Annotated in this window: 92 protein-coding genes and 3 rRNA genes (2 of these 95 cut by a window edge); 39 read left to right on the top strand and 56 right to left on the bottom strand. The window is 70.7% G+C overall.

Features of this window, described 5'->3' with window-relative positions:
* A protein-coding gene (gene uvrA / locus OIE67_RS12295) for an excinuclease ABC subunit UvrA (RefSeq protein ID WP_326639626.1) crosses the window boundary here: on the bottom strand, positions 1-1,177 show its start. Its footprint begins 1,664 nt before the window's first position; 1,177 of the gene's 2,841 nt are visible here — the first part of the coding sequence; the start codon lies at positions 1,175-1,177; its stop codon lies off the left edge, out of view.
* A gap of 219 nt (positions 1,178-1,396) precedes the next feature.
* Between uvrA and OIE67_RS12290 the strand changes: the two genes are divergently transcribed.
* Together OIE67_RS12290 and OIE67_RS12285 are read left to right on the top strand one after the other, a co-directional pair.
* Positions 1,397-2,218, top strand: coding sequence for a maleylpyruvate isomerase family mycothiol-dependent enzyme (locus OIE67_RS12290; protein ID WP_326639624.1), 822 nt, complete (start codon positions 1,397-1,399; stop codon positions 2,216-2,218).
* Positions 2,215-2,871, top strand: a complete 657-nt coding sequence (locus OIE67_RS12285; RefSeq protein WP_106251535.1) for an MBL fold metallo-hydrolase — start codon at positions 2,215-2,217, stop codon at positions 2,869-2,871. Before OIE67_RS12290 ends, OIE67_RS12285 begins: the two co-directional genes overlap by 4 nt.
* 124 nt (positions 2,872-2,995) lie before the next feature.
* Here the strand turns inward: OIE67_RS12285 and OIE67_RS12280 are convergent, their stop codons facing one another.
* The 13 genes from OIE67_RS12280 to OIE67_RS12220 form a co-directional block, all read right to left on the bottom strand.
* A complete protein-coding gene (locus OIE67_RS12280; protein WP_106251536.1) occupies positions 2,996-3,271 on the bottom strand; it encodes a hypothetical protein in 276 nt (91 codons plus the stop codon).
* A gap of 47 nt (positions 3,272-3,318) precedes the next feature.
* Entirely contained in the window at positions 3,319-4,149 is an 831-nt protein-coding gene (gene pssA, locus OIE67_RS12275) for a CDP-diacylglycerol--serine O-phosphatidyltransferase (protein ID WP_106251537.1), read from the bottom strand.
* Positions 4,136-4,777, bottom strand: coding sequence for a phosphatidylserine decarboxylase (locus OIE67_RS12270; protein WP_326639619.1), 642 nt, complete (start codon positions 4,775-4,777; stop codon positions 4,136-4,138). The genes pssA and OIE67_RS12270 overlap by 14 nt, the downstream gene beginning before the upstream one ends.
* Before the next feature lie 108 nt (positions 4,778-4,885).
* The gene (locus OIE67_RS12265) at positions 4,886-5,869 is read right to left on the bottom strand and encodes a TerC family protein (RefSeq protein WP_326639618.1); all 984 of its coding nucleotides are present in this window, start codon (positions 5,867-5,869) and stop codon (positions 4,886-4,888) included.
* Positions 5,870-6,064: 195 nt separating this feature from the next.
* Positions 6,065-7,120, bottom strand: a complete 1,056-nt coding sequence (locus tag OIE67_RS12260; protein ID WP_326639617.1) for a glycosyltransferase — start codon at positions 7,118-7,120, stop codon at positions 6,065-6,067.
* Between the two features lie 518 nt (positions 7,121-7,638).
* Positions 7,639-9,231, bottom strand: coding sequence for a murein biosynthesis integral membrane protein MurJ (murJ, locus tag OIE67_RS12255; protein ID WP_326645325.1), 1,593 nt, complete (start codon positions 9,229-9,231; stop codon positions 7,639-7,641).
* A gap of 99 nt (positions 9,232-9,330) precedes the next feature.
* Positions 9,331-10,194, bottom strand: coding sequence for a hypothetical protein (locus OIE67_RS12250; RefSeq protein WP_326639615.1), 864 nt, complete (start codon positions 10,192-10,194; stop codon positions 9,331-9,333).
* A gap of 1 nt (position 10,195) precedes the next feature.
* A complete protein-coding gene (locus OIE67_RS12245) occupies positions 10,196-11,173 on the bottom strand; it encodes a copper transporter (RefSeq protein ID WP_106251546.1) in 978 nt (325 codons plus the stop codon).
* Complete coding sequence (gene steA, locus OIE67_RS12240; protein ID WP_326639611.1) at positions 11,170-12,366, bottom strand: putative cytokinetic ring protein SteA; 1,197 nt, start codon at positions 12,364-12,366, stop codon at positions 11,170-11,172. Before steA ends, OIE67_RS12245 begins: the two co-directional genes overlap by 4 nt.
* A gap of 73 nt (positions 12,367-12,439) precedes the next feature.
* On the bottom strand, positions 12,440-14,149 hold the full coding sequence (gene recN / locus OIE67_RS12235; RefSeq protein WP_326639610.1) for a DNA repair protein RecN: 1,710 nt from the start codon (positions 14,147-14,149) through the stop codon (positions 12,440-12,442).
* A gap of 101 nt (positions 14,150-14,250) precedes the next feature.
* Entirely contained in the window at positions 14,251-15,150 is a 900-nt protein-coding gene (locus OIE67_RS12230; RefSeq protein ID WP_326639608.1) for an NAD kinase, read from the bottom strand.
* Entirely contained in the window at positions 15,147-15,965 is an 819-nt protein-coding gene (locus OIE67_RS12225; RefSeq protein ID WP_326639606.1) for a TlyA family RNA methyltransferase, read from the bottom strand. The genes OIE67_RS12230 and OIE67_RS12225 overlap by 4 nt, the downstream gene beginning before the upstream one ends.
* Positions 15,962-16,318, bottom strand: a complete 357-nt coding sequence (locus OIE67_RS12220; protein WP_326639604.1) for a hypothetical protein — start codon at positions 16,316-16,318, stop codon at positions 15,962-15,964. Before OIE67_RS12220 ends, OIE67_RS12225 begins: the two co-directional genes overlap by 4 nt.
* A gap of 126 nt (positions 16,319-16,444) precedes the next feature.
* Between OIE67_RS12220 and OIE67_RS12215 the strand changes: the two genes are divergently transcribed.
* Complete coding sequence (locus OIE67_RS12215; protein WP_326639602.1) at positions 16,445-16,792, top strand: SCP2 sterol-binding domain-containing protein; 348 nt, start codon at positions 16,445-16,447, stop codon at positions 16,790-16,792.
* A 139-nt stretch (positions 16,793-16,931) separates the two neighbouring features.
* On the opposite strand, the gene OIE67_RS12210 is transcribed toward OIE67_RS12215, so the two are convergent.
* Positions 16,932-17,903 (bottom strand): HAD-IIA family hydrolase, encoded by a 972-nt coding sequence (locus tag OIE67_RS12210; protein ID WP_326639600.1) that lies wholly within the window; start codon positions 17,901-17,903, stop codon positions 16,932-16,934.
* A 78-nt stretch (positions 17,904-17,981) separates the two neighbouring features.
* Between OIE67_RS12210 and OIE67_RS12205 the strand changes: the two genes are divergently transcribed.
* Complete coding sequence (locus OIE67_RS12205; protein ID WP_326639597.1) at positions 17,982-18,422, top strand: TipAS antibiotic-recognition domain-containing protein; 441 nt, start codon at positions 17,982-17,984, stop codon at positions 18,420-18,422.
* A gap of 271 nt (positions 18,423-18,693) precedes the next feature.
* Here the strand turns inward: OIE67_RS12205 and OIE67_RS12200 are convergent, their stop codons facing one another.
* The gene (locus OIE67_RS12200; protein ID WP_106251562.1) at positions 18,694-19,116 is read right to left on the bottom strand and encodes a tetratricopeptide repeat protein; all 423 of its coding nucleotides are present in this window, start codon (positions 19,114-19,116) and stop codon (positions 18,694-18,696) included.
* A gap of 120 nt (positions 19,117-19,236) precedes the next feature.
* Here OIE67_RS12200 and OIE67_RS12195 point away from each other — a divergent pair, with 120 nt between their 5' ends.
* The gene (locus tag OIE67_RS12195) at positions 19,237-21,030 is read left to right on the top strand and encodes a DUF1015 domain-containing protein (protein WP_326639594.1); all 1,794 of its coding nucleotides are present in this window, start codon (positions 19,237-19,239) and stop codon (positions 21,028-21,030) included.
* A gap of 58 nt (positions 21,031-21,088) precedes the next feature.
* Here the strand turns inward: OIE67_RS12195 and OIE67_RS12190 are convergent, their stop codons facing one another.
* Complete coding sequence (locus OIE67_RS12190; protein ID WP_181308631.1) at positions 21,089-21,499, bottom strand: single-stranded DNA-binding protein; 411 nt, start codon at positions 21,497-21,499, stop codon at positions 21,089-21,091.
* A 110-nt stretch (positions 21,500-21,609) separates the two neighbouring features.
* Here OIE67_RS12190 and OIE67_RS12185 point away from each other — a divergent pair, with 110 nt between their 5' ends.
* Positions 21,610-22,536, top strand: coding sequence for an MBL fold metallo-hydrolase (locus OIE67_RS12185; RefSeq protein ID WP_326639589.1), 927 nt, complete (start codon positions 21,610-21,612; stop codon positions 22,534-22,536).
* 1,195 nt (positions 22,537-23,731) lie between these two features.
* On the opposite strand, the gene OIE67_RS12180 is transcribed toward OIE67_RS12185, so the two are convergent.
* The 5 genes from OIE67_RS12180 to OIE67_RS12160 form a co-directional block, all read right to left on the bottom strand.
* Positions 23,732-24,859: a hypothetical protein gene (locus tag OIE67_RS12180; RefSeq protein ID WP_326639588.1), complete on the bottom strand. Its 1,128-nt coding sequence runs from the start codon at positions 24,857-24,859 to the stop codon at positions 23,732-23,734.
* Entirely contained in the window at positions 24,769-26,256 is a 1,488-nt protein-coding gene (locus OIE67_RS12175) for a hypothetical protein (protein WP_326639586.1), read from the bottom strand. Before OIE67_RS12175 ends, OIE67_RS12180 begins: the two co-directional genes overlap by 91 nt.
* A gap of 1,249 nt (positions 26,257-27,505) precedes the next feature.
* Positions 27,506-27,622 (bottom strand): 5S ribosomal RNA (gene rrf / locus OIE67_RS12170).
* A 161-nt stretch (positions 27,623-27,783) separates the two neighbouring features.
* A 23S ribosomal RNA gene (locus OIE67_RS12165) occupies positions 27,784-30,888 on the bottom strand.
* Positions 30,889-31,198: 310 nt separating this feature from the next.
* Positions 31,199-32,720: ribosomal RNA gene (locus tag OIE67_RS12160) — 16S ribosomal RNA — on the bottom strand.
* Together the 16S, 23S and 5S rRNA genes form the textbook arrangement of a ribosomal RNA operon.
* Before the next feature lie 2,487 nt (positions 32,721-35,207).
* On the opposite strand from OIE67_RS12160, the gene OIE67_RS12155 reads away from it, so the two are divergent.
* Positions 35,208-36,554 (top strand): glycosyltransferase family 39 protein, encoded by a 1,347-nt coding sequence (locus tag OIE67_RS12155; protein WP_326639584.1) that lies wholly within the window; start codon positions 35,208-35,210, stop codon positions 36,552-36,554.
* A 182-nt stretch (positions 36,555-36,736) separates the two neighbouring features.
* On the opposite strand, the gene tyrS is transcribed toward OIE67_RS12155, so the two are convergent.
* Positions 36,737-38,002, bottom strand: coding sequence for a tyrosine--tRNA ligase (tyrS, locus tag OIE67_RS12150; protein ID WP_326639582.1), 1,266 nt, complete (start codon positions 38,000-38,002; stop codon positions 36,737-36,739).
* Between the two features lie 87 nt (positions 38,003-38,089).
* On the opposite strand from tyrS, the gene OIE67_RS12145 reads away from it, so the two are divergent.
* Complete coding sequence (locus OIE67_RS12145; protein ID WP_326639580.1) at positions 38,090-38,491, top strand: PH domain-containing protein; 402 nt, start codon at positions 38,090-38,092, stop codon at positions 38,489-38,491.
* Here the strand turns inward: OIE67_RS12145 and OIE67_RS12140 are convergent.
* The 13 genes from OIE67_RS12140 to OIE67_RS12080 form a co-directional block, all read right to left on the bottom strand.
* Positions 38,431-39,132 carry a DNA-3-methyladenine glycosylase gene (locus tag OIE67_RS12140; RefSeq protein WP_326639578.1) on the bottom strand — a complete coding sequence of 234 codons (702 nt, stop codon included), beginning with the start codon at positions 39,130-39,132 and terminating at the stop codon, positions 38,431-38,433. The genes OIE67_RS12145 and OIE67_RS12140 overlap by 61 nt on opposite strands.
* The gene (argH, locus tag OIE67_RS12135; protein ID WP_326639576.1) at positions 39,114-40,535 is read right to left on the bottom strand and encodes an argininosuccinate lyase; all 1,422 of its coding nucleotides are present in this window, start codon (positions 40,533-40,535) and stop codon (positions 39,114-39,116) included. Before argH ends, OIE67_RS12140 begins: the two co-directional genes overlap by 19 nt.
* Positions 40,536-40,567: 32 nt before the next feature.
* The gene (locus OIE67_RS12130) at positions 40,568-41,767 is read right to left on the bottom strand and encodes an argininosuccinate synthase (RefSeq protein WP_326639574.1); all 1,200 of its coding nucleotides are present in this window, start codon (positions 41,765-41,767) and stop codon (positions 40,568-40,570) included.
* Positions 41,768-41,788: 21 nt separating this feature from the next.
* The gene (locus OIE67_RS12125) at positions 41,789-42,295 is read right to left on the bottom strand and encodes an arginine repressor (RefSeq protein ID WP_106247993.1); all 507 of its coding nucleotides are present in this window, start codon (positions 42,293-42,295) and stop codon (positions 41,789-41,791) included.
* Complete coding sequence (gene argF / locus OIE67_RS12120; protein ID WP_106247991.1) at positions 42,292-43,215, bottom strand: ornithine carbamoyltransferase; 924 nt, start codon at positions 43,213-43,215, stop codon at positions 42,292-42,294. Before argF ends, OIE67_RS12125 begins: the two co-directional genes overlap by 4 nt.
* Positions 43,212-44,378, bottom strand: a complete 1,167-nt coding sequence (locus OIE67_RS12115) for an acetylornithine transaminase (RefSeq protein WP_326639570.1) — start codon at positions 44,376-44,378, stop codon at positions 43,212-43,214. Before OIE67_RS12115 ends, argF begins: the two co-directional genes overlap by 4 nt.
* Positions 44,375-45,250: an acetylglutamate kinase gene (gene argB / locus OIE67_RS12110; protein WP_326639567.1), complete on the bottom strand. Its 876-nt coding sequence runs from the start codon at positions 45,248-45,250 to the stop codon at positions 44,375-44,377. The genes OIE67_RS12115 and argB overlap by 4 nt, the downstream gene beginning before the upstream one ends.
* A complete protein-coding gene (argJ, locus tag OIE67_RS12105; protein ID WP_106247986.1) occupies positions 45,247-46,398 on the bottom strand; it encodes a bifunctional glutamate N-acetyltransferase/amino-acid acetyltransferase ArgJ in 1,152 nt (383 codons plus the stop codon). Before argJ ends, argB begins: the two co-directional genes overlap by 4 nt.
* A 67-nt stretch (positions 46,399-46,465) precedes the next feature.
* Complete coding sequence (argC, locus tag OIE67_RS12100; RefSeq protein ID WP_106247985.1) at positions 46,466-47,488, bottom strand: N-acetyl-gamma-glutamyl-phosphate reductase; 1,023 nt, start codon at positions 47,486-47,488, stop codon at positions 46,466-46,468.
* 371 nt (positions 47,489-47,859) lie between these two features.
* The gene (locus OIE67_RS12095) at positions 47,860-49,917 is read right to left on the bottom strand and encodes a bifunctional aldolase/short-chain dehydrogenase (protein ID WP_326639564.1); all 2,058 of its coding nucleotides are present in this window, start codon (positions 49,915-49,917) and stop codon (positions 47,860-47,862) included.
* A gap of 7 nt (positions 49,918-49,924) precedes the next feature.
* Complete coding sequence (gene rhaI, locus OIE67_RS12090; RefSeq protein ID WP_326639562.1) at positions 49,925-51,082, bottom strand: L-rhamnose isomerase; 1,158 nt, start codon at positions 51,080-51,082, stop codon at positions 49,925-49,927.
* A gap of 10 nt (positions 51,083-51,092) precedes the next feature.
* Positions 51,093-51,410 (bottom strand): L-rhamnose mutarotase, encoded by a 318-nt coding sequence (locus tag OIE67_RS12085; RefSeq protein WP_326639560.1) that lies wholly within the window; start codon positions 51,408-51,410, stop codon positions 51,093-51,095.
* A gap of 97 nt (positions 51,411-51,507) precedes the next feature.
* The gene (locus OIE67_RS12080; RefSeq protein WP_326639558.1) at positions 51,508-53,466 is read right to left on the bottom strand and encodes a beta-galactosidase; all 1,959 of its coding nucleotides are present in this window, start codon (positions 53,464-53,466) and stop codon (positions 51,508-51,510) included.
* Between the two features lie 261 nt (positions 53,467-53,727).
* On the opposite strand from OIE67_RS12080, the gene OIE67_RS12075 reads away from it, so the two are divergent.
* The 6 genes from OIE67_RS12075 (at position 53,728) to OIE67_RS12050 (ending at position 62,064) form a co-directional block, all read left to right on the top strand.
* On the top strand, positions 53,728-54,729 hold the full coding sequence (locus OIE67_RS12075) for a LacI family DNA-binding transcriptional regulator (RefSeq protein ID WP_326639556.1): 1,002 nt from the start codon (positions 53,728-53,730) through the stop codon (positions 54,727-54,729).
* Complete coding sequence (locus tag OIE67_RS12070) at positions 54,726-56,138, top strand: rhamnulokinase (protein ID WP_407674839.1); 1,413 nt, start codon at positions 54,726-54,728, stop codon at positions 56,136-56,138. The genes OIE67_RS12075 and OIE67_RS12070 overlap by 4 nt, the downstream gene beginning before the upstream one ends.
* Before the next feature lie 64 nt (positions 56,139-56,202).
* Positions 56,203-59,427: a formate dehydrogenase gene (fdh, locus tag OIE67_RS12065; RefSeq protein ID WP_326639554.1), complete on the top strand. Its 3,225-nt coding sequence runs from the start codon at positions 56,203-56,205 to the stop codon at positions 59,425-59,427.
* Positions 59,428-59,430: 3 nt separating this feature from the next.
* The gene (locus OIE67_RS12060) at positions 59,431-60,267 is read left to right on the top strand and encodes a 4Fe-4S dicluster domain-containing protein (protein ID WP_326639552.1); all 837 of its coding nucleotides are present in this window, start codon (positions 59,431-59,433) and stop codon (positions 60,265-60,267) included.
* A 100-nt stretch (positions 60,268-60,367) separates the two neighbouring features.
* Positions 60,368-61,393 carry an NrfD/PsrC family molybdoenzyme membrane anchor subunit gene (gene nrfD / locus OIE67_RS12055; protein ID WP_407674892.1) on the top strand — a complete coding sequence of 342 codons (1,026 nt, stop codon included), beginning with the start codon at positions 60,368-60,370 and terminating at the stop codon, positions 61,391-61,393.
* 134 nt (positions 61,394-61,527) lie between these two features.
* The gene (locus OIE67_RS12050) at positions 61,528-62,064 is read left to right on the top strand and encodes an NUDIX hydrolase family protein (protein ID WP_106247973.1); all 537 of its coding nucleotides are present in this window, start codon (positions 61,528-61,530) and stop codon (positions 62,062-62,064) included.
* A gap of 21 nt (positions 62,065-62,085) precedes the next feature.
* On the opposite strand, the gene OIE67_RS12045 is transcribed toward OIE67_RS12050, so the two are convergent.
* The 3 genes from OIE67_RS12045 to OIE67_RS12035 form a co-directional block, all read right to left on the bottom strand.
* On the bottom strand, positions 62,086-62,604 hold the full coding sequence (locus OIE67_RS12045; protein ID WP_106247971.1) for a peptidoglycan recognition protein family protein: 519 nt from the start codon (positions 62,602-62,604) through the stop codon (positions 62,086-62,088).
* A gap of 141 nt (positions 62,605-62,745) precedes the next feature.
* The gene (locus tag OIE67_RS12040; protein WP_326639547.1) at positions 62,746-64,383 is read right to left on the bottom strand and encodes an arylsulfatase; all 1,638 of its coding nucleotides are present in this window, start codon (positions 64,381-64,383) and stop codon (positions 62,746-62,748) included.
* Between the two features lie 91 nt (positions 64,384-64,474).
* Positions 64,475-65,368 (bottom strand): sulfotransferase family protein, encoded by an 894-nt coding sequence (locus OIE67_RS12035; protein ID WP_326639545.1) that lies wholly within the window; start codon positions 65,366-65,368, stop codon positions 64,475-64,477.
* 198 nt (positions 65,369-65,566) lie between these two features.
* On the opposite strand from OIE67_RS12035, the gene OIE67_RS12030 reads away from it, so the two are divergent.
* A complete protein-coding gene (locus OIE67_RS12030) occupies positions 65,567-65,959 on the top strand; it encodes a hypothetical protein (RefSeq protein WP_326639543.1) in 393 nt (130 codons plus the stop codon).
* A 39-nt stretch (positions 65,960-65,998) separates the two neighbouring features.
* On the opposite strand, the gene OIE67_RS12025 is transcribed toward OIE67_RS12030, so the two are convergent.
* Positions 65,999-66,895 carry a MurR/RpiR family transcriptional regulator gene (locus OIE67_RS12025; RefSeq protein ID WP_326639541.1) on the bottom strand — a complete coding sequence of 299 codons (897 nt, stop codon included), beginning with the start codon at positions 66,893-66,895 and terminating at the stop codon, positions 65,999-66,001.
* A 76-nt stretch (positions 66,896-66,971) separates the two neighbouring features.
* Between OIE67_RS12025 and OIE67_RS12020 the strand changes: the two genes are divergently transcribed.
* The 13 genes from OIE67_RS12020 to OIE67_RS11960 all read left to right on the top strand — a co-directional run bounded on the left by OIE67_RS12020 (position 66,972) and on the right by OIE67_RS11960 (position 82,170).
* Complete coding sequence (locus OIE67_RS12020) at positions 66,972-68,522, top strand: ABC transporter substrate-binding protein (RefSeq protein WP_326639539.1); 1,551 nt, start codon at positions 66,972-66,974, stop codon at positions 68,520-68,522.
* On the top strand, positions 68,519-69,484 hold the full coding sequence (locus OIE67_RS12015) for an ABC transporter permease (protein WP_326639537.1): 966 nt from the start codon (positions 68,519-68,521) through the stop codon (positions 69,482-69,484). The genes OIE67_RS12020 and OIE67_RS12015 overlap by 4 nt, the downstream gene beginning before the upstream one ends.
* Complete coding sequence (locus tag OIE67_RS12010; protein WP_326639534.1) at positions 69,481-70,311, top strand: ABC transporter permease; 831 nt, start codon at positions 69,481-69,483, stop codon at positions 70,309-70,311. Before OIE67_RS12015 ends, OIE67_RS12010 begins: the two co-directional genes overlap by 4 nt.
* Positions 70,308-71,207: an N-acetylmuramic acid 6-phosphate etherase gene (gene murQ / locus OIE67_RS12005; protein WP_326639532.1), complete on the top strand. Its 900-nt coding sequence runs from the start codon at positions 70,308-70,310 to the stop codon at positions 71,205-71,207. The genes OIE67_RS12010 and murQ overlap by 4 nt, the downstream gene beginning before the upstream one ends.
* Positions 71,204-72,367, top strand: coding sequence for an anhydro-N-acetylmuramic acid kinase (locus OIE67_RS12000; RefSeq protein WP_326639530.1), 1,164 nt, complete (start codon positions 71,204-71,206; stop codon positions 72,365-72,367). Before murQ ends, OIE67_RS12000 begins: the two co-directional genes overlap by 4 nt.
* The gene (locus tag OIE67_RS11995; protein WP_326639528.1) at positions 72,364-73,422 is read left to right on the top strand and encodes a serine hydrolase domain-containing protein; all 1,059 of its coding nucleotides are present in this window, start codon (positions 72,364-72,366) and stop codon (positions 73,420-73,422) included. Before OIE67_RS12000 ends, OIE67_RS11995 begins: the two co-directional genes overlap by 4 nt.
* On the top strand, positions 73,419-75,020 hold the full coding sequence (locus OIE67_RS11990; protein ID WP_326639526.1) for an ABC transporter ATP-binding protein: 1,602 nt from the start codon (positions 73,419-73,421) through the stop codon (positions 75,018-75,020). The genes OIE67_RS11995 and OIE67_RS11990 overlap by 4 nt, the downstream gene beginning before the upstream one ends.
* 44 nt (positions 75,021-75,064) lie before the next feature.
* The gene (locus tag OIE67_RS11985) at positions 75,065-75,493 is read left to right on the top strand and encodes a winged helix-turn-helix transcriptional regulator (protein WP_106247953.1); all 429 of its coding nucleotides are present in this window, start codon (positions 75,065-75,067) and stop codon (positions 75,491-75,493) included.
* Between the two features lie 9 nt (positions 75,494-75,502).
* Positions 75,503-76,234, top strand: coding sequence for a carbon-nitrogen hydrolase family protein (locus OIE67_RS11980; RefSeq protein WP_326639523.1), 732 nt, complete (start codon positions 75,503-75,505; stop codon positions 76,232-76,234).
* Between the two features lie 134 nt (positions 76,235-76,368).
* A complete protein-coding gene (locus OIE67_RS11975) occupies positions 76,369-77,019 on the top strand; it encodes a sensor domain-containing protein (protein WP_326639521.1) in 651 nt (216 codons plus the stop codon).
* A 127-nt stretch (positions 77,020-77,146) separates the two neighbouring features.
* Positions 77,147-78,247: an endonuclease domain-containing protein gene (locus tag OIE67_RS11970; RefSeq protein ID WP_326639518.1), complete on the top strand. Its 1,101-nt coding sequence runs from the start codon at positions 77,147-77,149 to the stop codon at positions 78,245-78,247.
* Between the two features lie 3 nt (positions 78,248-78,250).
* Positions 78,251-78,898, top strand: coding sequence for a hypothetical protein (locus OIE67_RS11965; protein WP_326639516.1), 648 nt, complete (start codon positions 78,251-78,253; stop codon positions 78,896-78,898).
* Positions 78,895-82,170, top strand: a complete 3,276-nt coding sequence (locus OIE67_RS11960) for an ATP-binding protein (protein WP_326639513.1) — start codon at positions 78,895-78,897, stop codon at positions 82,168-82,170. Before OIE67_RS11965 ends, OIE67_RS11960 begins: the two co-directional genes overlap by 4 nt.
* A 53-nt stretch (positions 82,171-82,223) precedes the next feature.
* On the opposite strand, the gene OIE67_RS11955 is transcribed toward OIE67_RS11960, so the two are convergent.
* Complete coding sequence (locus OIE67_RS11955) at positions 82,224-85,988, bottom strand: S8 family peptidase (RefSeq protein WP_326639511.1); 3,765 nt, start codon at positions 85,986-85,988, stop codon at positions 82,224-82,226.
* 194 nt (positions 85,989-86,182) lie between these two features.
* On the opposite strand from OIE67_RS11955, the gene OIE67_RS11950 reads away from it, so the two are divergent.
* Positions 86,183-86,992 (top strand): alpha/beta fold hydrolase, encoded by an 810-nt coding sequence (locus tag OIE67_RS11950; protein WP_326639510.1) that lies wholly within the window; start codon positions 86,183-86,185, stop codon positions 86,990-86,992.
* Between the two features lie 10 nt (positions 86,993-87,002).
* Here the strand turns inward: OIE67_RS11950 and OIE67_RS11945 are convergent, their stop codons facing one another.
* The 3 genes from OIE67_RS11945 to OIE67_RS11935 are packed head-to-tail and all read right to left on the bottom strand — an operon-like array spanning position 87,003 to position 90,099.
* Complete coding sequence (locus tag OIE67_RS11945) at positions 87,003-87,824, bottom strand: carbohydrate ABC transporter permease (protein ID WP_326639509.1); 822 nt, start codon at positions 87,822-87,824, stop codon at positions 87,003-87,005.
* Complete coding sequence (locus tag OIE67_RS11940; RefSeq protein ID WP_326639508.1) at positions 87,821-88,738, bottom strand: carbohydrate ABC transporter permease; 918 nt, start codon at positions 88,736-88,738, stop codon at positions 87,821-87,823. Before OIE67_RS11940 ends, OIE67_RS11945 begins: the two co-directional genes overlap by 4 nt.
* Entirely contained in the window at positions 88,735-90,099 is a 1,365-nt protein-coding gene (locus tag OIE67_RS11935; protein WP_326639505.1) for an extracellular solute-binding protein, read from the bottom strand. Before OIE67_RS11935 ends, OIE67_RS11940 begins: the two co-directional genes overlap by 4 nt.
* 88 nt (positions 90,100-90,187) lie before the next feature.
* Between OIE67_RS11935 and OIE67_RS11930 the strand changes: the two genes are divergently transcribed.
* Positions 90,188-91,360, top strand: a complete 1,173-nt coding sequence (locus OIE67_RS11930; RefSeq protein WP_326639504.1) for an ROK family transcriptional regulator — start codon at positions 90,188-90,190, stop codon at positions 91,358-91,360.
* A gap of 39 nt (positions 91,361-91,399) precedes the next feature.
* Here the strand turns inward: OIE67_RS11930 and OIE67_RS11925 are convergent, their stop codons facing one another.
* Complete coding sequence (locus OIE67_RS11925) at positions 91,400-91,654, bottom strand: FCD domain-containing protein (RefSeq protein WP_326645319.1); 255 nt, start codon at positions 91,652-91,654, stop codon at positions 91,400-91,402.
* A 44-nt stretch (positions 91,655-91,698) separates the two neighbouring features.
* Here OIE67_RS11925 and OIE67_RS11920 point away from each other — a divergent pair, with 44 nt between their 5' ends.
* Positions 91,699-91,842 (top strand): hypothetical protein, encoded by a 144-nt coding sequence (locus OIE67_RS11920; protein WP_326639502.1) that lies wholly within the window; start codon positions 91,699-91,701, stop codon positions 91,840-91,842.
* A gap of 6 nt (positions 91,843-91,848) precedes the next feature.
* Here the strand turns inward: OIE67_RS11920 and OIE67_RS11915 are convergent, their stop codons facing one another.
* The 4 genes from OIE67_RS11915 to OIE67_RS11900 are packed head-to-tail and all read right to left on the bottom strand — an operon-like array spanning position 91,849 to position 97,846.
* The gene (locus OIE67_RS11915) at positions 91,849-94,842 is read right to left on the bottom strand and encodes an alpha-mannosidase (protein WP_326639500.1); all 2,994 of its coding nucleotides are present in this window, start codon (positions 94,840-94,842) and stop codon (positions 91,849-91,851) included.
* Between the two features lie 31 nt (positions 94,843-94,873).
* Positions 94,874-95,650, bottom strand: coding sequence for a carbohydrate ABC transporter permease (locus tag OIE67_RS11910; RefSeq protein WP_326639498.1), 777 nt, complete (start codon positions 95,648-95,650; stop codon positions 94,874-94,876).
* A gap of 55 nt (positions 95,651-95,705) precedes the next feature.
* Positions 95,706-96,578 carry a carbohydrate ABC transporter permease gene (locus tag OIE67_RS11905; protein WP_326639496.1) on the bottom strand — a complete coding sequence of 291 codons (873 nt, stop codon included), beginning with the start codon at positions 96,576-96,578 and terminating at the stop codon, positions 95,706-95,708.
* Positions 96,578-97,846: an ABC transporter substrate-binding protein gene (locus tag OIE67_RS11900; RefSeq protein ID WP_326639493.1), complete on the bottom strand. Its 1,269-nt coding sequence runs from the start codon at positions 97,844-97,846 to the stop codon at positions 96,578-96,580. The genes OIE67_RS11905 and OIE67_RS11900 overlap by 1 nt, the downstream gene beginning before the upstream one ends.
* Positions 97,847-97,943: 97 nt before the next feature.
* On the opposite strand from OIE67_RS11900, the gene OIE67_RS11895 reads away from it, so the two are divergent.
* Both OIE67_RS11895 and OIE67_RS11890 read left to right on the top strand, forming a co-directional pair.
* A complete protein-coding gene (locus OIE67_RS11895) occupies positions 97,944-98,993 on the top strand; it encodes a LacI family DNA-binding transcriptional regulator (RefSeq protein WP_326639491.1) in 1,050 nt (349 codons plus the stop codon).
* A gap of 51 nt (positions 98,994-99,044) precedes the next feature.
* The gene (locus tag OIE67_RS11890) at positions 99,045-99,650 is read left to right on the top strand and encodes a VOC family protein (RefSeq protein ID WP_326639489.1); all 606 of its coding nucleotides are present in this window, start codon (positions 99,045-99,047) and stop codon (positions 99,648-99,650) included.
* A 140-nt stretch (positions 99,651-99,790) separates the two neighbouring features.
* On the opposite strand, the gene OIE67_RS11885 is transcribed toward OIE67_RS11890, so the two are convergent.
* Entirely contained in the window at positions 99,791-101,404 is a 1,614-nt protein-coding gene (locus OIE67_RS11885; RefSeq protein ID WP_326645317.1) for an endo-1,4-beta-xylanase, read from the bottom strand.
* A gap of 307 nt (positions 101,405-101,711) precedes the next feature.
* Between OIE67_RS11885 and OIE67_RS11880 the strand changes: the two genes are divergently transcribed.
* From OIE67_RS11880 to OIE67_RS11860, 5 genes are all read left to right on the top strand, one after another.
* On the top strand, positions 101,712-103,373 hold the full coding sequence (locus OIE67_RS11880; protein ID WP_326639487.1) for a class I adenylate-forming enzyme family protein: 1,662 nt from the start codon (positions 101,712-101,714) through the stop codon (positions 103,371-103,373).
* 901 nt (positions 103,374-104,274) lie between these two features.
* Positions 104,275-104,682 carry a hypothetical protein gene (locus OIE67_RS11875; protein WP_326639486.1) on the top strand — a complete coding sequence of 136 codons (408 nt, stop codon included), beginning with the start codon at positions 104,275-104,277 and terminating at the stop codon, positions 104,680-104,682.
* Positions 104,683-104,697: 15 nt separating this feature from the next.
* On the top strand, positions 104,698-105,048 hold the full coding sequence (locus OIE67_RS11870) for a nuclear transport factor 2 family protein (protein ID WP_326639484.1): 351 nt from the start codon (positions 104,698-104,700) through the stop codon (positions 105,046-105,048).
* Positions 105,049-105,644: 596 nt separating this feature from the next.
* Positions 105,645-106,601 carry a cyclase family protein gene (locus OIE67_RS11865; RefSeq protein ID WP_326639482.1) on the top strand — a complete coding sequence of 319 codons (957 nt, stop codon included), beginning with the start codon at positions 105,645-105,647 and terminating at the stop codon, positions 106,599-106,601.
* A 332-nt stretch (positions 106,602-106,933) separates the two neighbouring features.
* Entirely contained in the window at positions 106,934-108,256 is a 1,323-nt protein-coding gene (locus OIE67_RS11860) for an MFS transporter (RefSeq protein WP_326639480.1), read from the top strand.
* A 159-nt stretch (positions 108,257-108,415) separates the two neighbouring features.
* On the opposite strand, the gene OIE67_RS11855 is transcribed toward OIE67_RS11860, so the two are convergent.
* A complete protein-coding gene (locus OIE67_RS11855) occupies positions 108,416-109,159 on the bottom strand; it encodes a metallophosphoesterase family protein (RefSeq protein WP_326639478.1) in 744 nt (247 codons plus the stop codon).
* Positions 109,160-109,304: 145 nt separating this feature from the next.
* A complete protein-coding gene (locus tag OIE67_RS11850) occupies positions 109,305-109,538 on the bottom strand; it encodes a hypothetical protein (protein WP_326639476.1) in 234 nt (77 codons plus the stop codon).
* 77 nt (positions 109,539-109,615) lie between these two features.
* Here OIE67_RS11850 and OIE67_RS11845 point away from each other — a divergent pair, with 77 nt between their 5' ends.
* Positions 109,616-110,257 (top strand): Uma2 family endonuclease, encoded by a 642-nt coding sequence (locus tag OIE67_RS11845; protein ID WP_326639474.1) that lies wholly within the window; start codon positions 109,616-109,618, stop codon positions 110,255-110,257.
* A gap of 45 nt (positions 110,258-110,302) precedes the next feature.
* Here the strand turns inward: OIE67_RS11845 and OIE67_RS11840 are convergent, their stop codons facing one another.
* The 4 genes from OIE67_RS11840 to OIE67_RS11825 all read right to left on the bottom strand — a co-directional run.
* A complete protein-coding gene (locus tag OIE67_RS11840; RefSeq protein ID WP_326639472.1) occupies positions 110,303-112,855 on the bottom strand; it encodes a phenylalanine--tRNA ligase subunit beta in 2,553 nt (850 codons plus the stop codon).
* Positions 112,855-113,895, bottom strand: a complete 1,041-nt coding sequence (pheS, locus tag OIE67_RS11835; RefSeq protein WP_245956280.1) for a phenylalanine--tRNA ligase subunit alpha — start codon at positions 113,893-113,895, stop codon at positions 112,855-112,857. Before pheS ends, OIE67_RS11840 begins: the two co-directional genes overlap by 1 nt.
* 130 nt (positions 113,896-114,025) lie before the next feature.
* On the bottom strand, positions 114,026-115,117 hold the full coding sequence (locus tag OIE67_RS11830; protein ID WP_326639471.1) for a sensor histidine kinase: 1,092 nt from the start codon (positions 115,115-115,117) through the stop codon (positions 114,026-114,028).
* Between the two features lie 50 nt (positions 115,118-115,167).
* A protein-coding gene (locus OIE67_RS11825) for a TrmH family RNA methyltransferase (protein WP_326645315.1) crosses the window boundary here: on the bottom strand, positions 115,168-115,343 show its final stretch. It continues 628 nt past the right edge of the window; the window shows 176 of its 804 coding nt (coding positions 629-804); its start codon lies beyond the right edge, outside the window — the gene reads right to left on this strand; its stop codon occupies positions 115,168-115,170.

Below are 115,343 nucleotides of genomic sequence, written 5' to 3'. Positions count from 1 at the left end.
CCTCGGCGTGCCGGCGCTGCACCCACGGGATGACCCCGTCGAAGGTGGTGTAGTAGGAGCGCTGGCGGCCGTAGCGGTTGCTGTAGCGGACGTGAACCTGCTCGTCGTGGCCGTACAGCAGCGACTTCTGCGCCTTCTTCGGCAGCTTCTCCCACGGCGTCTCGAGCGTGAACCCGACCGTGTGGCCGAGCGCCTCGATCAGCCTGGAGAAGTATTCGCTGGTGTGGCCGCCGGACCACGGGTGGATCGCGCCGTCGCCGAGCTCACGCTCGGGGTCGGGCACCACCAGGTCGGGGTCGACCTCCATCTTGGTGCCGAGACCGGTGCACTCCGGGCAGGCGCCGAACGGCGAGTTGAAGGAGAACGAGCGCGGCTCCATCTCCTCGAACGACAGGTCGTCGTAGGGGCAGTAGAGGTGCTCGGAGTAGAAGCGCTCGCGGTTGGGGTCGTCTTCGGCCAGGTCGACGAACTCCAGCGTGATCGTGCCGCCGGACAGCTGCAGCGCCGTCTCGACCGAGTCGGTGAGCCTGCGCCGCGCCGTGTCCTTGACCGACAGGCGGTCGACGATGACCTCGATGTCGTGCTTCTCGTACTTCTTCAGCGTCGGCGGCTCCTCCAGCCGCACGACGGTGCCGTCGACCCTGGCCCTGGCGAAGCCCTTGGTCTGCAGCTCGCGGAACAGCTCGGCGTATTCGCCCTTGCGGCCCCTGACGACCGGCGCGAGCACCTGGAACCTGGTGCCCTCCTCCAGGTCCATCACCCGGTCGACGATCTGCTGCGGCGTCTGCCTGGCGATCGGGCGCGCGCACACCGGGCAGTGGGGCTTGCCGATGCGCGCCCACAGCAGCCTCAGGTAGTCGTAGACCTCGGTGATCGTGCCGACGGTCGAGCGCGGGTTCTTGCTGGTGGCCTTCTGGTCGATGGAGACCGCCGGCGACAGACCCTCGATGAAGTCGACGTCGGGCTTGTCCATCTGGCCGAGGAACTGGCGGGCGTAGGCCGACAGCGACTCGACATAGCGCCGCTGGCCCTCAGCGAAGATCGTGTCGAAGGCCAGGCTCGACTTGCCCGAGCCGGACAGGCCGGTAAAGACGATCAGCGAGTCCCGCGGCAGATCCAGCGAGACGTCCTTGAGGTTGTGTTCTCGTGCACCACGCACGATCAGGCGGTCTGCCACGGCGATCCCGGAAGTCGAAAGGCGGATAGGTCCAACGGGCGATGGTAGACGGGGGCTCCGACAATTTCCGGCGGCCCGATCCTCGGCCAGTCGAAAATCCGTCTCTCACAGGTTACGGCCATCTCCCGCCTAGGCAGGAGTCCTTCCCCATACAACCGCTTGACCTGGGGTTTTATGCCCCGCCCACCCCAGACACGATAGATGATGAAATATCTAGACATGACCGTCCTCGCGGCGCTGCGGGCCGAGCTGGCCTCGGCGACCAACCAGTTGCTGGCCACGGCCGCCTCCCTCTCCGACGCCGACGTCCGCGCCCCCTCCCTTCTGCCCGGCTGGACCAGGGGACACGTCCTGGCCCACCTCGCCGCCAACGCCGACTCCTACATCAGCCTGCTGACCTGGGCGAGGACCGGGGTCCGCACCCCTCAATACAGTTCGTACGAGTCCCGGGCGGCCGCCATCGAGGCCCACGCCGCCCAGCCGGCCGCCCTGCACCTGGCTCAACTGGAGGACGGCGCCGCCCGCTTCGCCGCCGCCGTCCGTGACCTGCCGGACCGCGCCTGGTCCGCGCGAGTCGAGGGCATGCGCCCGCCGCCCCATCCCGCCTGGTACGTCCTGGTACGCCGCCTGCGCGAGGTCGGCTTCCACCACGTGGACCTCTCCGCCTGCTACGGCCCTGACGACTGGCCGGACCCGTTCGTCCGCCGCGAACTGCACGACTGCCACACCACCTGGCCCCACGACCACGGCACGGTGGGAGAGATCGTCCTCCTCTCCCCGTCCCCTCACCGGTGTCCTGGTAAGCCCGAGGTCGTCGCCCGCTGGCGTGGCCTCGGGGACGGGCCGGTGGTCGCGGGCGCGCCACGCGACATGCTGGCCTGGCTCACCGGCCGCTCCAGCGGTGAGGGCGTTAGTCTGTTGCCCGTGGGGCAGTCGTTCTTGCCAGGCCCCGGAGGCGCGGATCTTCCACCACCGCCGCCGTGGCTGACGATGCCCGCCCCCGCTGACCTGCCCGCGACGCCCCCGAAGGACTATCCATGACGTACACAGGCGACGTTCAGGTCGGCGGTCCCGCCGACGTGCGCGAGCTACCCGCACTGACGGTCTCCAAGCTCGCCGTCGGCCCGTACGACAACAACGCCTATCTGCTGCGCTGCACCGAGACCGGCGAGGGCCTGCTCATCGACGCCGCCGCCGACGCGGACCGCCTGCTCGCGCTGATGGGCGAGCAGCCGGTGGGCACGATCGTCACCACCCATCAGCACGGCGACCACTGGCAGGCGCTGGAGCAGGTGGCCAAGGTGACCGGCGCCCGGCTGGTGGCCCATCCGCTCGACGCGCCCGCGCTCCCGCTGCCCGTGCACCGCACGGTCGAGCACGGCGACACGATCACGGTCGGCGAGGTCACCCTTGAGGTCATCCACCTGCGCGGCCACACGCCCGGCTCGATCGCCGTGCTCTACGACGGCGGCGAGGCCGGCCACCACCTGTTCACCGGCGACTCCCTGTTCCCCGGCGGCGTCGGCAACACCAACAAGGACCCCGAGCGGTTCGACCAGCTCTTCAACGACGTGGTGGAGCGCATCTTCGACCGCCTGCCCGACGAGACCTGGGTCTATCCGGGCCACGGCAAGGACACCACCCTGGGCGCCGAGCGTCCTTCCCTCCCCGAGTGGCGCGCCAGAGGCTGGTAGACCACGACCGCGCGGCCGGCGCCCGGGCAGAACCTCGGGCGCGCGGCCCACGCCCGAGGGCTACGTCACGGACGCGGCCGACATTCGGGGCTCCATCACGGGCGGGCGGCCGCACGCGAACAGGTCACGGACGCGCGGCCAGCACACGCTCGATCCGCGCCGCCGCGAGAGCGGGCTCGTCGGCCAGGCCGACGAGCTCGCCCCACGACCAGCGGTAAAACCATCCGCCGGACAGCGGCACACAGTCCACGGTCTCGGCCAGCATGAACGTGTCGGGATGGCTGATGCGCAGCGCGGGCGGATGGCTCCGCAGCAGGGCGGTCAGCCCGCGCTCTTCCAGCTCCGTGGCCAGCTTGCCGAGATAGTACGTGCGCGTGTGCTCGCGCGGCGTAGCCGACATGGCTCCATCAAAGCCGAAGTAAGACGAAAAATCCCGTCAGTGCCGCATCAGTGGCCGATGCGAATCCGGGCGGCTTCCTTACGCTGCTCGCGCTTGTAGAACAGCACCCGCAGCGGAATCGCGGCGACGAGCGCGATCTGCATGCTCGCCCCGATCTTGATCGGCAGGTCCCCGCCCTGGGGCCAGGCGACCCACACGGTGAGGAACGCCACGTTCACCATGATCCAGCCGAGGACGACCGCCGCGAGCTGCCCCTTCGGCTTGGGGTACTCGATCCGGCTGACCATCAGCCAGGCCACGCCGAGCACGGCCGCCAGCGACCAGACGCTCGGCTGGAAGAGCAGCACGATGGAGATCACGGTCATGGCGCCCATCGGGATGGGCAGCCCCATGAAGTCGCCGCTCTTGGTCTTGACGCAGGCGAACCTGGCCAGCCGGACGACACCGGCGACCAGCACGGCCGCCGCCGCCGCGAGCACCGCGGTGAACGGCACCTGCGGCGTGAATCCGCCCCAGATCACCACCATGAACGCGGGCGCGAACCCGAAGCTGATGACGTCGGCCAGGTTGTCCAGCTCGGCCCCCATCGCGGAGGCGCGGAAACGCCGCGCCACGAGCCCGTCGAACAGGTCGCACGTCGCGCCGATGAGCAGCAGCACGATGGCGGTGGCGAAGTAGCTGGGCTCGGGGGTGAATCGCCCGCCGTCGACCTGGAGCTGCTGGATGGCGGAGTAGGCGAGGACGCACACCGCGAGGAACCCGCAGACGGCGTTGCCCAGGGAGAGGGAGTCGGCGGCGGACAGGCGGAACGCCTTGCCCACGGGACCGCGCGGTTCTTCCTCGTCCGCCTGCCAGCTGCCGGCGTCAGCCGTGGTCAATTCTGGTCACCCCCGCAACCGTCTTGTCACCCACGGACACCGCGGGAGTGATCCCTTCGGGCAGGTAGAGGTCGACCCGCGAGCCGAGTCTGATGAGACCGATCCGCTCGGCCTGCTCCACCTTCGCCCCGGCGCTCAGATACGGCACGATCCTGCGCGCCACCGCGCCCGCGATCTGCACCATCTCGATGTCGCCCAGCGCGGTCTCGAAATGCCACACCACGCGCTCGTTCTGGTCGCTGTCCTTGTTGAACGCCGGCAGGAACCCACCTGCCACATGCTGCACGGAGGTGACATTTCCCGCAAGAGGGGCACGGTTGACGTGCACGTTCAGCGGGTTCATGAAGATCGCGACCCTGGTGCGGCCGTCCGGCCACGGGTCGATGCTCTGCACCACGCCGTCGGCCGGCGACAGGACACGGCCGTGGCCGGGAGTGCGGTCGGGATCGCGGAAGAACCAGAGCATGCCCCCGGTGAGCGCGCTCAGCGGCACCGCCGCGAGCGCCCATCGCCGGTTCCGGCGCGTCAGCAGAGCGGTGACGGCCGCCGTGGCCGCCGTCGGGAGAAGCCACGGGGAGACCCCTCGCGCGAGCCTCACACGGCTCGGGCTTGCAGAATCGTCTGACACGAACAACCTTTGGTGGTGACTGGACTGGGCGCTTTGCCGTGATGTTACAGAACGAGCAACTATGACACGGCACAACTACACAAGCAAAGCGCCTCGAAGCCCATTTCGCTAGACCTGCTCCGAGTGCGTCTGCTCGCCCTTGCGCGCGTCCATGCGGGCCTTGATCAGGCTCGCCACAGTGGTGATGACCATGGTGGCGCCGATGACCGAGAGCGACACCCAGATGGGAATTTCGGGCGCCCAGGAGACATGGCTGGAGTGCAACGCCTCCAATACGAGCTTAACCCCGATGAACCCCAGGATGAACGCCAAACCATAGCTGATGTACACGAGCCGCTGCAGCAGGCCGCCGAGGAGGAAGTAGAGCTGACGCAGCCCCATCAGGGCGAACGCGTTGGCCGTGAAGACGATGAAGGGGTCCTTGGTGAGCCCGAAGATCGCCGGAATCGAGTCGAGGGCGAACAGCAGGTCGGTGCTGCCGATGGCGACCATCACGATGAGCATCGGGGTGACCATGCGCCTGCCGTCGATGCGCACGGTGACCTTCGAGCCGACGTAACCCTCGGTGGTGGGGAAGGCCCTGCGCACCCAGCGGAGCAGGACGTTCTCCTTGAAGTCCTCCTCCTCGCCCTTCAGGTGCTGGCGGACGATGTTGATCCCCGTGTAGACGAGGAAGGCGCCGAAGACGTAGAACAGCCAGCCGAACCGCTCGAGCGCCGCGGCGCCGAGCGCGATGAACGCGCCGCGCATCACCAGCGCGAGCAGGATGCCGACGAGCAGCACCTTGTGCTGGTAAAGCTTGGGAACGGCGAACCGGCTCATGATGATGAAGAAGATGAACAGGTTGTCGATGCTCAGGCTGTATTCGGTGATGTAACCGGCGACGAACTCGCCGGCCCGGTCGGCTCCAGAGGTGTTCCACAACAACACGGCGAAGGCGGCCGCGAGGGCGACGTAGAACGTCACCCAGTATCCGGCCTGCCGCATGGAGAATTCGCGGGCTTCCCCGCGGTCGACGATCCACAAGTCGATGGCGATGACGACCAACAGACCACCGATCACGGCGATCCAGGCCCACAGGGGTTCAGTCACTCAGACCCTCCGGCAGCATGCACGCTTCATTGCCGGAGGTCTCTCCCGCCCGCCGAAATCTGCGGACCGGCAGCCCCGGGGGCCCCGTGGAGTGGGGCTGCACCGTGATGACGAGGCTGTCGCGAAGGGATACTCCCCTCCCTAACCCAGGCAGTATATGAGAACGGATCGGGCCCGCCTAACCATCCCCCTCACTCACTTCTGGTACGCGGCCAGCACACTCTCGACGACGTCGTCGTCATCCGGCATCTCCCCGCCCCGCCGCGTGGCCGCCTCGGCCAGCGTTTCCGCAGCTCGCGGGCTGGACAGCAGCTCCTGTACGGCCGCACGCAACCCCTCGACGTCGCCGTACGGAACCAGGATTCCGGCATCTCCCAAGATTTCCGGAATACCGCCCACATTCGAGGCGATGGCCGGCGTCCCCGTCATGAGCGCCTCCCTCAGCGTGAGCGGCTGCCCCTCCCACCGGCTCGGCATCACCAGGGCCAGGGCGGCGCCGAGCAGATCGGGCACGTCCTCGCGGTGACCCAGCAGCGTGACGGGCAGCCCTTCCGCGTCGATCCTGCGCCGCAACTCTCCGCGCAGCGGCCCCTCCCCCGCCACCACGAACAGCGGCCGGGCGTCGCGCCACGGCCCGGCGGCGACGTCGAGCAGCGTCTCCAGACCCTTCTGCTGGGCCAGTCTCGCGACGGTGAGCAGAATCGGCCGCTCGCCCGCGCCCAGTTCGTCCCTGACCTCCCGCGGCGTACGCTTCGGCGGCCGGGGCACCGGCGCCGTCACCAGAGCGGCCCGCACGTCGCGGGCGCCGAGCCTGGTCATCCGCTGCCCCAGGTCGGGCGAGACGACCAGCACGCGCCCCGCCCGCCGGGCCACGATCCGCTCCAGCACCCCGTAGGCCAGACCGACGAACCCGCCCGCGGTGAGCGCGTTGTGCAACGTCACCACCGCCCCCCGCCGCGCCAGCCCGGCCAGCGCCCCCGCCCGCAACCCATGGGCGTGGACCACGTCGGCCCCCTTGGTCAGCCGCCTGACGGCCAGCACAGCCCGCAGGTCGTTCACCGGGTGCGGCCGATCGGAGACGGCCACCTCCACGAACCTGGCCCCCGCGCCGCCGAAGGCGAACTGTTCCTCAACACTCCTGGGCCCGATCACGACGACCTGGTGTCCCCGGCGTACGAGCTCCTCCACCAACGTCAGAACATGCCGCCCCGTACCACCGGTCGTGGTGCCCAGCACGAAAGCCACCCGCACAACCCGCTCCCTCCTCATTTCACCGCTCCCAACCCAACCACCGCCCACTCACTCCATCCGAAACCAACCAACAACCCACCCACCCCGAAAGCCGACGACCGCCTGCCCCGAACCAACCGGCCAACGTCCGCCCGCCCAGAACGAGCCAACCACCCTGTCCACCCTGCCTGTCCACCTGCCTGTCCACCCTGAGTACACCAACCACCCGACGCCCCCGAGTGAACCGACAACTCGCCCGCCCGGCCCGACCCAACCCCTGGCCGTATCCACACCGATCGGCCGTCAAGCTGACGCACCGCCGCGCCCCCACCCATACCAACCGACCGCCGGACCTGTCGCGCCAACAGCCCCTGTCCGGCCCGATCGATCCCCCGCGCCCCTTCCGACCCCGCAGCGACCCATCCGGCCTCCCCGATCCACAGCGACCCATCCGGCCTCCCCGATCCGCAGCGCACCCACAGCGCACGCCCCTGCCCGGATCACCGTGCTCAGCCGGCCCCTGCGGCAACGTCCCATGCTCAGCCCGGACCGCCCCGCCGCAGCATGCCGACCACCGCGTCAGCGTCCGCCCGGTCCACCACCGCCACGACCGCGGCGCCGACGCCCAGCGCCACGACGGCGGCCAGGGCGGCGGCGGCCACGTTCGGCCACAGGCCGCTCGCCCCGAGCCACCCCACCACGCCGGCCCCGGCGAGCCACCCCAGCACCCCACCGGCCAGCGCCGCCCCCACGGCCCTGCCCAGCCCGGCCGCGGCCGCGCGCCCCCGCGCCCGGACCACGGAGGCGAGCAGCGACGCCCCGCCCACGGTCATGCCGACGCTCATGCCGAGCGCCATCCCGCCGATCTCCCACTCCTCGGGTAGCACGAGCACGAATCCGACCTGGGCCACCATGACCACGCACCACCCGGCCACGGTGCCGGTGGCGGCCGCCCGCCCGTGGCCGGCCGCGTAGAGCACCCGGCTGAGATGGGCGATGAGCCCGTATCCCACCAGTCCCGGCGCGAACAGCGCGATCGCCGCCGCCAGCTCGGCGGGAGGCACGTCGCTCTTGTCCACCAGGAAGACCATCGCCCCGGGGCCGGACGCGGCGGCCAGCACTCCGGCGGCCAAGCCGGACACCAGCACCACGGCCCTGGTCGTGCGGGCCGAGAGCGCCGCGAAGGCCGCCGGATCGCCCGCCTGCGCGGACAGCCGGGGGAACGCGCTGGTGGCGATGGGCACGGCCAGCACGGCGTACGGCACCAGGTAGATCGCCCACGCGTAGTTGTAGACGGCGATGGCGCCGTTGCCGATCGCCTTGTTCGACAGCACCAGCACCACGATCATGGCCGCCTGCTGGGCGAGCAGCGCGGCGATGCCCGCCAGGGCGAGCCTGCGCACCCGCCCGGCCACGCCGTCGGGGAACCGTAAGGTGGGCCGCCAGCGCAGCCCGAGCCGCGCCACGGGCCCGAGCACGGTCAGCACCAGCGCCAGCACCCCAAGGCTGGTGCCCACTGACAGCGCCAGCTCGGCCGGCTCGGGCAGCGTCGCCGGATCGGCCACGCCGCCGCTGAGCGGCACGAACAGCAGGTAGGCGACGATGACCACGATGCTGGAGACCAGGGGCGCGACGGCGGGCCCGGCGAAGCGCTTGTGCGACTGCAGCACGCCGTAGAGGACGGCGGCCACGCCGTACAGCGGGATCTGGGGGGCGAAGACGACCAGCATCCGGGCGGCCACGGCGGCCACGGCCGAGGTGTCCTGGCAGCCGTCCACCGCGGCGCCGACGAAGAGCCCGATGACCGGCCCGGCCAGCAGCGCCATGAGCGCGCTCAGCGGGACGAGCACGACGATCACCCAGGTGAGCAGCGCCGAGCCGATCCGCCCGGCCCGCTCGCGCGACAGGTCGCCGGCCAGCACGGGGACGACCATCCCGGCCAGCGCGCCGCCGACGACCACCTCGAAGACGATGTTGGGGATCTGGTTGGCCGTCATGTAGGCGGTGGACAGGCAGTTGGTGCCGACGGTCCTGGCGAAGGCGTACTGCTTGGCGAAGCCCACGACGCGCGCCAGCACCGTGATGGCTCCGATGAGCATCGCCCCGCCCGCGACGCCCCGCGCCGTCACCATGCCCACCCGGCCTCCTCAGCCCCGCCGCCGATGGCCCCGCCGCCGATCACGCGTACGCAGACATCCTGGCAGGCCGGACCGACGATCGCGCCGACCGGGTCACACGGCGTCGGCCGGGCGGCGGCCGAGCATGTCGATGCGGTGGAGCACCGGGTTGCCCGCGATGACCTTGGTGAAGCTGATCTTCTCCGCGGCCGCGGTCAGCGCCACGACCGTGCCCAGCAGGACGTAGCGGCCGGGCCGGCCGAGCTGGGTGACGGCGGCGAGCCCGAGCAGCGCGCCCAGGGCGTTGGCGCCGGCGTCGCCGAGCATCGCGCGCTCGCCGAGGTCGTCGGGCAGCAGCGCGGCGGCGGCGCCCAGCGGCACGGCGGCCAGCGCCGCCGCGGCGGGCGAGCCGCGCAGGAGCGAGGCGGCCAGCAGCGGGCCGCCGGTCAGCAGCGCCACCTTGATGGCGCGGCCGGGGCGCAGGTCGAAGAGGTTGGCCAGGTTCGCGGTGCCGGCGATGGTGGCGCCGTTGACCAGGGTGTCGGCGGGGCCCTGCGAGACGAGGGCGGCGGCGCCGAGGCCGGTGGCGCCGATGCCGAGGATCTTTACGGCTCCGCTGGTGACCTCGCCGCGGCCCAGCGCGCTGAGGTGGCCCTTGAAGCCCTTGGAGGAGGTGGTGCCGTAGAGGTCGTCGTAGGCGCCGAGTGCGCCGCTGCCGGCTCCGGCCAGCAGCGCGGCGGCGCGTACGCGCGGGGTCAGGCCGGGCGCGAGCGCGGCGGCGGCGCTGGAGCCGGCCACGAACGCGGGGCCTTCGAGCAGCGTGATGGGCTCGCCGCGGTGGTTCTTCCTGGTCCAGCGGCCGCTCAGGTCGGCGGGCCGGTTGCGGGTGAACGCCGCGTAGGCGGCCCGCGCCGCGGCGGCGCCGATCGCGGCACCGGCGAGGGCGTACAGCAGGCCACGGGCCCGGCTGGCTGGCATGTCAGCTCCCTGACGTTGCGGTGGGGGACGGAGTGGCGGACGTCTCCACGGGCATGGCGGCCGAGGCCCCCTTGCCCACGCCGTACTGGCCGGCGCGCCCGGCCAGCTGTTCGCGGAGAGAATAGACGATCACGACGCGCCCGAGGGGCATGTCGACGGTGTCGACCGTGGACACGCGCTTGGAGACCTCGCCCTCGTCGCGTACGGCGCTGATCGCGTCGCCGGGCAGGGCCGTGGTGGCGGCCATCCCGGTCAGCACCGTGCCCATGCCGCCGACGTCGAAGCCGTCGGCGACGGAGACGAGCGCGCCCGCCTGGGTCTCGGCGCTCTCCCCTTCGTACACCTTCTCCGGCGCGAACATCACCGCGAGCGTGGCCCGCTTGGTCACCTCGCCCTCGGTGCTGAGCAGGCCGCCGGTCTCGAACGTGCTGACGACGTCGGCGGCGGCGGTGTTGGGGGTGCCGCTCTGCGTCTGGTCGGTCGTGACCAGGGCGGAGGCCAGCAGCGTGGCGGCCCGGTCCCAGCTGGTGGTGGTGGCCGGGAAGACCATGTTGACCGGCTTGAGCTGGTTGACCAGGCCGTCGAGCACGCCTCTGCCCTTGGGGTCGAGGAACTTCTCGGTCAGCGTGACCCGGCCGGAGATCTCCGCCCCGGCCTGGTCGAGCACCTGCTGCACGGACTCGCGCGCGGCGCTGCCGGAGCCCGGCGTCTCGATCAGCAGCACCCGCTGACCGGCCAGGTCTCCCGAGACCAGGTCGGGCGTCACGGAGGTGATGAAGCTGTCGTTGCCCGCCTCGCGGCCCTGCAGCGTGTCGATCTGGGCCCGCAGCTCCTCCTTCGTCTTGGTGAGCTGGGCCGTCAGCTCCTGGGCCGACTTGACCGCCGGCTCCTGCAGCAGCGTGGTGCCGAGCACGATCCCGACCGCGAGGGCCAGGAAGATCGCGACGATGGAGACGAGGTGGTAGCGAAAATCGATCACGAGAAGAGTCCGACCAACCAGAAGATGAATGCGTTCCAGACGTCCTGCAGGCCGTTGAGCCAGGTCTGGCCGAGCGGCGACAGGAAGAGCGCGACCCCCATGGTGATCAGCGCCGTGATCACGAGCAGGAGCAGCTGGGACGTGGTGATGCGGCTGCGGTAGAGCCTGCTGACGCCCTTGGCGTCGATGAGCTTGCTGCCGATGATCAGCCGGGTGAGGAAGGTGCTGGCCATGCCGGAGCGGCCCTTGTCGAGGAACTCCTCCAGGGTGCCGTGGGTGCCGACCGCGACGATCAGCTCGGCGCCCTTGTCGTCGGCCAGCAGCATCGCGATGTCCTCGCTGGTGCCGGTGGCGGGGAAGATGACCGCTTCCCTGCCGAGCTGGTGCACCCGCTCAAGGCCGGGCGCCCTGCCGTCGCGGTAGGCGTGCACGACGAGCTCGGCGCCGCAGGTCAGCGCCTTGGTGGAGACCGAGTCGAAGTCGCCGACGATCACGTCGGGCAGGTAGCCGGCCTCCAGCAGCGCGTCGGCCCCGCCGTCGACCCCGACGAGGACCGGGCGGTATTCGCGGATGTAGGGGCGCAGGGTGGCGATGTCTTCCTTGTAGTGATATCCGCGCACCACGATGAGGGCGTGCCTGCCCTCCATGGGCGTGCGGATCTCGGGCACGCCCACACCGTCGATGAGCAGCTTGCCCTCACCGCGGACGTATTCCATCGTGTTGACGGCGAAGGCCTCGATCTGCACGGCCAGGCCGGCCCGCGCCTCGGCCATGGCCGCCTCGACGGCCTCAGGGGTCTGCGCCTCGCCCTTGCCGACCACGTCGTCGTCGAGGTAGACGACGCCGTCGCAGACCCGTACGACATCACCGTCCTTGACCCGTTCGAACAACTCCTGGTTGGCGTTGTCGACGAACGGCACCCCCGCGTCGAGCAGAATCTGAGGCCCCAGGTTGGGATAGCGCCCGCTGATGCCGCTGGCCACGTTGACCACGGCCGAAGCACCGCATGCGACGAGAGCCTCCGCGCTGACCCGGTCAACGTCAACGTGGTCGATAATCGCTACTTCCCCGGGCTGGAGGCGTTTTGTCAGCCTCTTGGTCCGCCGGTCGATTCTCGCCACTGCCGTTACACCGGGAAGGTCTCCGACCTTCCTCCCGCGGAGGCCCGGCATCCTGCTTCCCGGAACCTTCATCAAGACCATCCTGCCAGAGGGAAACAGCGCGGGGGCCACGCATGACGCGGCGTGTCCGCTATGTCACCCAGGATCACCTGTCGGCCGCCGCCAGCCCGAGGAGTTCTTCCGCGTGCGCCCGGCCGAGCTCGGAGTCCTCCAGACCGGCCAGCATCCGGGACAGCTCGCGTACCCGGCCCTCGTGGTTGAGCGTGACGACGCCGCTGCGCACGACGCTGCCGTCGCTCGCCTTCTCGACCACGAGATGCTGGTCGGCGAAGGCCGCGACCTGCGGCAGGTGCGTGACGACGATCACCTGCGCGGTGCGGGCGAGCCGGGCCAGCCGGCGCCCGATCTCGACCGCGGCCTTGCCGCCGACGCCCGCGTCGACCTCGTCGAACACGAAGGTCGGCACCGGATCGGCACCGGCGAAGACCACCTCGATGGCGAGCATCACCCGGCTCAGCTCACCGCCCGAGGCGCCCTTGTTGAGCGGCAGCGGCGGCGCGGCCGGATGGGCGGCCATCCGCAGCTCCACCTCGTCCCGGCCCTCGGGACCGAACTCCGCGCTCTGGGTCAGCTGGACCACGACCCTGGCGTGCGGCATGGCCAGCGCGGTCAGCTCGTCGGTCACGGCCTGGCCGAACCGCTCGGCGGCGGCCTCACGCACGGCGGTGAGCTCGTCGGCCAGGTCGGTGAGCCGGGTGGTGAGCTCCTCGTATTCGCGCGTCAGCTCGCCGATGCGCTCGTCGTCGCCCTCCAGCTCGGCCAGGCGCGCGGCCGACTGCTGCGCCCACGCCAGCACTCCCGCGCTGTCCTCGGCGTATTTGCGGATCAGGCTCGACAGCACCGACCGGCGTTCCTGGACGGCGGCCAGGCGGGCCGGATCGGCCTCGATCGACTCCGCGTACGCCGCCAGGTCGGTGGCCACGTCGGAGATCAGGTAGCCCGCCTCGGCCAGCCGGTCGGCCACCCCCGCGAGCTGGGTGTCGAAGTCACGCACGGCCTCCACGGCCGCCCTGGCCTCGCCCAGCAGCGAGATCACGTCGTGCGGGCCGCCCGCGGCCTCCATCGGGTCGCCGAGCAGCGCCGTGTGGGCGGTGGTCGCGGCGCTGCGCAGCGCGTCGGCGTGCGAGAGCCGCTCCTCCTCGCCGCGCAGCTCGACGTCCTCGCCCGGCTTGGGATCGACCTTCTCGACCTCGTCGAGGCCGAAGCGCAGCAGGTCGGCCTCCTGCGCCCGCTCCCTGGCCCTGGTGGTCAGCTCTTCGAGCTGCGCGCCCACCTTCTTGTGCCGTTTGTACGCCTGCGAGTAGGCCCGCAGCGGCTTGACCAGCTCGTCGCCGGCGTAACGGTCGAGCGCCGCCCGCTGCCTGGCCGGCTGCAGCAGCCGCTGCTGGTCCATCTGCCCGTGCACGGCGACCAGGTCGTCGGCCAGGTAGGTGAGCGTGCCCACGGGCACCGTGCGCCCGCCGAGCCAGGCCCTGGACCTGCCCTCGGCCGAGACGGTGCGGGAGATGATCAGCTCGCCGTCCTCGGCCGCGCCGCCGATGTCCTCGACCTGCTGGGCGACGCGCCCGCCCGGCTCGATGACGAGCGTGCCCTCCACCGAGGCCCGATCGGCTCCCGGCCGCACGCGCGACGGGTCGGCCCGGCCGCCGAACAGCAGCCCGAGCCCGGTGACGACCATCGTCTTGCCCGCACCCGTCTCACCGGTGACCACGTTGAAGCCAGGCGAAAGCTCGAGCACGGCCTCGTCGATGACGCCGAGCCCCTGGATGCGGACCTCCTCGACCCTTGGTCGCACTGCCCACTCCCGTTCACTGCCGTGTCCGACGCCGCCGGAGGCGTTTCATCATGCCCACGTGATCCTACGCGCTCCGCCTTCCATTCACTCAGGCCATTCACTCAGGGGCGAACCCTTCCGCGCCACCCCTGGACAGGAAGCTCGAACTTGGCGACCAGCCTGTCGGTGAACGGCGCGCCGGTGCTCTCCACCCCGTGCAGCCGCGCCAGCCGTACGGGCTCGGCGCCCCTGCGGACCTCGATTCGCGTCCCGGACGGCAGCTCGAACCTGCGGCGCCCGTCGCACCACAGGACGCCGCCAGGGGTGTCGGGCAGGATCTCGACGGCCAGCGTCGAGCGCGGGGAGACCACCAGCGGCTTGGCGAACAGCGCGTGCGCGCTGATGGGCACCATGAGCAGCGCCTCGACCTCCGGCCAGACGACGGGGCCGCCGGCGGAGAAAGCATAGGCGGTCGAACCCGTCGGAGTGGCGCAGATCACCCCGTCGCAGCCCCACCTGGACAGCGGCCGTCCGTCGATCTCCGCGACGACCTCCAGCATGCGTTCCTGCTTCTCGACGGTGACCTCGTTGAGCGCCCAGGTGTCGGCCAGCACGCGGCCGTTCTGCCGGGCGAGAACATCGATGGTCATCCGCTCCTCGACGTCGTACCGGCCGGCCACGACGCTGTCGACGGCCGCGGCGAGGTCGGCGACCTCGGCCTCGGCCAGGAACCCGACATGGCCGAGGTTGACGCCCAGCAGCGGCGTGCCGGCGGGCCTGGCCAGCTCGGCGGCGCGCAGCAGCGACCCGTCGCCACCGAGCACGATCATGACCTCGGCGTCCTTGGCCGCGCCCGGGTCCGCAGGGACCGCCTCGGCCCCGCCGCAGCCGATCTCACCGGCCTCGGCGTCCAGCACCTTGACGTTGATGCCCGCGTCGACCAGCCGGTTGATCACCAACCGGGCGCTGTCGATGGCGGCGCCGCGCCCGGTGTGCACGGCGACCAGCACGGTCCGATTCATTGCGGCCCTTCCGCGACGGCCCGCTCGATCTCGGCGTCGAGGTCGGCGACCTGAGGCTCGCCTTCCCCCTTGCCCAGCCAGAGCAGATATTCCACATTTCCTGACGGTCCTGGCAGCGGGCTCGCGGTCACGCCGCGCACACTCAGCCCCAGCTCCGTCGCCTTGGCCGCGGCGTCGCCGACCGAACGCGCCCGCAGCCCGGGATCGCGCACGACCCCGCCTGCCCCGACCAGATCCTTGCCCACTTCGAACTGGGGTTTCACCAGCATCACGAAATCCGCCCTGGGCGCGGCCACCGCCGCCAGCGCGGGCAGCACGAGCCGCAGCGAGATGAACGACAGATCGCCCACCACCAGCGTGGGCGGCTCCTCGCCGACCATCTCGGGGGTGAGGTCGCGCACGTTGACCCGCTCCATGACGGTCACCCGCTCGTCGTTGCGCAACGACCAGGCCAGCTGCCCGTAGCCGACGTCCACCGCCAGCACGTGGGCGGCGCCGCGGCGCAGCAGCACGTCGGTGAACCCGCCGGTGGAGGCGCCCGCGTCGAGGCAGCGGCGGCCCTCCACCTTCAGATTCTCGAACGTGTCCAGCGCGCCGAGCAGCTTGTGCGCTCCGCGCGAAACGTAGTCGGGGCCGTCGTCGTCGGAAGTCGTTACGACGATGGCGGAGGCGGTGTCGACCTGGGTGGCGGCCTTCTGGGCCCGCTGGCCGCCGACGCTGACCCGGCCGGCCTCGATGAGCTGGACGGCCTGTTCGCGCGATCTGGCCATGCCGCGGCGTACGAGCTCGCTGTCGAGCCGGATCCTGCGGCTCACGGGCGTCCCACGGCCCGCTCACCCGGCAACCATCCACCGGGCCGCGGCCGCTCGCTCGGCGAGTGCTGCTCACCCGGCATCCGCCCGCCCTGCACCAGCCCGCCTGACGTCGGACCGCCTGGCATCGATCCACCTGGCGTCGGCCCGCTCGGCAGGGGCCGTCCACCGTCCGGCGAGAGCTGCCCCTGGCCGGCCGTCGGCTCATCCACTGCGGCGAGCGTACTCTCAAGCCCTGAGAACGCCTCGTCGAAGAGCGCGACGTGCTCGTTCACGGGCAGCTCGCCCAGCCCGCCGAGGCGCGCCACGATGGCGTCGACCCGCTCGTCGCCGGTCTCCTCCGGCAGCTCACTCATGACTCGACCGTAACGCCTTCCGGGAGCTGCCGGGACCTTGGCAGGCGTGTCACACGTTGAAGCCCATACGGGGGTGCTAGTGATGTGGAACGCTACCGTCCGCAAAGGGAAGAAAGGACACGCATCATGGCAAGCGTCGAGGACTGCCGGGCGGCACTGACCAAGCTCGTGGCCCAGTTCGACGAGATCGACGAGGCGGACCGGGCCAAGCACGTGGTCGAGCGCACGGTCAGCTGCCGGGTGTCCGACATCGACGTGATCTTCTACGGGCGGCTGCACCACGGGGGGCTGGACCCGTTCACCGAGCAACCACCCGCGGACGGCAAGAGCGCCGACGTCAAGCTCACGATCGTGAGCGACGATCTGATCGCCCTGGTCGACGGCGAACTGGACCTGGCCCGCGCGCTACTCGGGGGCCGCGTGAAGATCGACGCCAGCTTCGGCGACCTCCTACGCCTCCGCAGACTCCTCTGACCCCCACCCCACCTTCAGCCGGACAGGACCACCAGGCTACGCAGGCCCTTGCACCAGAGGACCGCGCAGAGTGCCGCCACCGGCCGGGCGCACAGGCAATGGCCCCAGCCGATCGCACAGGCCAGCCACACCAGATCCCTCAGCCGATGCGGTCCAGCACCGGTTTGACCGCATCCTCCTCCGCCCGCCCAGCACCGGCCGCCGCCCAGGCGGCGTCGCAGGCGGCCCTCAGCCCGTCGATCCGGCTGCCCTCGCCCTCCAGGAACAGCGCCCCGTCCCGCCACCGGGCCCGCCATCCTCCGCAGGCGCCGTCGCGCACCTCGGGATACGGCCGCAGCAACGCCCCCAGATCCTCTCCCACGTACGTGGGCCGGTGCCTGGGTTCAGCCGTCAGCGCATCGGCGGGCGTGGCGACCCCGGTCAGGACCAGCAGGCTCTCCACCCCGGCGTTGGTCGCCCCTTCGATGTCGGTGTCGAGCCGGTCCCCGACGACGAGCGGCCTGCGCGCCCCCGTACGGATCATCGACTCCCGGTGCAGCGGCGGCTCCGGCTTGCCCGCGTAGACGGGTTCGACGCCGGTGGAGGCGGCGATCACTCGTACCATCGCGCCGTTCCCCGGCAGCTCGCCGCGCTGGGTCGGCATCGTGCTGTCGCCGTTCGACGCCACGAACAGCGCCCCGTGCCGCACCGCGAGCGCGCCTTCCGACAGCAGCCCGTACGACAGGCCCGGGGCGATCCCCTGCACCACGGCGGCCGGCGACTCGGCGGCCGTCGAGACGGGCCGCAGCCCTTGATCGCGCACGGCCAGGCGCAGTCCCGAGCCGCCGACCACGAGCACGTTCGCCCCGGGCGGAACCCGCTCGGCGATCAGCCGGGCGGCGGCCTGCGCCGAGGTCACCACGTCACCGGCCTCGGCGGGCGCGCCCAGCTCACGCAGGTGCGCGGCGATGGCGGACGGGGTACGGGAGGCGTTGTTGGTCACGTACGCCAGCCGGGCGCCGCGCCGCTGAGCCTCCTCCAACGCCTCCGGCGCCCCGGGCACCGCGTGGCTGCCGAGATAGACCACGCCGTCGAGGTCGAGCAGCAGGGTGTCATAGCCGTCGATCAGCACAGGGCCTCTTCCCGTTTGACTCTCACGCTGCGTGAGACTTTAGCGTCCTCCCCACATTCACCTGAGAAAGGGACGACCATGTCCGCACCACTCGACCTGACCCCGCAGGAGCGCGCCGAGCTGTTCGGCGGCTTCGACCCCGACGACCACGCGGCCGAGGCCGAGCAGCGCTGGGGCGGCACCCAGTCCTGGACGGACGCCATGCGGCGCTCGTCGGCGTACACGAAGCAGGATTGGCAGCGCTTCATGGCGGAAGCGAGCGACATCAGTTCGCGGATGGCGGACGCGATGCGCTCGGGCGAACCGGCGGACGGCGAGACCGCCATGAACCTGGCGGAGGAGCATCGGGCCCACATCACCCGCTGGTGCTACGAGTGCACGTACGAGATCCACCGCGGGCTCGGCGACATGTACGTCAGCGACCCCCGCTTCACCGCCTCCATCGACGCCACAGCCCCCGGCCTGGCCGCCTACTACCAAGCCGCCATAACCGCCAACGCCGACCGCCACACCGCCTGACACCACACCCGCGGAAAGCCATCAACCGGCCGGCAGATCCATCCTGAACGAATTCGCCGACCCGGCCGCAACAGACGAGCCCGATCGAAAGAGCAGTCGGACCAGAGAACACCCCGAACGACAAGGGCGCCCGAACGAAACAACAGCCCAGCCGAAGAAACAGCCTGAAGGCGAGGAGAGGTACGGACGAAAAGGAGGCCGTAACCCAACTCACAAATCCGACCCACAAAAGCGTTGAGGACTTATGGCGGGCAGGTGACCGGCCCGGCGATCACATCTCCCGTCGTGCGCGCAACGTCGCCCGCACGCTCTTCAACGCCGACACATAATGCCGCTCATCCGGCCGCATGGCCACCGCGATCGCCAGCGGTTCCTGCGCCCCTTCCACATCCCCCGTCCGCCACAACGCCAGCCCAAGGCCGAAATAGGCGTAATCCTCGGCCGGGTTCGCATCCACGATCTGCCGGAAGCTGGCCGCCGCCTCGGCATACTGCCGGGAGTTGAACTGCGCCCGGGCCAGCGCCTCAAGGATGCTGCGCGATTCGGGCTCCGCGGCGGCGGCCCGTTCGAGCAGCGCCGCGGCGGCCGCCGGGCTCCCCTCTTTCAGCAAGCGGACGCCACGCTGATACCAGTCATAAACACCACCCAAGGGGGCGCCTGGGTTCTCATCATGAACGTTTCCCTCGTGAGCCATGTGTGGGGACTCCTTCATCGCTGTACGGCTTCCCCCGCTCCGCCCTGACGCGGAACGGGCACGACTGCGACCATGGGGCGACTTCCGGAAGGTTTGAGCACTTATGGCAGCATGCCCGGTATGGGGACTCCTGAACTGCCGGTGCCGGACGGCCTGGTGCTACGGCCCTTCCGGGGCGTGCGTTTCGCTGTCGAAGATCCCGCCAAGGTGACCTCCCCGCCGTACGACCTGATCTCCGACGCCGACGTCGAGGCCCTCCTGGACTCTCACCCGAACAACGTCGTACGCCTCATCCTTCCCTGCTCCACTCCCAGCGACTCCTCGTCCACGGCCCACCACGCCTCGGAACCGCCCGCCCCACCCGCTCACCACCCTGCCGAAACCTCCCCCACCACCGACCACTCACCCACTGCCGACAACCCCCCGGCGCCCAGCACGCCGCCCCACAACACAACGGACACGATCCCACCGACCCCACCGACCCCGACAACCTCACCGACCACCGACGACACACCAGCCACCCACCAGCTCACAGAACCCGGAGCCCCACCCCACTTCCGGCCGGACGCGTCATCTCCAACCGGCGAGGTACCGGTCGAAACCCGTTACGCCGAGGCCGGGAGAACGCTCAAGGCGTGGCTGGCGGAAGGCATGCTCGTCCCGGACAAGGTGCCGGCACTGTACGTCTACGAGCAGAGCGGCCCCAGTGTCCTCCAGCGAGGCCTGATCGGAGACGTCGGCCTGGCCGACCCTGCGCAGCGCATCATCCTGCCGCACGAGGACGTGATGCCAGGCCCCGTCGCGGACCGCCTCGCCCTCATGAGCACCACCCAGGCCAACCTCGAGCCCATCTTCCTGCTGTACGAGGGCGGCAGCGGCACCGCCACCGCCCTGGTGGACGAGGTGGCCGCCAAGCGACGCCCGCTGGTGACCGCCCATACCGAAGACGGCCTGACCCACCGCCTCTGGGCCATCACGGACCCGGCGGAGATCGCCGCGATCAACGCCGACCTCCACCACCGCCAGGCCCTGATCGCCGACGGCCACCACCGCTACGCCACGTACCGCGTCCTGCAACGCCAGGAACACGCCGCCGCCCGCGAGCCCGGCAGCAGCACGCCCAGCACAAGCCGCCCCGACACCAGCAGCCCCGGCGAGGGCCATAACAGCGCAGGCGAATCCAGCAAGGCCGACACCAACGCAGGCAACCTCAGCCAAACCCCTACCGACCCTGACAACACCGGCGAAGCCCGCACCCCCGCAGGCGACCCCAGCAAGGCCCACGCCAGCACAGACGAACCCGGCCAAGCCCAAACCAACGCGGGCAGTCCCGGCGCGGGACGGGCTGGGCCGTGGGACTTCGGGCTGGCGCTGCTCGTGGACAGCGCGGCGTACCCGCCCGACCTCAAGGCCATCCACCGCGTGATCCCGGGCCTCCCCCTCAGCGAGGCCACCGAGCGGGCGCGGAGCTTCTGGCAGGTGCGGTACTACGACGACCTGGCGAGCGGCCTGGCCGCGCTGGACAGCGTGCCGGAGCCCGCCTTCCTGCTGGCCGGCGAGGGAGGCTCGCGGCTGCTCACCGATCCGGATCCGGTGCGGCTGGCCCGCGCCATGCCGCCCGATCACTCCGACCGGTGGAACTCGCTCAACACCTCCATCCTCACCGAGTTCGTCCTGCCCGTGGTGTGGGGCATGCGCGACGACGACCGGACCGTGCGCATCGTCCACCACGACACCGATGCCGCGGCCCGGCTCGCCGTACGCACGGGCGGAACCGCGGTGATCCTCAGGCCCCTCGCGATCGAGGACGTGCTGGCGGTGGCCGCCGGCGGCGAACGCGTGCCCCGCAAGTCCACCTCCTTCGGCCCCAAACCGAGAACCGGCCTGGTCCTGCGCACATTCGCGATCGACTGAGGGCCGGGCCGACGACGAAGTGCATGCTCTGCCGGCCCGCGCTGTGGGCTCCCTCCGGTCAGACGGCAGGCGCCAGGTAGGGGACCTGCCGGGGGATCAGGACGGCGAGACTGCCCACGCCGCCGTCGCCGACCGGATCGGCGGGCTCTGTCAGCTCCGCCTCGTAGGGTCTGGCGGAGCTCACCTCCACCTCGTACCGCCAGATCTTGGCGGCCGACGGGCCGAAGACGCGGCACCGGAACGACCCCGTCACCTCGATGTAGTCGCGGGGTTTGAGTGCGCGGACCACGGCGGCGGTCTCCGGGTTGAACGTGACGCACGGAACGCTGTCCGTGAGGGCGGCGCCGCGTCTGTGACGTCGGCGGCGCACGATGATGCGCCACTTCGACACGGTGTCGCCGCTCGGCAACGGGTGATCCTCGACCGGCGCTGACAGTCTCCCCACCAGCAAGACTTCGTTTCGATCCACGGTCGTCCTCCTATCGGTGCTCTGGTGAGGATCACTCTCTACGATGAGGGGGACGCCGGATCGGCCCGAACGCCGTTCTGGGGATAACGGCTGGACGATCAGGAGTGCCTGTGGACAACATCACCGCGCTTGGCGGCGACGTCTATGAGATCGACACCAGAATGGCCGGATATGCGGGCATCACGGCGGGCTACCTCATCCTGAGCGACCGGCCGTGCCTGGTGGAGACGGGCACCTCGACCTCGGCCCCCGTGGTGCGCGACGCGATCGCCTCACTGGGCGTCGGGCCCGACGACCTGGCCACCGTCGTCGTGACCCACATCCACCTCGACCACGCCGGCGGAGTGGGCGACATGGCCAGGTTCTTCCCGTCCGCGCAGGTCGTCGTACACGAGAAGGGCGCACGCCACCTCGCCGAGCCGTCCCGGCTCATGGCCAGCGCCCGCATGGTCTGGGGCGACAAGCTCGACACCCTCTTCGGCGAGCTGGCCCCCACCGAAGCCGAACGCATCCTCGCCCTCGGCGACACCGGCGCCATCGACCTGGGCAACGGGCGCACGCTGAGCAGCCACTACTCCCCCGGCCACGCCAAGCACCACGTCGGCCTCGTCGACTCCGCCACCGGCGACCTGTACGTCGGGGACGCGGCCGGCGTCTATCTGCCCGAAACCGGAGACCTGCGCCCCGCGACCCCTCCGCCGGACTTCGACCTGAAGACCGCGCTCGACTCGATCGCCCTGTTCGAAGCACTTGGGCCGCAGAGGTTACTGTTCAGCCACTACGGGCCGGTCGAGGCGGTCCAGGAGACGCTTGAACGGTCTGCGGAAGAGCTCCGGGTCTGGGTGGATCTCACGCAGCAGGCCCGGTCGGAGGGAATGGACCTGGACCACGCCGTCGCCATGGTCAGGGACCGCACCAAGGAACGCTACAGCGCGCTGACCGCCGATGAGGCCACGGCGGAGCAGTTCGAGCTGTTGAACGGCGCCGCGTCGAACGTCGCGGGGATCTTGCACTGGCTCGACCGCACCTCACCATGAGCCCACTTCCAGAACGCGAGGGCTAAGGCGCACGCGAACGCCCGACGACATCACCACCGTAGTAATTCCATCGCGCCGCAACAGCGGATGCGGATCCTTTGGCCCCGGCTGACGGCCATGCCACCGCTGGGGGCCTCGGGTCGTGCCAGCAGCCTGCCGTCATGGTCGGCGCCGCTGCCGCAGGCTTCGTCGGGTCAGTGTGCCGTCGCGATTCGGTCACGCCCATTGGCATTCCATGCCACCGCCGTGAAAGCTGTCGTGTCGGGCCGTCGTCGCCAAGGCTGTCGCCGCATTTCGATCGCATCCGCATGCCGTCGCGATCTCGTCATCTCCGCAGATCCGGCCAGCAGCCACGCGCCCACTGCGGCGTCGGTCATCCGGCCTGCCCTCGCACCACGGCCGCCGCCGCCGTTCGACTGCCTCGCCTGCCATCGCCGTCACGCCACCCCGGCCGATAGCCACCCCAGTAAGCCGAATGCGTCAAGCTGCCGTCATAGTTCGACGCCTCCGTCTGAGTCACGATTCCAAGCGGTTGGTGACGCCTAAGGTCACGTCCCGTCGGAAGGCGTGAGGTCACGTCCCGTCGAGTGGTGTAGAACCGGCCCTCATCGGTGCGGCGCCTTCAACGAAGGGGGGCATCGCGTGAGTCTCTGTGTGATACCGCCAAGTAACACGCAGGGGAGAAACGACGCGATGGCCCTGGACCAGGCTGCCCTGTCAAAGTCCTTTCGGCACTGAAAGCTCCGAGGCGCGCGGACACCCCCACGGCGATGGTGATGGCTCGTACGGTTGCTGGGCGCGTCTGGCTTTAGGCCCGTGGTCGTGCGCGCCCGTTCGGTCGCGCGTGTCTGTGCGATTGTCGGCCGATGCGGTCGTTCGCGCCTACGCGGTTGAGGCCACCCGTGCAGTGCTCGGCCCACCGGCGACGTCAGCCGAGGCGAGCATCAAGGTCGCCCAGTTCGTCATCTCGAACGCGCGGTCGCTTCGAGCTCCCACACCGCATCTCTGCCACGGGCGGGCAGGAGCCACACCGCACGGCGACCCGGGGTCTCTGTTTCATCGGACGAATCCGCAGCCCACGAATTGGTTCCGCCCCGGCGATCCACCACCGAGCAGAGCCGGATGGACGATTTCCCATGGCTCACACAACACCGCCTCCCCCGGCAAATCCAGAGGAGGCGGTGTGGAGTATGAGTCAGTCGTTCTTGGGCTTGTCCGTGGACGCCTCGTTGGAGTCGTCGAGCACGTCGCCGAAGTTCGGCTCGATGAACGCCGGCGTGATCCCCGGCGGCTCGGTCGGCTCCGACGCCTTCTCCGCCTTGTCCTGTCGAGCCGTGTCAACCTCGGGCTCCTGACCGCGAGCAGGGTCAGCCTCCGGCCCCTGGTCAACGGGCTCCGCGGAGTCGTCAGGTACGGTTTGCGCCGCCTCAGGCTCTACGTCAACCTGCTGTGCGTCGGCACCGACCTCAGCAACGGTGGATCCACCCTGCACGACACCGGCCTGGTCCTCGACCGCCGGGGTCTGAGACTCGACCGGCTCGGCCTCGGACGCGGAGTCCTCGACCGCCGGTACGGCGACGGAATCGTCCCGTTCCGGCGCTTCGTCCAGAACGTCACCAGACGCCAGAAGGTCGCCGGCCTCGGCGAGAGCAGCGGCGTCATCGACACCGTCCTCGTCGTCGTTTTCGTCCTCGTCCTCGTCCACCTCAGCCGAGACCTCAGAGACGTCGTCTCCGTCGAAGTCCTCGTCGAGGTCGTCCGAGTCGTCGGCCGCGCCGTCCAGCCCGGCCTCCTCGTCGTAGTCCTCCTCGACGTCCTCGATGACGGCCCCGGTCAGCTCCGCGTACCGCTCGGCCGCGTCCGTCTCGCCGTCCTCGTCGAACGCCATCGCGCGGCCGAACCACTCGGTGGCCGCCTCCTCGTGCCCGGCGTCGGCCAGCGCGTCCGCGTACGCGAAGGCCAGCCGCGCCGACCACGGCTTGGGCTGCGGGTCGCGCAGCTCGGGAAGGCGCTGCAGGGTGATCACGGCGGCATCGTGCTGGCCGAGGTCCCGGCGGGCGCCGGACTCGACGATGGTCAGCTCGATGCGCCCGTCTCGGTCGAGACGCTCGGCCTCGGGCGAACGTACGAGGTCGATGGCCCGCTCGGGACGACCGAGACCGCGCTCGCAGTCGGCCATGACCGCCAGGTACGCCTCCGAACCCGTCATCCGCCTGGCCGCCCGCAGGTCGCTCAGCGCCTCCGAGAAGTGTCCGGCCCGGTAGGCGACGATGCCGGCGGCCTCCCGTACGACGCCGATGCGAGCCGCGAACCTGCGCGCCACCTTGGTGTGCTCGTGTGCCTGATCGGGATCATCCTCTTCGAGCGCGCGCTCGGCGGCGACCAGGTGCCGGCCGACGAGGTCGGCCAGGTCGCCGGGGAGGGAACGCAGTTCCTCGAGGACTTCCTTGTCGAGCTCGTCGACGGTGATGTCGGGAGCCATCTCGGGCAGCTTCTCGCGCTGCGGAGCGGCCTCGCCCTCCCTGTCCGGGCGGCCGTACCGGGCCCGCGTACCGGAACGCTCATCACGGTCATCCCGCGAGAACGGCCTGGAGTCCCGCTGGTCCCTGTCCCGGTCACCGCCGAAACCGCCTTCGCGCCGGTCGCGGTAGCCACCCTCCCGCCGGTCGGAGTAGCCACCCTCACGACGTCCGCCGTACCCGCCTTCTCGGCGCGGCCCGCGATCGTCGCGGAAGCCACCTTCACGGCGAGGTCCGCGGTCCTGGAAGCCACCCTCACGGCGAGGTCCACGATCCTGGAAGCCGCCGCCCTCACGACGGGGACCGCTGTCACGGAACCCACCCTCGCGCCGCGGTCCGCGATCGTCACGCCCACCGCCGGCACCACGAGGCCCGCGATCATCACGGAACCCGCCCTCACGACGCGGCCCGCGATCCTGGTAACCCCCCTCACGACGGGGTCCACGATCCTGGAAGCCACCGCCTTCACGACGAGGACCGTAACCACCCTCACGCCGATCACCGTAGCCACCCTCACGACGAGGACCACGATCATCCCTGTCCCGATAGGTACGACGTCCGTCGTCTTCGCGGCGCGGCCCACGGTCCTGGTAACCGCCGCCCTCGCGACGGGGTCCGCGATCCTGGAACCCACCCTCACGACGGGCGCCATAACCGCCGCCTTCGCCGCGTGAGCCCCGGTCCCCACGGTCGTCACGGTAGCCGCCTTCTCGGCGCGGCCCGCGATCGTCGCGGAAGCCACCTTCACGGCGAGGTCCGCGGTCCTGGAAGCCACCCTCACGGCGAGGTCCACGATCCTGGAAGCCGCCGCCCTCACGACGGGGACCGCTGTCACGGAACCCACCCTCGCGCCGCGGTCCGCGATCGTCACGCCCACCGCCGGCACCACGAGGCCCGCGATCATCACGGAACCCGCCCTCACGACGCGGCCCGCGATCCTGGTAACCCCCCTCACGACGGGGTCCACGATCCTGGAAGCCACCGCCTTCACGACGAGGACCGTAACCACCCTCACGCCGATCACCGTAGCCACCCTCACGACGAGGACCACGATCATCCCTGTCCCGATAGGTACGGCGATCGTCACCGCGAGGTCCGCGGTCATCACCGTCGCGCCGGGGGGCGCGGTTGTCGCGGTAACCGCCCTCACGGCGCGGACCCCGGTCCTGATAACCGCCTTCGCGGCGCGGCCCGCGATCATCCCGATCGCGGTACGTACGGCGCTCGTCGCCGTCACGGCGTCCCGGGCGGTCGTCCCTGGAGTCGTCCCGCCGGGGCCCTCTGTCGCCGCGGTTGTAGGATCGCGACCCTTCGCCGGAACGGAACGGACGGTCCCCGCCGGAGTCTCGCCCGCGGGAGCCGTAGCCGCCGCTCCTGTCGCCTCCGCCCGAGCGCTTGTCCTCGTGCTCGCCGCCCCCGCGCTGTCCGCCGTCCGGTCCGTTATCTCTGTTCACTTCTGGTCCATTTCGTTGGCTCACCCAGCGGACTCTCAACGACGGTCCACCGTGGCTGGTCGCCGCCCACCCTGGGCCTTACGCGACGAAGGCCACCCGTGGGGGTGGCCCGGTGTGCCTCCAGCCTAGCAAGCCGTGGAACGTCCACGAGCCTGTCCAACCGGGATATCGACAATGCCCAAACCCGGACAAGCACGACCGCGCTCCCATGCACCTCGCCAGCACGCAATAGCCGAGCCCTGCCTCCGATTCCACTCACTCCCCGAGCAATCCCGCCGACATCTGCCACTCGCCGTATGACGGTCGGGAAACCCACCCATATGGAACGGTCAACGCCAGCATCAGGGATATGTACGTCGACATCCGGCTTTTCATCATGGCCGGCACCCACGCATGAGGAGCTCGGCGTAGCTGCGGCTTGATAGGTCGTCTGACGCCGTTCGCGGCCGCTTGGCCGGCCGTCGATTCCCCAAGCCCCTCGACACAGCCGCCCCAGGAGCGTCTAGGCGGGGCTGTTCCAAGGGGAGGGCCTGGCTTGGGCCGTCTCCAGGGAAGGGTCTGGGTGCGGATCTCCTCAAGGGCTGCCCCGAGGGGACGGTCTGGGAAGGGCCGTCCCCTCGGGGGATGTCGGGGCAGATCCGCCTGCCGATAGTGAAGGGGCAGGTACAGGAAGTTCAGGTGACCTATGCGTGTAGCGTCAGTGCGGGACAGATGCGCTGATAGGGCTCGTGATAATGATCACTTGACCGCTGGTGTGGCGAAAGAGATGCTGCGACTCGTCGTCGCGCTCGCCTGGCCCTGCCGCTGGTGCCGGTGATCAGGTCACAGGAGCCGGCTGGGATCAGGGTCGCCGCCTATGAGGTCCCGACAAGCCATGTCGGAGAACGTGGGCGCGTCCTCCTTGTGACTCAGATGGAGGAGGCCAAGAAAGGGTCCGGACATGCAAGAAGAGGGCCCCGACGCTGTGAAGCGTCGGAACCCTCCTCGAGAAAGATTGTCCGGCGGTGACCTACTCTCCCACACCCTCCCGAGTGCAGTACCATCGGCGCAGAGAAGCTTAACTTCCGGGTTCGGAATGTAACCGGGTGTTTCCTTCCCGCCATAACCGCCGTAACCCTCTGAAACACACAAACAACACACGCTGTTTGCTGCCTCAGAATTGCTTAGTGGACGCGAGCAACACACTCCAAACCCATCGAGTGCGGCGCAGCTCTGGACCCGGCGAAGAGAACAGAACGCAGCACACACCCCACAGAGCAAAGAAGAGTTGCTTTGTGGTCAAGTCCTCGGCCTATTAGTACCGGTCAGCTCCACACGTTACCGTGCTTCCACCTCCGGCCTATCAACCCGGTCGTCTACCGGGAGCCTTACCCCTGTTACAGGTGGGAGACCTCATCTCAAGGCGAGCTTCCCGCTTAGATGCTTTCAGCGGTTATCCCTTCCGAACGTAGCCAACCAGCCGTGCACCTGGCGGTACAACTGGCACACCAGAGGTTCGTCCGTCCCGGTCCTCTCGTACTAGGGACAGCTCCTTTCAAGTCTCCTGCGCGCGCAGCGGATAGGGACCGAACTGTCTCGCGACGTTCTAAACCCAGCTCGCGTACCGCTTTAATGGGCGAACAGCCCAACCCTTGGGACCTACTCCAGCCCCAGGATGCGACGAGCCGACATCGAGGTGCCAAACCATCCCGTCGATATGGACTCTTGGGGAAGATCAGCCTGTTATCCCCGGGGTACCTTTTAGCCGTTGAGCGACACCGCTTCCACACGCCGATGCCGGATCACTAGTCCCAGCTTTCGCTCCTGCTCGACCCGTCAGTCTCACAGTCAAGCTCCCTTGTGCACTTACACTCAACACCTGATTGCCAACCAGGCTGAGGGAACCTTTGGGCGCCTCCGTTACTCTTTAGGAGGCAACCGCCCCAGTTAAACTACCCACCAGACACTGTCCCCGATCCGGATCACGGACCAGAGTTAGACGTTCAAAACGACCAGAGTGGTATTTCACCAATGACTCCACCCGAACTAGCGTCCGAGCTTCCCAGTCTCCCACCTATCCTACACAAGACGCTCCAAACGCCAATGTCAAGCTGTAGTGAAGGTCCCGGGGTCTTTCCGTCCTGCTGCGCGTAACGAGCATCTTTACTCGTAGTGCAATTTCGCCGGGTCTGCGGTTGAGACAGCGGGGAAGTCGTTACGCCATTCGTGCAGGTCGGAACTTACCCGACAAGGAATTTCGCTACCTTAGGATGGTTATAGTTACCACCGCCGTTTACCGGCGCTTAAGTTCTCACCTTCGCCCAGCCGAAGCTGAACTAAGCGGTCCCCTTAACGTTCCGGCACCGGGCAGGCGTCAGTCCGTATACATCGTCTTACGACTTCGCACGGACCTGTGTTTTTAGTAAACAGTCGCTTCCCCCTGGCCACTGCGGCCCCCACCAGCTCAGGATGCAAAACCCATCACCAGCAGAGGCCCCCCTTCTCCCGAAGTTACGGGGGCAATTTGCCGAGTTCCTTAACCACAGTTCACCCGATCGCCTTAGTATTCTCTACCTGACCACCTGAGTCGGTTTAGGGTACGGGCCGCCACAACACTCACTAGAGGCTTTTCTCGGCAGCATAGGATCATCCACTTCACCACAATCGGCTCGGCATCACATCTCACCCTCAAGTGTTGCGGATTTGCCTACAACACGGGCTACATGCTTACCCCAGGACAACCATCGCCTGGGCTGGACTACCTTCCTGCGTCACCCCATCGCTTACCTACTACCCGATCGGATCGAGCGTTCACTCTGACGGCCATCCCGAAGGACAACCCGAGCTAAGGACTCTTAGCATCACGAGGTTCAATATGGGCGCATTGAAGCGGGTACGGGAATATCAACCCGTTGTCCATCGACTACGCCTGTCGGCCTCGCCTTAGGTCCCGACTTACCCTGGGCGGATTAGCCTGGCCCAGGAACCCTTGGTCATCCGGCGCGAGGGTTTCTCACCCTCGATTCGCTACTCATGCCTGCATTCTCACTCGCACAGCCTCCACAACTAGATCACTCTGCTGCTTCGCCGGCTGCACGACGCTCCCCTACCCATCAACTCCACATGGGAGTCAATGCCACGACTTCGGCGGTGTACTTGAGCCCCGCTACATTGTCGGCGCGGAATCACTTGACCAGTGAGCTATTACGCACTCTTTCAAGGGTGGCTGCTTCTAAGCCAACCTCCTGGTTGTCTCTGCGACTCCACATCCTTTCCCACTTAGCACACGCTTAGGGGCCTTAGTCGGTGATCTGGGCTGTTTCCCTCTCGACTACGAACCTTATCGCCCGCAGTCTCACTGCCACGCTCTCACTTACCGGCATTCGGAGTTTGGCTGACGTCAGTAACCTTGTCGGGCCCATTAGCCATCCAGTGCTCTACCTCCGGCAAGAAACACGCAACGCTGCACCTAAATGCATTTCGGGGAGAACCAGCTATCACGGAGTTTGATTGGCCTTTCACCCCTACACACAGATCATCCCCCAGGTTTTCAACCCTGGTGGGTTCGGTCCTCCACCCAGTCTTACCTGAGCTTCAACCTGCCCATGCGTAGATCACTCCGCTTCGGGTCTACAGCATGCGACTCAAACGCCCTCTTCAGACTCGCTTTCGCTACGGCTCCCCCACACGGGTTAACCTCGCCACACACCATAACTCGCAGGCTCATTCTTCAAAAGGCACGCAGTCACATCACACACCAGCAAGCTGATGTAAGCTCCTACGGCTTGTAGGCACACGGTTTCAGGTACTATTTCACGACCCCTCACCGGGGCACTTTTCACCTTTCCCTCACGGTACTCGTGCACTATCGGTCATCAGGGAGTATTTAGGCTTACCAGGTGGTCCTGGCAGATTCACACAGGATTTCTCGGGCCCCGTGCTACTTGGGATCCCCTCAAACAGTCGACAAGGTTTCGCCTACCCGGCTCTCACGGTCTACGGCGCCCCTTCCCAGAGGCTTCGACTACCCCACCGATTTATCACTGTTCACAGTCCCGGCAGAGACTGTAAGAAGGTCCCACGACCCCGGACATGCAACGCCCGCCGGCTATCACACACGCCCGGTTTAGCCTCATCCGCTTTCGCTCACCACTACTCACGGAATCACTCTTGTTTTCTCTTCCTACGGGTACTGAGATGTTTCACTTCCCCGCGTTACCACCAACCGCCCTATACATTCAGGCGGAGGCAACACCACATGACTGGTGCTAGGTTTCCCCATTCGGACATCCCCGGATCAACGTCTGGTTGGCGACTCCCCGAGGCTTAACGCAGCCTCCCACGTCCTTCATCGGCTCCTGATGCCAAGGCATCCACCGTGTGCCCTAAAAAACTTGGCCACAAAGATGCTCGCGTCCACTATGCAAATCTCAAACAACAAACAGCAACCGGCTCCCACCCCACAACCCGCGAGATGTTCACCGGCCCTGTACCGAGGTCAAACAAGCAAACCCTAAAGGCTGCCCGTTTCCTCAGGACCCAACAGTGTGTCCAACCAGCCCGGATCCCCGACACGCCCGTTCCCACTCCACTGTCTCCAGTGGCGGTACCAGAACGCCGGCCATCCGGCCAAGCTGAGTAGCCAGTGCTCCACTAGTGAGCTGTCACCCCACCACACGTTCGGTGGTGACGGGTGAGAGTGCTCCTTAGAAAGGAGGTGATCCAGCCGCACCTTCCGGTACGGCTACCTTGTTACGACTTCGTCCCAATCGCCAGCCCCACCTTCGACCGCTCCCCCCAGCAAGCTGGTTGGGCCACGGGCTTCGGGTGTTGCCGACTTTCGTGACGTGACGGGCGGTGTGTACAAGGCCCGGGAACGTATTCACCGCAGCGTTGCTGATCTGCGATTACTAGCGACTCCGACTTCATGGGGTCGAGTTGCAGACCCCAATCCGAACTGAGACCGGCTTTTAGGGATTCGCTCCGCCTCACGGCATCGCAACCCTCTGTACCGGCCATTGTAGCATGTTTGCAGCCCAAGACATAAGGGGCATGATGACTTGACGTCATCCCCACCTTCCTCCGAGTTGACCCCGGCAGTCCCCCATGAGTCCCCAACCACCAAAACGGTGTTGCTGGCAACATGGAGCAAGGGTTGCGCTCGTTGCGGGACTTAACCCAACATCTCACGACACGAGCTGACGACAGCCATGCACCACCTGTCACCCAGTCCGAAGAAGGATCTATCTCTAGACCTGTCCGGGTGATGTCAAACCTTGGTAAGGTTCTTCGCGTTGCGTCGAATTAAGCAACATGCTCCGCCGCTTGTGCGGGCCCCCGTCAATTCCTTTGAGTTTTAGCCTTGCGGCCGTACTCCCCAGGCGGGGCGCTTAATGCGTTAGCTCCGGCACGGAACCCGTGGAAGGGTCCCACACCTAGCGCCCAACGTTTACAGCGTGGACTACCAGGGTATCTAATCCTGTTCGCTCCCCACGCTTTCGCTCCTCAGCGTCAGGTAAGGCCCAGCAAGCCGCCTTCGCCACCGGTGTTCCTCCTGATATCTGCGCATTTCACCGCTACACCAGGAATTCCACTTGCCCCTACCTACCTCTAGCCGGCCCGTATCCACCGCAGACCCGCAGTTAAGCTGCGGGCTTTCACGGCAGACGCGACCAGCCACCTACGAGCTCTTTACGCCCAATAATTCCGGACAACGCTTGCGCCCTACGTATTACCGCGGCTGCTGGCACGTAGTTAGCCGGCGCTTCTTCTGCAGGTACACGTCAACTTCGTCCCTGCTGAAAGAGGTTTACAACCCGAAGGCCGTCATCCCCCACGCGGCGTCGCTGCGTCAGGCTTCCGCCCATTGCGCAATATTCCCCACTGCTGCCTCCCGTAGGAGTCTGGGCCGTGTCTCAGTCCCAGTGTGGCCGGTCGCCCTCTCAGGCCGGCTACCCGTCGTCGCCTTGGTAGGCCACTACCCCACCAACAAGCTGATAGGCCGCGAGCCCATCCCCAACCGAAAAACTTTCCACCACCACCCGATGCCAGGGGCGGTCATATCCGGTATTAGACCCAGTTTCCCGGGCTTATCCCAGAGTCAGGGGCAGGTTGCTCACGTGTTACTCACCCGTTCGCCGCTCGAGTACCCCGAAGGGCCTTTCCGCTCGACTTGCATGTGTTAAGCACGCCGCCAGCGTTCGTCCTGAGCCAGGATCAAACTCTCCAAACAATGTCTGGAAACAATCCCAACAAAAATCCATCAAGCAAACAATCACTTGACGAGGTGTTGCATGAAAATCATGCACTGGCTTTTAACACACTGTTGAGTTCTCAAGAAACGGACGCGTACAACTCGGTTTGGATCCTTTTCAGTGATCCTAACCTTGAAGGCGCTATCTCGTCTTCCGCAATCTTAGCAGATCCGCTGGCTTCGAGTCAAATCCTGCGACTTGATCTGAGGCCGGTTGACCTTCCAAGATTGTGCGCCCCGGCTCCGGGGCAACCCTCGTAACTTACCGTGTCACCCGGGCCATGTCGAATCAACCGAATTTTCGGTGGTGTCGGCACGCCCGGACAACGCCCATGCTGGAACACGCCTAAGCGGCTCCGCCAGGTGGCTCGTTGTATCAAGGGGCTTGCCCTGGGGCCCGTCCGCCTGACCGGCGTCCGGCTCACTCCCGGGGCGAAGAGAAACATTAGGTCGCGATCCACGACACGTCAAATCGACTCGCGAGGGAGATGGCGGCGCGTCTCCGGTCTGTGGAAGTTCTTACTGGTCAGCGCATCGGGTGCGGCTGTGCATCCCTTGGCGGTGGGACGTCGAGTGCGGCATCGGATCGGCATCGGGTGCGGCGTGCTCGGGGTCGATGTGGTTCTCGCGGATGGGTGCAACGCGAGTCGGAGCGGTCGTGGAGGTGGTCGTTACTGAGGCCCTCTGCCCCGCGCCCACTGACGATGACGGCGGCTGGTGGTGACGGTTGCCAGATGGGAGCGTCGTTGAGCTGAACGTTGCCGAGTGGTCGTCGGTTGGCGGCGGTGTCTCATTGGGTGATGGAGGCCGTAGCCGAGTCATCTGGCGATCGGGGCTGCCGCCGGTGGTAGGCGCCGGTGGTAGGCAGCGGTGGTAGGTACGGCAGCGAGGGCGGGAACCAGAGCAACAACGGTGAGCGCAGTAGGAGCGGCAAGGCTGACTGTTCGGCTGCTGGGAAGGTGCCAGTGGTTCTTGCGGTGCTATAGGGCAGGTGAGCCCCAGGGCCATGGGGGCGGTTAGTCCATGGGACTGAGCGGGTGTGGCGCCATTGGGCGGGCGTGATTGGGCGGGCGTGGTTCATGAAGGCTAGGAAGACGCTGGTAGAGCGCACGGACGGTGGAGCTGCCGAGGGGATGGGGCTGCTAAGGCGGTGGCGGGGCGGGTGGTGCCCGAAAGTTGAATGCTGATAGTGCTCGGGGTGCCGATTGGCTCGTTCGGCCGCACCGAGAGTGCGGGCGGGCCTCGTGAACGACTTGCTTGGCGCGGCTACCGGAGTCTGCCCATGGCCGGGCAGAGCGCGCGGCAGACAAGGCGTGCGGGGAGAGCGTGGCGATTGATCAGGCGGTTAGGGCAGGGCGATCGCCCCAAGCATCCGCCCCAGACGCCGGCGCAGAGGGCCGGCGCAGAGGGCCGGCGCAGAGGGCCGGCGCAGAGGGCCGGCGCAGAGGGCCGGCGCAGAGGGCCGGCGCAGAGGGCCGGCGCAGAGGGCCGGCGCAGAGGGATCGAGTTGCTGGAGGGCGGACTGGGGGCCGTTGGTGAAGCATTCGGGTTCTGGGCTGCGCTTTCAAGTCTTGTGTCAGGCGGCGCGCTTCCAGGCACCGTGTCGGAGGGAGGCGCTTCTGAGCGCTGTGGGCGGGTGCCTTGTCGTCTCGGTGCTCGGGCGGCGGTTGCTACCGGTGGCCCCGTGACTTGAGGTGACGGCGGCGTTGCGCCATTTGAGGGTCATGTATGGCAAGTGCTGCCGATGCCCTTCCGCGATGGGGCCTCTGTCAGCGCCGTGTGGGGAGGTGCGGTGCCGACGATGGCGGCGCCGGGCAACGCGGGGCTTTGGCGGGGTCTGGGGGGTCCCGAGCTGGGTCCGGAAGTGTGGGCTGGGGTTCGGGCCAGAGGCGCAGGCTCAAGGCAGGCCGGAGGTATCGGGCAGACATGCGGGCTTAAGGCGGGCCAGAGGTACCGGCCAGAGGTGTAAGTCCAAGGCGGACCAGAGCTGCCGGCCAGACGTGCAAGTCCAAGGCGGACCAAGGCTACCGGCCAGACGTGCAGGTCCAGGGCGGGTTAGAGGCACATGCTCCAAGCGGGCCAGAAGTGCGGGCTCCGAGATGGCGATCTTTGTTGTTTCGGGGGCGCTGTGCTCGCGGGCGGCTCGGTGAGAAGGACGGTGGAGATCGGAGGTCTTGGGGGCGGTTTCGGGGTTGTTGCTTGAGTGTGAGGCTTAGGTGATCGGGTCATAGGGGGTGGAGACGATCACTTTCGCCCTATACCGGGACCACTGCCGCGTATCCTGCCCCGGTGACCACTGCCGCCACACTAGCTCCCCCAGTCCGTCCAGCCGCCCGGCTCCGCACGTCGACCCCCTGGTGGATGGGGCTGGTCGCGGGGGTGGCCGCGTTCTCGGGTACTGGTTCCTCAACATTGAACGGGGACGAGCTGGCCACCATCAGCGCCGCCGGCCGTTCTCTGGCGGGGATGTTTGAACTGGCTCGCCACATCGATGGTCATTTCCTCCCGTACTACCTGTTCATGCACTTCTGGGTGAAGGCGGGGACGGCGGAGTTGTGGTTGCGGTTGCCGTCGGCGGTGGCGATCGGGGTGGCGGCGTGGTTCCTGGTCGAGCTGGGGCGCCGGCTGCACAGTACGCGCGCAGGGGTGATCGCGGCCGGGGTGTTCGCGATCCTGCCTTCGGTGTCCTACTACGGGGCTTTCGCCAGGTCGTACGCGTTCGCGGCGGCGGCGGTCGTGTTCTCGTTCTGGGCGTTGCACCGGGCCGTGGAGGCCGGCGGGCGGCCGGGGATGCGGCGCTGGGTGGTGTACGGGGTGGCGGTGGCGCTGGTCTGCTCCACGCACCTCTTCGCGGTGCTCGTGCTGCCGGCCCAGGTGCTGCTGATGCGGCGGGCCGTGGCGGTGCGCATGATGGCGGCGATGGCCGTGGGATGTGTGCCGGCCGCGGTGCTGGGCTTGATCGGGTACGGGGAGCGGCATGCCATCAGCTGGATCCCCGAGCGTGGACCCGAGGTGTGGTTGAAGTTTCCGAAGATGGCGGCGGGGGCTGGCACCCTCGGAGTGGTGTTGTTCGTGATGGCGCTGGCAGGGGCGGTGCTGTCCTGGAGGACGCTACAGGGCGGGGCAGTCCTCCGGTCGTCCACCGGAGGCGGTCGGAGTGGTGAGGTCTGGGCGTTCGTGCTGGTGGGGTGGCTCGTGCTGCCGCCGGTGCTGCTGCTCCTGGTCTCGTGGGCGGTCACGCCGGTGTACGTGGATCGCTATCTGTTCGTGACGGCTCCCGCGCTGGCGCTGCTGGCGGGGCTGGCCGTGGCGGCTCTGCCCCGGTTCCACATGGTGGCGGGCGTGGTGGTCGTGGTGCTGGGGTGCGCGCTGGCATTCCCCGACCACGTCGACGTACGGGAGGAGAACGGCCGGTTCGAGAACATCCCGTGGGCCCTGCGCGTGATCAAGGCCGAGCCCGAGGACGCCATCGTCTACGGGCAGAGCCAGCTGCGGACCGGGTTCGACTACTACGCCGACTCCCTCATGCCCGTGGACGTGCTGCAGACGGGGGACGCGCCGGACCCGGACGGGTTCGGCTACCCGGAGCGGTCCGATGTCTCGGCCGTGCTGAAGGACCGGGAGCGGGTCTGGGTCGTGTGGCGGGGGACGAAGCAGTCGGGACTCGAAGGGGATGCGGTGCCTCGGGTCGGGGAGGTGGAGCGGGCCGGCTTCGAGCTGAGCCTGGCCAAGCATTCGGTGGATCTGCCCGGACTGACGGTGGCTTTGTTCACCCGCGATCAAGAAACCGCCGGTCAAGGAGCACACAGCTAAGGGATACGCAGGTAAGGGACACGCAGGTAAGGGACACGCAGGGCCGGTACGGGGCCGAGGCGGTGCGTGGGGTCGAGCGGCCCCGGTCATCAGACGGTCGCGGCATCAACATGACGGCACCGACGTAGCGGCACGGCAACGGGCCCCCCGGAGTGCCGGAGGGCCCGTGGGGTGGTGGGCGGTCAGCCGACCTCGACCCCGCCGATCGACTTCTTGCCGCGCCGCAGCACCATGTACCGCCCGCCCAGCAGATCATCGGCGCCGGGCACGTACGCCTCGTCGGTGATCTTGCGGTTGTTGAGGTACGCCCCGCCCTCCTTCACCGCCCGCCGCGCCGCCGACTTGGACTCCACCAGCCCGCTGTCCGCCAGCAGGTCCACGAAGGCGGTGCCGAGCTCGGGGACGACGGCCCTGGGCACCTCGGCCAGCGCGGCCCCGAGGGTGGCGGCCGGCAGGTCCTCCAGTGAGCCCTGGCCGAACAGGGCCTTGGAGGCGGCGACGACCGCGTCCAGCTCCGCCCGGCCGTGCAGCAGCTCGGTGAGGTCCTCGGCCAGGGTGCGCTGGGCCTCGCGGGCGAAGGGGCGTTCGGCGACGGCCTTCTCCAGCGTCTCGATCTCCTCGCGGCTCCGGAACGTGAACACCTTCAGGTAGTGGATCACGTCGCGGTCGTCGGTGTTGAGGAAGTACTGGTAGAAGGCGTACGGGGAGGTCATCTCGGGGTCGAGCCAGAGGGCGCCGCCGGCGGTCTTGCCGAACTTGGTGCCGTCGGCCTTGGTGATGAGCGGCTGGGTCAGCACGTGGACGTGGCCGCCCTCGACGCGGCGGATGAGGTCGGCGCCCGCGGTGATGTTGCCCCACTGGTCGCTGCCGCCGATCTGCAGGGTGCAGCCGTAGCGGCGGTACAGCTCCAGGTAGTCGTTGGACTGCAGGATCTGGTAGCTGAACTCGGTGTAGCTGAGCCCTTCGCCCTGCAGCCGCGCGGACACCGACTCCCTGGCGAGCATGCGGTTGACCGGGAAGTGCTTGCCGATGTCGCGCAGGAAGTCGATGGCGCTCAGCTCGCCGGTCCAGTCGAGGTTGCTGACGAGACGGGCCGGGTTGGGCTGGGCGTCGAAGTCGAGAAATCTGCTGACCTGGCCGCGCAGGCGGTCCACCCACTCGGCGACGATGTCGCTGGAGTTGAGCGAGCGCTCGGTGTTGCGGCCGCTCGGGTCGCCGATGAGGCCGGTGGCGCCGCCGACGAGGCCGATCGGGTTGTGCCCGGCCAGCTGGAAGCGACGCAGCGTGAGCAGCGGCACGAAGTGGCCGATGTGCAGGGACGGCGCGGTGGGGTCGAAACCGGAATAGACCGTGATCGGTGCCTCGGCCATGGACGCGCGCAGCGCGTCGAGGTCGGTGGACTGGGCGATCAGGCCTCGCCACGCGAGGTCGTCAAGGATGTCGGTCACGGTGATCTGGCTTCCCTGGGTCGTTGTCGGTGCCTTTAGCCTGCCCGATCGGTGCGCGTGGGCGCTACTTGGATACGCTGTGTACCCATGTGGAGGGTCCGTCGCGAGCTGGCCGTTTTCAAGATCTTAGGGGCTCTGGTGTGTGCCGGGCTCGGCGTCTTCTGGTGGTCGGACGGGGATGTGCGCGGGGTGATCCTCGCGGTGCCCGCGGCCGTCCTGGTGGGCGGGATGGGGTTGCGCGATCTGATCGTCCCGGTACGGCTGGCGGCCGACGAGAGCGGCATCACGGTGGTGCACGGGTTCGCGGGCCGGCGGCACGTGCCGTGGGAGTCGATCTGGGACGTCAAGGTGGACGTACGCAGGCGGTGGGGGCTGCGCAGCGAGATGCTGGAGATCGACACCGGCGACTACCTGCACGTCTTCAGCCCTCAAGAGCTGGGCACCTCCCCCACGGAGGTGGCCGCGGCGCTGCGCCGGCGCGGTACGTGAGCGCGGTACGGCGAGACGGTCGGGTCGCCCTCGATCCAGAACCGCCACGGGGTGTCCTTGGCCGTCGAGACGCCGGTGCGCGGCCCTGACCTGATCGCCGAAGGATCGGCGGGCAGGCCGTGCAGCACGGTGGCCGACTGGTGCGGCCGGCCCGAAGGCGAGCCTTCGCGGACGGCGTCGAGGCCGTTGTGCTCGCGCAGCAGGCCCAGGGCCACGGCCAGCCGGGCGGGGCCGCGGGCCAGGTCGCGATCGGCGACCGGCTTGCCGGACGAGCGGCGGGCGCGGGCCTCGGCGACGCCCTCGACCACCTCGCCGGCCCGCAGCAGCACGGCCGCGCCGAAGCCTTCAGGCAGGCACACGAGGTTCGCGCAGAAGTGCATGCCGTAGGTGAAGTAGACGTAGATGTGACCCGGCGGGCCGAACATGACCGCGTTGCGCGGCGTCCGGCCCCGGTAGGTGTGCGCGGCCGGGTCCTCGCCGGGGCCGCCGTACGCCTCGACCTCGGTCAGGCGTACGGCGACGGCGCTCTCCCCGCTGCCGTGCAGGAGCACGCGCCCGAGCAGGTCGGGCGCCACCTCCCAGGAGGGCCGGTCGAAGAAACTCCGCGGCAGTGCGGCGGAGCTCAGCTCCCCGCGGCCCATGCCGCCTGCGCGTCGACGGCCTCCCGCAGCGCGACGAGCTGGTCGCGCACGCGGTCGGGCGCGGTGCCGCCGTGGGCCTTGCGCGCGGCCAGGGCGCCGGGCACGCTGAGCACGTCGCGGACGTCGGGGGTCAGGTGCGGCGAGACCTTGACCAGCTCGTCGTCGGTCAGCTCGCCGAGGTCCTTGTCGTTGACCTGGCACCACACGACGAGGTGGCCGACGGCCTCGTGCGCCTCGCGGAACGGCACGCCGCGGCGGACGAGCAGCTCGGCCAGGTCGGTGGCGAGGGCGAACCCGTCGGGCGCCGAGGCCTCCATCCGGGCGGTGTTGACCCGCATGGTGGCGACCAGGCCGGCCATCGCGGGCAGGACGAGCAGGAGGGTGTCGACCGCGTCGAACACCGGCTCCTTGTCCTCCTGCAGGTCCCTGTTGTAGGTGAGCGGCAGGCCCTTGAGCGTGGTGAGCAGCGCCATGAGGTTGCCGATGAGGCGCCCGGACTTGCCGCGGGCCAGCTCGGCGACGTCGGGGTTCTTCTTCTGCGGCATGATCGACGAGCCGGTGGAGTAGGCGTCGTCCATCTCGATCCAGCGGAACTCCTGCGAGGCCCACAGGACGATCTCCTCGCCCAGCCGCGACAGGTGCACGCCGATCATGGCCGCGTCGAACAGGAACTCGGCGGCGAAGTCGCGGTCGGCGACGGCGTCCATCGAGTTGGGCGCGGCTGCGGAGAAGCCCAGCTCCTCGGCCACGGCCTGCGGGTCGAGCGGCAGCGACGAGCCGGCCAGGGCGCCGGAGCCGAGCGGGGAGATCGCGGCGCGCTTGTCCCAGTCGGTGAGCCGGTCGACGTCACGGGCGAAGGCGTGCACGTGCGCCAGCAGCTGGTGGCCGAACGAGACCGGCTGCGCGTGCTGCAGGTGCGTCATGCCGGGCGCGGCCGTCTCGGCGTGCTGCTCGGCCTGGGCCATCAGCGCCGTCTCCAGCTCGACCAGGCGCGAGACCACCGACCTGGCGTGGTCGCGCAGGTAGAGCCGCAGATCGGTGGCGATCTGGTCGTTGCGCGAGCGGCCGGCGCGGAGCTTGCCGCCGAGCGAGCCGAGCCGCTCCAGCAGGCCGCGCTCCAGCGCGGTGTGCACGTCCTCGTCGGCGACCGTCGGGCGGAACTCCCCCGCCTTGCACGCGCGCTCCAGGTCGTCGAGCGCGCCGATCATGCGATCGAGCTCCTCGTCGCTCAGCAGCTCCGCCTTGTGCAGCACGCGGGCGTGCGCCCTGGACGCCGCCAGGTCGTACGGCACCAGCCGCCAGTCGAAGTGCACGCTCACCGACAGCCGGGCCAGCGCGTCGGACGGGCCGCTCTCGAAGCGTCCGCCCCACAGCCGCATCGGCTTGCCATCACTCACCGTCATCTCCTCCGTTTCCCCCGCGACCATAGTGCAAGTCAGTCCTTTCTCGTGTCCCGGGCCGCCGCGATCTTAGCGGGGAGGGAGAACAGCTGGACGAAGCCTTTGGCCAGGGACTGGTCGAAGGTGTCGCCGGTGTCGTACGTGGCGAGCGAGAAGTCGTACAGGGAGTCGTCGGAGCGCCGCCCCGTCACGGTGGCCCGCCCGCCGTGCAGGGTCATCCTGATCTCGCCGTTGACGTGCTTCTGGGCGTCGGCGATGAGGGCGTCGAGCGCGTCCTTGAGCGGCGAGAACCACAGGCCGTCGTAGACGAGTTCGCTCCAGCGCTGGTCGACGCCGCGCTTGAAGCGGGCCAGGTCGCGCTCGACGGTGACGCTCTCCAGCTCCATGTGCGCGGTGATGAGCGCGATGGCGCCGGGCGCCTCGTAGACCTCGCGCGACTTGATGCCGACCAGGCGGTCCTCGACCATGTCGATCCGGCCCACGCCGTGGGCGCCGGCGCGCCGGTTGAGCTCGTCGATCACCGCGTACGGGGTCAGCGGCCGCCCGTCCAGGGCGACGGGCACGCCGCGGGCGAAGCTGATCACGACCTCGTCGGGGTCGCGCGGCCGCGCCGGGTCGGAGGTGTAGGAGTAGACCTCCTCGGTGGGGCCGTTCCAGATGTCTTCGAGGAAACCGGTCTCGACGGCGCGGCCCCAGAGGTTCTGGTCGATGGAGAACGGGTTCTTCTTCGACGTCTCGATGGGCAGGCCCTTGGCCTCGGCGTACTCGATGGCCTTGTCACGTGTCCAGGCGAAGTCCCTGGCGGGGGCGATGACCTGGAGGTCGGGGGCGAGGGCGGCCAAGCCGGCCTCGAAGCGGACCTGGTCGTTGCCCTTGCCGGTGCAGCCGTGGGAGACGACGGTGCCGCCGAACTGCCTGGCCGCCGTCACCAGGTGTTTGACGATGAGCGGGCGCGAGAGGGAGGAGACCAGCGGGTAACGGTCCATGTAGAGGGCGTTGGCCAGCAGGGCCGGCACGCAGAAGTCTGCGGCGAACTCCTCCTTGGCGTCCACGACGACCGATTCCGCGGCGCCGCAGTCGATGGCCCGCTTCTGGATGGTCTCCATGTTCTCGCCGCCCTGGCCGAGGTCCACGGCGACGGCGATGACCTCGGCGTCCATCTTCTCGGCGAGGTACGGGATGGCGACCGAGGTGTCGAGCCCGCCGGAATAGGCGAGCACCACTCTGTCGGGCATGTCAGTCTCCCTGGAAGTCTGTCAGGTGCGCCGGTCGGCGACCCTCAGCAGTGCCTCCGCGACGGCCTGCCCGCCCTGCGGGTCGCGGCTGATGACGAGGATCGTGTCGTCGCCGGCCACCGTGCCGAGGATGGACTCCCAGTCGGCGTGGTCGATGGCGGAGGCGAGGAACTGGGCCGCGCCCGGCGGGGTGCGTACCATGACCAGGTTGGCCGACGCCTCGGCTCCGACGAGCAGTTCCTCCGCGATGCGGTGCAGGCGGGCGTCGGGGCTCTCGCCGCTGCCCAGCCGGGCGAGCGGGATCCGGCCGCCGCCCTCGCCGGGCAGCGCGTAGACGAGGGAGCCGTCGTCGGCGCGCAGCTTGAGCGCGCCGAGTTCGTCGAGGTCGCGCGAGAGCGTGGCCTGGGTGACCTCGACGCCGCTCTCGGCGAGGAGTTTGGCCAGCTCGGGCTGGGATCGCACGGCCTTGCGCTCCAGCAGGTCGGTGATCTTCGCCTGCCGGGCGGCCTTGGTCATCGGGATGGTCATCGGTGCGACACCAGCCAGTGGAGCAGCGCCTTCTGGGCGTGCAGGCGGTTCTCCGCCTGGTCCCACACGACGCTGCGCGGGCCTTCGAGCACCTCGTCGGTGATCTCGTAGCCGCGGTAGGCCGGCAGGCAGTGCAGCACGACGGCGTCGGGTGCGGCGTGCTCGACCAGCTCGGCGTTCACCTGGTACGGCATGAGGACGTTCACCCGTTCCTCCTTGCCGTCCTGGCCCATCGAAACCCAGGTGTCGGTGGCGATCACGTGGGCGCCCTGGACGGCGGCCACCGGGTCGGACAGCGCGAGCACGGAGCCGCCGGTCCGGGCGGCGATGGCCGCGGCCTGGTCGAGCAGGACGGCGTCGGGCTGGTAGCCGGCGGGGGCGGCGATCCGTACGTGCATCCCGGCGGTGGCGCCGCCGAGCAGGTAGGAATGGGCCATGTTGTTGGCGCCGTCGCCCACGTAGGTGAGCGTGACCCCGGCGGTGCGGCCCAGCCGCTCACGGACGGTCTGCAGGTCGGCGAGGATCTGGCAGGGGTGGAAGTCGTCGGTGAGCGCGTTCACGACCGGCACCGCGGAGTGCGCGGCCATCTCCTCGATCAGCGCCTGGCCGGTGGTGCGCCAGACGATGGCGGCGACCTGCCGGTCGAGCACCCTGGCCAGGTCGGAGGCCGGTTCGCCGCGGCCCATGAGCACCGAGACGTTGTCGACGACCAGCGGCAGGCCGCCCAGCTCGCCGATGCCGGTGTGGAAGGAGACGCGGGTCCTGGCCGATGGCTTGTCGAACAGGACGGCGACGGTCTGCGGCCCTTCGAAGGGGCGGTAGCCGAAGCGGTCCTTCTTCATGGCGGCGGCGAGGTCGAGGACCTCGGCCTGCTCGGCGGGGCTGAGGTCGTCGTCGCGCAGGAAGTGCCTGGGGCTCATGCGGCCGCCTCCGTCAGGATGGCGGGCAGCGCCGACACCAGCGCGTCGACTTCCTCCGCCGTCACGATGAGCGGCGGGGCGATGCGCACGGCGTCGGGTTGCAGCGCGTTGACCAGGAATCCGGCTCCGGCGGCGGCCTGCTGGACCTGGGCCGAGCGGTCGTCGGACAGCACGGCGGCCAGCCACAGGCCGCGGCCGCGCACGCTCTTGAGCAGCGGGTGGCGGACGGACTCCAGGCCGGTGCGCAGCCGCGCGGCGACCGACTTCACGTGGTCGAGGTCGATGGTGTCGAGGACGGCGAGCGCGGCGGCGCACGAGACGGGGTTGCCGCCGAAGGTGGAGCCGTGGTCGCCCTTCTCGAACAGCTTGCCGGCGTCGCCGAAGCCGACGCACGCGCCGATGGGCAGCCCGCCGCCGAGGCCCTTGGCCAGGGTGAGGATGTCGGGGGTGACGCCGTCCGCCTGGTGGGCGAACCAGTGCCCGGTGCGGCCGATGGCCGACTGGATCTCGTCGGCGACCAGCAGGGCGCCGGTGGAGTCGCAGATCTCGCGGGCGGCCTCGAAGTAGCCCTCGGGCGGCGGGACGACGCCGGCCTCGCCCTGGGTGGGCTCCAGGAAGACCGCGATGCAGTCGCCGGTGACGGCCTCCTTGAGCGCGTCGGCGTCGCCGTACGGGACGAAGCGGACCTCGACCGGGAACGGGCCGAACTGGTCGCGGATGGCCCGCTTGCCGGTCAGGGACAGGGCGCCGATGGTGCGGCCGTGGAAGCCGTTCTCGGCGGCCACGAAGTAGGAGCGGCCCTCGCGCCGGCCGTACTTGAGCGCGAGTTTGTACGCGGCCTCGTTGGCCTCGGTGCCGGAGTTGGCGAAGAAGACGCGGGCGGGGGCGTTCAGCAGGTCGAGGAGCCTCTCGGCGAGCAGCACCTCGGGTTCGTGCAGGAACAGGTTGCTCGTGTGCGCGATCGTGGCGACCTGCGCGGAGACGGCCTCGACGAGGGCGGGGTGGGCGTGGCCGAGCGAGCTGGTCGCGATGCCGGCGATGAAGTCGAGGTACTGCCTGCCTTCGGCGTCCCAGACGCGGGTGCCCTCTCCGCGCGCCAGCGCGATCGGGGGGACGCCGTAATTAGGCATGAACGCGTTTTCGAATCTCGTGAACAGGTTCATGAGGGCACCACCATCGTTCCGATTCCTTCATTGGTGAAGATCTCCAGCAGCAGCGAGTGGGAGACCCGCCCGTCGAGCACGTGGGCCTGGGGAACCCCGCCCTGCACGGCCGTCAGGCAGGCCTCCATCTTGGGCACCATGCCGCTGGACAGCTTGGGCATCAGCGTCGCGAGTTCGTCGGCGGTGAGCAGGTCGATCACGTCGGTGTCGTCGGGCCAGTTGGCGTACAGGCCCTCGACGTCGGTCAGCACGATCAGCTTGTGCGCCTGGAGCGCCACGGCCAGCGCGGCGGCGGCGGTGTCGGCGTTGACGTTGTAGATCTCGCCGTCGTCGCCCCTGGCCACGCTGGAGATGACCGGGATGCGGCCGTTGTCGAGCAGGGCGCTCACCGCGCCCGGCTCGACCTTGATGATCTCGCCGACCTGGCCGATGTCGACCGGCTCGCCGTCCACGAGGGCGTGCTTGCGCACGGCGGTGAACAGGTGGGCGTCCTCCCCCGACATGCCGACGGCGAACGGGCCGTGCCGGTTGACCAGGCCGACGATGTCGCGGTTGACCTGGCCGGTGAGGACCATGCGGACGACCTGCATGGCCTCGGGCGTGGTGACGCGCAGCCCGGCGGTGAACGTGGACTCGATGCCGAGCTGGTCGAGGGCGGTGCTGATCTGGGGGCCGCCGCCGTGCACGACGACCGGGCGCAGGCCGGCGTGGTGCAGGAAGACGACGTCCTCGGCGAAGCCCTCCTTGAGCGCGTCGTCGATCATGGCGTTGCCGCCGTATTTGATCACGATGGTGGCGCCGTGGAAGCGGGTGAGCCAGGGCAGCGCCTCGATCAGCGACTCGGCCTTGGCCTGGGCGGTGGTGAGCCTCATGAGGAGTACGCCGAGTTCTCGTGGACGTAGTCGGCCGTCAGGTCGGTGGTGTGCACGGTCGCGGTGTGCGTGCCCGCCGACAGGTCGATGGTGATCGTCACGTCGCGGGGACGCATGTCCACCTTGGAACGGTCGTCGCCGACGGCGCCGCCCCGGCAGATCCAGATGCCGTTGATGGCGACGTTGAGCCGGTCGGGCTCGAACTCGGCGTCGGTGGTGCCGACGGCGGCCAGGACGCGGCCCCAGTTGGGGTCCTCGCCGTGGATGGCGCACTTGAGCAGGTTGGACCGGGCGACCGAGCGGCCGACCTTGACCGCGTCGGGCTCGGAGGCGGCGCCGACCACCTCGATGGCGATGGCCTTGGAGGCGCCCTCGGCGTCCACCAGGAGCTGCCTGGCCAGGTCGGCGCAGACCTCGTGCACCTTCTCCCCGAACTCGGCCAGGTCGGGCCGCACGCCGGAGGCGCCGCTGGCCAGCAGCAGCACGGTGTCGTTGGTGGACATGCACCCGTCGGTGTCGAGCCGGTCGAACGTCTGGGAGGTGGCCTCGCGCAGGACGGCGTCGAGCTCCTCGCTGGTCAGCTCGGCGTCGGTGGTGATCACGCAGAGCATGGTGGCCAGGGCGGGGGCGAGCATGCCCGCGCCCTTGGCCATGCCGCCGACCATGTAGCCGCTGCCGCGCCGGAAGGAGATCTTGGAGACGGTGTCGGTGGTGCGGATCGCGTCGGCGGCGGCCAGGCCGCCGTCGCGGGAGAGCTGGCCGGCGGCGTTCTCGACGCCGGACAGCAGCGCGTCCATGGGCAGCCGCTCGCCGATGAGCCCGGTCGAGCAGACGGCGATCTCGCCCGCGGAGTCCGCCAGCGCCTCGGCCGCCTTCTCGGCGGTGGCGTGGGTGTCCTGGAAGCCCTCGGGGCCGGTGCAGGCGTTGGCGCCGCCCGAGTTGAGCACCACCGCGCGCAGCCGGCCGCCCGCCAGGACCTGCTGCGACCACAGCACGGGGGCGGCCTTGACCCGGTTGGCGGTGAAGACGCCCGCGGCGGCGCGGCTGGGGCCGTCGTTGACGACGAGGGCCAGGTCACGGGCGTCGCCCGACTTGATCCCCGCGGCCACGCCCGCTGCTCTGAAGCCCAAGGGGGCGGTGACACTCATGCGTCCTCCTTCGCCGGCCGCGCAAGTGTCGGGCACGCTCGCTCGATGGTTCCTTCGCTGCGCTCTCTCACGGAGCAACTCCTGTCAGGGGGAGGCCGAGCTCTTCCGGCAGGCCGAGGGCGAGGTTCACGCTCTGGATCGCGCCCCCGGCCGTGCCCTTGGTGAGGTTGTCGATGGCGATGACGGCGACCACGCGGCCCGCGCGCTCGTCGAGCGTCACCTGCAGGGCGGCGGTGTTGGCGCCGTAGGTCATGGAGGTGGCGGGCCAGGCGCCCTCGGGCAGCAGCCGGACGAAGGGCTCGCCCTTGAGCGCGATCTCGTACGCCGAACGCAGCGCCTCCTTGGTGAGGCCGGGCGCGGCCGGGGCGGAGCAGGTGGCCAGGATGCCCCGGCTCATGGGGGCCAGCGTCGGGGTGAACGACACCCGGACGGGCGTGCCCGCGACGGACGACAGGCCCTGCTCCATCTCGGGGGTGTGGCGGTGCACGCCGCCCACGGAGTAGGCGCTGACCGAGCCCATGACCTCGCTGCCGAGCAGGTTGGGCTTGAGCGCGCGGCCGGCGCCGCTGGTGCCGCTGGCGGCCACCACGACCACGTCGGGGCCGGCGAGCCCGGCGGCGAACGCGGGCGTCAGGGCGAGCAGGACGGAGGTCGGGTAGCAGCCGGGGACGGCGATGCGCTTGGCCGACCTGAGGATGTCGCGCTGGCGGGGCAGCTCGGGCAGGCCATAGGGCCAGGTGCCGGCGTGCTCGCCGCCGTAGAACTCCTGCCAGGCGGCCGGGTCGGCGAGCCGGTGGTCGGCGCCGCAGTCGACCACGATGGTCTCCTCGCCCAGCTGGGCGGCGACGGCGGCGGAGTGGCCGTGCGGCAGGGCCAGGAAGACGACGTCGTGCCCGGCGAGCGTGTCGGCGGTGGTGTCCTCGAGGACGCGGTCGGCCAGTTGTGGCAGGTGGGGTTGCGCGGCGCCCAGGAGGCTGCCCGCGCTGGAGGCGGCGGTGAGCGCGCCGATCTCGATCTCGGGGTGGGTGAGCAGCAGGCGGAGCAGCTCCCCTCCCGCGTAGCCGCTGGCTCCCGCGATGGCTGCCCTCATTCAAGCCCTCCTGCATGGTTATGCATCATCACTCATAACTTTGCTTGTGAAGATGATGCACTCTAGGAAATGAACATGCAAGCCGGGAGGGGCGTGATGCCCGCATCGTGAGACTTGTCACCTGCGAGTGAGCTCCAGGACAGCGCCGTGGGGTCGGAGGCCATGACCGGGTTCATGTCCGATTTCACCGTCCGCTACACGTAAAAGTGCTCCGGAGCACAGCACCATCCTGTGCGATCCTGTGCGATCGTGTGCGGAATGCCGCGAACAGCCTTGAACTGAGGTCCTGTGCGGGCAGGTGCGGGAACGCCGATGGCCGCCGTGACCGGGAGCGGTCACGGCGGCCGGGGCCGGCGGTACGCCGTCAGGGATCAGCGCAGGAAGGCGGCGGCCACGCCCGCGTCGACCGGGACGTGCAGCCCGGTGGTGTGGGTCAGATCGCTGCCGGTGAGAGCGAAGACGGCGTTGGCGACGTGCTCGGGCAGGACCTCACGCTTGAGCAGCGTCCGCTGCGCGTAGAACTCGCCCAGCTTCTCCTCCTCCACCCCGTACACGGCGGCCCGGTTCGCGCCCCAGCCGGAGGCGAAGATGCCGGAGCCGCGGACGACGCCGTCGGGGTTGACGCCGTTGACCCGGATGCCGTGGGCGCCCAGCTCGGCCGCGAGGAGCCGTACCTGGTGGGCCTGGTCGGCCTTGGCGGCGCCGTAGGCGACGTTGTTCGGGCCGGCGAAGACGGCGTTCTTGGAGGAGATGTAGACGATGTCGCCGCCCATCGCCTGGTCGATCATGACCTTGGCCGTCTCGCGCGAGACCAGGAACGAGCCGCGCGCCATGACGTCGTGCTGCAGGTCCCAGTCGGCCGCCGTGGTCTCCAGCAGCGCCCGCGACAGCGACAGGCCGGCGTTGTTGACGACCAGGTCGACGCCGCCGAAGGCGAGCACGCCCGCGCGCACCGCCGCGGCGATCTGCTCCTCCGACGTGACGTCCACGCCGACCGCCACGGCCACGTCGGCCGCCCGGTACGCGGACGCGCCGATCTCGGCGGCCACCTTCTCCGCCGCGCCCAGGTCGCGATCGGCCACGATCACGCACGCGCCCTCGGCGGCCAGCCGGCGGGCGGTGGCCGCGCCGATGCCCGACCCGCCGCCCGTCACCAGCGCCACCCGGGTGGCCAGCGGCTTGGGCCTGGGCATGCGGCGGAGCTTGGCCTCCTCCAGCTCCCAGTACTCGATGCGGAACTTCTCCGACTCGGGGATGGGGGCGTAGGAGGAGACGGACTCCGCGCCGCGCATGACGTTGACGGCGTTGACGTAGAACTCGCCGGCCACGCGCGCGGTCTGCTTGTCCTTGCCGAAGGAGAACATGCCGACGCCGGGCACCAGCACGATCGCCGGGTCCGCGCCGCGCATCGGCGGCGAGTCCGGTCCCGCGTGCCGCTCGTAGTAGGCCGTGTAGCCGGCGCGGTAGGCGGCGTGCAGCTCGCGCAGCCGCTCGGCCACCCGCTCCAGCGGGGCGTCCGGCGGCAGGTCGAGCACCATCGGCGCGACCTTGGTGCGCAGGAAGTGGTCGGGGCAGGAGGTGCCCAGCGCCGCCAGCCTCGGGTGCTCGGCGCGCGCGACGAAGTCCAGCACCTCGGCCGAGTCGGTGTAGTGGCCGACCACGCGCACGTCGGTGGAGGCCAGGCCGCGCACGATCGGGAACAGCGCGGCGGCCCGCTCGTGCCGCTCGGCCTCCGGCAGGGTGTCGTGGACGACCGCGCCGAACGGGTCGGGGCGGCCGTGCTCGGCCAGGTACGCCTCCGCCGTGCGGATGATCTCCAGCGAGCGCGACTCGCACTCCTGCGAGGTCGCCCCCCACGCGGTGATGCCGTGGCCGCCCAGAACGCAGCCGATCGCCTGCGGGTTCGCCTCCTTGATGGCGGCGATGTCCAGGCCGAGCTGGAAGCCAGGCCGGCGCCACGGCACCCACACGACCCGGTCGCCGAAGACGCGCCCGGTCAGCTCCTCGCCGTCGGCGGCGGTCGCGATGGCGATGCCGGCGTCGGGGTGCAGGTGGTCCACGTGGCCGGCGTCGACCAGGGCGTGCATGGCGGTGTCGATCGACGGCGCGGCGCCGCCTTTGCCGTGCAGGCAGTAGTCGAAGGCCGCGACCATCTCGTCCTCGCGCTCCACGCCCGGGTAGACGCCCTTGAGCGCGCGCAGCCGGTCGAGGCGGAGCACGGCCAGGCCCTGCTCCTTCAGCGTGCCGAGGTCGCCGCCCGAGCCCTTGACCCAGAGCAGCTCCGTCTCCTCGCCGGTGACGGGGTCGGGCGCGGCGCCCTTGGCCGAGGTGTTGCCGCCCGCGAAGTTCGTGTTGCGCGGGTCGGCTCCCAGGCGATGAGAGCGTTCCAGCAGTTCGCGCACGGTGTCGTCAGAAGTCAGCTTGTCCATCGTGGTGCTAGGCCCCCCAGCCGGCCTGCTGGCCGCCGACGCGCTCGGCGGCGATCTTCTCGAAGTATCCGGACTTGGCGTAGGCGGCCATCGGGTCGGGCGCGAGGCCCCGCTCCTCGCGCAGCTCGGCGAGCAGCGGCCGCACGTCGGTGTTGTAGGCGTCCATGAACACGGCGTTCGCGCCCAGCACGTCGCCCTCCGCCTGCGCGGCGGCCAGCGCGTCCCGGTCCACCAGCAGCGCCTTGGCGGTGGCCTCCTGCACGTTCATGACCGAGCGGATCTGGCCCGGGATCTTGGGCTCGATGTTGTGGCACTGGTCCAGCATGAACGCCACGCCCGTCCCGGCGTCCAGGCCGCCGCCGCGCACGACCTCGTACATGATGCGGAACAGCTGGAACGGGTCCGCCGCGCCCACCATGAGGTCGTCGTCGGCGTAGAAGCGGGAGTTGAAGTCGAACCCGCCGAGCTTGCCCTCACGCAGCAGGAACGCCACGATGAACTCGATGTTGACGCCCGGCGCGTGGTGGCCGGTGTCGACCACGACCTGCGCCTTGGGGCCCAGCTTGACGCAGTGGGCGTAGGCGGTGCCCCAGTCGGGCACGTCGGTGGCGTAGAAGGCCGGCTCGAACAGCTTGTACTCCAGCAGGAAGCGCTGGCCCTCGCCGAGGCGGTCGTAGACCTCGGCCAGCGACTCGGCCAGGCGGTCCTGGCGGGCCCTGATGTCGTCCTGGCCCGGGTAGTTGATGCCGTCGGAGAACCACAGCTTGAGGGTGTCGGAGCCGGTGGCGTCCATGATGTCGACGCACTCGAGCAGGTGGTCGGTCGCCTTGCGCCGGACCCGCCCCGAGGGGTGGGTGACGCTGCCGAGCATGTAGTCGTCGTCCTGGAAGACGTTGGAGTTGATCGCGCCGATGCCCACGCCCAGCTCGCGGGCGTGGCGGGCCAGGTCGGCGTAGTCGTCGACCTTGTCCCACGGGATGTGCAGGGCGACCGTGGGGGCGATGCCGGTGTAGGCGTGCACCTGGGCGGCGTCGGCCAGCTTCTCGTACGGGTCGCGTGGCACGCCCTTCTGCGCGAACACCTTGAACCGGGTGCCGCTGTTGCCGTAGGCCCAGGACGGCGTCTCGATGTGCTGGGCCAGCAGCGTGGCCTTGATGTCAGTCATAGCTCCCCGATCAATCCAGGTGGAACACTTCGGTCAGCGGTGTCATGCCCTCGTCGGGGCGGCCGTCGAGGCCCTCGAAGAACGGCGCCATCTCGGCCTGCCACCGGGCGTTGACCTCGGTCTCGGCCATCGCCTTCTGGGCCGCCTCGAAGTCGTCGGTCTCCAGGTAGCCGACGAGGAGGCCGTCGTCCCTGAGGAAGAGCGAGTAGTTGTGCCAGCCGGTGCGCGACAGCGCCTCTCGCATCTCCGGCCAGACGTCGCGGTGGCGTTCGCGGTACTCCGCCAGCCGCTCCGGGCGGACTTTCAGCAGGAAGCAGACGCGTTGCACTGACAATCCCTTCAAAACGTTTTAATCCTTCGTGCAGGAAACTATGATTCCTGCTGCCCGCTGTCAATGCGCCGCCGCGCCATACGGCGGCGCCACGTCAAGGGCGGGTGACCTGGGGGATGACCAGGACGTCCCCGGCCGGGACGGTGACCGCGTCGCCCGCCCCGGTCGTCACCGTGGCGTCCCGGTCCGTGTGGTTGATCGCGAACAGGAACGAGCGCCCGTCGGCGTGGGAGCGCCGCACGACCTCGACGCCGGGCCCGCTCACGGCGGGCGGCGCCACCTCCGCCTCGCGGCAGACCGTGGCCAGCACCTCGGCGAGCGCGGCGTCGTCGAGCAGTGTGGTCAGGTAGTGCGCCGCGCCGTCGCCGAACTCGTTGCGGGTCCAGGCCGGCTCGCCGGACATGTACGTGTCGAGCACCTTCGCGGTGGTGGCCCGCGCGGCCTCGCTCCACACGGTCCCGGTCGCGCCCGAGGCCAGCCGGATCGGCGCGTCCAGCGGGAAGAACTCCTCGGTGCTGACGCCGAGCAGGTCCCGCCAGGCGCCCGGGTAGCCGCCCAGCCGCACCCGGTCGTGCTCGTCCACGATCCCGCTGTACGGGCCCACGAGCACGATCCCGCCTCGCCGGGCGAACTCCTCCACGTTGGCCGCCCCCGCGTCGCTCACCAGGTAGAGCTGGGGCACCAGGAGCAGGCGGTAACCGGACAGGTCCCCCTCGGGATGGGCCACGTCGCAGGTGACGCCGGCCCGCCAGAGCGCGGCATGCCAGCGCTTGGCCTCCTCCACCGGGTCGAGGTCGGCGGTCGGCTGGGCCGGGTGGTCCTGAGCCCACACACTGGAGTGATCGAGCAGGAGGGCGGCGTCGGCCGTGACCGTGCTGCCCGCCACCTCGGACAGCGCGGCCAGCTCCGCGCCCAGCGCCACCACCTCGCGCCAGACCTTGGTGCCGGTGCCCGCGTGCGGCAGCATCGCCGAGTGCCACTTCTCGGCGCCCGCCCGCGACTGCCGCCACTGGAAGAACATGATCCCGTCCGCGCCCCTGGCCAGGTGGGACAGCGAGTTGCGGCGCAGCTCGCCGGGGGCCTTGGCGAGGTTGCGCGGCTGCCAGTTGACCGCGCTGGTGGAGTGCTCCATGAGCAGCCAGGGCCGGCCGCCGTTGAGCGAGCGGGCGTAGTCGGCGGCGAAGGCCAGGTCGACGTGCGGCTCGGGGCGGGCGCCCACGAGATAGTGGTCGGTCGAGACCACGTCCACCTCGGCGGCGAAGGCCCAGGCGTCCATGTCCCAGTGCGCGCCGGCCATCAGGTTGGTGGTCGCGGGCACGCCGGGGGTCAGCTCCCTGAGCAGGTCGCGCTCGGCCACGTACAGCTCGACCAGGGCGTCGGAGCTGAACCGGCGGAAGTCGAGCTGCTGGCCCGGGTTGGTGAAGCTGGGGGTGGCGCGGGGCGGCAGGATCTGCGCCCAGTCGTGGTAGCGCTGCGACCAGAACGCGGTGCCCCAGGCGTCGTTGAGCGCGTCGAGCGTGGCGTAGCGGGAGCGCAGCCAGGCGCGGAAGGCCGCCGCCGAGGTGTCGCAGTAGCAGCGGGCGTTGTGGCAGCCGTACTCGTTGTGCACGTGCCACAGCGCCAGCGCCGGATGGCCGCGGTAGCGCGTGGCCACCTGCTCGGCGATGCGCAGCGCCTTCTCGCGGTAGATCGGCGAGCTGGGGCAGAAGCCCTGCCGGCTGCCGTGGTGCAGCCGCCGGCCGTCGGCGTCCACCGGGAGTGCCTCGGGGTAGGCGTCGGCGAACCAGGGCGGCGGCGAGGCGGTGGGGGTCGCCAGGTTGGCCCGGATGCCGTTCCCGGCCAGCAGGTCCATCACCCGGTCGAACCAGCCGAAGTCGAACACGCCCTCGGCGGGCTCGATCAGCGACCAGGAGAAGATCCCGACGCTGACCCGGTTGACGCCGGCCTCGCGCATCAGCGCGACGTCCTGCTCCCACGTCTCCTCGGGCCACTGCTCCGGGTTCCAGTCACCGCCGTACGCGATGACATCCGGGACATCCGGGACATCCGGCATGAAGCCTGCCTTTCACGATGAACTGTTAGCGCTCACAGTTGGTCACGCCGTTGGTTATGGTGGATTAAAACGTTCTCTCCCCTGGGCCCACAAGACCCCGGCGGCGGCGCGGCGAAAATCGCCGCTGATCAGCCGATGACGCCGTGATCACCCCGGACCGCTACGATGGCGGAGCGCCGGGGCCCGGCGAGGGCCGGAATGCCTGCTGGTACCGGTCAGGCGACTGGCGCGGGGTCGGTTAGTACGTTTTAATTGGGCCCCATGGCCATGGTCAGCATCAAGGACGTCGCCGCGCACGCAGGCGTCTCCCCAGGCACGGTCTCCAATGTACTGAACCGGCCCGGCAAGGTCGCCCCCGCCACCCGCGAACGGGTCGAGGCCGCGATCGACGAGCTGGGGTTCGTCCGCCACGGCTCCGCCTCGACGCTGCGCGCCGGGCACAGCAGGACGATCGGCCTGAGCGTGATCGACATCGGCAACCCCTTCTTCACCGAGGTCGCAGCCGGCGTCGAGGACGTGGCCAGCGAGGTGGGGTACGCGGTCATCCTGGGCAACTCGGCCGGCTCGGTGGACAAGGAGGACCGCAACCTGCGCGTGCTCGCCGAGCACCGGGTGCGCGGCGTGCTGATCACCCCTTCCGGCGAGGACCCGGCCAGGCTCGACCGGCTGCGCGGGCACGGCATCAGCGTGGTGCTGGTCGACCATCCCGCGCACCGGCCCGACCAGTGCGCGGTGGCCGTCGACGACGTCGCCGGCGGCCGGGCCGCGGTGGCGCACCTGCTGTCCAGGGGGGCGCGCAGCGTCGCCTACGTGACCGGCCCGCTGACCATCAGGCAGTGCGTGGAGCGGCGCGAGGGGGCCAAGGCCGCGCTGCGGGCCGCGGGGCTCGACCCCGGCGACCTGGTGGTGGCCGAGGCCGCCACGATGACGGCCCGCTCGGGCGAGAAGGCGGCCGCCGACCTGATCGCGCGAGGGCTGCCGGAGGCCGTCTTCTGCGCCAACGACCTGCTCGCGCTCGGCGTGCTGCGGGCGCTGCTGCGGTCCGGGGTGCGGGTGCCCGAGGACGTGGCGCTGATCGGCTACGACGACATCGACTTCGCCGCCGCCTCGACCGTGTCGCTCAGCTCGATGCGGCAGCCCACGTACCAGCTGGGCCGGATCGCGACCGAGCTGCTGCTCGACGAGTGCGCCAATCCCGAGACCCACGCGCACCAGCACATCATGTTCCAGCCGGAGCTCGTCGCCAGGGAGTCCACGCAGTGAGCCGCCGTTTCGCCGCCGTCGACCTGGGCGCCTCCAGCGGCCGGGTGATGCTGGCCGACCTGACCGACGGGCTCAGCCTGACCGAGGCGCACCGCTTTCCCAACGGCCCCGTGCGGGTGGCGGGCCGCCTCTACTGGGACGTCCTCGGCCTCTACCGGGAGATCCTGGCCGGCCTGCGCGCCGCCGGGCCCGTCTCCTCCATCGGCGTCGACTCGTGGGCGGTGGACTACGGGCTGCTCGACGAGTCGGGCGCGCTGCTGGGCAACCCGGTGCACTATCGCGACGACCGCACGCGCGGCGTCGCCGAGCGGGTGGCCGGCTCCGTCGGGGCGGAGACGCTGTACGACGTGTCCGGGCTGCAGGTGCTGCCGTTCAACACGATCTACCAGTTGCTGGCCGACCGGCTCGACGGGGCGGCCACGATGCTGCTCGTCCCCGACCTGATCGGCTACTGGCTGACCGGCGAGGCGGGCGCCGAGGTGACCAACGCCTCCACCACGGGCCTGCTCGACGTGCGCACGCGCACCTGGGCCACGTCCCTGATCGAGCGGCTCGGCCTGCCGGCCGGGATCTTCCCGCCGCTGCGGCAGCCGGGCGAGGCGGTCGGCGGGCTGCGGCGCGACGTGGCGGCCGAGATCGGCTGGTCGGCGCCGGTCAGGGCGGTGGGCTCGCATGACACCGCCTCCGCGGTGGCCGCGGTCCCCGCCGTCGGTCCCGCGTTCGCCTATATCTCCTGCGGCACCTGGTCGCTGGCTGGGGTGGAGCTGCCGGGACCGGTGCTCACCCCCGAGAGCCGGGCGGCGAACTTCACCAACGAGGCCGGCATCGACGGCACCGTCCGCTACCTGCGCAACGTCATGGGCCTGTGGCTGCTGCAGGAGTGCCTGCGCGCCTGGCCCGGCTCCGACCTGGGCGAGCTGCTGCCCGCCGCGGCGGGCGAGAAGCCGTTCGCGGCCGTGGTGAACCCCGACGAGCCGGTGTTCCTGCCGCCGGGCGACATGCCGGCCAGGATCGCCGACGAGTGCCGCCGCACCGGCCAGCTTCCACCCTCCTCCCCCGCCGCCTACGTGCGGTGCGTGCTGGAGAGCCTGGCGCTCGGGCACCGGCTGGCCGTGCGGCAGGCGATGGAGCTGTCCGGGCGCGACGTCGAGGTGATCCACCTCGTCGGCGGCGGGTCGCGCAATGAGCTGCTGTGCCAGTTCACCGCCGACGCCTGCGGGCTGCCCGTGGTGGCGGGCCCCGCCGAGGCGACCGCGCTCGGCAACGTACTGGTGCAGGCGCGGGCGGCCGGGCTGGTCGCCGGCCTGGCGGAGATGCGCTCGCTGGTGGCCTACTCCCAGCCGCTGCGCCGCTACGAGCCGTCCGGGTCCGCGAGCGCCTGGGACGAGGCGGCCGCCCGGGTGTTCTGACCTGGCGGTTTTCCTCCCGCTCTGCCCGGGCAGGACTCGGGCCGGGGACATCGGGGGGGGTGTCATGGATCTGGGGTGGCCGCTGCTGCGGCAGCTCACCGGCGGGGACCGCACGGCGCGGGGGCCCGCGGCCGAGTCGGCCGCGACGCGGGCGGTGCGGGCCCGCACGGCCACGGCCGACCGGGTGGTGAAGTCCGTGTGCCCGTACTGCGCGGTGGGCTGCGGCCAGAACGTGTACGTACGGGACGAGCGGGTCGTGCAGATCGAGGGCGACCCCGACTCCCCGATCAGCCGCGGCCGGCTGTGCCCGAAGGGCGCGGCCAGCCTCCAGCTCACCACCGACTCCGGCCGGCAGTACGACGCCCTCTACCGCCCGCCCGGCGCGGCCGACTGGCAGCCGATCGACCTGGCCACCGCCATGGACATGATCGCCGACCGGATCATCGCGACCAGGCGCGAGACGTGGCAGTGGGAGCAGGACGGCCGGCGTACCGCGCGGACCATGGGCATCGCCAGCCTGGGCGGCGCCACGCTGGACAACGAGGAGAACTACCTCATCAAGAAGCTGCTGACGGCGCTCGGCGTGGTGCAGATCGAGAACCAGGCCCGCGTCTGCCACAGCTCGACCGTGGTGGGGCTGGGCACGTCGTTCGGGCGGGGCGGCGCCACCACCTTCATGCAGGACCTGCAGCACTCCGACTGCGTGGTCATCCAGGGCTCGAACTTCGCCGAGGCCCATCCGGTGGGCTTCCAGTGGGTGATGGAGGCCAAGGCGCGCGGCGCGGTGATCATCCACGTGGATCCGCGCTTCACCAGGACGAGCGCGCTGGCCGATCTGCACGTGCCGATCAGGGCCGGCTCCGACGTGGCCTTCCTCGGCGCGATCATCAACCACGTGCTGGAGAACGAGCTGTACTTCCACGAGTACGTGCTCAACTACACCAACGCGGCCACCGTCCTGCGTGAGGACTTCCGCGACGCCGAGGACCTGGACGGCGTGTTCTCCGGCTTCGACCAGGAGGCGCGGGCCTACGACGACGACTCCTGGCAGTACGAGGGCATGACGGCGGTGGCGGCCTCCGGCGAGCGCGACTCCGGCTACGACCGGCCGGGGCAGGAGACGCCGGGGCGCGGCGAGGTGCAGGGGAGCACCGGCGTCCCGCTGAACGGCCGGCCCCGGCGGGACGAGACGCTGCGCGACCCGCGCTGCGTGCTCAACGTGCTGCGCCGCCACTACGCCCGCTACACGCCGGAGATGGTCGAGCGGGTGTGCGGGGTGCCGCGGCACCTGTTCGAGGAGGTGTGCCGCCACCTGACGGAGAACTCGGGGCCCGACAAGACCGCCGAGTTCGTCTACGCGGTCGGCTGGACGCAGCACAGCGACGGCTCGCAGTTCATCCGGGCGGCGAGCATCCTGCAGTTGCTGCTGGGCAACATCGGCCGGCCGGGCGGCGGCATCCAGGCGCTGCGCGGCCACGCCAGCATCCAGGGCTCCAGCGACATCCCGACGCTGTTCAACCTGCTGCCGGGCTACATCCCGATGCCGCACGCGCACGAGAACGAGCGGCTGCACGACTTCCTCCGTGCCGACGCGCCGCACCAGGGCTTCTGGGCGAACATGCCGGCCTACCTGATCAGCCTGCTCAAGGCGTGGTGGGGCGAGTCGGCGCAGGCGGGCAACGACTACCGGTTCGGCTGGCTGCCCCGGCTGACGGGCTCGCACAGCACGTACGACACGGTGCTGGCGCAGCTCGACGGCACCTGCAAGGGATACATGCTGCTCGGCGAGAACCCGGCGGTCGGCTCGGCCAACGCGAAGATGCAGCGCCTCGGCATGGCCGCGCTCGACTGGCTGGTGGTGCGCGACCTCAACCTGATCGAGAGCGCCACCTGGTGGAAGGACGGCCCGGAGATCGAGACGGGCGAGCTGCGCACGGCCGACATCGGCACGGAGGTGTTCTTCCTGCCCGCGGCCTGCCACACGGAGAAGGCCGGCAGCTTCACCAACACCAACCGGCTGCTGCAGTGGCGTCACCAGGCCGTCGAGCCGCGCGGCGACTGCCGCAGCGACCTGTGGTTCATGTACCACCTGGGCCGCCTCATCAGGGCCAAGCTGGCCGGCTCACAGGATCCGATGGACGAGCCCGTGCTCCACCTCACCTGGGACTACCCGGTGGAGGGCGAGACGGCCGAGCCGTCGGCGGAGGCGGTGCTGGCCGAGATCAACGGCTGGGACGAGCGGGGGCGCCCGCTGCCGGGCTACGCCGGGCTCAAGGCCGACGGCTCGACCGCCTGCGGCTGCTGGATCTACAGCGGCGTGTACGCCGGCGGCGTCAACCAGGCCGCCCGCCGCAAGCCCGGCTCCGAGCAGGACTGGATCGCCGCCGAGTGGGCGTGGGCGTGGCCGGACAACCGGCGCGTGCTCTACAACCGGGCCTCGGCCAGGCCGGACGGCAGCCCGTGGAGCGAGCGCAAGCGGCTGGTGTGGTGGGACGCGGAGGCGGGCCGGTGGACCGGCCACGACGTGCCCGACGTCGAGCGGGACAAGAGCCCCGGCTACCGGCCGCCGCCCGGCGCCTCGGGGGTGGCGGCCCTGTCGGGCACCGATCCGTTCATCATGCAGGCCGACGGCAAGGGCTGGCTGTTCGCCCCCGCGGGGGTGGTGGACGGGCCGCTGCCGACGCACTACGAGCCGCAGGACTCGCCGGTGGCCAACCCGCTCTACGGGCGGCAGCGCAACCCGGTCCGCAAGCTCTATCCGCATCCCGCCAACCGCTACCAGCCGAGCGGGGACGAGCCGGGGGCGTCGGTCTACCCGTACGTGGTGACGACGTACCGGCTGACCGAGCACTTCACGGCGGGCGGGATGAGCAGGTTCACCCCTTATCTGGCCGAGCTGCAGCCGGAGATGTTCTGCGAGGTGTCCCCCGCGCTGGCGGCCGAGCGCGGGCTGGTGCACGGCGACTGGGCCACGATCATCACCGCGCGCAACGCCATCGAGGCGCGGGTGCTGGTGACCGACCGCATCCCGTCGCTGCACCTGAACGGGCGGGTGCTGCACCAGATCGGCCTGCCCTTCCACTACGGCCCCAACGGGCTGGCCAAGGGCGACGCGGCCAACGAGCTGTCGGCGATCTCGCTGGACCCCAACTCGCACATCCAGGAGGTCAAGGCCCTGTCGGCGGACATCCGCCCGGGGCGCAGGCCGCGCGGCCCGGCGCTGCCCGAGCTGGTCAGGTCCTATCAGCGGCGGGCGGGCATCACCGCCGGCACCGGAACGGAGGCGTGAGCCGTGGCTTTCGACCTGGACGAGCGCCTCGGCGACGGCAGGGTCGGCTTTTTCACCGACACCAGCATCTGCATCGGGTGCAAGGCGTGCGAGGTGGCGTGCAAGGAGTGGAACCACGTCCCCGATGACGGCATGGAGTTCACCGGCATGTCCTACGACAACACCGTGGGGCTGGGCGCCGACACCTGGCGGCACGTGGCGTTCGTCGAGCAGCGCCGGCCGCTGGGGCACCAGGAGCCCGGGGTCGGCGACATGGACTTCCGCTGGCTGATGGCCTCCGACGTGTGCAAGCACTGCACGCACGCGGCCTGCCTCGACGTGTGCCCGACCGGGTCGTTGTTCCGCACCGAGTTCGGCACGGTCGTGGTGCAGGAGGACGTCTGCAACGGGTGCGGCTACTGCGTGCCCGCCTGCCCGTTCGGGGTGATCGGCAAGCGGGAGAACGGCAAGGGAGAGAGCGGCGGCACGGCGGCCAAGTGCACGATGTGCTACGACCGGCTCGGCGCCGGGGAGGAGCCGGCCTGCGCCAAGACGTGCCCGACGGACTCCATCCAGTTCGGGAACCTCGACGAGTTGCGTGAGCGGGCCGAGCGGCGGCTGGAGCAGGTGCGCGCCGCCGGCACGACCTCCGCCCGCCTGTACGGCCACGACCCGGGCGACGGCGTGGGCGGCACCGGGGCGTTCTTCCTGCTGCTGGACGAGCCCGAGGTGTACGGCCTGCCGCCGGACCCGGTGGTGACCACGAGGGATCTGCCGTCGATGTGGCGGCACGCCGGGGTGGCGGCCGTGGCCCTGCTCGCGGGGATCGCGGCCACGGCATGGCGAGGACGGACACGATGATCATTGCAGTACGGGTGCCCGCGGCGGGTGTGACGTGGACGTGTGCCGCGCCGGGAGCCGCAGGGGTGACGTGGACGCGCGGGCGGCGGGAGCGGCGATCATGAGCCAGGCCGTCGACCAGACCCCGAGCCAGACGGACGTGCGGATGGACGGCGCGGCCGGGCTGCGCGGCGAGCGCGAGGCCACGCCGGGCTCGGCGGGCCGCAGGCGTGAGCGGCTGATGGTGCCGAAGGCGGACTTCGACTCCTACTACGGCCGTCCCGTGCTGAACGAGCCGACGTGGGAGGCGCCCGACATCGGCGGCTACCTGTTCCTCGGCGGCCTGGCGGGCGCGTCGTCCACGCTGGCCGCCGCCGCCGAGCTGACCGGCCGGCCGCGTCTGGCCAGGGTGAGCAAGGTGGGGGCACTGTGCGCGATCGGCGGGTCGTTCTACTGCCTGATCCACGACCTGGGCCGTCCCGAGCGTTTCCTCAACATGTTGCGGGTGTTCAAGGTGACCTCGCCGATGAGCGTCGGCACCTGGGTGCTCACCGTGTTCGGCCCGGCGGCCGGGTGCGCGGCGGCGAGTGAGGTCTCGGGGCTGTATCCGGGGCTCGGCCGGGCCGCCACCCTGGCGGCGGGGGCGATCGGGCCGGCGGTGGCGACGTACACGGCGGCGCTGATCTGCGACACGGCGGTGCCGGCCTGGCACGAGGGGTATCGCGAGATGCCGTTCCTGTTCGCCGGGTCGGCCGTGGCGTCGGCGGGCGGGCTGGGCCTGCTGGCCGCGCCGCTGTCCGAGGCGGCCCCGGCGCGCCGCGCGGCGGTGCTGGGCGCGGCCGTGGAGTGCGCGGCGGCGGCCCGCATGGAGCGCCGGCTCGGGGCGCTGGCCGAGCCGCTGAAGCGCAGCCGGCTGCTGCGGCTGGGCGAGGCGCTGTCGGTGGCCGGCGCGGTGGCGGGGCTCACGCTGGGGCGGCGCAGCCGGATCGCGGCCGTGGCGGCGGGCGCCGCGCTGCTGGCCGGATCGGCGTGCACCAGATTCGGGATCTTCAAGGCCGGGATGGAGTCGGCGAACGATCCCAAGTACACCGTCCAGCCGCAACGCAGGCGGCTGGCGAAACGCGGAGCGGAGCGTGACCTCGGATGAAACGCAAGATCGTCGACTATCTGCCGTTCCTCGGCATCGTGCTGTTCGTGTGCGCGGCGTCCTGGACGGCGGGCCGGGCTCCGTCCGGCCGGACCGCGGTACGCCGCTGAGTCCCCGGGCCTTACGATCAGCAGATGACCGAAAAGACCGAAACCACGCCTGCTTGGCTGTCACCGGAAGAACTGGAATCGGTGCGCGGCCGGATGCCCATCCTCTACATCGACGCCGTGCCGGTGCGGGTCGACGACACCGGGGTGGTCACCCACGTCGGCCTGCTGCTGCGCATCGCGTCGGACGGCACGGTCAGCCGGGCGCTGGTCTCGGGACGGGTCCTGCACCACGAGCGGATCCGCGACGCGCTGCTGCGTCATCTGGAGAAGGACCTCGGTCCCGTGGCGCTGCCGCAGATCCCCATCTCGCCGCAGCCCTTCACCGTGGCCGAGTATTTCCCCACGCCCGGCGTCACCCCTTACCACGACCCGCGCCAGCACGCCGTCTCGCTGGCCTACATCGTGCCCGTCGCCGGTGACTGCAGGCCCCGGCAGGACGCGCTCGACCTGGTGTGGTTCACCCCGGAGGAGGCGGCCTCGCCGATGGTGCAGCAGGAGATGGCGGGCGGGCAGGGCGTGCTGCTCAAGCAGGCGCTGGCCCACGTCGGCCGCCTGCTCTGAGCCCGCCTGCGAGCTTCTGGGCTAGGGTCGCTCGGCCCCGGCGCGGACCCAGCGGTAGAGCGGGTCGCCGGGGCACGAGGTGGAATAGCCGTCCCTGTGCCCCTTGACCTCGCGGCCGGCGTCGCCGTGCTCGCGCAGGTATTCGATGGCGTCGACCAGGGCGTTGAGCAGGTCGTCGTTCGGTTCGGTCAGTCCTGAGTCGCCGAGCAGCGCGAGGACGGCGTAGTGGCCGGAGTTGAGCCCGGCGCCGTTGGCGGCGGGCAGGGCGTGCGGTCCCCGGCCCATGAACGTGTTCCCGTGCGGGCAGCACACCATGGAGTAGCCCAGGTCGATGTACTTCTCCCCGCGACCGCCCGACATGTGCATGCGCTGGATGTCCTGGACCAGGTCCACGCAGCGGTCGTGGTTGTCCGGGCCGGCCAGGTCGGCGGGCACCGAGCCGCCGGTGTAGTGGATCTTGACGCCCCGGGTGGCGGACAGGCGGACGTAGCCCGCGGTCGGCTTCCTGGCGTTCCATTCCGCTCGGGTGATCAGGTTCATGCGTTCCTCTCCTCGTCGAGCAATGGCCTCCTCTTCAGAATGTCAACTTTCCGTAGTGATGTCATCACTCTTAGTCAATAGAGTGGCATATCTCCAGGTCACGGCGGCCTGCTCCGACGGGGGCCGCCGTGACCGCGCGGCTCAGCTGAGGGCGCCCTCGTCCCGCCGTACGTTCCGGTGGACGTGCCGGAAGACGTGCGACCTGCCGCCGGCGTCGAAGGCGGCCCTGGCGGTGATCCGGCCGGAGGACGGCAGGGGGAAGCCGACCGAGACGGCCGTGCCCGGGTTCACCCGCGCGACCGTGTGCGCCCGCGCCCGTCGTGGCCGGTCCAGGCCGAGGCGTACGTTCCGCCAGGGCACGGCGGAGCCGTTGTAGAGGGTGACGACGAGCCGGCCGGCGGTGACCTCGGTCCGCAGCCCGTACGGGGTGCGCGGGTCGCCCCCGATCGCGCGGTCGAGCTCGGCCAGCAGTTCCTCGGTGAGCTCGGGACGCCTGGCGGACAGGTCGCGGCGCTCGCCGGGGTCGGCGTTCAGGTCGTACAACTCGACGCGGCCCCGTGGCCCGGCCCCCGCGATGTGCGGGTTGAACCGGACCACCTTCCACCTGCCGCGCCGCATGGCCTGGGCCTTGCGCGGCCGGTTCCACACCAGGTGGCGGTGCCGGGGCGCGCCCGCGCCGGTCAGCAGGCCGGTGAAGGACAGGCCGTCCACGTGGGCGGGCGGCGGCACCCTGGCCAGGTCCGCCAGCGTGGGCAGCACGTCCCAGAACGCCACCGGCTGCCGCTCCACCCGCGGCCGCAGGCCCGGTGACCAGGCGATCATGGGGACACGGATGCCGCCCTCGTAGACGTCGCGTTTGTCGCCGCGGAAGGGGCCGTTGGAGTTGAACAGCTCCGGCGTCACGCCCTTCTCGCTGTGCGGGCCGTTGTCGCTGGTGAACAGCACGAGCGTGCGCTCGGCCACCCCGGCGTCGCGCAGCGCCCTGACGAGGGCGGCGACGTCGTTGTCGAGCCTGGCGACCTGCGCGGCGTGGCGGCGGTTCGCGGCGCTCCAGGGGCGGTTCTCGTACCGGCCGGCGTCGCCGGGGATCACGCTCGGCGCGTGCGGCAGGTTACTGGCGAAGTACAGCAGAAAGGGCTGGTCGCCGTCCTGCCGGATGAACTCGACCGCGCGCTCGCGGAACAGGTGCGGCGCGTACGACTTGCCGCCGAGGTGCACCTTCTCGCCGTTGTGCCACAGATAAGCGGGGAAGTACTGGTGCGCGTGGACGTGCTCGATGTAGCCGTAGAACTCGTCGAAGCCGCGCACGTTGGGGTGGGAGTCCTGGTCCGGCTTCTCGGGGCCGAAGCCCCACTTGCCGATGCACGCCGTACGGTAGCCGGACAGCCGCAGCACCTCGGCGAAGGTGAGGTCGGCATCGGTGAGCGCGTGCTGCTGCCCGCCCTCCGGGTTCTCCCGCACGGTGCCGTGCCCGGCGTGCAGCCCGGTGAGCAGCGAGCACCGCGACGGCGCGCACAGCGGCGCGCCCGAGTACGCGGCCTTGAACTGCACCCCCTCGGCCGCCAGCCGGTCCAGGTTGGGGGTGCTGATGGAGCGCTGCCCGTTGCTGCCGATCTCCCCCCATCCCAGGTCGTCGGCCAGGATGAGCAGGATGTTCGGCCGCGCGGGCAGGGTGCCGCGGCGGGCGGTGGCCTCGGCGCCCGCGGACGTGGCCGCGGGCAGGGCGAGGCCGGCGAGAGTACCGGCGAATAAGGCTCGGCGCGAGGGCCTGTTGATCACGAAGGGCAACATATCGGAGGCCACGGCGAATGGCGGGCAAATCGCAGGCGAACTCTGTCACACCCTCGTGACCCCCGGGGTGACCCGGCCGTCACGGCAGATACTCCCATTTCCGGCAGATGTCGTGCAGCTCGGCCGGGATCTCCGCGGGCGCAGGCAGGGGCCGGCCGGCGACCACGGTGCCGGCGCGGATCTTGTCCCGCCAGTCGCCGATGCCCTTCACGAAGCCGCCGTGGTCCTGCTCGCCGTAGTCCAGCATGGCGGGCTCGTACTCCAGGCCGAGGAAGAGGCAGAGCCGGCGCAGCCGGCCCTCGGGGTCGGCGACCAGGTCCTCGTAGCGCACGGTCAGGCCCTCCAGGTGCGTCCTGGCCTCCTCCAGGTAGGTCATGTACGCGAGCGTGCGCGGCACGGCCTCCTCCATGGGCCGCTTGTCCGGGTCGGCCTCGTGCCAGGACTGCACGATCGACATCGGGTGGCGCAGCAGGAAGACGAAGCGCGCGTCCGGCCAGCAGGCCGCGATGCGCCGCCAGGCGAAGACGTTGCTGGGCGTCTTCTCGACCAGCAACGGCTTGCCGCTGCGGGTCAGCTCGCGGTGCAGCAGCCGGTCCCAGACCAGGTGTTCGAGGTCGCTGTGGGTGTGGCCGAGCAGCTCCATGGCCTGGCGTACGGGGTCGGTGCCGAGGCCCACGGTCATCCGGCGGAAGTGCGTCTCGATCGGCGAGTGCACCTGGGAGTGGCTGTCGAGCATGACGCGCAGCAGGGTCGAGCCGGAGCGCACCGACGACAGCAGGAAGACGGGCTCGCGCAGCAACCGGTCGTGCCCGGGATCGACGGGCGGCCGTACCGTGTCGCCGGGCAGCCGCTGCAGCTCCAGCGGCACCTTCGGCGGCGGCGGCGGTTTCGGCGGCTCCTTGCTCAGTCGTCGCGTCAGCGTGTATCCCGTCAGGCCCTCAAGCGTGGCGTTGGCCCGGTACCTCCAGCTCATGGCCCTACAAGCTAGAGCGGGCCGGTGAACCCCAGGTGAATCCGGGCTGTGAGCCTGTCAACGCCCGTCAAGGTCACGTGGCGGTCCGGCGGTGTCGTGAGCGACACAGAGCATCGCTGTATCAGGACGCAGAGCAGAACTTAGTTCCGTCCCATCATGGAGCCGGTCAACGATCCACCCACTCCCTGAGGAGGAACCATGCGCATGCGCAGCGCTTTAGCCCTGCCCCTGATCGGCGGCCTCGCCGCCGACGCGCTCGCGGCGACGGCCGTCACCGCCCAGGCGCAGGCCGGCGCCTCCGCCGGCACCTCGTCCGCTTCGGTACGCGTGATCAACGGCGGCTTCCTGCAGCTCGACCACGTGGGCTCGGCCGACGCCAACAACGTCCTGGTCATGCTGGAGTCCGGCACCGACGCGCTGCGGATCAACGACTCGGTCTCCATCGTCCCCGGCCCCGGCTGCGTCCAGGCTCCCGGCGACGCCACCACCGTGCGCTGCTCGGTCGGCGTCAGCCGGATCCTCGCCCGGCTCGGCGCGGGCGCCGACACCTTCACCCACGCTCGTGCCGCTGATCGGCTCGGTCGAAGGTGACGCCGGCGGCGCGCCCGGTCAGGTGCGCCGGCAGCCCGTTCAGACGCGCTTGACGACGCGGTCGTGCACCACCGCGTACGTGTCGCGCAGCGCCTGCATCGACTCGTCGTAGGAGGCCTGCGCGACCCCGGTGAACAGGCAGTCCACCACCATGAGCTGGGCGATGCGGCTGCCCAGCGCGCCTGAGCGGAACCTGGTCTCCCGCGCGGCCGTCGTGAGCGTCACGTCGGCCGCCCGGGCCAGCGGCGAATCGTGGAAGTTCGTGATCGCCACCGTCGCGGCCCCCGATCTGCGGGCGATGGCGAGGAACTCGACGGTGTCCACGGTGGCCCCGGTGTGCGAGACGGCCACCGCCACGCAGCCGGAGGCGAGCGTGGCGGCCGAGGTCCAGGCGGAGTGCGCGTCGTGCCAGTTGAGCGCGGTCCGTCCGATACGGGACAGCTTCTGCTGCAGGTCGAGCCCCACCAGCGCGCTCGCCCCCACGCCGAAGCTGTCGATCCTGCGCGCCCCCAGCAGCAGCGACACCGCCCGGCCCAGCGCCTCCATGTCCAGCGAGCGGGCCGTGTCGGCGATGGAGAGCGTCTCGTTCATGGCGACCTTGGAGACGATGCCCTCCAGGCTGTCGTTCCGGTCGATGTCGCCCGACACCTCGGGCAGGCCCGGCCCCGCCTCCCTGCGGGCGATCTCCTCCCTGGCCACCGCCCTGGTCAGGTCGATCCTGAAGTCCTTGTAGTGGGCGTAACCCATGCGCTGGTAGAAACGCACCACCGAGGTGGTCGAGGTCTCGCAGCGGGCGGCCAGTTGCGCGATGGACAGGTTCGCCGCCGCGGCCGGATCTCCGGTGAACTCCGCGGCGATCCGCCGCTCCGAGGGCCGCAGGGCCGGCATGGCCGCGCGGATGCGGATCAGCAGCGTCTCGGCGTCCTCCGCCATCATCACCCCATGCTGGAAAGAAAGTACCTGGATGGTATGGTCTGCGTAATTTTATGACCTACTGTTCTGAGGAGACCATATGCCCCGTGGCGCCTTCTCCGCGGCCGGCATCGCCGCTGCGCTGTCCCTCGCCCTCACCGCCTGCTCGTCCTCCTCGGGCGCACCGTCCGGGCCGGCGTCCGGCACCGGAGCGGCGGGCGGCGCGCTCGTCGTCGGTGTGACCTCCGACCCCGACACGCTCTTCCCCTGGAAGGCCACCCAGTTCCAGGCCGTCAACGTGCTGCAGAACCTGTACGGCACGCTCACCGAGTTCGACAAGGACCTCAACGTCGTGCCCGGCCTGGCCGAGTCCTGGGAGACCTCGGACGACGGCAGGAAGCTCACGCTCAAGCTGCGCCAGGGCGTGACGTTCGCCGACGGCAGCGCGTTCGACTCCAAGGACGTCAAGGACTCCCTCGACAAGATCATGGACGAGAAGACCGCGGCCGTGGCCCGCGCCTCGCTCTCGTCGGTCAAGTCGGTCGAGGCGAGCGGCCCCGACACGGTCGAGCTGGAGCTGAGCGGCCCCGACGCCGCGCTGCCCGCCAACCTGGCCACGGTCAACATGGCCATGCTCTCCTCCGACGACACCGAGGAGAAGCTCAACGCCACGCCCAACGGCACCGGCCCGTTCACGCTGGGCAAGCGGGTGCCGAGCCAGTCGATCACGCTGACCAGGAACGACAAGTACTGGGGCGCCGAGAAGCCGAAGCTCGCCTCGGTCGAGTTCCGGGTGATCCCCGACGAGTCGTCCATCGTCTCGGCCATGCAGTCGGGCAACGTGCAGCTCGCGGTCTTCAACGACCCGCTCGTCGCGCAGACCGCAGAAGGCGGCGGCACGATCCAGGTGGCCAAGACGCCGCAGCTCAACTACCACGCGCTCCAGCTCAACGCGCAGCACGGCGACCTCAAGGACGTCAACGTGCGCCTGGCCGTGCAGTGCGCGATCGACCGCAAGCAGGTGCTCGACACCGCCGCGCTCGGCGAGGGCGAGGTGACCGGACCGATCACCGCCCCGGCCTTCAAGTCGGACCCGAACAAGCGCCCCTGCCCGGCCCGCGACCTCACCAAGGCGGCCGAGTACCTGGCCAAGGCCGGCAAGTCCGGCGGCGTGACGATCAAGACCATCGTCTCCCAGGGCGAGTACGCCACCTCCGTCAACGAGGCGCAGAACCTCAAGGCCCAGCTCGCCGAGGCGAAGATCACCCTGGACCTGGAGGTGCTGGAGTCCGGCGCGTTCGTGGACCGCTGGGTGGCGGCCGACTTCGACGCGGCCGTGGCGCTCAACGGCGGGCGTCCCGACCCCGACGGCTCCTACGGCCGTTACTTCACCAGCAAGGGCAACCTGAACAAGGTCGCCGGCTACAGCTCCCCCGAGCTGGACGAGCTGTTCCAGCAGGGCAAGGCGACGACCGACCAGGCCGAGCGCAAGGCCATCTACGAGAAGGTCGGCGCCGAGCTGGAGAACAACGCCGCCTGGATCTGGCTGTTCGCCGGCTACACCTACACCGCCACGACCTCCGGCGTGCAGGGCTTCGTGCCGATGGCCAGCGGCTCGCTGCAGTACCTGCGGACCACCTCGGTCGGATGACGATCCTGCGCAACCGCGTCCTGCGGCGCGTGGCCGAGACGGTGGGCATCCTGTTCGGGGTGGCCGTGTTCGTCTTCGTCATGCTCAGGGCGATCCCCGGCGACCAGATCACGGCCGGCCTCGGCACCGAGGCCGCCGCGCTCACCCCGGCCCAGCGGCAGGCCCTGGAGCAGTACTACGGCCTGGACCAGTCGCTGGTCACCCAGTTCTTCTCGTGGCTGGGCAACATGTTCACCGGCAACTTCGGCTACTCGGCGCGCTCGCAGCAGAGCGTGCTGGAGCTGACGCTGCACTCGCTGCCGGTGACGTTCGAGCTGGCGGTGTTCTCGATCGTGCTGGCGCTGCTCATCGGAGTGCCGCTGGGCATGCTGGCGGCCTCGCGGACGAACTCCGTCCGCGACGCCGCCGGCCAGGTGGTGAGCCTGGCCGGGCTGTCGATCCCGGCGTTCCTGCTGGCCACGACGCTGCTGTCGGTCTTCGCCGCGTCGTTCGGGTTCAACCCCAACGGGCAGGGCTTCGCCACGCTCGTCGACGACCCGCTGCTCAACCTGCGGCAGATGCTCCTGCCCTCCCTCGTGCTGGGCTTCGGCATCGCGGCGCCCATCCTGCGCACCACCCGCACGGCGGTGCTGGAGGTGCGCTCGAACGACTTCGTGCGCACCGCCCGCGCCAAGGGCGTGCCGGAACGGCGGCTGCAGATCAGGCACGTGCTGGGCAACGCGCTCGTGCCGATCGTGACCATGACCGGGCTGCAGTTCGGCTACCTGCTGGGCGGGGCCGTCGTGGTCGAGCAGATCTTCTCCGTGCCGGGGATCGGCCGGCAGGTGCTGCTGGGGATCCAGCAGAAGGAGTACGCGGTCGTGCAGAGCACCGTGCTGGTGATCGCGCTGGCGTTCGTCCTGGTCAACCTGCTGACCGACGGCCTCTACCGGCTCATCGACCCCCGGGTGAGGGCGTCGTGAGCGGCCTGCTGCGGCGCAGCCCGATAGGGCTGGCCGGCGTGGTGATCCTGGCGCTGCTGGCCGTGGTGGCGGTGCTGTCGTACCTGGGGCTGCTGCCCTACGACCCGATCGCCCAGCATCCGCCGGCGCGTTTCCTCGCGCCGTCCGGCGAGCACCTGTTCGGCACCGACCAGTTCGGCCGCGACGTCTTCTCCCGGGTGGCGGCCGGTGTGGGCAACTCGGCGCTGATCGCGGTGGTCGCGGTGGCGTTCGCGACCGTCGTCGGCACGCTGGGCGGGCTGGTGTCCGGCTTCTACCGCGGCCTGGCCGACGGCGCCATCGGCGGGGTGACGAACGTGCTGTTCGCCTTCCCGCCGCTGCTGCTGGCGCTGTCGCTGGCGTCGGTGCTGGACCGCAACTGGTTCACCATCGCCGTGGCCATCGCCATCGTGTACGTCCCCATCTTCATCCGGGTCACCCGCGGGCCCGTCCTCTCGCTCAGGGAGATCGAGTACGTGAAGGCGGCCGTCTCCACCGGCCTGAGCCGCTGGCAGATCATGCTGCGTCACGTGCTGCCGAACATCACCTCGATCATCGTCATCCAGGTCGCGCTGTCGCTGTCGTGGGCGGTGCTGACCGAGGCGTCGCTGAGCTTCCTGGGCCTGGGCACTCCGCCGCCGGCGCCGTCGCTCGGCTCGATGATCTTCGAGGCGCGCAGCCTGGTGTTCGTGGCCCCCTGGACCCTGATCGCGCCCGGCGCGGTCGTCGTGCTGCTCGTGGTGGGTCTCAACCTGCTCGGCGACGGCCTGCGCGACACACTCGACCCCCGGAACCGAGGGAAGCGGTGAACCTCTCAAAACTGACCACGGAGTCGGCCGATCCGCGCTTCGCCGGCATCGACGTGATGAGCGTCGGCGAGCTGGCGGCGACGATGAACGCGGCCGACGCCACCGTGCCCGCGGCGGTGGCCGCGGCGCTGCCCAGCATCACCGCGGCCATCGAGGCGGCGTCCGCCCGCATGGAGACCGGAGGCCGGCTCGTCTACGTGGGCGCCGGCACGCCGGGCCGGCTGGGCGTGCTGGACGCCTCCGAGTGCCCGCCGACGTTCTCGACGCCACCCGAGCAGGTCTTCGCGATCATCGCGGGCGGCGAGAGCGCGATCGTCTCCCCCTGTGAAGGGGCCGAGGACGACGAGGAGGCGGGGGCGGCGGCCGTGGACGCGGCCGGGATCGGGCCTCTGGACACCGTGGTGGGCATCGCCTCCAGCGGGCGGACGCCGTACGTGCTGGCCGCCGTGCGGCGGGCCCGCGCGCTGGGCGCCCTGACCGTGGGGCTGTCGTGCAACGCCGGCTCGCCGCTCGGCCAGGCGGCCGAGCACGCGATCGAGGTGCTCGTCGGGCCCGAGGTGATCAGCGGCTCGACCCGGCTCAAGGCGGGCACGGCGCAGAAGCTCGTGCTCAACATGTTCTCGACGATCGTGATGGTGCGGCTCGGCAAGACGTACGGCAACCTCATGGTCGACGTGAAGGCCAGCAACGGCAAGCTGCGCGAGCGGGCCGTGCGCATGGTGCGCACGATCACCGGAGCGGGACGCGAGGAGGCGCTGGCGGCGCTGGACGCCAACGGCTTCAACGTCAAACAGGCGGTCGTGGCCTCCCGCTTCGACCTTTCACCACAGGACGCGGCGGCGCGGCTGGAGCGGGCCGGCGGACGGCTGCGCACGGCACTCGGGGAGCGGGCATGAGAGTACTCGGGATGATCTCCGGCACCTCGCACGACGGGATCGACGTGGCCGTGGTGGACTTCGAGCTCGTCGGGAGCGTGCTCGAAGGCCGGGTCGGGCACACGGCGAGCACGCCGTACCCGGACGAGCTGCGGGCGCGGCTGATCGCGGCGCTGCCGCCCGCGCCGACGACGCTGGCCGAGGTGTGCGAGCTCGACACGCTCATCGGGCAGAGCTTCGCCGAAGCCGCCGCCGCGGCCGTCGCCCAGGGCGGGCCCGTCGATTTGATCGTCTCCCACGGGCAGACCGTCTACCACTGGGTCGAGGGCGCGCACGCGCTCGGCACGCTGCAGATCGGCCAGCCCGCCTGGATCGCCGAGCGTACGGGCGCGCCGGTGCTGTCCGACGTCAGGATCAGGGACATCACGGCCGGCGGGCACGGCGCGCCGCTAGTGTCGGTGCTGGACGGGCTGCTGCTCGGCGCGCACGAGGGCGGCGCGGGAGCGCTCAACCTGGGCGGCATCTCCAACATGACCGTGCTCCGCGACGGCTCGCTGCACGCCTACGACATCGGCCCGGCCAACGCGCTGATCGACGCCGTCGTGACGAGCAGAGGGCTGAACCCGCGCGGCTTCGACGAGGACGGGCGGATCGCGGCGTCGGGCCGGGTGGACGAGAAGCTGCTGGCGGAGCTGCTGGACGAGCCGTACTACCGGCTGCCGGCGCCGAAGAGCACCGGCAAGGAGCTGTTCCACCTGGGCTACGTGGACGCGGCGGTGGCCAGGACCGGCTCGGCCGCCGACGACGCCGGGCTGGTGGCGACGCTGACCGAGCTGACCGTGCGCACGGTCGCCGCGGACGTGCGGGCCGCCGGGGTGGGCACGCTGGTCGTCTCCGGCGGCGGCTGCCGCAACCCCGTGATCATGGACGGGCTGCGGACCGCGCTGCCCGGCGTGCGGGTGGCCCCCTCCGACGACTTCGGCGCGCCCGCCGACGACAAGGAGGCGATCGCGTTCGCGCTGATCGGCTGGCTGAGCGCGCACGGCCTGCCCGGCACGGCGCCCGGCGGGACGGGAGCCGCAGGCCCGCGAATCCTCGGCACGCTGACGCCCGGCGCCGGCCCGCTGGTCCTGCCCGCGCCGCTCGGCGAACCGCCACGGTCCCTGGTGCTGGCCCGATGACGGCTCCCGAGGGCACGAAGCCCGAGCACACGCCGCCGCCGGGGCTGGTCATGGCGGCCCGCACGCCGTGGTTCGACCTCGACGAGTACGCCGGCTACCGCACCGTGCGCCCCGACGACCTCACCGGCGTGGACCCGATGGCCCCGGAGACGTACCACGACCTCGCCTCCGTCACCAAGGTCATGGCCACGACCACGATGCTCATGCGGCTGGTGTCCGACCGGCTGGTGGACCTGGACGCGCCGCTCAGCGCGTACCTGCAGCGCTCGTACGAGGCGATCACCGTGCGGGACCTGCTGCTGCACCGCGGCGGGCTGTGGGAGTGGTGGCCGCTCTACATCGCGCCGCAGCTGCCGCCGCCCCGCTACCGGCCCGGCCGCGCCCGGCACTACTCCGACCTGGGCTTCATCCTGCTGGGCCGGATCATCGCGGCCGTCACCGGGCTGCGGCTGGACCGGGCGCTGGCCGAGCTGGTCACCCGGCCGCTCGGCCTCACCTCGACCACGTACGCCCGCCCGGCCGGCTCGGAGGCGGCCATGAGCGCCCTCGACGACCGGGTCGAGATGACCATGCTGGACACCGGCCGGCCGTACCCGGTGCCCTACCGCAGCACGGACTTCGCCCGCTGGCGCGCGGAGCCGGTGATCGGGCAGGTCGCCGACGGCAACGCCTTCCACGCCCTCGACGGCGTCTCCGGCCACGCGGGCCTGTTCTCGACGGTGCCCGACCTGCTCAAGTACGGGGCCGCGCTGTCCAGGTACGAGGACTACGACCACCTGTGGCGGCCCTCGGTGGCGCGGGAGTTCTTCGCCCCCGGCCCCGACCAGGAGCAGGCGCTCGGCTTCCGCCGCTACGCGCTGGAGCTGCCCGGCGAGACCGTCACCGTGCTCGGCCATCCCGGCTACGTGGGCTGCGCGGTCGGGTTCGTGCCCGGCCGTGACATCGCGCTCGCGCTGGCCTCCAACCGGCTGCTCGCCGAGGGCGCGCCGACGCCCACCGACGCCCTCTGGGCCGACCTGCTGCAGGCCGTCTCCCACCGATCGAGGACCGCATGAGCCCGCTCCTGGAGATCCGCGACCTCTCGGTCGCCTTCCGCACCCGCAGGCAGGACGTCACCGTCGTCAGGAACGTCTCGATGGAGATCCTGCCCGGCCAGACCGTCGCGGTGGTCGGCGAGTCCGGCTCGGGCAAGTCGACCACGGCGGCGGCGGTCAACCGGCTGCTGCCCGGCAACGGCCGGATCACCGGCGGCCAGGTGCTGTTCGACGGCCGCGACCTGGCCAGGGCGAGCCAGCGAGAGATGACCGCCATCCGCGGCGCGGGCATCGGCCTGGTGCCGCAGGACCCGATGTCGAACCTCAACCCGCTCATGCGCATCGGCGACCAGATCGCCGAGGCGCTGGAGGTGCACGGGGTCGCCACGGGCAGGGCCGCCCGCGCCCGCGTGGTGGAGCTGCTCGACCTGGTCGGCATCCCCGACCCGGAGCGGCGGCTGGCCCAGTACCCGCACGAGTTCTCCGGCGGCATGCGGCAGCGCGCGCTGATCGCCATGGGGCTGGCCTGCCGGCCGAAGCTGCTCATCGCCGACGAGCCGACCTCCGCCCTGGACGTGACCGTGCAGCGGCGCATCCTGGACCAGCTGGAGCAGCTCACCGCCGAGATGGGCACGGCCGTCTTCCTCATCACGCACGATCTGGCGCTGGCGGCGGAGCGGGCCGACGTGGTGGCGGTCATGTACCAGGGCGAGATCGTGGAGACCGGGCCCGCGGCCGGGATCCTCGCCGATCCCGGCCACGACTACACCCGGCGGCTGCTGAAGGCCGTGCCCAGCCTGTCCTCGGTCCGCGTCGCAGAGCCGCCCGCCGAGCCGCCCTCCGAGAGCGGGGACCTGGTCGTGGTGGAGGGCCTGCGCAAGGTGTTCCCCGTCCGGGGCACCGGTGAGGAGTTCACGGCGGTGGACGGGGTGTCGTTCACCGTCCCGAAGGGCCGTACCGTCTCGATCGTGGGCGAGTCCGGCTCGGGCAAGTCGACGACCGCGAACCTGCTGCTCGGCCTGGACGAGCCGACCTCGGGCAGCATCCGCTTCGACGGCACGGACACCGCCGGGCTCGGCCGCCGGGAGCTGTTCGCCTTCCGCCGGCGGGTGCAGCCGGTGTTCCAGAACCCGTACGCCTCCCTCGACCCCCGCTACACCGTCGAGAAGTCGATCACCGAGCCGCTGCGCGTGCACGGCGTCGGCACCGCGGCCGAGCGCCGGCGGACGGCGGCCGAGCTGCTGGAGAAGGTGTCGCTGCCCGCGTCGATGGGCGAGCGGCTGCCGCACGAGCTGTCCGGCGGGCAGCGCCAGCGGGTGGCCATCGCCCGCGCGCTGGCCCTGTCGCCCGAGCTGGTCGTGCTCGACGAGGCCGTCTCCGCGCTGGACGTGCTGGTACAGGCGCAGATCCTGGAGCTGCTCGCCGGGCTGCAGCGCGAGCTGGGGCTCAGCTACCTGTTCATCAGCCACGACCTGGCCGTGGTACGGATGATCTCCCACGCGGTGCACGTCATGCGCGGCGGGCGGATCGTGGAGAGCGGCGCCACCGAGGAGATCTTCGACCGTCCCTCGGACGACTACACCCGCGAGCTGCTCGCCGCGATCCCCGGCACCCGGTAAGTTGGAAATCCGGACTTCGTCGTAGGAGGCCAGGAGGCGCCCTCATGCCCAGGCAATGCTCGATCGCCAACGCGCTGGCGGTCGTCGGCGAACGGTGGAGCCTGCTGGCCCTGCGGGAGATCTTCCTGGGCGTGCGGCGCTTCGACCAGATCGCCCGCAACACCGGCGCGAGCCGCGACATCCTCACCACCCGGCTGCGCAAGCTGGAGGAGACCGGCCTGCTGGAGCGCCGCCTGTACGAGACGCACCCGCCGCGCCACGAGTACGTGCTGACCGAGTCCGGCCAGGCGCTCAACTCGGTGCTGCTGACGCTCATGTCCTGGGGCGACCGTTACGTCACCGAAGGCGAGCCGCCCGCGGTCTGGGAGCACAGCTGCGGGGAGGTGCTGGAGCCGGTCACGGTGTGCGCGGCCTGCCACGAGCCGGTTCGCATCCAGGACCTGACCCCCCTCCGCCTCGCCGTGCCCCAGTAGCCGGGCCTCATGAAGATCCTCCTGGTTCAGCCCCCGCACTGGTCTCCCGACGGGCACGCCAACTTCGACGCCGTCGAGGAACTGCTGCCCTCCCGCGCCGGTGACGTCGTGCTGCTGCCCGAGCTGGCGGGCTCCAGCCTGCCCCGCGCCGACTACCTGGCCAGGGTGCGCGCCCTGGCCGAGGGCTCGGGGGCCGCCGTCGTCGGTGGCTCCCACTACGACGGCGCCGTCAACAGGGGCGCGGTGTTCGACGCGGGGGGCCGGCTGCTGCTGGAGTACGACAAGGTGCATCCGTACGGGCTGGAGCTGCGCAACGGCGTGCGGCCCGGGCTGCCGAGCGCCGGGTTCGAGCTGGCCGGCCGCCGCCTGCACGTCTTACTCTGCGCCGACCTGTGGTATTCGGCCGGCCTGGCCGGTCACGACGCCTTCGACGCGGTCCTGGTGCCCGCCTTCTCCGTCACCCGGTGGGACGGCCCCGCCCCGGCCAGGGAGCTGTGGCAGCACATGAGCGTGGCGCGGGCGTACGAGTTCATGACGTACGTGGCGGTCAGCGACTGGCACCACGAGACCACGTACCAGGGGCATCCGTGCGCGGGCGTCACCGGCTTCGCCAACCCCTGCCCGGAGACGCACACCGGCTTCTTCACCGGCCCGCCCGACGCGCCCGTCTCCACCTTCGACCTCGACTTCGCCCGCCTGGACGCCTTCCGCCATGACCGGGCGGCACGCGGCTTCGGATAGGGCCCGCCCGCCGCTTCGGGTAAGGCCCGCCCCCATCCCCGCCGCACCGCGCGGCTTCGGTAGGGACCGCCCTACCTCCGATCGTGCCGTGGGCAGGCTCGTGGCGGCGGGGGGCGGTCCGTAGCGTTCCTGCCATGACCTCCCTCCGCCACCGCCTGGCCACCGACACCCGCTACGCCCTGCTCGGCCTGCCCTTGGCCATGGCCCACTTCTGCGTCGCCGTGGCCGGGATCGCGGCCGGGGCAGGCGGCGCGGTCGCGTTCGTCGGCCTGCCCATCCTGTCCGGCGCCGCCGCCGTGGCCAGGAGCCTGAGCGACGTCGAACGGGTCGCGCTGCCTGGCGTGCTCGGCCGCTCCGTCGCCCGGCCCTCCTACACCGCCGTCCCCGGCGGGGCCGGCTGGTTCCGCCGCCTGATGAACCCGCTGACCAGCGGCCAGGCCTGCCTCGACCTGCTGTACGGCATCGTCGCCTTCCCGTTCTCGCTGGCCGCCGCCGTCGTGACCCTGGTGTGGTGGGCCGGAGCGATCGCCGGGCTGACCTTCCCCGTCTACGGCTGGATCCTGGCCCGGATCCCGGGGAACGACCGCGCCCTGCCCGAGCTGCTCGGCCTCGGCACCGGCGACCTGGCCTTCATCGGTGTCAACACCGCCGTCGGCGTGCTGTTCGCGCTCACCCTGGTGCCGGTCGTACGGGCCGCGGCCCTGGTCAAGGCGTCCATCGCCCAGGCCATGCTCACCCGCGCCTCCTACGCCCCCGCGGGCGTCGTCGGCCTGACCGCCGGATGACTCCAGCGCCGGCGCGGGCATCCTCGCTGAGCTGACCGCCGGACGACTCCCGCTCCCCCGCTGGGCTGATCGCCGGGCAGGCGGTATACACCGTCACGGAAGCCGATTCAGCAGGGGCGGTGGTGTCGTGCGGGTGTGGTCCGATCTGCCTGTCGGCCGGGTGGTGCGGCTCGACGTGGACGCCGGCGCCGTGGCCCTGAGCATCGACCCGCTGCCGCCGGGGGCGCCGGCCATCCTCACCTACCGGCCGGGGCTCGCCGAGCTGCTGGACGACGCCCGTACCGTGGCCGGTCTGGTCGCGTCCGTCCTGCGTGAGCTGGACGCGGCGGCGCTGGCGCTGTTCCCCGCCTGGTTGCCCGGCGCGGCCGGCATCGACGGCCCCGGTGGCGCCGGGCTGCGTGCCGTGCGGCCGCTGGCGCTGCGCAGGGCGTCCAGCGGCGAGCACTACGGCCCGTTCCTGGCCGAGCTGGCCGAGCGGGCCCTGGCGGGCGGGCCCAGCGGGTTCCCGCCGGAGGTGCGGGCGGCGGGGCTGGCCAGGGTGCTGGCCGGCAGCTACGGCAGGAGCGCGGCCGCCGTCCTGGTGCACGTCCCCGACGGGCTCGGGGCCGGCGCGCAGGAGGTGTTCGTGGCGGGGTGCGAGTGGCTGGCCCAGCGAGCGAAGGCGGGCGTGTGGCTGACGGGCGCGCCCCTGGACGCCGTCGACCGCGTCCCGACCGTACGACCGCGCCTCACCACCGGGCCCGCTGGGACCGGCGCTCCGGCGGCCCGGTCGTGGCCCTCCGGCGCAACAGCCGCCGGGCCCGGCGAGGCGCGGACGAGCGGGGCACCAGCGGGCGGAGCGCAGGGCGGTGGGGGTCGGCTGGGGTATCCCGCGATCGCCGGGCGGCCGCATCCCGGGAGTGCCGGTGAGCTGGCGCTGGAGGCGGCGCTGGCGCGGTGCGCGTGGGCGTCGGGGCGGGCCTGGAACCAGACGTACCTGCCGCATCCGCTGGCCGCCCCGATCCGGCTGGACCTGCTGTGGGAGCGGGAGCGCTGCGTGGTGGAGATCGACGGCCCCGACCACAGGGGCGCCGCCAAGTTCGCCGCCGACCGGGAGCGGGACGTGCTGCTTCAGATCGACGGTTACGCCGTGCTGCGCTTTCTCGATGTTCAGGTACTGACCGACATCGAGACCGTGCTCCGCCGGATCGCGCAGTTCCTGCGTGGCCGCCGCGGAACGGAAGGATGACACATGCCGCACAACGGGCTGTCGCTTCCCGACTTCGCCGCACTGCTGGTGCTGGCCGTCGAGGCCGGGGAGGTCTCCAACAGCGAGCTGAAACAGCGGCACAGGCTGACGATCGACGGCGAGCGGCGGCGGCGGCTCAACGAGCTGAAGCTGGTGGAGAGCCGGCGGCCGGGCCGGGGGGCGTACCTGCACGTGCTGACGGACTCCGGCTGGGCGCGCCTGGCCGAGGACCTGCGGGCGGGCGCGCTCCCGCCGCAGACGGGGTCCTCGGGCGCGATCGCCCGAGCCCTGCTGGACTGGCTGCCGCGCTACCTGGAACGCGGCAACCTGAGCCTGGCCGACGTCTTCTACCCCGGCGACGAGGAGGAAGAAGGAGCGGAGCCGCCGGGTGACCTGGAGTCCCGCATCCGCCGCGCCTACGTCGGCCTGGCCGCGCGCCCCGGCGCGTGGGTCAGCCTCACCGACCTGCGCGCGCTGCTGGCCGACGCGCCCAGGGCCGCCGTGGACGAGACGCTCGTCCGGATGGAGCGGCTGCCCGACGTCAACCTCGTCCCCGAGTCGAACCAGAAGACGCTCACGGAGGAGGACCGCGCGGCGGCCGTGCTCATCGGCGAGCAGCACAAGCACCTGCTCTGGATCGGCAGGCCATGACCGGCGGCGTGCAGGATCTCGCCGCGCTGAGCTTCAACTACACCGAGAGCGCCGACGACGTGTGGCGCCGCTCGGACTACCACGTGGAGGGGCTGCACGGCGCGTCCACCCGGATCGTCCTCGACGGCCTGGCCGAGGCGGCGGGCCGTCCTGACGCCAGCCCCATCGGCGTGGTCGTCCAGGGCCAGCGCGGCACCGGCAAGACGCACGTGCTCGGCTGGGTACGCGAGCAGGCGCAACAGCAGGGCGGCTACTTCGTCCTGGTGGGCCTGCTGGACGCCAAGGGCTTCTGGGAGAGCACCGTGGTGTCCATCCTGGACAGCCTGTCGCGCCGCAGGGAGGACGGGCAGGTCCAGCTCGCGGTGCTGCTCGACCGCCTGGCCTCGATGGCCGGGCTGTCGCGGATGGCCAGGCGCGCGATCACCGGCAAACGGGCCGTCACCCGGGAGGAGCTGGACCTGTTCGTGACGGCGCTGCGCCGCCTGGATCCGCGGGCCGGACGGGAGTGCCAGGACACGGCGCGGGCGCTGGTGCTGCTGGCCGGCGACGACCTGGGCCTGCAGGACCTGGGTGAGGCGTTCCTGTCGTCCGCGCCCGAGGGCGAGGCCGGCGAGCGGGCCCTGTGGGGCATCCGGCAGGTCGGCAGGACGCCGCAGGAGATCGTCAGGGACGTCTCCCGCCTGATGGCGCTCACCGGGCCGACGATCATCGCGGTGGACCAGATCGACCCCCTGGTCGCCCAGTCCTCCACGCCGACCAAGGGCGCCGCCCGCGACCCGGGCGAGACGGCGATGATCGAACGCATCGCGGGCGGCCTGATGGCGCTGCGCGAAGTCACCCGCAGGACGCTGACCGTCGTGACCTGCATCCCGGCGACCTGGGCGCTCGTCGAGGACGTGGCGGTGGACACCGTGCGTGATCGGTTCCGGCAGGCGGTCCAGCTCATGACCATCCCGGACGCCGAGACCGCGAGGGCCCTGGTCGCCCGGCGGTTCGAGGTGCAGTACGGCGAGGCCGGGATCAAGCCGCCCTATCCCACCTGGCCGGTGCGGCCGGAGGCGTTCACCCGGGCGCCCGGTTTCACCCCGCGCCAGCTTCTCATCGCGATCGACCGGCACGTCCGCGCGTGCCTGGCGGACGACGAGGTACGCGAGCTGACCGCGTTCACCGCCACGCCCGCGGCCCAGGACGGCCCTCCGGCCCCGTCCGCGACACCCGGCGTTCCCCCCGACGACCTGCGCGCCCTGGACGCCCGGTTCGCGGAGCTGCGCGACGGCGTCCCCGCGCCGCGGATCGACCAGGTGAGCGAGGACGCCATGATGCCCGCGCTGCTGGCGGCCGGGCTGTCGGCCTGGATCGCCGAGCAGGGCGGGCCCGGGGTCGCGTTCAGCGTGGACCCGCCGCCGAGCCCCAAACCGCCTCTGCACGCGCGGCTGCGCCGGACCCTGGACGAGACGAGCGAGGACGAGGTCCACTGGGCCTTCCGCGCGGTCACCGCCGGGCACGGCAACGCGGCGCTGAACCGCATCCGCAAGGCCTCCGTGGCGGCCGGCCTGGACGCGGAGGTGCCGAAGCGGCGGCTGTTCCTGCTGCGCAACGCGCCGTGGTCCAAGGGGGCGGCGACGCGGGCGGCCATCGCGGCGTTCGAGCAGGCCGGCGGCCGGACCCTGCGGGTGGGCGAGGACGATCTCCGGGTGCTGGCCGCGCTCAGGTCGCTGCTCGCCGAGAACCCGCCGCACCTGGCGGGCTGGCTGGCGCGGCGGCGGCCGACGGCCTCGGTCTCGTTCCTCACCGAGGCCCTGACCGACGCCTGGAGCGTTCCCACCCGCGAACCCCGTCCCCACCCGGCCCAAACGCCTCCGGCCGCGGTTCGTCCGGGCGCGGCGGCGAAGCCGGCGGCACAGACGGCACAGGCGGCGGCACAGGCGGCGGCACAGACGGCGGCACAGACGGCGGCACAGGCGGCGGCACAGACGGCGGCACAGACGCCGCAGCCGGCGCAGGCGAGCACGCATCACCGGGACGCCGGAGCGTCCGGGACGCGAGTGCCGTACCTGGCGCTCGGGCGGCGGACGGCGGACGGCGCGCCCGTGAGTGTGGCGCTGGAGGCGCTCAGGAAGCACGTCACGATCTTCGCCGGATCGGGCTCGGGCAAGACCGTGCTGATCCGCCGCCTGGTCGAGGAGTGCGCGCTGTCGGGCGTCCCCGCCATCGTGCTCGATCCGAACAACGACCTGGCCAGGCTGGGCGAGCGCTGGCCCGAGCCGCCGCCGTCCTGGGAGGAGGGTGACGCGCGCCGGGCGGAGGAGTACCTGGCGGGCACGGACGTGGTGGTCTGGACGCCGGGCCGGGCGGGCGGCCGCCCGCTGAGCTTCCAGCCGCTGCCGGACTTCGCCGGTCTGGCCGGCGATCCGGACGAGTTCGCCGAGGCGGTGGAGGCCGCGGTCGCGTTCATCGCGCCGCGCATCCGGCTCGACGCGAACACGAACAAGGCGCAGCTCGGCCAGGCGGTGCTGCGCAGGGCGCTGGCGTACTACGGGCTGCGCGGCGCGACGAGCCTCAAGGGGTTCGCGGCGCTGCTGGCCGACCTGCCCGACGGCGTGAGCGAGCTGGCCGACGCCCAGCGCATCGCGGCCGGTCTGGCCCAGTCGCTGACCGCCGCGATGGACAACGATCCGCTGTTCGGCGGCGCCGGCACCCCGGTCGATCCGGCGCTGCTGGTGACCCCGCCGGAGGGCAAGCGGACGCGGGTGTCGGTGATCAGCCTGGTCGGGCTGCCTTCGCCGGAGCAGCGGCAGAGCTTCGTGAGCCAGTTGCAGATGGAGCTGTTCGTCTGGTTCAAGCGGCATCCGGCGCAGGACCGGCCGCTGGGCGCGCTGCTGGTGATGGACGAGGCGCAGACGTTCGCGCCGGCGACGGGGGCCGCGGCCTCCACCCGCAGCACGGTGCTGCTCGCCTCCCAGGCCCGCAAGTACGGCCTCGGCCTGGTCTTCGCCACCCAGGCGCCGAAGGGGCTGCACAACCACATTCCCGGCAACTCGGCCACGCAGTTCTTCGGCCTGCTGAACGCCCCGATCCAGATCTCCGCCGCCAGGGAGATGGCCCGGTCGAAGGGCGGCGACGTGCCGGACGTCTCGCGGCTGAGCTCGGGCGAGTTCTACGTGGCGACGGAGGGGGCCGCCCCGGTCAAGACGCGGATCCCCATGTGCCTGACCAGGCATCCCCGCTCGCCGCTGACGACGGAGGAGGTCATCGAGAAGAGCCGGGCCTGAAAACCCTTCCGGGGGAGGCCGCGCACGGCACTCCCCCGGAGGTTTCGAGCGGGTCAGCGCATGGCGTAGGCGCGGATCACCTCCGTCGCCAGCGTGTGCCCCTTGACGTCGGAGGCGTTCAGCCGCAGCGAGACGAAGCCGGACGGCGAGCGGTCGAGCGTGGTCTCGTAGGCCCGCTGCCCCTTGGCCCGCAGCCGGGCCGGCTTCCAGGTGGCGCCGTCGTCGTACGACACCTCCAGCGAGACGTCCTTGATCGCGCTCTGCTCCGCGCCCTCCTGGTGGCGCAGGGACAGGCCGAGCTTGCGCGACCTGGCCTGGTTCTTCAGGTCCACCGGCGCGTCGAACGTGGCCGTCAGCAGCGGGATCACGGCTGGTTCGGCCGCCCGCCCGGAGTCGAACGTCCACACGCTGCGGGTCCGCTTGGACAGCTTCGCCCAGCCGGCCTCGTTGGCCACGTCGTACTCGATCCGGTACGCGCCCTTCTCCGCCGGCAGCGTCCCCGACCCCTTCGGCAGGTAGTTCGTCTGCCACAGCAGCGCGTCGCCCTGGTAGAGCCGGAAGTCGGTCTTCAGCCCCTGCTCGAAGTCGCTGGTGTAGGCCTCGCCGTAGTTGCCCTGGGCGTCCACGAAGCCCTGCATCGAGACGAACAGCTCGTCGCCGTCCCTGCGCAACGGGTTGCGCGGATTGACGCCGGGCAGCAGCGGCTGCTTGAGCACGGTCTGCTCGGCCCGCTCTCCTGCCTTGTACGGCCGGAACTCCGGCGACGACAGGGACACCCGGGCCGTGTCGGGATGCGGCCACATCGTGTTGTAGTGCCGCTCCGGCGTGCCCGCCGAGGTGCTCCAACGCAGGTCGGGGTCGGGAGTGAGGTAGTCGGTACGAGTCCGCGGCGTCTTGGGCATGGGATGGTTCGTCGAGATCGACAGGTTGTCCCAGGGCTCGAAGACGTAGCGGGCCTCGTTGACCGTCACGTCGTCGGCGAGCTGGCTGTGGAAGCCGGTCTCGATCCTGGCCAGCGACTTCGCGCGGACCACGTACTTCAGCGAGTCGCGGACCCGGCCCTGCTCACGCAGGTAGAGGTCGTAGACGTACGGGCTGGCCGAGATGCCCTTGGCCACGATCGGCACGGGCAGGCGGCGCAGCCGTTCGACCAGCTTCAGCCCCTCCTCGTGGGTGAGCCGCACGGTCGGCACGGTCAGCTTGACCTTGTTCCCGCCCGTGGTGACGTCGGCGCCCGGCTTGTCGCTGTAGACCGCGACCATCGCCGCCCCGGCCGCCGCGGCGGCGTTGGACTGGGTGGAGACGGGCACGCCGTCGGTGCGGCGGATGACGGCCAGCTTGCCGCGCAGGTTACGGGACCTGATCTCGCTCTCCGAGCCGCGCCCGGCGTCCACGGCGAGCAGCAGCCTGGTGCCGTCGAGGCGCGGGTACTCGGTGGAGAAGTCGCTGAACTGGACCGGGTCGACGTACTGGGGGTCCAGCTTCAGCCCGAGGGTGGTCAGCGTGATCTCGGGGGCCTTGAGCCGCCAGCGGGTGGAGACCACGAACGTGCCCTTGGTCACCTTCCGCGTGGGCTGGACGAACAGGCGCTCCTCGATCTGCCCACCGGGGGTGATCGTGGTGCCGCCGCGCAGCGCGGTGCCCTGCTCGCCGGCGCGGTACCACTGGAGGGCCGCGGCGGCGCCGGTGTTCCGCTTGGTCTGGTGGTCGGGCGTCTCGATCTTCACCTCGACCGCCTTGCGGGCGTCCAGCACGACCTCGGTGTTCTCGGTGATCTTCATCTCCGGGTCGCCGAGGAGGCTCTCGTTGAGCGGCTTGCCGGTCTCGGTGCTGTCCTGGGTGGCGGGCATCGTGAAGACGTGGCCGAGCACGGAGTAGGTGCCGGGCTTGACCAGCAGGCAGGTGCCCGAGCCGTACTTGGCGTCGGTGCAGGGCTGCTCGGGTGAGCCGGGCAGGACCCGTCCGACCAGCGTGCCCTCGTCCAGATTGAGCACGGTGAAGCCGCCGCGGGCGGTGCGGCCGTCCCTGGCGACGCCGCGGACGCGCAGTTCGACCCGCTTGTCCTCGACGTTCGCCGTCAGCAGCGTGCGCACGCCGGACGCGGTGAGCTCCTGGCGCAGCGATCCGGTGGTGTCGGCCTTGATGGTGACCTTGGCCTCGGCGGTGCCGCCGGCGGGGACGGTGAGCTCGGCCGGTTCGACGCTGAAGGCCGCGCCGCTGGACAGCTTCAGCGCGGCGGGCCCCTGGCCGAGGTTGTGGTAGCCGACGGTGAGGGTCTTCTCCTCGCCCTTGGTGAGGCGGCCGAAGTTGAGCGAGCCCGCCGAGGCCACGACCGTGCTCTTGAGCGCGGCGGCGACGTCGACGCGGCCCGCGCCCTGTGCGTCCACCGGGATGCCGGCGCCCGGCTGGGCGGAGGCCATGAGCAGGGACTTCAGCTCGCCGCCGGTGATGCCGGGGCGGGCCTGGCGCAGCAGCGCCGCCGCTCCCGCGACGTGCGGGGTGGCCATGGAGGTGCCGGACATCGTGGCGAGCCCGCCGCCCGTCCTGGCGGCGGAGATGTCCACGCCGGGGGCGGTGACGTCGGGCTTGACGGCCCCGTCGGCGATGATCGGGCCCTTGCTGGAGAAGTCGGCGAGCTTGTCCTGCTTGTCCACCGCGCCGACGGTCAGCGCCTCGGGGGCGTCGCCGGGGGTGCCCACGCACGAGTCGCAGCCGTCGTTGCCCGCGGCGACCACGAACAGCGTCCCGTACTGGCGGGTGAGGGCGGAGACGGCGTCGGTGAGCGGGCCGCCCGCCTCGGCGCTGCCCAGGCTCATGTTGACGACCTCGGCGTGCTTCTCGCCGGCCGCCCACTCCATGCCGTCGATGATCCATGAGAGCTGGCCGTAGCCGTCGGCGGCCAGCACGCGGCCGTTGAGCACCTTGGCGCCGGGCGCCACGCCCTTGCCGCCCTCGGCGCCGGTGCCCGCGATCGTGGCGGCCACGTGGGTGCCGTGGCCGTGCGGGTCGCCGGCCGCGTTCTCGCCGGTGAAGTCGCGCTGGTCGGCGACCTTGCCGGCCAGGTCGGGGTGGGCGGCGTCCACGCCGGTGTCGAGCACGGCCACGGTGGTGCCGGTGCCGTCGTACCCGGCGGCCCACGCCTCGGGCGCGCCGATCTGCGGCACGCTGTCCTTCAGCACCGGCTCCACCTTGCGGTCGAGCCAGATCTTCGTCACGCCGGCCAGCGGTCCCGCCGCGCGGACCTGCGGCGACGGGGAGGCCAGCTTGGCCAGCTCCGCCCCGAACGCGCCCGCGTCCGCCGCGGCCACCGACACGCCCGCGCCGCCGATGCTCTCCAGCGCGCGGACCTGCTTGGCCGCCGGGATCGCGGCCTTGGTCGCGTTGGGCGGGTAGGTGAGGATGAGCGGGATGTCGGCGCCGTAGGCCTGCTCGGCCAGGGCGGTCACGTTGAACAACTCGGCGTCCAGCCGTCCTGGGACGAGCGTGGCGACGTCGTCGGGGATGACGGTCACCCCGCGCTCCGACTCCAGCACCTGGAACGTCGGCACCGAGCCGTCCGCGCGGGGCGCGGGCGTGACCGTGACGGTCCTGTGCTCGCCGTCGAGCGCGCGCACCTGGACCTGGTCACCGGTGATCAGCGTGATCTCGTCACTCGCCGGCGCGGGCGTGAACGCCCCGGGCGGTGCGGCCGTGGCGGTCACGGCGGTGGCGTTCAGGGCGGCGGTGTTCACGGCGGATGCGGTCGCGGCCGGTGCGGTGGCGGCGTGCGCGCCGGGAACCGCGAGCGCCGAGGCCGCCATCACCGCCGAAGCGGCCATCACCGTCCCTCGCCTCACCCGGCTTAAGCCACGCAGCATGGACGACCTCCCAAGAATCGGTAAGCACGAATACCGCATTCCTAGTCATCCTGATCTGCGGTGTCTATGAGATCGCCATGGCTAGAACCCGACTTGTCGTATATCCGCCAGCAGAAGTTGGCGGCCGGTCCCCGCCCGTCTACAGTTGGCGCACCATGGACTCCGGAATGCTCGACGTCCCGGGCGCGCGCCTCTACTACGAGGTCCGCGGCTCAGGGCCGGTGCTGCTCGTGATCCTCGGCGGCGGCGCCGACGCCGCGATGGCCGCGCCCATGGCCGAGATCCTCGCCGGGCGCCACACGGTGATCACCTATGACCGGCGCGGCGCCGTCCGCAGCCCGCTCGCCGGGCCGCCCGCCGAGCAGCGGATCGAGGAGCACGCGGACGACGCGCTGCGCCTGCTGGAGGCGGCCGGCGCCGGCCCGGCGGACGTGTTCGCCACCCATTCGGGCGCCCTGATCGGGCTCGACCTGCTGGCCCGCCGCCCGTCCTCGGTGCGGCGGCTGGTGGCGCACGAGCCGCCCGCCTTCGACCTGCTGCCCGACGCGGCCCGCTGGCGGCGGCTGACGCGGGAGGCGGTGGAGGTGTGCGAGCGGGAGGGCGTCGGCCCGGCGATGCGCAAGCTCGGCGAGGAGACCGGCGTCACCGCGCCGCCCGAGCCCGACCCCGGGCTGCCGCAGTGGGTGCGCGACATGCTGGGCCGGATGACGGTCAACATGGAGACGAGCTGCCGCTACGAGCTGCGTCCCTTCTCCGCCTACGTCCCCGACGCGGAGGCGCTGCGCGCGGCTCCGGTCGTGCCGGCGTACGGGGCCGAGACCAAGGGCAGGCTGATGCACCGCGCCACGCTGGCCGTCGCCGGGCTGCTCGGCCGCGAGGCGGTGGAGCTGCCCGGCGACTACGTCGGCTATCTGCGCAGCCCGGCGGAGTTCGCCGAGGCCCTGCGCGCTCAGCTGGCGGCGTGAGCCGCGGCCCCTACCCCTTCACCGATCCGGCGAAGTTGAACGAGCCGGCCAGATACTTGTTGACCGCCACGTACAGGATCACCGCCGGGGCCGTGTAGAGGATGGAGAAGGCGGCCAGCTGCCCGTAGGCGACCTGCCCGTACTGCGAGAAGAAGGTGTAGATCGTGACCGCGGCCGGCTGCTTCTCCGGCGTGTCGAGCAGCACGAACGGCGCGAAGAAGTTGCCCCACTGCCCGACGAACACGAAGATGGCCACCACCGCGATCCCGGGGGCCATCAGCGGCCCCACCACCGAGCGCAGCGACTGCACCCAGCCGGCGCCGTCCACCCAGGCGGCCTCCTCCAGGCTGATCGGCACGCCGTCCATGAAGTTCTTCATCATCCAGATCGAGAACGGCAGCGAGCTGGCGGTCAGGAAGAGCACCATCGCCGGCACCGAGCCGTAGAGGTTGAACCGGAAGAACATGGCGTAGACCGGGACGAGGATCGCCGTCACCGGCAGGCCGGTGGTGAACAGCAGGGTCAGCATGAAGTGGCGGCGGTAACGCAGCTGGTAGCGCGACAGCGGGTATGCCGCCAGCCCCGCCACCAGCACGGTCAGGATCGCCGTGGAGCCGGAGATGACCACCGAGTTGATCATCGGCAGGATGATCGTCTCCCAGGTCAGCACCGCGGTGAAGTTGTCCAGGGAGAACGCGAGCGTCGGCGTGGCGGCCAGCGTCGCCTCCGGCTGCACGGAGGCGATCACCACCCAGAGGAACGGGCCGACGAAGGCCAGGGCGATGACGAGGAGCGACAGGTTGGCCGCGCCCCTCGCGGCTAGTCTCGTCACGCGTCCTCCGTTTTGATCAGCCGCAGGTAGACCAGCGAGAACAGGGCGCCGATCACCAGCATCACCAGGGCGATGGCCGAGCCGTAGCCGATCTCGAAGTAGCGGAACGCCTGCTCGTACATGTAGAGCGGGGTGGTCTGGCTGGCCGTGCCGGGCCCGCCGCCCGTCAGGGCGTAGATGAGGCCGAAGCTGGCCAGGGTCTGCAGGGTGATCAGCATCAGGTTCGCCATGATGGAGCGGCGGATGAGCGGCAGCGTGATGTGCAGCAGCCGGCGGGCCGGGCTCGCCCCGTCCACCGCGGCGGCCTCCACCAGGTCCGCGGGCACCTCCGACAGGGCCGCCGAGTAGACCAGCATGGAGAAGGCCGTGCCGCGCCAGACGTTGGCCAGGATGACCGCGAGCATGGGGGCGGTGTAGAGCCACTCCTGCGAGACGCCGAGCACGGTGTTGAGCGTCCCCTCCTCGGCCAGGAACGAGAACCAGCAGGCCGCCGCCACGACCTCGGGCATCACCCAGGCGGCGATGACAACGCCGTTGACGACGCTGCGGGTGACCCGGCCCCGCCCGCGCATGAGCAGCGCGATGATCAGGCCCAGGGTGTTCTGGCCGATGACCGCCGAGCCGATCACGAAGACGAACGTGAGCAGGAAGGAGTTGATGAAGTTCGGGTCACCGAAGAGCTTGACGAAGTTGGCCACGCCGACGAACTGGGAGTTCACCGAGGCCGAACCGGTCAGGGTCTCGTTCGTGAAGGCGATGTAGACGCTCCACAGGATGGGACCCGCGAGGAAGATCGCCAGCAGGACCAGCGCCGGGCCCAGCGGGAGGAGCCAGCGCAGGACCCGCCGCCGCCGCGACGGGCCGCCGGCCGGCGAGCCCGTCACGGACGGAGAGGGAGCGGTGGCGACCGTCATCGGGCGAGGACCTTGTCGGGCCCGCCGACGGCCGAGGGCAACGCCTTGGCGTAGGCCGCCGTGGCCTCCTCAGGCGTCTGGGCGCCGGTCGTGACCGCCTCCATGGCCTCCTGGACCTGCGCCGACACCTTCGGGTATTCCTCGAAGGCGGGCCGGTAGTGCGTCACCGACGCCAGGTCGGTCCAGAACTTCACGCTCGGGTTGTCGGCGTTGTACTTCGGATCGGCCGCGACGTCCTTGCGCGGGGCCAGGTCTCCCGAGCCCACCGAGTACGTCAGGGAGTTCTCCTTGTTGGTGGCGACCGAGATGAAGTCGAACGCCTCCTGCTTGAGCTTGGCGTACGAGCTCATCGCCATCACCCAGCCGCCGGACATGCTGACCGCGCCGGGCTCCTCGCCGTTCTGCGTCGGCATGGGCGTCCAGCCGAGCTTGTCCTTCCACTCGGGCCACGGCTTGGTGCTGGTCGGCTTCCAGGCGCCCGACGCCCAGGCGCCGTCCAGGGCGATGCCCAGCTTGCCCTTGGGGAACCACTCCCAGTTGATCTTGTCGGCGAGCTTGGCGTTGTGCGCGTCGGACAGCTTGGGGCCGAGCTCCTCGCGGTAGATCGTGTTGATGAAGGTCAGGGCGTCGGTGAAGTTCTTGCCGCCGGCCACCCACTTCTTCTGGGCGTCGTCGTAGAGAGTGCCGCCCTGGGTGCCGTACAGGAGCATCTCGAAGCCCTGCATGGTCGACGCCTCGCCGTGGATCTTCGTGGAGTACATCGTGAACGGGATCGCGTCCGGCACCTTCTGCTTGATCGCGCGGGCGGCGGTGAGGACGTCGTTCCACGTCTTCGGCTCCCACGGGACCGGCAGGCCGGCCTTGGTGAGGACGTCCTTGTTGTACCAGAGGCCGCGGGTGTCCGTACTGATGGGCACGCCGTAGATCTTGCCGTCGCCGCCCTTGGCGGCCTGCTTGACCGAGTCGGGGAACTGGGTGCTCCAGTCGGGCCACTTGGCCAGGTACTCGTCCAGCGGGGCCAGCTTGCCGGCCGCGACGTCCGCGTTGACCTGGAAGGTGTCGTGCAGGTAGACGTCGGGCGCCGAGTCGGGCGAGCGGTTGAGCAGGGCCAGCTTGGTGTAGTAGGCCTCGTTGTTGCCCTGCACCGAGGTCAGCTTGATGGTGACGCCGGGGTGGGCGGCTTCGTACTGCTTCTTGGCGTCGGTGAGCATCTTCTCCAGATGCGGCCACGTCGGCTCGACCTTGTAGAGGACTTCGAGTTCCTTGGCGCCGGAGGAGCTCTCCGGGGCGCCGCCACCTCCGCAACCGGCTGCTGTCAGCGCTGTCAAAAGCAGGAGGGATCCGGCCAGCTTGGGTCTCATCAGGGCTCCCCTGTGTTTCCTTCGGGTTGCGGAGAAACGTAAATCTATTTGATTTACTAAGTCAACACTCTGTGGTGATATGTCTCACATGCAGCAGGGGACAAACCTGCCGAAGGTGGGGAGCTACAACCGTTCCGTGGTCCTGGAGACGATCCAGGCCTCGGACGGGATCAGTCGTGTCCGCATCGCCGCGATGACCGGGCTGACCGCCCAGACGGTCTCCGTCATCGTGCGCAGACTGCTGGAGGAGGGCCTGGTCGTCGAGGACGGCTCCGCGCCGTCGAGGGGTGGCAAGAGGCCCACCATCCTGCGGGTGTCGGCCGAGGCCGGCTACGCCGTGGGCGTGCACTTCGATCCGAAGGCGCTGTCGTGCGTGCTGGCCGATCTGGCCGGGCGGCCGGTCGCCCGGCTGCACCTGCCGGTCCGTCCCGGCGCCAGGCCGGACGGCGTGGTCAGGCAGATGGCCAGGGCGGCCCGCCGGATCCTGCGCGAGGCGGGGGTGGCGGACGGCAAGGTGCTCGGGGTGGGGCTGGCCTGCCCGGGGCCGCTGGACGAGGACGGCGTGATGGTCTCGCCGCCCCGGCTGGCGCACTGGGACCGGGTGCCGATCAGGGCGCTGCTGCGCGAGTACACCGGCTTCCCCGTAACCGTCGACAACGACGCCACGGCGGCGGCGATCGGCGAGCGGTGGGCCGGCATCGCCCGCTCCACCCCCAGCTTCGCCTACCTCTACCTCGGCACCGGCATCGGCGGCGGGCTCTTCCTGGACAACCAGGTCTACCGGGGCAGGTCGCTGAACGCGGCCGAGTTCGGGCACATGACGGTCGACCCGCAGGGCCCCGGGTGCTACTGCGGCAACCGGGGCTGCGTGGAGGCCGTGTGCTGCCCGAGCGCCATCGAGGCGGCCATGGGCGGCCGGCACGACCACGCCGCCATCTGCGCGGCGGCGGCGAGCGGCGAGCCGGCCGCCCTCCGGGTGATCGAACAGGTGGCGGAACGACTGGCCGACGCCGCCGTCAGCGTGGTCAACCTGCTGGACATCGACCTGCTCGTGCTGGGCGGGCCCGCGCTGCGGGAGGTCGGGGAGATCTACCGCGAGGTGATCGCGCGGGCGGTGTCGAGCCGGTCGCTGGCCCGGCGGCTGCATCCGGTCCGGGTGGAGACCTCGCCGATCGCGGCCGACGCCGCCGCGATCGGCGCCGCGTCGCTGGTCTTCCACGCCACGTACGCACCCCGCCTGGGCACCCTGCTCAGCGGCTGAGCCTGCTCGGCGGCTTTCGGCGGCTTTCGGCGGCCGAGGCTAGAGTGCGGCCTCGTCCCGCCCGGCCTGCGCCAGCAGGTCCCGCATGGCCGTCTCGGCCGCGTCGGGACCACCCTCGCGTACGGCGTCCAGCACGGCGCGGTGCGTCGCCGCGAACCCCGCCGCTCCCCTCAGGTGCCCAAGGGCTGGGTGTGGTGGCCGACGTTGGACGACACGGTCAAGATCCTCAGTGACCGCTTCGAGGACGCGCTCAGCGGCAGGAGCACCCTGGTCGACGCGCTGGAGGCGGCACAGAGACGGACCGTGGAACAGATCAGGACCAAGGGGTTGAGAGCCGGATGAGCAAGCGTGCGGCGGCGGCGTTCCCGGCCCCGTTCCTGATCCTCTTCGCGGTGATCATCGTGCCGCTCATGGTGGTGCTGTCCGGCGCGCCGCAGCGGTTCTGGCGCGCCGGACTCACGGAGGGCAGCGTACGCGAGTAGCGGGTGCTACGCGCGCTTGATCCGCAGCGTGACCAGCTCGAACGGCCGCAGTGTCACGGGGATGGCGTCCCCGGGGCGCTGCGGCTCGCCGGTCGGCCGCTCCAGCAGGTCGGTGGTGACGACCTCCGCCACGGGGAAGCCTGCCCGCAGCGTGGTGGCCGCGCGGCCGCCGGTGGACTCGTGGAAGCGGACGACCACGTCGCCGCTCCCGTCGTCGGCCAGCTTGACCGCGCTCACCACGACGGCGTCGTCGTCCATCCGGACCAGCGGCGCGACCTCGGCGCCGCCGGGCACCCTGCGCTCGGGCTGGTTGATGAACCAGCCCTCACGCACCGCGTCGCCGATCGTCGCGCCGGGGACGAGCGCGTGACGGAAGCGGTGCACGCCCTGGTCGGTCTCCGGGTCGGGGAAGCGCGGGGCGCGCAGCAGCGAGGCGCGCAGCGTCGTCGTCGTGCCCGTCTCGTCCACGTCGCGGGTGACGTCGTGGCCGTAGGTGGAGTCGTTGACCAGGGCCACGCCCCAGCCGGGCTCCTCCAGGTGCACGAAGCGGTGGTTGCACGCCTCGAACTTGGCCGCCTCCCAGCTCGTGTTGGTGTGGGTGGCGCGGTAGACGTGGCCGAACTGGCTCTCGGAGGCGTACCGGTCGGCGCGCACGTCCAGCGGGAAGGCCAGCTTGAGGAACTTCTCCCGCTCGTGCCAGTCGACCTCCGTCTCGATCTCCAGCCGCCCTTGGACGAGCGTGAGCCGCTGGGTCACCGACGAGTCGCCGAACGAGCGCCTGACCACGACCGCGTCCCCGTCGAGGCGCACCTCGTCGGCGTCGGTGAGGTCGGTGCCGGTGTTGCGGTAGAACTCGTCCACGTCCCAGGCGTCCCACTTGTTGGGGAAGTCGGGGTGGAGCTGCAGCAGGTTGGCCGGACGGCCCTGGGGGACCGTCTCCCTGCCGCTGCCGCGGTCGACGGCCGAGACGACCAGCCCGCGGCCGTCGATCTCCACCTGGAGCCGGTCGTCGGCCAGGACGTAGCCGCCGCCCTCGCGGGACTCCGCCCGGGTGCCCGCGCCGGTGGCCGCCGGCGCGGCGCCGCCCGCCGGGACGCCGGCGCGGGCGTGCGGGGCGCCGTTGAAGACCAGGGTGCCACCGGACGCATCGCCCGCCAGGGCCCGCTGGGCGCCGTCGATGATCGCGTTGAGCTCCTCCGCCACCAGCTCGTACGTCCTGCGCGCCTCCCGGTGCACCCACGCGATCGACGACCCCGGCAGGATGTCGTGGAACTGGTGCAGCAGCACCGTCTTCCAGATCCGGTCCAGCGCCTGGTAGGGATACTCGGCCCCGGCGCGCACGGCCGCCGTGGCCGCCCACAGCTCGGCCTCGCGCAGCAGCGCCTCGCTGCGCCGGTTGCCCTGCTTGGTCTTGGCCTGGCTGGTCAGCGTGGCCCGGTGCAGCTCCAGGTAGAGCTCGCCGACCCACACCGGCGGGTTCGGATACTCGGCCTCGGCCGCGGCGAAGAAGTGGCCGGGCGTGTTCCACTCGACCTGGGGCGAGCCCTCCAGGTCGCGGACCCTGGCCGCCTTGGCCACCATCTCCCGCGTCGTGCCGCCGCCGCCGTCGCCGTACCCGGTCGGGGCCAGGGAGCGGCGGGCCACGCCCTTGTCCTTGAAGTTGCGCGCCGCGTGCGCGAGCTCGTGGCCGGTCATCGAGCAGTTGTAGGAGTCGACCGGCGGGAAGTGGGTGAAGACGCGGGTGCCGTCGATGCCCTCCCACAGGAACGTGTGGTGCGGGAACGTGTTCGTCTGGCTCCACGAGATCTTCTGCGTGAGCAGCCGTTTCGCCCCCGCCGCCTTGATGATCTGCGGCAGCCCGGCGGCGAACCCGAACGTGTCCGGCAGCCACACCTCCTCGTTGTCCACCCCGAACTCGTCGATGAAGAACCGCTTGCCGTGCACGAACTGCCTGGCCATGGCCTCGGAGCCGGGCATGTTCGTGTCGGACTCCACCCACATGCCGCCCGTCGGGACGAACCGCCCGGCCGCCACCGCCTTGGTCACCTTCGCCCACACCTCGGGCCGGTGCTCCTTGATCCAGGCCCACTGCTGCGCCTGCGACATGGCGAAGACGAAGTCGGGCTCGTCCTCCAGCAGCGCGGTCATGTTGGAGGCGGTGCGGGCCACCTTGCGCACGGTCTCGCGCAGCGGCCACAGCCAGGCCGAGTCGATGTGGGCGTGCCCGACGGCGGTGACCCGGTGCGCGGACGGCACCGCGGGCGACGACAGCACCCCGGTCAGCTCGGCCCTGGCGGCCTCCGCGCTGCCGCCCACGTCCTGGAGGTCGACCGCGTCCAGGGCCCGGTTCACCGCGCGCAGGATCTCGAGACGCCGGCCGCTGTCGGCGGGCAGCTCCAGCATGAGCTCGCCCAGCACCTCCAGGTCCATGACCAGCTCCCACACCGTCTTGTCGAAGACGGCCAGCTCCATCCGGCCCAGCCGGTAGAGCGGGTCGGAGCCGGCCGTCTCCTTGTCGCCCAGTTGGGTCGGCAGGAAGGGGTGGTAGTCGAGGATGACCGGGTTGGAGGCGGCCTCGATGTGCAGGCGCACCTCCTCGCCACCGCCGGCCGGAGAGCCGATCCGCACCCACGGCGTGCGCGGGTTGAGCGACTTCACCGGCGTGCCGTCGGGGCGGTAGACCAGGCCCTCACACTGGAAGCCGACCTTCCCCGGGTCGAAGCCCAGGTCCAGGATCGCCTCCACGATCTTCCCGCTCCACTCCCGCGGCACGGTGCCGGTCACGGTGAACCAGCTCGTGCTCCACGGCGGGCCCCACGGGTCTCCGACCGCGATCGGGCCGGGCGTCGCGGCCAGACCCTCCGCCACCGGGACGGGCTCGCCGGGCGCGTGCCACACGGAGATCTCCAGCGGTACGGACTCGGGATAGATCGCCGGGCGGATCCGCTCGTCAAGGACACGCTTCAGACGGGCTTCGACCAGGGCACGGTCGTCATGCATCAGGAAAAACCTCTCCGCAGATGGTGATTTATCAGCCTTTGATGGCGCCTTCCTCCACGCCCTTGAAGAAGAAGCGCTGGAGCACGGCGAACACGATCACGATCGGCAGGAACGAGATCATCGTCCCCGCGGCGATCAGGCGCGGGTTGGCGCTGAACGTGCCGTTCAAATACTGCAGGCCGACGGTGAGTGTGTAGTTGTCGGGGTCGGTCAGGACGATCAGCGGCCACAGGAAGTCGTCCCATGCGCCGATGAACGCGAAGATCGTGACCACGCTGAGCATGCCACGCACGTTCGGCAGGCCGACGTGACGCAGCCGCTGCCACGCCGTCGCCCCGTCGATGATCGCGGCTTCGTCCATTTCGGGAGGAATCGCCTGAAACGCGGTACGCATCAACAGCACGTTAAGCATCCCGATCGCGCCGGGCAACGCCACCCCCAGGAGGGTGTCGGCCAGACCGAGGGAGCGGACGGTGACGTACTGGGAGATGATGGTCACCTCGACGGGCAGCACGAGCGTCGCGAGGAACAGCCCGAGCAGCAGCTTCACGCCCCTGAAGCGGAGCTTGGCCAGGGCGAACCCGGCGAGCGTGGCCCCCGCGGCGTTGCCCGCCACCACGATGGCGGCCACGATCAGCGAGTTGACCGCGTAGGACCAGACCGGGATGGTCTCGGCGACCTCGGCGTAGTTGGACAGCGTCGGCCGTTCGGGCCAGAAGCTCGGCGTGCCGGTGTAGATGTCCTCCTGGAGGCTCTTGAGCGAGGTGGACAGCTGCCACAGGAACGGGGAGACCGTGATGACCAGCACGAGCAGGAGCAGGACGTAACGCAGCGCCTTCTCGCGGGCGGTGACTCCGGTGATGTCAGGCCGCCTTCCTGTTGAGCCGCAGCAACGCCAGCATCGGCCCGACCGTGACGACGAGCAGCAGCAGGCTGAGCGCGGAGGCGTAACCGAGATGGCCGGTGAAGCCGCGGCCGTAGAGCTGGATGAGCATCACCAGCGACATGTCCCGGCCACCGGGGCCGCCGGTGCCGTTCGAGAGCACGTACAGCTCGGAGAACACGCGCAGGGCCGAGACCGACACGAGCACCGAGACCAGCAGCATCGTGTTGCGCACGCCGGGCACGGTGACGCTCCAGAAGCGGCGCACCGGGCCCGCGCCGTCCACGGCGGCGGCCTCGTGCAGCTCGCGCCGGACGTTCCCGAGCGCCGACAGGTAGATGATCATGTAGTAGCCGAGGCCCTTCCAGACGGTCAGGCTGATCGCGCTGAACAGCAGCAGCCACCGCTCGGTCAGGAACGGCACCGGCGTCGTCACCACGCCCAGCCACTGCGCCAGGCCGTTGATCAGGCCGCGATCGTCCAGCAGCCAGCCCCAGATCAGCGCAACCACCACCGCCGAGGCCACCACGGGGGTGTAGAAGGCCGTGCGGAAGAACGTGATGCCGGGCAGCTTCTTCTCCACCAGGATCGCGATCAGCAGCGGCAGCATGGTCAGCAGCGGCAGGCAGACCAGCATGAACACGATGCTGTTGACCAGTGCGTCCACGAGCTGGGCGTCGCTCAGCGCGCGCTCGAAGTTGGCCAGGCCGGTGAAGTGGCCGCCGCCCAGCGGCTTGGCGTTGGTGAACGCCAGCACCACCGTGTTGATCGCCGGCCACACCGAGAACACGAACAACCAGACCGCCGCGGGCGCCACCAGCACCCACGGCGTGAACCAGCGGTGATGGGTCATCAGCTCTTCAGCAGCTCGTCGCACTTGGCCACGGCGGCGTCCAGCGCCTCCCGCGACGTCGCCTCGCCGCTGACGGCCAGCGAGAACTGCTGCCTGACCAGCTTCTTCATCGCCTCGGTGACCTGGACGGGCTCCAGCACCTTCGCCTCGGCCAGCGACTCGAACGCGATCACCTTGGCGTCGCCCGAGTTGCTGCCGTCGCTCTTGCTGAAGAACGGATCGTTCGCCGAGGCGACGGTGCTGGGGAAGATGTTCACCAGATGGGCGAACGCGGCCTGGTTCTCGGCGCTGGTCACCCAGCGGGCCAGGGCGAGCGCGGCGGGCGCGTTCTTCGTCGCCTTGGAGATCGACAGGCCCTGCACGTAGAGGGGCGGCGTGCCCATCGCCTTCGACGGCACGACCTTGGGCGCCAAGGTCGGGTTGTCGGTGGCCAGGCTCGTGATGTAGTTGCCGCCGCCGGTCGTCCAGGCGACCGTGCCCTCGTTGAACAGCTTGGCGTTGCCCGCGTAGGTGTCGGTGAGCACGTCGCGGGGCAGCAGCCCCTCCTTGAACGCGTCGCGGTACTTGTCGAGCAGCGCCACCGCCTCAGGGGTGTTGAAGGTGAAGCGGGTGCCGTCGGGCGACATGATGGGCACACCCGCGTTCGTCAGGTCGCCCAGCTCGGGGCGGCGGCTCATCAGGAAGACCTTGCCGCCCGACTTCTCCTTGAGCGACCTGGCCTGGGCGATGAGCTCGTCCAGGCTCGCCGGCACCTTCTCGGGGTCGAGCCCGTTCTTCTTGAGCAGCTCGGTGTTCCAGTAGTTGACGTCGGTGTTGAGGTACCACGGGTAGCCGTAGGCGCCCTGGACGCCCGGGTAGCGGTAGGCGTCGAGGGCGCCGGGGACGTACTCGGAGGCCAGCTTCTGATCGGCCTGGGCGACGTCCAGCAGGATGCCCTGCCTGATCAGCGGGACGGCGAAGTCGGGCGGCAGATTGACCACGTCGGGCAGGGTGCCGCCGGCCGCCTGGGTGAGGACCTTGTCGGAGTAGCCCTCGGCCGGCTGGTCGAGCCATTCGACCTCGGTGCCCGGATACCGCTTCTCGAAGCCGTCGATGACGCCCTGGACGTAGTCGGTGAACTTCGGCTTCAGCGCCCACGTCTGCAGGCTCACCTTGCCCTTCACCGCGCCGCCCGCGCTCGGGGCGGGTTCCTCCTCCGCGGCTCCGCCGAGCCCGCAGCCCGCGATCGTGACGACCAGTAAGGCCAGTCCAGCCCAGTACCTTCGCATCGCGCTCTCCTTAGGGCACTAAACCGCTCTAGTTGCCGGACTATTACCGGGCTAGACTCCGCTGTCAATAGCCGGCCACGAGACCGAGGAGCGCGCGTTGGCCCGACCGACGATCGCCGACATCGCCCGGCGGGTGGGGGTGTCCAAGGGCGCGGTGTCGTTCGCGCTGAACGGCCGCCCCGGCGTCAGCGAGGCGACCAGGGCGCGCATCCTGGAGGCGGCCAGGGAGATGAACTGGCGCCCCCACAGCGCCGCCAGGGCGCTCGGCGGCGCCAGGGCGGAGGCCGTCGGGCTGGTCATCGCCCGGCCGGCCAGCACGCTGGGCGTGGAGCCGTTCTTCGCCCAGCTCCTGTCGGGGCTGCAGGCCCGGCTGTCGCGCCAGCAGGTGGCCATGCACCTGCTCGTCGTCGAGGACTCCGCGGCCGAGATCGAGGTCTACCGCGAGTGGACGTCGGCGCACCGGGTGGACGGGTTCATCCTGGTCGACCCGCAGGTCCGCGATCCGCGCCCGGCGGCGCTGGAGGAGCTGGGCGCGCCGGCCGTGGTGCTCGGCGGATCGGGCGGGCCCGGACCGCTGTCCAGCGTGTGGGCCGACGACAGGGAGGCGATGCTGTCGGTCGTCGATTACCTGGCCGCGCTCGGGCACCGGCGGATCGGGCACGTCGCGGGCCTGCCCGGGTTCCGGCACACCCAGCGGCGCATCCGCGCGCTGCGCGACTCGGCCGGGCGGCTCGGCCTGACCTGCGCGGTGTCCCTGCCCACCGACTTCAGCGACGCCGAGGGCGCGGCGGCGACGCGGACGCTGCTCTCACGCGGCCGGGCGAGAGCGTCGGCCGGGGCCACCCGGCCGACCGCCATCGTGTACGACAGCGACGTGATGGCCCTGGCCGGGCTGGGCGTGGCGATGGAGATGGGCGTGCGCGTGCCGGACGAGCTGTCCATCGTGGCCTTCGACGACTCCGTGCTGACCCGGGTGACCCATCCGGCCATCACCTCGCTGTCGCGCGACACGTTCGCGCTCGGCGGGCAGGTGGCCGAGGTCCTGCTGGAGGTGATCGCCGACCCCGGCACCCGCAGGAACGTCAAGACCGCCACGCCCCGCCTCGTCATCAGGGGCAGCACCGCCGCGCCCGCTAAAACGGTTTAGATGCCTTCCGCGCCCCTTACCGGGAGTAGTTGAAAGGCGTACGTTTGGGGCATGGCTGCGACCCCGGAAACGGTGCACTGGCGTGGTGTGCACCATCTCGCCCTCGTGACCGCGGACATGGACGCGACCGTGCGCTTCTGGCACGGCGTGCTCGATGCCCGCCTCGTCACCACCCTCGCCGTCCCCGCCTTCAAGCACTACTTCTTCGAGGTTGGCACGGGCAACACCGTCGCCTTCTTCGAGTACACCGACCAGGACCTCGACAGTTTCGCCAAGCCGGCGGGCGTCCCGTACGCGAAGGCGGCCCAGTTCGACCACCTGGCGCTGCACCTGCCGGACGAGGACGCGCTCAACCGGCTGCGCGACCGGCTCAAGGCGCACGGCTGCGAGGTCACCGACGTCATCGACCACGGCTTCCTGCGCTCGATCTACTTCAGCGATCCCAACGGCATCGCGATGGAGGCGTCCTGGTGGACCGTCGACCCGACGGGACGGCCGGTGGACTACGCCGACGACCGGCTGTTCGCCGACCCCGATCCCGTGCCGGCCGTGCGTGAGCTGCGCGAGGAGGGACGCCTGCGCCACACGGTCGCCACCCGCCTGGTGGACGGCATCGTGGAGGACCTCCGCCGCGAGGGGATCACCCTGGACCCGTGACCCCGGCCGTTCGTCGCCGCGGCTCGCCGGCTTGTTGCGGTTCGTCGCCATTCCGCCGTTCATTGATCGAGAGGATCCCCCGGGGTGGTCACCACATGCCGGGCGGGCAGGCGGGCAGGCCCACCCCGAGGGATCCCCGCTCATGCGCAGGTGTAGCTGGAGGGCGTCTGCGTGTCGCCGTTCGGCCGGCTGACCTGGAAGCCGAAGCTGGTGCTCGCCCCGGCACCCAGGTTGCCGTTGTAGTTCGCGTTCCTGGCCGTCACGTTCTGGCCGCTGACGGTCACGGCGGCGTTCCACGATCCGGTCAGGGTGTGGCCCGATGGCAGGGTGAAGGTGACGGTCCAGCCGGTGATCGCGGACGAGCCGCCGTTGGTCACCGTCACGGGCTGCACGACGTAGCCGGTGTTCCACTGCGTCTGCACGGTCGGCGTGGCCGTGCAGGCGCCGCCGACGGGGCCCGTCGTGGTGGTGAACGTGGCCGCCGCCGAGTTGCCGGAGACGTTCCCGGCCCCGTCCCGCGCCCGCACGTAGACCTGGTACTCCGTGCTCGGGGTCAGCCCGGTCAGGTTGATCGAGGCGGTGGTGCTCCGCCCGAGCAGCGTGTCGGTCGTCCCCTGCTCGCGGTAGACGTCGTACCCGGCCAGCCCGCTGCCGCCGCTGTCGGTCGAGGCGGCCCACGTCAGCGTGGCCGAGTTGGAGGTGACGTTGCTCGACGCCGGCGTGCCCGGCGCGCTCGGCGGCGTGGTGTCGGTGGAGGTGCCGCCCGCCAGCGCGTCGTGCACGGCGGTGTAGGCGGGCTTCTGCTGGTAGCTTTCGTCGTAGATCAGCGCGGCGCCCTCACCGGAGAACGTGTCCGGCACCCACGAGTACTTGTCGGTGAAGCCCCAGATCGTCACCCCGGCGCAGGCGGTGACCGCGTTGCAGGCGTTGACCACGTTGCGGTAGTAGGTGGCCTGCGTGCTGTCCTTGCTGCTGTTCCTGGGCATCTGCATGCGGATGTCCAGCTCGGTGATCCGGACCTGCACGCCGAGGTCGGCGAAGCGCTGCAGGTTCTGCTGCAGGTCGTTCGGGAAGCCGTACTGGATCGCGAGGTGGCCCTGGAAGCCCACGCAGTCCACCGGGACGCCCTGCTGGCGCAGCGACGAGACCAGGTTGTACATCGCGGTGCTCTTGGCGTTGATGCCCTCGACGTTGTAGTCGTTGATGCACAGCCGGGCGTTGGAGTCGGCGGCGCGGGCGGCGCGGAAGGCGTCGGCGATGTAGCTCTGGCCCAGGGTGTTGTACCAGAACGAGGTGCGCATGTTGCCGTTGTCGTCGAAGACCTCGTTCACCACGTCCCAGGACACCACGGCCGGGTTGTCGGCGTAGCGGCCGACGACCCCGCTGATGTGGTTCTGGATCGCCGTGCGCATGGCACTGGCGCCGAGGCCCTGCACCCAGCCGGGCGTCTGCTGGTGCCAGACCAGCGTGTGGCCGTGGACCTGCTGGTCGTTCTGCGTGGCGAAGTTGACGATGGCGTCGGCGCCGGAGAAGTTGAACTGGCCCTGGCTGGGCTCGGTGGAGTCCCACTTCATCGCGTTCTCGGCGGTCACCTGGCTGAACTCGGTGGCCGCGATGTTGCGGTAGGAGCTCTCACCGGACAGCGGACTGGTCGCGAGCGCCGCGCCGATGAACTTGCCCCGCGCGGCGGCGTGCGTGCGCAGGGGCGCCGACGCTTCGGCCGCCGTGACGGGCAGGAGGAAGGCGGCGAGCATCCCCACCAAGGCGAGGACTCTGGGGAGCGAGGACGAATGCACGGGCATCTACCTCCGGAGGCAGGCACTCGATTCCGAAAGTTTCGGTCTGAGTCGGACCGCATCGCCGACGGTATTGATCTGCCGTTCAGCGGTCAACAGCGCACTGACCACCGCGCCAAAGCAGCAGATGGCGCCCAGAAACTATCGGCTTCGCTATGAAACTTTCATGCCCGGATGAGCGCGACACGTGTGTCTAGCGCCACGTACCTACCGGTCGGTACTGTGAATTATCCGGAATAATCGTCCATTGCGGGAGTTCTGCGGTATGTCTCTTTCGCACGTCCAGGTCCAGGCTCAGCTCACCGGTCCCGGCCAGCTGTTCGAGATGCAGGAGATCGGCGACACCGGCGTACGCACCTGGAAGCACGCGCCGGCGCACTTCCGGGCGCTGCTGGAGATGAGCAGGTTCCACGGCGAGAAGGTCTTCCTCGTGTACGAGGACGAGCACATCACGTTCGAGGACCACTTCCGCCGCGCCGCCACCCTGGCCAACCGCCTGGTCGAGGAGTACGGCGTGGGCAAGGGCGACCGGGTGGCCGTGGCGATGCGCAACTATCCGGAGTGGGTGATCTCGTTCTCGGCCGTGCTGGCCGCGGGAGCCATCGCCGTACCGCTCAACGCCTGGTGGACGGAGGCCGAGCTGGCCTACGGCGTGAGCGACTCCGGCGCCAAGGTGCTGATCGCGGACGGTGAGCGCGCGCTCAGGCTGGCCTCGACGGGCGTGCCGCTGATCGTCACCCGGGGCGAGGCGCCGGCGGGAGCGCGCACGTTCGAGGACGTCCTGGGAGAGGTCAGCGCCGACGTGAAACTCCCCGACGTCGAACTCCTCCCCGACGACCCGGCCACGATCTTCTACACCTCGGGCACGACCGGCCATCCCAAGGGCGCCCTGGGCAGCCACCGCAACCTCGGCCAGTCCCCCATGACGGTCGCGTACGGGCTGATGCGCGCGGTCGCCCTGTCCGGCAAGGACGTCGCCGCGGCGGCGGGCACGCGCAGGATCACCCTGCTGACCGTCCCGCTCTTCCACGTCACCGGCTGCTTCTCGGCCATGACCACCACGATGTTCAGCGGCGGCGGCCTGGTCCTGATGTACAAGTGGGACCCCGAGCAGGCGCTGCGCCTCATCGAACGCGAGCGGGTCTCCGCGATGATCGGCGTGCCCACCAACGCCTGGCAGCTCATGTCCCACCCCGACTTCGGCAAGTACGACCTGTCGTCCCTGACCACCCTCGGCTACGGCGGCGCCCCCGCCCCGCCCAAGCTCCTGGAACGCATCACCACGAACCTCCCCGACCGCGCCCCCTCCAACGGCTACGGCATGACCGAGACCACCGCCCTGGCCATCGGCAACGGCGGCGCCGACTACCACGCCAGGCCCGACAGCATCGGCCGCCCCTCCCCCGTGGTGGACGTGCGCGTGGTCGACCCCCTGGGCGCCGAACTGCCGCCCGGCGAGGTCGGCGAGCTCTGCGTCCGCGGCCCGAACGTCATCCTCGGCTACTGGAACAAGCCGGAGGCGACCGCGCAGACCTTCGTCGGCGGCTGGCTGCACACCGGCGACCTGGCCAAGATCGACGACGAGGGCTTCGTCTACATCGTGGACCGGGCCAAGGACATGGTGATCAGGGGCGGCGAGAACGTCTACTGCGCCGAAGTCGAGGCCGCCCTCTTCGAACACCCGGCGGTGGACGACGCCGCCGTGATCGGCGTCCCACACGACGAGCTGGGCGAGGAGGTAGGAGCGGTCATCCGCACAGCCCCCGGCACCTCGGTCACCCCGGACGAACTCCGGACCTTCCTCACGGGCCGCATCGCCAAGTTCAAGATCCCCGCCCACTTCTGGTTCCGCGACGCCGAACTCCCCCGCAACCCCGGCGGCAAAATCCTCAAAACCCACCTCCGCCGCGAAGTCCTGGGCAGCTGACCCACCCCCAAGCCCTCGACCGACCAGCCGACCCACCCAGAAGCTCCAACCCACCAGCCGCACCCCACCCCACGTAATCCCGAGCCGCCAGCACGGCCGCCACGGCCACCGCCGTGGCGGCCGTCGTCCGCCCACCCGCCATCGCGCACCCTCACCGACTGCGCCACCCCCGCACCCCCGCACCCCCAGCGTCGATCACACCATCAGCCGGCGGTCAGTGTGCTGCTGTTGCGCTTGCTCCGAGCCCAGCACCTCGCCACACTCCATCGCTCCGCACTCCAGCACGCGCACCCGACACTCTGCATACCGGCGCTTCCGTTCCCAGCGCCCCACCCAGGTGCGACACGGGCACAGCCGCCACCCAGCACGCTGAGCACCCGTCCCCCCTCGCCAGACGCGCGCCACACCAGCACCGCACCGGACCCACGCACGCGTGAGCACATCAGCACACGGCCGACAGGAGCACATCCAGCACCCAACAGCACGCGAGACCCAGCGCCCACCACCAAGGCACGCTTGACCAGCACACCCGGCCACTCGGGCCACCCCGCTCCCGGGGGCGGGCGAGCCAGCGCACCCCGTCACCTGGCAGGCACGCGTTACGCCAGCACCCGGCCCACCCGGCGCACTCGGCCCAGCGCTCCCGGCACCCGGTCCGCTCAACCCCACCGGCGGCGATTCTCCCCGGCCGCCGGGCGGAAAGCACCGTCGAACAACACCCCGGCAAGCCCCGGCAGCGCACCCAGCCCTCCCTTCCCTGTGACAGCGGTCATAATTCTCGCCTTTGCCCTGGTCAACCCATACATCGACACCATCACTTACCTGAGGCGTAATCGCGGCCCCTACCCCCGCCCTGACAACCTTCAGGTGTTCGCACTGAGGCCCGACGAAGGAGCCCGAGATGACCGCCGTGCCCATCACCACCGACCGGATGAAGTTCCTGCGCCTCGCGCTGGCCGCCGACGCCGTCGTCACCGGCGGCAACGGGCTGATCTACCTCGCGTTCGCCGACCCGGTGAGCACCCTGCTCGGCCCGGACGCCGGCCTGCTGCGTGCGATCGGCGGCTTCCTGCTCGCGTACGGCGCCGCCGTCGCCCTCGTGGCCGGCCGCCGCGCGATCAGCCCCGCCGCCACCAAGGCGGTGATCGCCGCGAACGTCATCTGGACCCTGGGCAGCGTCGCGGCCGTCGTCACCGGCGCGGCCGGCTTCACCACGGTGGGCGCCGTCTGGGCCATCGCCCAGGCCCTGGTGGTGGCCGGGTTCGCCGAGCTCCAGATCACCGGCCTGCGCAAGAGCCGCACCAACTAGTACGGGAGACACACCATGACCCTCATCGACCGCTACATCGACTGTTGGAACCAGACCGACCCCGAGGCCCGGGCCAAGGCCGTGGCCGAGCTCTGGACCGAGGACGCCACCTACACCGACCCCCTCGCGGACGTCACCGGCCACGCCGGCATCGCCGCGGTGATCGAGGCCGCACAGGGCATGTTCCCCGGCCTGGTCTTCTCCCCGGGCGAGGTGTACGACGCCCACCACCACATCGCCCGTTTCACCTGGCACCTGGGCCCGGAGGGCGGGGAGCCGGTCGCCGTCGGCTTCGACGTGGCCGAACTGGCCGAAGACGGCCGCATCCGCAAGGTCCTCGGCTTCCTGGACAAGGTCCCCTCCTGACCTCAGGAACAAAGGCTCCCCCGGGGACAACCTCCCGGGGGAGCCTCTGGACAAAGCCACTCAAAAGACCCACCCACCGGAAACGGCCCGCCCGGAAAAGGGACGTTCCCCCGCAATGCGACGGCCATCCGGAAGAGGACAGGCCCATGAGGGACGGTCACCGGAAGGAACGGCCCCGAAGACGACGGCTCCCCGAAGAAGACGACCTTTCGCGGGACTTCTGGCCCAAGCCCCAGGAACAGACCCGCCCGAGTAAGTGGGGACAATCCCCGGGAATGGGGCCGGCCGCCCGAAAGACAACGGCCCCTCGAAGAACACGGCCTTTCTGAAGCTCTGGGCCAAGCCCGGGAAGGGACCACCCGAGAACGGGACGATCCCCCGGAATAAGACGGCCAGCCGGAAGCGAACGGCCACCCGAAGAGGACGGCCGACCCCGAGCAGAAACTCCCCCGGCACGGCTTGAATTCCGGATGGCAGGGCCGGCTCACACCATCTCTCCAGCCCCGACGCACAAGATCAGTCGGATCTCGAAGAAAAGATCGGGATATCCTGCCTGCGGCGCCTCGAACCACGTGACCGAAGGAGTCGACGCTGAGATGACGGCAGAGCGACCGATGCCTACCCAGGCCGACGTACTCGGCTACTTCGACACGCTGTCGAACTGGGGCCGATGGGGCGAGGACGACGAGCGCGGCACCCTGAACCACATCACCGACGACGTCCGGCTGGCGGCGGCACAGGCCGTGCGTCACGGCAGGAGCGTGTCGTGCGCGTGGGAGATCGCCGTACCCGAGGAGATGGAGCGGTCGACGACGTCGTGCCCGTGCGCCGCCGACATGCCGGGCGCCGAGAACATGCCGGTGGCGGCGTTCCACAAGGACCGGCGCTGGGGCTTCTCGTCCGAACGGCTCGGCCTTACCTTCCACGGCAACACGATCACCCACATCGACTCGCCGTGCCACCTCTTCTGGGACGGCGCCATGTACAACGGGCGCCCGCACTCGCTGGTCGACACCGCGACGGGATCGGCGTGGGCGGCCGTCACGGCGGCGGCGAACGGGATCGTCACGCGCGGCGTCCTGCTGGACATCGCGGCCGTGCGGGGCGTGCCGTGGCTCGAACCGGGCGAAGGAGTCTTCCCCGACGATCTCGAGGAGGCCGAACGTCTCCAAGGTGTACGGGTGCGCTCCGGCGACGCGGTGCTCCTGCGGACCGGCCACGGCCGCGCCCGGCACGAGGCCGCCGCGCCCGCCGGTTTCACCCAGACCGGCTGGCACGCGTCGTGCCTGCCGTGGCTCCAGGAGCGCGAGGTCGCGCTGATCGGCGCCGACACCCCGCAGGAGGTTCAGCCGTCCGGGTACGACGACGTGCTGATGCCGGTGCACGCCGTCGGCCTCGTCGCGATGGGTCTGTGGCTGCTCGACAACTGCGACCTGGAGGCCTGCGCGGCGACCGCCGCCGAGCTCGACCAGTGGGACTTCCAACTCGCGGTCGCACCGGTCCGCTTCGTCGGCACCTCCGGCAGCCCCATCAACCCCATCGCCACCTTCTGACCCAAATCCCCAAGGTCCCCGCCGTCTGACCACCCCGCACTGCGGTTCGCGACGTGCCCACAAACTGACCGCAGTTCACGAGGTATCCGCCACCTGACCGCAGCTCAGGAACCGCCCACCATCCGACCGCAGTTCGCCAAGTACCCGCCACCTGACCGCGGTTCCCGAAGTGCCCACCATCCCGCGAAGCACCCGTTCCGCCACACCTGGTACGTGATGGACTGCCGCGAGGACATGCCCCCACCAGCACACAAGCCGCCACCCAGGACCCAAGCGGCACGCGCCGGAATTCATTTGCCCCAGGCGTCACCTTGGCCGGACAATCTAGACTCGTGCTTGCTGCTGTCAGACGTCTCCTCCGTCACCTTTCGCTGGACCTGAGCCCGCTGCGCGATTCGCGCGACTACCGGCTGCTCTTCGGGTCCGGCGTCATCACGATGTTCGGCACGATGATCTCCATGGTCGCGGTGCCGTACCAGATGAAGGAGCTGACGGACTCCTATCTGGCGGTCGGCCTCGTGAGTCTGGCGGAGTTCGTGCCGATGGTGGTCTGCGGCCTGTGGGGCGGCGCCATCGCCGACGCGCTCGATCGCCGCCGGATCATCTGGCTGAGTGAGCTGGGATTGCTGGTCACCTCCGCCGCGCTCATGGTCAACGCGATGCTGCCCGACCCGCAGGTCTGGGTCCTGTACGTGATGGGCGCCCTGGCCACCGGCGTCGGCTCGCTCCAGCGGCCCAGTCTGGAGGCGGTGATCCAGCAGGTGGTCAAGCACGAGCAGCAGAGCGCGGCCGCGGTGCTGTCGAGCCTGCGCTGGAACTTCGGCGCCATCGTGGCCCCCGCGCTGGGCGGCCTGATGCTGACGGCCTGGGGCACCGCCTCCGCCTTCGCCCTGGACACGCTGACCTTCGTGCTCTCCCTGGTGCTGCTCTGGCGGGTCAGGGCCATCCCGCCCGCCGACGACGCCGCCCCCGCCTCGATCCGGTCGCTGATCGAGGGTGTCCGTTACGCGGTGAGCCGTAAGGACCTGATGGGCACCTATCTGGTGGACATCGCCGCGATGGTGTTCGCGATGGCGACGGCGCTCTATCCGTTCCTGGCCGAAGAGCTGAGGGCGCCCGAGGCGCTCGGGCTGCTCTACTCGGCGGCCGCGGTGGGCGCTCTGATCGCCTCGCTCACCGGCCGCTGGACGGCCCGCGTCCAGCGCCAGGGCCTGGGCGTGATCGTCGCCGCCGCGGCCTGGGGCGTGGCCGTGGCCCTGACCGCCCTGGCTCCGAACGTCTGGCTGATCTTCGTCTGTCTCGCCTTCGCCGGCGCGGCCGACATGATCAGCGGCATCTTCCGCATGACGATGTGGAACCAGACCATCCCGCCGGAGCTGCGCGGCCGCCTGGCCGGCATCGAGCTGCTCTCCTACGCCAGCGGGCCGATGCTGGGCAACGCGCGGGCCGGCCTCATGGCCAACTTCGGCGGCACCCGCTTCTCGCTCGGCGCGGGCGGCGTGCTGTGCGTGGCCGCCGTCCTCGCGCTGGCCGCCGCCCTGCCCAGATTCCGCGCGTACGACGCCAGAACCGACGAGCACGCCCTGGCGGAGAAGGCCCGCCGGCAGGCCGCGACCGACCAGGCGCCGGCCGACCCGGCCCAGACCCCCGCCTGACCGCCGCCCCACAAGCCACCACCCCGCAAGCCACCACCCCGCGAGCCACCGATCAGCAGCCCACCGCCCCAGGAGCACCGCCCGGCCAAGTCCTCGCAACCCGTCCCACCACCCCCCGAGCATCACCCAGGCGGGACCCCGCACGCCCCCACCAGTGCCTCACCTCCGGCCCTCGGCCGCGGCGAACGTCGTCAGGGCCTCGGCGTCGGAATAGGTGCTGGTGACGTATTCGTCCACCCACTCCCGGATGCCTTCGTAGCCGCTCTCGGCGAGCAGCCGCTCCCGCACCGTCCGCGCGTCCAGCGGCGTGTTCCGCAAGGTGACCGCTCCGCTCTTCCCGTCGAGCAGCGCCCACTGCGCGCCGTAGCGCCCGTAGGGCATCCCGACCGACCCCGGGTTGACCACCAGCACCCGATCGGCCAGCCGTACGAACGGCATGTGCGTGTTGCCCAGCACCACGGTGTCGGCCTTCTCCCCCGCCAGCACCTCACCCCATCGCTCCAGCGAGCTGTCCACGAGGATCGTCTCCTCGTCGCTGCGCGGCGTGGCGTGCACGAACAACGTCCGCCCCAGCCGCCCCAGCTCGATCTCCTGCCGGGCGGGCAGCCCGGCCAGCAACTCGATCTGCTCCTCGCTGAGCTGACCCGCCGCCCAGACCGACGACGGGTAGGGGCAGTCCTTGCCCGCCGCCACCTCCACGAGCTCACGGTCGGCGTTGCCGCTCACCCACGACGCCCGCTCCCCCAGCGAGGTCAGCAGGTCGAGGGTCTCCACGGGCATCGGCCCCGCGGCCAGGTCACCGGTGAGCACGATCCGGTCGGCGGACTTCACCTCGGGCTCGGCCAGCACGGCCTCCAGCGCGGGCAGCACACCATGGATGTCGGAGAGGACGGCGATTCGCATAAGGCCACTCTGCCGTGCCCGGCGACCGCCGGAGCCGACGTTCGCTACCCGGCGAACAACTCAGCCGATCGCGAACCGCCCGGTTCACCCGGCCTCACCACCGTCGCACCACCTCAGCCGGCCGCACGCCACCCCGCCGTACGGCTCACTCCGCCTCGCGCCACCCGTCGTACCGTTCGATCAGCTCGTCGACCTTGGCCAGGCGGCCGGCATCCAGTCCCTCGACGACGACCAGCCACTGCGCGTCCTCGGCGTCGTCCTCACCGGCGAGGGTCTCCCGTACGACGCGCGGCACCCCCAGCTCGGGAAACCACTCCCCCAGCGTCTCGGCGACCTCCTCGGCGTCGTCCCGCTCCGCGAACACCAGCAGCTGCCTCATGACCGCGACCTCCCGCGCCGACCCGTGTTCACCCGTTCACCCAACGTGACGGATCCTCGCCGAATAGCGTGGGCTCCATGACCGCGACTCCTGAGCGGACGATCGCCGAGCGGACGATCGCCGACCCACCACCGCCTTCGCCCATGCTCCCCGACTGGGTGTCTCCGCCACCACGGGGATTCGTCGCCGAAGATCTCGACCACCTTCCAGAACTGCCCGCGCACACAGAGCTCATCGATGGAAGCCTGGTCTTCGCCGCCCCGCAGAGCCGCTTCCATCAGGTGGTCATCTACCAGTTGCGCAGCGCGCTGAAGCACTTCCTGCCCGCGGATCACGAAATCCTAGGACAGATGACGGTGAAGCTGGCTGCGCGCCAACGACCAGAGCCCGACCTCATCGTGGTCGGGCCCGGCGCGCCCGACGATCCCGACGTCACCTGCTACGATGCCGCGGACGTCGTGCTCGCCGTCGAAGTAGTCTCCAAAGAGTCCGAACTGCGCGACAGGCGGCGCAAGCCGGTCCTCTACGCCGAGGCGGGGATCCCCCACTTCTGGCTCATCGAAGAGGTCAACAGCCGGCCTGCCGTCTTCGTCCACGAACTCAACCCGGCCACGCGGTCCTACGTCGCCACCGGCGTTCATCACGACCGGCTCAAGCTCACGGTCCCGTTCGACCTCGACATCGACCTCGCCACGCTCTACCCGAGCCGCCCCCGCTAGAAGGGGCCGGCGCACCGGCCCCTTCACAACGACGCAACGACGGTCTCAGCCGCGCAGGTGCGCGCCCACCCGGTCGGCCGCCATCGCCACCGCCGCGTCACGCGCCGCCGTGGTCTCCTCGACCGTCAGCGTACGGTCGGCCGCGCGGAAGCGCATCGAGTAGGCGAGCGACTTGTTCCCCTCGCCCACCTGCTCCCCGGCGTACACGTCGAACAGCCGGATCGACTCCAGCAGCGCCCCGGCCCCGTCACGCAGCGCCGCCTCCACGTCGGCCACCGGCGTGAAGTCGGGCACGATCAGCGCGACGTCCTGGGTGGCCACCGGGTAGGCGGACACCGAGGGCGCCTGCACGGGACCGGGCATGGCCGCCTCGAGCCGCGACAGCTCCAGCTCCATCGCCACCGTACGCGGCGGCAGCCCGTAGGCCTCGATCACCCGGGGGTGCAGCTCGCCGGCGTGACCGACCAGCGTGTCGCCCGCGTAGAGGGCGGCGCACCGGCCGGGGTGCCAGGGCTCGTGCTGGTCGGCGCTGATGGACAGCTCGACCCGCGCCTCCGCCGCCACCAGCCGGGCGGCCTGCACCGCGTCGGCCCACGTGGCGGCGCGGCCCGCGCCCCACCAGCCGGATCGTTCGAACTCCCCGGCCAGCACCACCGCGACCCGCAGCGGCTGGTCGGGCAGCGCCGACTCGATCGAGGCCAGCTCTTCGGCGGTCGGTCGGCGTTCGACGCCGAGCACCGGGGCCACGCCCGGCGCTCCAGCGCGCGGGCGGTAGACCGAGCCGGTCTCGAACAGGGCCACGTCGGTGAAGCCGCGGCCGACGTTGCGGACGAGGGTCTTGAGCAGGCCCGGCAGCAGCGTCGTGCGCATCAGCGGCTCGTCTTCCGACAGCGGGTTGGCCAGCCGCGCGGCCACCCTGCGGGCGTCGTCGGCGGGCAGCAGCAGCCGGTCGAAGTCGTCGGGACTGATGAACGGGTAGCTGAGCACCTCGACATGACCGCCCTCGGCCAGAGCCCGGCCGACCCGGCGCCGCAGCCGCTGCGCCTCGGTGAGCCCGGCGCCGGCCGGGGCGGAGGGCAGCACCGACGGAAGGCTCTCGTAGCCCTCCAGCCGGATGACCTCCTCGGCCAGGTCGTTGGGGTCGGTGAGGTCGGGCCGCCAGGACGGCGGCGTGACCGTGATCATGTCGTCGCCGGTGACGGCCAGCTTGGCGGCCAGCGCGCCGCCGGTCACCACGCCGGTCGGATCGACGCCGCCCCGGCGCACGGCCGGGTCGTCGCCGCCGGTGACGACGCAGCCGACCTGCTCCAGCCGGGCGATCACGGTGTCTCGGGAGTAGGCCATGCCGGCGACCCGGCCCGGGTAGCCGGACGGGATCGCGATGCGCGCGGGCGACACCTCGACCTCGGCGTGCGTGACGCCGGGCTGGACGCTCGCGCCGCCCAGCTCGGCCAGCATCCGCACCGCCCGCCACGAGGCGACCAGCGGCAGCTCGCGGTCGACGCCGCGTTCGAACCGCTTGGACGCCTCCGACACCAGCCCGTGCCGGCGCGACTCGCGGGAGATGCCGGTCGCGGAGAAGTGGGCGGCCTCGATGACGATGTCGGTCGAGTCGTCGGAGATCTCGGTCTCCAGGCCGCCCATCGTGCCGGCCATCGAGATCGGCCCCGACTGGTCGGTGATGAGGATGTCGTCGGGGTCGAGGTCGCGTACGACGTGGTCGAGCGTCTCCAGCCGCTCGCCTGCCGCGGCCCTGCGCACGACGATCTCGCCCTGGAGCTTGGCCCGGTCGAACGCGTGCAGCGGCTGCCCGAGCTCCAGCATCAGGTAGTTGGTGACGTCGACGGCCAGCGACACGGGACGCACCCCGGCGCGCATGAGCCGTACCCGCATCCACAGCGGGCTGGCGGCGGCCGGGTCGAAGCCGCGTACCTCACGCAGCACGAACCGGTCGCACGCCGTCGGGTCGGCGATGGAGGCCGGCCACGACGTGCCGCTCTCGGCGGGCAGCTCGACGTCGGCGGGGTCGCGGAAGGTCACCCCGAACGCCGTCGCCGCCTCGCGCGCCACACCTCTGATCGACAGGGCGTAGCCGATGTCGGGCGTGATCTCCAGCTCGATCACGTCGTCGCGCAGCCCGAGCAGCTCGACCACGTCGGTGCCGATGGGCGTGCCCGCGGCCAGCACCATGATGCCGTTGTGGTCGTCGCCCAGCCCGAGCTCACGCTCGGAGCAGATCATGCCTTCGGACATGCGCCCGTACGTCTTGCGCGCGCCGACCTCGAACCCGCCGGGCAGCACGCCGCCGGGCAGCACGACGGGCACCCGGTCGCCGACGGAGAAGTTGGTGGCGCCGCAGACGATCTCGCGCGGGGTCGCCTCGCCGACCTCGACCGTGCAGTGCCTGATCGGCTTCTTGAACCCGGTCAGCTCCTCGATCGTGAGCACCTCGCCGGCCACGACGTTCTTGACGTCGTGGCCGTGGGAGGTGATCGCCTCGAGCTTGAGCCCGGCCGCGGTCAGCCTGTCGGCCACCTCGTGGGCGGTGACCGCCGGGAGATCGACATACTCCCGCAGCCAGGAAAGCGGGACCTTCATCAGATCTCCATTCCGAACGGAAGGGTGAAGCGAACGTCGCCCTCGACCATGTCACGCATGTCCTCGGCGTTGTGGCGGAACATCAGCGTCCGCTCGATGCCCATGCCGAAGGCGAACCCGGAGTAGCGCGCCGGGTCGACGCCGCACGCGATGAGCACGCGCGGGTTGACCATGCCGCAGCCGCCCCACTCGATCCAGCCCTCCGACTTGCAGGTGCGGCAGGGCGGGTTGCCGGGGATCGCCGAGGCGCCGCGGCAGACGAAGCACTTGAGGTCCATCTCGGCGGACGGCTCGGTGAACGGGAAGTAGTTGGGCCGGAACCTGGTCGTGATGCCCTCACCGAACATGACCTCGGCGAACCGGTCGAGCGTGCCCTTGAGGTGGGCCATCGTCAGGCCCTCGTCGACGGCCAGGCCCTCGGTCTGGTGGAAGACCGGCGTGTGGGTGGCGTCGAGCTCGTCGGTGCGGAACGTCTTGCCCGGCGAGATCACGTAGACCGGCAGCTCGCGCTGGAGCAGCGCGCGGACCTGCACCGGCGAGGTCTGCGTGCGCAGCACCATGCCGGAGTCGGTGGAGCCGACGAAGAACGTGTCGTGGTCGGACCTGGCCGGATGGTCCTTGGCGATGTTGAGCGCGTCGAAGTTGAACCATTCGCCTTCGAGCTCGGGGCCTTCGGCCACTTCGTAGCCCATGGCGACGAAGGCGTCGGCGATGCGCTCCTGCAGCGTGGTCATCGGGTGGCGGGCGCCGCGCGGCCGCCGGTCCCAGGGCAGGGAGACGTCGACGGTCTCCTCGACGAGCACCCGCGCGTCGCGCTCGGCCTCCAGCTCGGCCTGGCGGGCGGCCAGCGCCTCGTTGATCGCCTTGCGGGCGCCGCCGACGCGCTTGCCGGCCTCGGCGCGGGCGGCCGGCGGCAGGGCGCCGATCTCGCGGTTGGCCAGGGCGATGGGCGAGCGGTCTCCCGCGTGCGCCAGCCTGGCCTGCTTGAGTGCGTCGAGGTCGGCGGCGGCCTTGATCGCCTCGATGGCGTCGGCCTCCATGCGGGACACCTCGTCGGCATGCAACGGTGTCACCTCGACGGGGTCGTAGTCAGACAAGAGTGAGCTCCGTATCCAGGGCTTGAGCGGAAATGAGTCTAGTGGGAGCCGCCCACCGGGCCCGAATTCCGCCTCAGACGGCGGCGAAGTCGGGTGTGCCGGTGGGCAGGGTAAATCGGAACTCCGCCCCGCCCCCGGGCGCCCGCTGCACGATGATGGTGCCGCCGTGTGCCTCGACCAGGCCCTTGACGATGAAGAGCCCGAGCCCGGTGCCGCCGCGGCGGCGGCTGTTGCCGCCCCGCCAGAACTGCCTGAAGACGCGCGGAGCCAGCTCGGGCTCGATGCCCTCGCCCTCGTCGCGCACCGACACGGCAACTCCCCATTCGACGGACTCGATCTCCATGGTGACGATGCCGCGTCCGTGGCGCACCGCGTTTTCCACCAGGTTACCCAGGATCTGGTCGATCTTGTCCTGGTCGAGCCACATCTCCGGCAGGTGCTCGCCCACGACGAGCCGGTAGCGGTTCTCGCTGTCGCCCGCCGCCACCCGGCCCGCGATGAGCCGGCGTGCCCTGGCGGGCAGATCGACGACCTGGCGGCGTACCTCCAGCCGGCCCGACTCGATGCGGGAGACGTCGAGCAGCTCGGTGATGAGCCGGGTGACGCGGTCGGCGTCGTTGTTGACGGTCTCCAGCATGACGCGCTTCTGCTCGTCGGTGAAGCGGGTCCACTTGGCCAGCAGCGTCGCGGTGAACCCCTTGACGCTGGTCAGCGGCGAGCGCAGCTCGTGGGCCACGGTGGAGACCAGGTCGGCCCTGCTGCGCTCCAGCCGCGCGCGGGCGCCGCCGTCGCGCAGGGTGATCGCCACCCGGTCGACGTCGCCGCCGCGCTCCGGCTCGCGTACGAGCCTGGCCGCGACGTAGAGCTCCTGCCCGCCGGGCAGGTGCAGCGGACGCTCGGGCACCCGCGTCCTGATGCGCAGGCCGCCCTCGGGGTCGAGCGCCTTCCACCAGTCGCGCCCGTCATGGTCGCGGAAGGGGAACACGTCGTTCATGTGCCTGCCGACCGCGCGCTCCATGGCGACGCCGGTGAGCCGGGAGGCGGCCCGGTTGACGGCCGTCACGCACCCATATCGGTCGGTCACGATGAGGCCGTCAGGAAGGTCGTCGATGGCTATCGTGCACGCGGCGGCCACAACTCGCCCGTCGGTGTCTGCGCCGTGCACGACCTCGCCTCCTCCGCCTACAACGCCGACAATAGCGGGTTTCCAGCCACCTAGGGCACTCGCTGCGCCCTGGCCGAGGAGTAAAGGCATACCGCCGCGGCAGTGGCCAGGTTGAGACTTTCAGCCTGTCCGTAGATGGGCACTCTGACCACATCGTCCGCCTCGGCGAGTATCTCCTCCGGTAGCCCCCATGCCTCGTTGCCGAAGATCCACGCGGTGGGTCCCG

Source organism: Nonomuraea fuscirosea, from assembly GCF_035917475.1.
Classification (GTDB): domain Bacteria; phylum Actinomycetota; class Actinomycetes; order Streptosporangiales; family Streptosporangiaceae; genus Nonomuraea; species Nonomuraea fuscirosea.
This window is presented reverse-complemented; position numbering and strand designations above follow the sequence as displayed.

Coding starts and splice junctions, on each gene's coding strand:
- OIE67_RS12290 (WP_326639624.1), top strand. CDS start 1,397: ATGACCGTCCTCGCGGCGCTGCGGGCCGAGCTGGCCTCGGCGACCAAC.
- OIE67_RS12285 (WP_106251535.1), top strand. CDS start 2,215: ATGACGTACACAGGCGACGTTCAGGTCGGCGGTCCCGCCGACGTGCGC.
- OIE67_RS12280 (WP_106251536.1), bottom strand. CDS start 3,271: ATGTCGGCTACGCCGCGCGAGCACACGCGCACGTACTATCTCGGCAAG.
- murJ (WP_326645325.1), bottom strand. CDS start 9,231: ATGGTGACGGCGCGGGGCGTCGCGGGCGGGGCGATGCTCATCGGAGCC.
- OIE67_RS12250 (WP_326639615.1), bottom strand. CDS start 10,194: ATGCCAGCCAGCCGGGCCCGTGGCCTGCTGTACGCCCTCGCCGGTGCC.
- steA (WP_326639611.1), bottom strand. CDS start 12,366: ATGAAGGTTCCGGGAAGCAGGATGCCGGGCCTCCGCGGGAGGAAGGTC.
- OIE67_RS12230 (WP_326639608.1), bottom strand. CDS start 15,150: ATGAATCGGACCGTGCTGGTCGCCGTGCACACCGGGCGCGGCGCCGCC.
- OIE67_RS12220 (WP_326639604.1), bottom strand. CDS start 16,318: ATGAGTGAGCTGCCGGAGGAGACCGGCGACGAGCGGGTCGACGCCATC.
- OIE67_RS12215 (WP_326639602.1), top strand. CDS start 16,445: ATGGCAAGCGTCGAGGACTGCCGGGCGGCACTGACCAAGCTCGTGGCC.
- OIE67_RS12205 (WP_326639597.1), top strand. CDS start 17,982: ATGTCCGCACCACTCGACCTGACCCCGCAGGAGCGCGCCGAGCTGTTC.
- OIE67_RS12200 (WP_106251562.1), bottom strand. CDS start 19,116: ATGGCTCACGAGGGAAACGTTCATGATGAGAACCCAGGCGCCCCCTTG.
- OIE67_RS12195 (WP_326639594.1), top strand. CDS start 19,237: ATGGGGACTCCTGAACTGCCGGTGCCGGACGGCCTGGTGCTACGGCCC.
- OIE67_RS12175 (WP_326639586.1), bottom strand. CDS start 26,256: ATGATCGCGGGCCGCGCCGCGAAGGCGGTTATCAGGACCGGGGTCCGC.
- OIE67_RS12155 (WP_326639584.1), top strand. CDS start 35,208: ATGTTTGAACTGGCTCGCCACATCGATGGTCATTTCCTCCCGTACTAC.
- OIE67_RS12145 (WP_326639580.1), top strand. CDS start 38,090: ATGTGGAGGGTCCGTCGCGAGCTGGCCGTTTTCAAGATCTTAGGGGCT.
- OIE67_RS12140 (WP_326639578.1), bottom strand. CDS start 39,132: ATGGGCCGCGGGGAGCTGAGCTCCGCCGCACTGCCGCGGAGTTTCTTC.
- argH (WP_326639576.1), bottom strand. CDS start 40,535: ATGACGGTGAGTGATGGCAAGCCGATGCGGCTGTGGGGCGGACGCTTC.
- OIE67_RS12130 (WP_326639574.1), bottom strand. CDS start 41,767: ATGCCCGACAGAGTGGTGCTCGCCTATTCCGGCGGGCTCGACACCTCG.
- OIE67_RS12125 (WP_106247993.1), bottom strand. CDS start 42,295: ATGACCATCCCGATGACCAAGGCCGCCCGGCAGGCGAAGATCACCGAC.
- argF (WP_106247991.1), bottom strand. CDS start 43,215: ATGAGCCCCAGGCACTTCCTGCGCGACGACGACCTCAGCCCCGCCGAG.
- OIE67_RS12115 (WP_326639570.1), bottom strand. CDS start 44,378: ATGAACCTGTTCACGAGATTCGAAAACGCGTTCATGCCTAATTACGGC.
- argB (WP_326639567.1), bottom strand. CDS start 45,250: ATGAGGCTCACCACCGCCCAGGCCAAGGCCGAGTCGCTGATCGAGGCG.
- argJ (WP_106247986.1), bottom strand. CDS start 46,398: ATGAGTGTCACCGCCCCCTTGGGCTTCAGAGCAGCGGGCGTGGCCGCG.
- argC (WP_106247985.1), bottom strand. CDS start 47,488: ATGAGGGCAGCCATCGCGGGAGCCAGCGGCTACGCGGGAGGGGAGCTG.
- OIE67_RS12095 (WP_326639564.1), bottom strand. CDS start 49,917: ATGGACAAGCTGACTTCTGACGACACCGTGCGCGAACTGCTGGAACGC.
- rhaI (WP_326639562.1), bottom strand. CDS start 51,082: ATGACTGACATCAAGGCCACGCTGCTGGCCCAGCACATCGAGACGCCG.
- OIE67_RS12080 (WP_326639558.1), bottom strand. CDS start 53,466: ATGCCGGATGTCCCGGATGTCCCGGATGTCATCGCGTACGGCGGTGAC.
- OIE67_RS12075 (WP_326639556.1), top strand. CDS start 53,728: ATGGCCATGGTCAGCATCAAGGACGTCGCCGCGCACGCAGGCGTCTCC.
- fdh (WP_326639554.1), top strand. CDS start 56,203: ATGGATCTGGGGTGGCCGCTGCTGCGGCAGCTCACCGGCGGGGACCGC.
- nrfD (WP_407674892.1), top strand. CDS start 60,368: ATGAGCCAGGCCGTCGACCAGACCCCGAGCCAGACGGACGTGCGGATG.
- OIE67_RS12050 (WP_106247973.1), top strand. CDS start 61,528: ATGACCGAAAAGACCGAAACCACGCCTGCTTGGCTGTCACCGGAAGAA.
- OIE67_RS12045 (WP_106247971.1), bottom strand. CDS start 62,604: ATGAACCTGATCACCCGAGCGGAATGGAACGCCAGGAAGCCGACCGCG.
- OIE67_RS12035 (WP_326639545.1), bottom strand. CDS start 65,368: ATGAGCTGGAGGTACCGGGCCAACGCCACGCTTGAGGGCCTGACGGGA.
- OIE67_RS12030 (WP_326639543.1), top strand. CDS start 65,567: ATGCGCATGCGCAGCGCTTTAGCCCTGCCCCTGATCGGCGGCCTCGCC.
- OIE67_RS12025 (WP_326639541.1), bottom strand. CDS start 66,895: ATGATGGCGGAGGACGCCGAGACGCTGCTGATCCGCATCCGCGCGGCC.
- OIE67_RS12020 (WP_326639539.1), top strand. CDS start 66,972: ATGCCCCGTGGCGCCTTCTCCGCGGCCGGCATCGCCGCTGCGCTGTCC.
- OIE67_RS12015 (WP_326639537.1), top strand. CDS start 68,519: ATGACGATCCTGCGCAACCGCGTCCTGCGGCGCGTGGCCGAGACGGTG.
- OIE67_RS12000 (WP_326639530.1), top strand. CDS start 71,204: ATGAGAGTACTCGGGATGATCTCCGGCACCTCGCACGACGGGATCGAC.
- OIE67_RS11995 (WP_326639528.1), top strand. CDS start 72,364: ATGACGGCTCCCGAGGGCACGAAGCCCGAGCACACGCCGCCGCCGGGG.
- OIE67_RS11990 (WP_326639526.1), top strand. CDS start 73,419: ATGAGCCCGCTCCTGGAGATCCGCGACCTCTCGGTCGCCTTCCGCACC.
- OIE67_RS11985 (WP_106247953.1), top strand. CDS start 75,065: ATGCCCAGGCAATGCTCGATCGCCAACGCGCTGGCGGTCGTCGGCGAA.
- OIE67_RS11980 (WP_326639523.1), top strand. CDS start 75,503: ATGAAGATCCTCCTGGTTCAGCCCCCGCACTGGTCTCCCGACGGGCAC.
- OIE67_RS11975 (WP_326639521.1), top strand. CDS start 76,369: ATGACCTCCCTCCGCCACCGCCTGGCCACCGACACCCGCTACGCCCTG.
- OIE67_RS11965 (WP_326639516.1), top strand. CDS start 78,251: ATGCCGCACAACGGGCTGTCGCTTCCCGACTTCGCCGCACTGCTGGTG.
- OIE67_RS11960 (WP_326639513.1), top strand. CDS start 78,895: ATGACCGGCGGCGTGCAGGATCTCGCCGCGCTGAGCTTCAACTACACC.
- OIE67_RS11955 (WP_326639511.1), bottom strand. CDS start 85,988: ATGGCCGCTTCGGCGGTGATGGCGGCCTCGGCGCTCGCGGTTCCCGGC.
- OIE67_RS11950 (WP_326639510.1), top strand. CDS start 86,183: ATGGACTCCGGAATGCTCGACGTCCCGGGCGCGCGCCTCTACTACGAG.
- OIE67_RS11940 (WP_326639508.1), bottom strand. CDS start 88,738: ATGACGGTCGCCACCGCTCCCTCTCCGTCCGTGACGGGCTCGCCGGCC.
- OIE67_RS11935 (WP_326639505.1), bottom strand. CDS start 90,099: ATGAGACCCAAGCTGGCCGGATCCCTCCTGCTTTTGACAGCGCTGACA.
- OIE67_RS11930 (WP_326639504.1), top strand. CDS start 90,188: ATGCAGCAGGGGACAAACCTGCCGAAGGTGGGGAGCTACAACCGTTCC.
- OIE67_RS11920 (WP_326639502.1), top strand. CDS start 91,699: ATGAGCAAGCGTGCGGCGGCGGCGTTCCCGGCCCCGTTCCTGATCCTC.
- OIE67_RS11915 (WP_326639500.1), bottom strand. CDS start 94,842: ATGCATGACGACCGTGCCCTGGTCGAAGCCCGTCTGAAGCGTGTCCTT.
- OIE67_RS11905 (WP_326639496.1), bottom strand. CDS start 96,578: ATGACCCATCACCGCTGGTTCACGCCGTGGGTGCTGGTGGCGCCCGCG.
- OIE67_RS11900 (WP_326639493.1), bottom strand. CDS start 97,846: ATGCGAAGGTACTGGGCTGGACTGGCCTTACTGGTCGTCACGATCGCG.
- OIE67_RS11890 (WP_326639489.1), top strand. CDS start 99,045: ATGGCTGCGACCCCGGAAACGGTGCACTGGCGTGGTGTGCACCATCTC.
- OIE67_RS11885 (WP_326645317.1), bottom strand. CDS start 101,404: ATGCTCGCCGCCTTCCTCCTGCCCGTCACGGCGGCCGAAGCGTCGGCG.
- OIE67_RS11880 (WP_326639487.1), top strand. CDS start 101,712: ATGTCTCTTTCGCACGTCCAGGTCCAGGCTCAGCTCACCGGTCCCGGC.
- OIE67_RS11875 (WP_326639486.1), top strand. CDS start 104,275: ATGACCGCCGTGCCCATCACCACCGACCGGATGAAGTTCCTGCGCCTC.
- OIE67_RS11870 (WP_326639484.1), top strand. CDS start 104,698: ATGACCCTCATCGACCGCTACATCGACTGTTGGAACCAGACCGACCCC.
- OIE67_RS11865 (WP_326639482.1), top strand. CDS start 105,645: ATGACGGCAGAGCGACCGATGCCTACCCAGGCCGACGTACTCGGCTAC.
- OIE67_RS11855 (WP_326639478.1), bottom strand. CDS start 109,159: ATGCGAATCGCCGTCCTCTCCGACATCCATGGTGTGCTGCCCGCGCTG.
- OIE67_RS11850 (WP_326639476.1), bottom strand. CDS start 109,538: ATGAGGCAGCTGCTGGTGTTCGCGGAGCGGGACGACGCCGAGGAGGTC.
- OIE67_RS11845 (WP_326639474.1), top strand. CDS start 109,616: ATGACCGCGACTCCTGAGCGGACGATCGCCGAGCGGACGATCGCCGAC.
- OIE67_RS11840 (WP_326639472.1), bottom strand. CDS start 112,855: ATGAAGGTCCCGCTTTCCTGGCTGCGGGAGTATGTCGATCTCCCGGCG.
- pheS (WP_245956280.1), bottom strand. CDS start 113,895: ATGGAGGCCGACGCCATCGAGGCGATCAAGGCCGCCGCCGACCTCGAC.